This is a genomic window from Sphingobacterium ginsenosidimutans, from assembly GCF_039536865.1.
Lineage (GTDB): Bacteria > Bacteroidota > Bacteroidia > Sphingobacteriales > Sphingobacteriaceae > Sphingobacterium > Sphingobacterium detergens.
The window spans coordinates 1570103-1685445 of the sequence record NZ_BAAAZK010000002.1; the positions used below are offsets into that span (position 1 = coordinate 1570103).

102 protein-coding genes (2 of these 102 running past the window's edge) are annotated in these 115343 nt (G+C 40.1%); 49 read left to right on the forward strand and 53 right to left on the reverse strand.

Features of this window, described 5'->3' with window-relative positions; translation table 11 throughout:
- The 4 genes from ABFX33_RS06460 to ABFX33_RS06475 all read left to right on the forward strand — a co-directional run.
- Positions 1-415 carry the 3' portion of a serine hydrolase domain-containing protein gene (locus tag ABFX33_RS06460; protein ID WP_346084994.1) on the forward strand. Its footprint begins 1466 nt before the window's first position, so only the last 415 of its 1881 coding nucleotides appear in the window; its start codon lies beyond the left edge, outside the window; the stop codon is at positions 413-415.
- 55 nt (positions 416-470) lie between these two features.
- Positions 471-1583, forward strand: coding sequence for an AraC family transcriptional regulator (locus ABFX33_RS06465; protein ID WP_346084996.1), 1113 nt, complete (start codon positions 471-473; stop codon positions 1581-1583).
- A gap of 90 nt (positions 1584-1673) precedes the next feature.
- Positions 1674-2366: a hypothetical protein gene (locus ABFX33_RS06470; protein ID WP_346084997.1), complete on the forward strand. Its 693-nt coding sequence runs from the start codon at positions 1674-1676 to the stop codon at positions 2364-2366.
- 21 nt (positions 2367-2387) lie between these two features.
- Complete coding sequence (locus ABFX33_RS06475) at positions 2388-3293, forward strand: hypothetical protein (RefSeq protein ID WP_346084999.1); 906 nt, start codon at positions 2388-2390, stop codon at positions 3291-3293.
- Positions 3294-3329: 36 nt separating this feature from the next.
- On the opposite strand, the gene ABFX33_RS06480 is transcribed toward ABFX33_RS06475, so the two are convergent.
- Entirely contained in the window at positions 3330-3542 is a 213-nt protein-coding gene (locus tag ABFX33_RS06480; RefSeq protein ID WP_346085000.1) for a hypothetical protein, read from the reverse strand.
- A 428-nt stretch (positions 3543-3970) separates the two neighbouring features.
- On the opposite strand from ABFX33_RS06480, the gene ABFX33_RS06485 reads away from it, so the two are divergent.
- The 3 genes from ABFX33_RS06485 to ABFX33_RS06495 all read left to right on the forward strand — a co-directional run bounded on the left by ABFX33_RS06485 (position 3971) and on the right by ABFX33_RS06495 (position 6002).
- On the forward strand, positions 3971-4234 hold the full coding sequence (locus ABFX33_RS06485) for a KilA-N domain-containing protein (RefSeq protein WP_346085001.1): 264 nt from the start codon (positions 3971-3973) through the stop codon (positions 4232-4234).
- A 355-nt stretch (positions 4235-4589) separates the two neighbouring features.
- Positions 4590-4832 (forward strand): hypothetical protein, encoded by a 243-nt coding sequence (locus tag ABFX33_RS06490; protein ID WP_346085002.1) that lies wholly within the window; start codon positions 4590-4592, stop codon positions 4830-4832.
- 102 nt (positions 4833-4934) lie between these two features.
- A complete protein-coding gene (locus ABFX33_RS06495; protein WP_346085003.1) occupies positions 4935-6002 on the forward strand; it encodes a TlpA family protein disulfide reductase in 1068 nt (355 codons plus the stop codon).
- 119 nt (positions 6003-6121) lie between these two features.
- Here the strand turns inward: ABFX33_RS06495 and ABFX33_RS06500 are convergent, their stop codons facing one another.
- The 5 genes from ABFX33_RS06500 to surE form a co-directional block, all read right to left on the reverse strand.
- Entirely contained in the window at positions 6122-6520 is a 399-nt protein-coding gene (locus tag ABFX33_RS06500; protein ID WP_346085005.1) for an adenylyltransferase/cytidyltransferase family protein, read from the reverse strand.
- Between the two features lie 489 nt (positions 6521-7009).
- Positions 7010-7423 carry a hypothetical protein gene (locus ABFX33_RS06505; RefSeq protein WP_346085007.1) on the reverse strand — a complete coding sequence of 138 codons (414 nt, stop codon included), beginning with the start codon at positions 7421-7423 and terminating at the stop codon, positions 7010-7012.
- Between the two features lie 58 nt (positions 7424-7481).
- Positions 7482-9305 (reverse strand): M43 family zinc metalloprotease, encoded by a 1824-nt coding sequence (locus tag ABFX33_RS06510; RefSeq protein WP_346085009.1) that lies wholly within the window; start codon positions 9303-9305, stop codon positions 7482-7484.
- Positions 9306-9723: 418 nt separating this feature from the next.
- Positions 9724-10848, reverse strand: coding sequence for an aldo/keto reductase (locus ABFX33_RS06515; RefSeq protein ID WP_346085010.1), 1125 nt, complete (start codon positions 10846-10848; stop codon positions 9724-9726).
- Between the two features lie 10 nt (positions 10849-10858).
- Positions 10859-11602: a 5'/3'-nucleotidase SurE gene (surE, locus tag ABFX33_RS06520; protein ID WP_346085012.1), complete on the reverse strand. Its 744-nt coding sequence runs from the start codon at positions 11600-11602 to the stop codon at positions 10859-10861.
- Positions 11603-11657: 55 nt separating this feature from the next.
- On the opposite strand from surE, the gene ABFX33_RS06525 reads away from it, so the two are divergent.
- Both ABFX33_RS06525 and ABFX33_RS06530 read left to right on the forward strand, forming a co-directional pair.
- Positions 11658-12566, forward strand: coding sequence for a diacylglycerol/lipid kinase family protein (locus ABFX33_RS06525; RefSeq protein WP_346085014.1), 909 nt, complete (start codon positions 11658-11660; stop codon positions 12564-12566).
- A gap of 121 nt (positions 12567-12687) precedes the next feature.
- Entirely contained in the window at positions 12688-12831 is a 144-nt protein-coding gene (locus ABFX33_RS06530; RefSeq protein ID WP_257088374.1) for a hypothetical protein, read from the forward strand.
- Positions 12832-12888: 57 nt separating this feature from the next.
- On the opposite strand, the gene ABFX33_RS06535 is transcribed toward ABFX33_RS06530, so the two are convergent.
- The 7 genes from ABFX33_RS06535 to ABFX33_RS06565 form a co-directional block, all read right to left on the reverse strand.
- Positions 12889-13548: a response regulator transcription factor gene (locus ABFX33_RS06535; RefSeq protein ID WP_346085016.1), complete on the reverse strand. Its 660-nt coding sequence runs from the start codon at positions 13546-13548 to the stop codon at positions 12889-12891.
- Positions 13549-13815: 267 nt separating this feature from the next.
- Positions 13816-14679, reverse strand: a complete 864-nt coding sequence (locus tag ABFX33_RS06540; protein WP_346085018.1) for an SDR family oxidoreductase — start codon at positions 14677-14679, stop codon at positions 13816-13818.
- A 92-nt stretch (positions 14680-14771) separates the two neighbouring features.
- Entirely contained in the window at positions 14772-16886 is a 2115-nt protein-coding gene (locus ABFX33_RS06545; RefSeq protein WP_346085020.1) for a catalase, read from the reverse strand.
- Positions 16887-17324: 438 nt separating this feature from the next.
- Positions 17325-17684, reverse strand: a complete 360-nt coding sequence (locus ABFX33_RS06550) for a putative quinol monooxygenase (RefSeq protein WP_346085021.1) — start codon at positions 17682-17684, stop codon at positions 17325-17327.
- Positions 17685-17918: 234 nt separating this feature from the next.
- Positions 17919-20177: a xanthine dehydrogenase family protein molybdopterin-binding subunit gene (locus ABFX33_RS06555; protein ID WP_346085022.1), complete on the reverse strand. Its 2259-nt coding sequence runs from the start codon at positions 20175-20177 to the stop codon at positions 17919-17921.
- A gap of 32 nt (positions 20178-20209) precedes the next feature.
- The gene (locus ABFX33_RS06560; protein ID WP_346085023.1) at positions 20210-20866 is read right to left on the reverse strand and encodes a hypothetical protein; all 657 of its coding nucleotides are present in this window, start codon (positions 20864-20866) and stop codon (positions 20210-20212) included.
- Positions 20867-20890: 24 nt separating this feature from the next.
- Positions 20891-21361: a (2Fe-2S)-binding protein gene (locus tag ABFX33_RS06565; protein WP_257088367.1), complete on the reverse strand. Its 471-nt coding sequence runs from the start codon at positions 21359-21361 to the stop codon at positions 20891-20893.
- A gap of 328 nt (positions 21362-21689) precedes the next feature.
- Here ABFX33_RS06565 and ABFX33_RS06570 point away from each other — a divergent pair, with 328 nt between their 5' ends.
- Positions 21690-22319 (forward strand): NTP transferase domain-containing protein, encoded by a 630-nt coding sequence (locus tag ABFX33_RS06570; RefSeq protein ID WP_257088366.1) that lies wholly within the window; start codon positions 21690-21692, stop codon positions 22317-22319.
- Here ABFX33_RS06570 and ABFX33_RS06575 read toward each other — a convergent pair.
- The 5 genes from ABFX33_RS06575 to ABFX33_RS06595 all read right to left on the reverse strand — a co-directional run bounded on the left by ABFX33_RS06575 (position 22316) and on the right by ABFX33_RS06595 (position 28875).
- Positions 22316-24715: an FdhF/YdeP family oxidoreductase gene (locus ABFX33_RS06575; protein ID WP_346085025.1), complete on the reverse strand. Its 2400-nt coding sequence runs from the start codon at positions 24713-24715 to the stop codon at positions 22316-22318. The genes ABFX33_RS06570 and ABFX33_RS06575 overlap by 4 nt on opposite strands.
- 43 nt (positions 24716-24758) lie before the next feature.
- Positions 24759-25109, reverse strand: a complete 351-nt coding sequence (locus ABFX33_RS06580) for a DUF7009 family protein (RefSeq protein ID WP_346085027.1) — start codon at positions 25107-25109, stop codon at positions 24759-24761.
- Positions 25106-26026 carry a formate dehydrogenase accessory sulfurtransferase FdhD gene (fdhD, locus tag ABFX33_RS06585; RefSeq protein WP_346085028.1) on the reverse strand — a complete coding sequence of 307 codons (921 nt, stop codon included), beginning with the start codon at positions 26024-26026 and terminating at the stop codon, positions 25106-25108. Before fdhD ends, ABFX33_RS06580 begins: the two co-directional genes overlap by 4 nt.
- 63 nt (positions 26027-26089) lie before the next feature.
- On the reverse strand, positions 26090-28381 hold the full coding sequence (locus tag ABFX33_RS06590) for a xanthine dehydrogenase family protein molybdopterin-binding subunit (protein WP_346085029.1): 2292 nt from the start codon (positions 28379-28381) through the stop codon (positions 26090-26092).
- Positions 28382-28404: 23 nt separating this feature from the next.
- A complete protein-coding gene (locus tag ABFX33_RS06595; RefSeq protein WP_346085030.1) occupies positions 28405-28875 on the reverse strand; it encodes a (2Fe-2S)-binding protein in 471 nt (156 codons plus the stop codon).
- Between the two features lie 271 nt (positions 28876-29146).
- Between ABFX33_RS06595 and ABFX33_RS06600 the strand changes: the two genes are divergently transcribed.
- The 8 genes from ABFX33_RS06600 (at position 29147) to moaCB (ending at position 36588) form a co-directional block, all read left to right on the forward strand.
- Positions 29147-30277 carry an XdhC family protein gene (locus tag ABFX33_RS06600; protein ID WP_346085032.1) on the forward strand — a complete coding sequence of 377 codons (1131 nt, stop codon included), beginning with the start codon at positions 29147-29149 and terminating at the stop codon, positions 30275-30277.
- 8 nt (positions 30278-30285) lie between these two features.
- Entirely contained in the window at positions 30286-31266 is a 981-nt protein-coding gene (gene moaA, locus ABFX33_RS06605) for a GTP 3',8-cyclase MoaA (RefSeq protein WP_346085033.1), read from the forward strand.
- Positions 31263-33032: an NTP transferase domain-containing protein gene (locus ABFX33_RS06610; RefSeq protein ID WP_346085035.1), complete on the forward strand. Its 1770-nt coding sequence runs from the start codon at positions 31263-31265 to the stop codon at positions 33030-33032. The genes moaA and ABFX33_RS06610 overlap by 4 nt, the downstream gene beginning before the upstream one ends.
- Positions 33033-33039: 7 nt before the next feature.
- Complete coding sequence (locus tag ABFX33_RS06615) at positions 33040-33774, forward strand: sulfite exporter TauE/SafE family protein (RefSeq protein WP_346085036.1); 735 nt, start codon at positions 33040-33042, stop codon at positions 33772-33774.
- Between the two features lie 133 nt (positions 33775-33907).
- The gene (locus ABFX33_RS06620) at positions 33908-34135 is read left to right on the forward strand and encodes a MoaD/ThiS family protein (RefSeq protein WP_346085038.1); all 228 of its coding nucleotides are present in this window, start codon (positions 33908-33910) and stop codon (positions 34133-34135) included.
- A 3-nt stretch (positions 34136-34138) separates the two neighbouring features.
- Positions 34139-35245 (forward strand): ThiF family adenylyltransferase, encoded by a 1107-nt coding sequence (locus ABFX33_RS06625; protein ID WP_346085039.1) that lies wholly within the window; start codon positions 34139-34141, stop codon positions 35243-35245.
- Entirely contained in the window at positions 35238-35678 is a 441-nt protein-coding gene (locus tag ABFX33_RS06630) for a molybdenum cofactor biosynthesis protein MoaE (RefSeq protein WP_346085041.1), read from the forward strand. The genes ABFX33_RS06625 and ABFX33_RS06630 overlap by 8 nt, the downstream gene beginning before the upstream one ends.
- A gap of 1 nt (position 35679) precedes the next feature.
- The gene (gene moaCB, locus ABFX33_RS06635) at positions 35680-36588 is read left to right on the forward strand and encodes a bifunctional molybdenum cofactor biosynthesis protein MoaC/MoaB (protein ID WP_346085043.1); all 909 of its coding nucleotides are present in this window, start codon (positions 35680-35682) and stop codon (positions 36586-36588) included.
- Here the strand turns inward: moaCB and ABFX33_RS06640 are convergent.
- From ABFX33_RS06640 to ABFX33_RS06670, 7 genes are all read right to left on the reverse strand, one after another.
- Complete coding sequence (locus ABFX33_RS06640) at positions 36585-37727, reverse strand: cysteine desulfurase family protein (protein WP_346085045.1); 1143 nt, start codon at positions 37725-37727, stop codon at positions 36585-36587. The two genes, moaCB and ABFX33_RS06640, sit on opposite strands and share 4 nt — an antisense overlap.
- A gap of 89 nt (positions 37728-37816) precedes the next feature.
- Positions 37817-38305, reverse strand: a complete 489-nt coding sequence (locus tag ABFX33_RS06645; protein WP_346085047.1) for a molybdopterin-dependent oxidoreductase — start codon at positions 38303-38305, stop codon at positions 37817-37819.
- On the reverse strand, positions 38305-39426 hold the full coding sequence (locus ABFX33_RS06650; protein WP_346085048.1) for a cytochrome-c peroxidase: 1122 nt from the start codon (positions 39424-39426) through the stop codon (positions 38305-38307). Before ABFX33_RS06650 ends, ABFX33_RS06645 begins: the two co-directional genes overlap by 1 nt.
- Positions 39426-41441, reverse strand: a complete 2016-nt coding sequence (locus ABFX33_RS06655; protein ID WP_346085049.1) for a TonB-dependent receptor plug domain-containing protein — start codon at positions 41439-41441, stop codon at positions 39426-39428. The genes ABFX33_RS06650 and ABFX33_RS06655 overlap by 1 nt, the downstream gene beginning before the upstream one ends.
- Positions 41442-41588: 147 nt before the next feature.
- Positions 41589-42005, reverse strand: a complete 417-nt coding sequence (locus tag ABFX33_RS06660; protein ID WP_257088335.1) for a cupin domain-containing protein — start codon at positions 42003-42005, stop codon at positions 41589-41591.
- Between the two features lie 91 nt (positions 42006-42096).
- Positions 42097-42537 carry a putative quinol monooxygenase gene (locus tag ABFX33_RS06665; protein ID WP_257088334.1) on the reverse strand — a complete coding sequence of 147 codons (441 nt, stop codon included), beginning with the start codon at positions 42535-42537 and terminating at the stop codon, positions 42097-42099.
- Between the two features lie 180 nt (positions 42538-42717).
- Positions 42718-43284: a sugar O-acetyltransferase gene (locus ABFX33_RS06670; protein ID WP_346085052.1), complete on the reverse strand. Its 567-nt coding sequence runs from the start codon at positions 43282-43284 to the stop codon at positions 42718-42720.
- Positions 43285-43479: 195 nt separating this feature from the next.
- Between ABFX33_RS06670 and ABFX33_RS06675 the strand changes: the two genes are divergently transcribed.
- Positions 43480-44379 (forward strand): helix-turn-helix domain-containing protein, encoded by a 900-nt coding sequence (locus ABFX33_RS06675; protein WP_346085054.1) that lies wholly within the window; start codon positions 43480-43482, stop codon positions 44377-44379.
- Positions 44380-44488: 109 nt separating this feature from the next.
- On the opposite strand, the gene ABFX33_RS06680 is transcribed toward ABFX33_RS06675, so the two are convergent.
- The 3 genes from ABFX33_RS06680 to ABFX33_RS06690 all read right to left on the reverse strand — a co-directional run bounded on the left by ABFX33_RS06680 (position 44489) and on the right by ABFX33_RS06690 (position 46174).
- Positions 44489-45025 (reverse strand): dihydrofolate reductase family protein, encoded by a 537-nt coding sequence (locus tag ABFX33_RS06680; protein WP_346085056.1) that lies wholly within the window; start codon positions 45023-45025, stop codon positions 44489-44491.
- A gap of 64 nt (positions 45026-45089) precedes the next feature.
- Entirely contained in the window at positions 45090-45845 is a 756-nt protein-coding gene (locus ABFX33_RS06685) for a helix-turn-helix domain-containing protein (protein ID WP_346085057.1), read from the reverse strand.
- 134 nt (positions 45846-45979) lie between these two features.
- Complete coding sequence (locus ABFX33_RS06690) at positions 45980-46174, reverse strand: DUF3606 domain-containing protein (protein WP_346085058.1); 195 nt, start codon at positions 46172-46174, stop codon at positions 45980-45982.
- Positions 46175-46568: 394 nt separating this feature from the next.
- Between ABFX33_RS06690 and murQ the strand changes: the two genes are divergently transcribed.
- The 6 genes from murQ to ABFX33_RS06720 all read left to right on the forward strand — a co-directional run bounded on the left by murQ (position 46569) and on the right by ABFX33_RS06720 (position 55095).
- Positions 46569-47375 carry an N-acetylmuramic acid 6-phosphate etherase gene (gene murQ, locus ABFX33_RS06695; protein WP_346085060.1) on the forward strand — a complete coding sequence of 269 codons (807 nt, stop codon included), beginning with the start codon at positions 46569-46571 and terminating at the stop codon, positions 47373-47375.
- A 3-nt stretch (positions 47376-47378) separates the two neighbouring features.
- Positions 47379-47999, forward strand: a complete 621-nt coding sequence (locus tag ABFX33_RS06700) for an RNA polymerase sigma factor (protein ID WP_257088328.1) — start codon at positions 47379-47381, stop codon at positions 47997-47999.
- Between the two features lie 34 nt (positions 48000-48033).
- Complete coding sequence (locus ABFX33_RS06705) at positions 48034-49035, forward strand: FecR family protein (RefSeq protein ID WP_346085062.1); 1002 nt, start codon at positions 48034-48036, stop codon at positions 49033-49035.
- A 9-nt stretch (positions 49036-49044) separates the two neighbouring features.
- Complete coding sequence (locus tag ABFX33_RS06710) at positions 49045-51681, forward strand: TonB-dependent receptor (protein WP_346085064.1); 2637 nt, start codon at positions 49045-49047, stop codon at positions 51679-51681.
- Positions 51682-52288: 607 nt separating this feature from the next.
- The gene (locus tag ABFX33_RS06715) at positions 52289-53566 is read left to right on the forward strand and encodes an AI-2E family transporter (RefSeq protein WP_346085066.1); all 1278 of its coding nucleotides are present in this window, start codon (positions 52289-52291) and stop codon (positions 53564-53566) included.
- A 356-nt stretch (positions 53567-53922) separates the two neighbouring features.
- Positions 53923-55095 (forward strand): GAF domain-containing sensor histidine kinase, encoded by a 1173-nt coding sequence (locus ABFX33_RS06720; protein WP_346085067.1) that lies wholly within the window; start codon positions 53923-53925, stop codon positions 55093-55095.
- A 49-nt stretch (positions 55096-55144) separates the two neighbouring features.
- On the opposite strand, the gene ABFX33_RS06725 is transcribed toward ABFX33_RS06720, so the two are convergent.
- Together ABFX33_RS06725 and ABFX33_RS06730 are read right to left on the reverse strand one after the other, a co-directional pair.
- Positions 55145-55543 (reverse strand): VOC family protein, encoded by a 399-nt coding sequence (locus ABFX33_RS06725; protein WP_257088318.1) that lies wholly within the window; start codon positions 55541-55543, stop codon positions 55145-55147.
- Positions 55544-55610: 67 nt separating this feature from the next.
- Positions 55611-56147 (reverse strand): cysteine hydrolase family protein, encoded by a 537-nt coding sequence (locus ABFX33_RS06730; RefSeq protein WP_257088317.1) that lies wholly within the window; start codon positions 56145-56147, stop codon positions 55611-55613.
- Between the two features lie 213 nt (positions 56148-56360).
- Here ABFX33_RS06730 and ABFX33_RS06735 point away from each other — a divergent pair, with 213 nt between their 5' ends.
- The 7 genes from ABFX33_RS06735 (at position 56361) to ABFX33_RS06765 (ending at position 61265) form a co-directional block, all read left to right on the forward strand.
- Positions 56361-56822 (forward strand): VOC family protein, encoded by a 462-nt coding sequence (locus ABFX33_RS06735; protein WP_257088316.1) that lies wholly within the window; start codon positions 56361-56363, stop codon positions 56820-56822.
- Positions 56823-56934: 112 nt separating this feature from the next.
- Complete coding sequence (locus ABFX33_RS06740) at positions 56935-57201, forward strand: hypothetical protein (RefSeq protein WP_346085069.1); 267 nt, start codon at positions 56935-56937, stop codon at positions 57199-57201.
- 239 nt (positions 57202-57440) lie between these two features.
- Positions 57441-58238 (forward strand): hypothetical protein, encoded by a 798-nt coding sequence (locus ABFX33_RS06745; protein WP_346085071.1) that lies wholly within the window; start codon positions 57441-57443, stop codon positions 58236-58238.
- Between the two features lie 560 nt (positions 58239-58798).
- Positions 58799-59098 carry a type II toxin-antitoxin system TacA family antitoxin gene (locus ABFX33_RS06750; protein WP_257088314.1) on the forward strand — a complete coding sequence of 100 codons (300 nt, stop codon included), beginning with the start codon at positions 58799-58801 and terminating at the stop codon, positions 59096-59098.
- Positions 59079-59573 (forward strand): GNAT family N-acetyltransferase, encoded by a 495-nt coding sequence (locus ABFX33_RS06755; protein WP_257088313.1) that lies wholly within the window; start codon positions 59079-59081, stop codon positions 59571-59573. The genes ABFX33_RS06750 and ABFX33_RS06755 overlap by 20 nt, the downstream gene beginning before the upstream one ends.
- 490 nt (positions 59574-60063) lie before the next feature.
- Positions 60064-60939 carry a site-2 protease family protein gene (locus ABFX33_RS06760; RefSeq protein ID WP_346085073.1) on the forward strand — a complete coding sequence of 292 codons (876 nt, stop codon included), beginning with the start codon at positions 60064-60066 and terminating at the stop codon, positions 60937-60939.
- Positions 60843-61265 carry a tetratricopeptide repeat protein gene (locus tag ABFX33_RS06765; RefSeq protein WP_346085074.1) on the forward strand — a complete coding sequence of 141 codons (423 nt, stop codon included), beginning with the start codon at positions 60843-60845 and terminating at the stop codon, positions 61263-61265. The genes ABFX33_RS06760 and ABFX33_RS06765 overlap by 97 nt, the downstream gene beginning before the upstream one ends.
- 378 nt (positions 61266-61643) lie before the next feature.
- On the opposite strand, the gene ABFX33_RS06770 is transcribed toward ABFX33_RS06765, so the two are convergent.
- The 7 genes from ABFX33_RS06770 to ABFX33_RS06800 all read right to left on the reverse strand — a co-directional run bounded on the left by ABFX33_RS06770 (position 61644) and on the right by ABFX33_RS06800 (position 74118).
- Positions 61644-64592, reverse strand: a complete 2949-nt coding sequence (locus ABFX33_RS06770; protein WP_346085075.1) for a M16 family metallopeptidase — start codon at positions 64590-64592, stop codon at positions 61644-61646.
- Between the two features lie 7 nt (positions 64593-64599).
- Entirely contained in the window at positions 64600-65736 is a 1137-nt protein-coding gene (locus tag ABFX33_RS06775; RefSeq protein WP_346085077.1) for a redoxin domain-containing protein, read from the reverse strand.
- A 32-nt stretch (positions 65737-65768) separates the two neighbouring features.
- Complete coding sequence (locus ABFX33_RS06780; protein ID WP_346085079.1) at positions 65769-66911, reverse strand: redoxin domain-containing protein; 1143 nt, start codon at positions 66909-66911, stop codon at positions 65769-65771.
- 35 nt (positions 66912-66946) lie between these two features.
- A complete protein-coding gene (locus ABFX33_RS06785; RefSeq protein ID WP_346085080.1) occupies positions 66947-68383 on the reverse strand; it encodes a RagB/SusD family nutrient uptake outer membrane protein in 1437 nt (478 codons plus the stop codon).
- Positions 68384-68399: 16 nt separating this feature from the next.
- A complete protein-coding gene (locus ABFX33_RS06790) occupies positions 68400-72101 on the reverse strand; it encodes a SusC/RagA family TonB-linked outer membrane protein (protein ID WP_346085082.1) in 3702 nt (1233 codons plus the stop codon).
- A 170-nt stretch (positions 72102-72271) separates the two neighbouring features.
- Complete coding sequence (locus tag ABFX33_RS06795; RefSeq protein WP_346085084.1) at positions 72272-73402, reverse strand: FecR family protein; 1131 nt, start codon at positions 73400-73402, stop codon at positions 72272-72274.
- Between the two features lie 122 nt (positions 73403-73524).
- On the reverse strand, positions 73525-74118 hold the full coding sequence (locus ABFX33_RS06800) for an RNA polymerase sigma factor (RefSeq protein ID WP_346085085.1): 594 nt from the start codon (positions 74116-74118) through the stop codon (positions 73525-73527).
- 450 nt (positions 74119-74568) lie between these two features.
- Between ABFX33_RS06800 and ABFX33_RS06805 the strand changes: the two genes are divergently transcribed.
- The 5 genes from ABFX33_RS06805 to ABFX33_RS06825 all read left to right on the forward strand — a co-directional run bounded on the left by ABFX33_RS06805 (position 74569) and on the right by ABFX33_RS06825 (position 79837).
- Complete coding sequence (locus ABFX33_RS06805) at positions 74569-75444, forward strand: helix-turn-helix transcriptional regulator (protein WP_346085087.1); 876 nt, start codon at positions 74569-74571, stop codon at positions 75442-75444.
- 83 nt (positions 75445-75527) lie between these two features.
- Complete coding sequence (locus tag ABFX33_RS06810) at positions 75528-76754, forward strand: TCR/Tet family MFS transporter (RefSeq protein ID WP_346085089.1); 1227 nt, start codon at positions 75528-75530, stop codon at positions 76752-76754.
- A gap of 271 nt (positions 76755-77025) precedes the next feature.
- Positions 77026-77628 (forward strand): KilA-N domain-containing protein, encoded by a 603-nt coding sequence (locus tag ABFX33_RS06815; protein ID WP_428835642.1) that lies wholly within the window; start codon positions 77026-77028, stop codon positions 77626-77628.
- A 158-nt stretch (positions 77629-77786) separates the two neighbouring features.
- The gene (locus ABFX33_RS06820; RefSeq protein WP_346085091.1) at positions 77787-78539 is read left to right on the forward strand and encodes a DUF6794 domain-containing protein; all 753 of its coding nucleotides are present in this window, start codon (positions 77787-77789) and stop codon (positions 78537-78539) included.
- A gap of 89 nt (positions 78540-78628) precedes the next feature.
- Complete coding sequence (locus tag ABFX33_RS06825) at positions 78629-79837, forward strand: tetratricopeptide repeat protein (RefSeq protein ID WP_346085092.1); 1209 nt, start codon at positions 78629-78631, stop codon at positions 79835-79837.
- Positions 79838-80118: 281 nt separating this feature from the next.
- Here the strand turns inward: ABFX33_RS06825 and ABFX33_RS06830 are convergent, their stop codons facing one another.
- Both ABFX33_RS06830 and ABFX33_RS06835 read right to left on the reverse strand, forming a co-directional pair.
- Positions 80119-81315, reverse strand: a complete 1197-nt coding sequence (locus tag ABFX33_RS06830) for a GTP-binding protein (RefSeq protein ID WP_346085094.1) — start codon at positions 81313-81315, stop codon at positions 80119-80121.
- A gap of 15 nt (positions 81316-81330) precedes the next feature.
- Positions 81331-81552: a hypothetical protein gene (locus tag ABFX33_RS06835; protein WP_346085096.1), complete on the reverse strand. Its 222-nt coding sequence runs from the start codon at positions 81550-81552 to the stop codon at positions 81331-81333.
- A gap of 285 nt (positions 81553-81837) precedes the next feature.
- On the opposite strand from ABFX33_RS06835, the gene folE reads away from it, so the two are divergent.
- The 3 genes from folE (at position 81838) to ABFX33_RS06850 (ending at position 84591) form a co-directional block, all read left to right on the forward strand.
- The gene (folE, locus tag ABFX33_RS06840) at positions 81838-82503 is read left to right on the forward strand and encodes a GTP cyclohydrolase I FolE (RefSeq protein ID WP_346085098.1); all 666 of its coding nucleotides are present in this window, start codon (positions 81838-81840) and stop codon (positions 82501-82503) included.
- A gap of 168 nt (positions 82504-82671) precedes the next feature.
- Positions 82672-83973, forward strand: a complete 1302-nt coding sequence (locus ABFX33_RS06845) for a hypothetical protein (RefSeq protein ID WP_346085100.1) — start codon at positions 82672-82674, stop codon at positions 83971-83973.
- A gap of 162 nt (positions 83974-84135) precedes the next feature.
- On the forward strand, positions 84136-84591 hold the full coding sequence (locus ABFX33_RS06850) for a hypothetical protein (protein ID WP_346085101.1): 456 nt from the start codon (positions 84136-84138) through the stop codon (positions 84589-84591).
- Here ABFX33_RS06850 and ABFX33_RS06855 read toward each other — a convergent pair.
- The gene (locus ABFX33_RS06855) at positions 84588-86879 is read right to left on the reverse strand and encodes a glycosyl hydrolase family 95 catalytic domain-containing protein (protein WP_346085102.1); all 2292 of its coding nucleotides are present in this window, start codon (positions 86877-86879) and stop codon (positions 84588-84590) included. The genes ABFX33_RS06850 and ABFX33_RS06855 overlap by 4 nt on opposite strands.
- A 276-nt stretch (positions 86880-87155) precedes the next feature.
- Here ABFX33_RS06855 and ABFX33_RS06860 point away from each other — a divergent pair, with 276 nt between their 5' ends.
- Positions 87156-87743 carry a GNAT family N-acetyltransferase gene (locus ABFX33_RS06860; RefSeq protein ID WP_346085104.1) on the forward strand — a complete coding sequence of 196 codons (588 nt, stop codon included), beginning with the start codon at positions 87156-87158 and terminating at the stop codon, positions 87741-87743.
- 9 nt (positions 87744-87752) lie between these two features.
- A complete protein-coding gene (locus ABFX33_RS06865) occupies positions 87753-88943 on the forward strand; it encodes an MFS transporter (protein WP_346085105.1) in 1191 nt (396 codons plus the stop codon).
- Positions 88944-89331: 388 nt separating this feature from the next.
- Here the strand turns inward: ABFX33_RS06865 and ABFX33_RS06870 are convergent, their stop codons facing one another.
- Positions 89332-90507 carry a S41 family peptidase gene (locus tag ABFX33_RS06870; RefSeq protein ID WP_346085106.1) on the reverse strand — a complete coding sequence of 392 codons (1176 nt, stop codon included), beginning with the start codon at positions 90505-90507 and terminating at the stop codon, positions 89332-89334.
- 276 nt (positions 90508-90783) lie between these two features.
- Here ABFX33_RS06870 and ABFX33_RS06875 point away from each other — a divergent pair, with 276 nt between their 5' ends.
- Complete coding sequence (locus ABFX33_RS06875) at positions 90784-92274, forward strand: catalase (protein WP_346085108.1); 1491 nt, start codon at positions 90784-90786, stop codon at positions 92272-92274.
- A gap of 63 nt (positions 92275-92337) precedes the next feature.
- Here the strand turns inward: ABFX33_RS06875 and ABFX33_RS06880 are convergent, their stop codons facing one another.
- Positions 92338-94017 (reverse strand): M60 family metallopeptidase, encoded by a 1680-nt coding sequence (locus ABFX33_RS06880; protein ID WP_346085110.1) that lies wholly within the window; start codon positions 94015-94017, stop codon positions 92338-92340.
- A 411-nt stretch (positions 94018-94428) separates the two neighbouring features.
- On the opposite strand from ABFX33_RS06880, the gene ABFX33_RS06885 reads away from it, so the two are divergent.
- Positions 94429-95367 carry a proline dehydrogenase family protein gene (locus ABFX33_RS06885; RefSeq protein ID WP_346085111.1) on the forward strand — a complete coding sequence of 313 codons (939 nt, stop codon included), beginning with the start codon at positions 94429-94431 and terminating at the stop codon, positions 95365-95367.
- Positions 95368-95594: 227 nt separating this feature from the next.
- Here the strand turns inward: ABFX33_RS06885 and ABFX33_RS06890 are convergent, their stop codons facing one another.
- The 6 genes from ABFX33_RS06890 to ABFX33_RS06915 all read right to left on the reverse strand — a co-directional run bounded on the left by ABFX33_RS06890 (position 95595) and on the right by ABFX33_RS06915 (position 100452).
- Positions 95595-95918 carry a hypothetical protein gene (locus ABFX33_RS06890; RefSeq protein ID WP_120258854.1) on the reverse strand — a complete coding sequence of 108 codons (324 nt, stop codon included), beginning with the start codon at positions 95916-95918 and terminating at the stop codon, positions 95595-95597.
- 336 nt (positions 95919-96254) lie between these two features.
- On the reverse strand, positions 96255-96956 hold the full coding sequence (locus tag ABFX33_RS06895) for a lycopene cyclase domain-containing protein (protein ID WP_346085112.1): 702 nt from the start codon (positions 96954-96956) through the stop codon (positions 96255-96257).
- Entirely contained in the window at positions 96953-97411 is a 459-nt protein-coding gene (locus ABFX33_RS06900; protein WP_259183145.1) for a sterol desaturase family protein, read from the reverse strand. Before ABFX33_RS06900 ends, ABFX33_RS06895 begins: the two co-directional genes overlap by 4 nt.
- 36 nt (positions 97412-97447) lie before the next feature.
- On the reverse strand, positions 97448-98284 hold the full coding sequence (locus ABFX33_RS06905) for a phytoene/squalene synthase family protein (protein WP_257088265.1): 837 nt from the start codon (positions 98282-98284) through the stop codon (positions 97448-97450).
- Positions 98268-99785, reverse strand: coding sequence for a phytoene desaturase family protein (locus ABFX33_RS06910; RefSeq protein ID WP_346085469.1), 1518 nt, complete (start codon positions 99783-99785; stop codon positions 98268-98270). Before ABFX33_RS06910 ends, ABFX33_RS06905 begins: the two co-directional genes overlap by 17 nt.
- A 25-nt stretch (positions 99786-99810) precedes the next feature.
- Positions 99811-100452 carry a MarR family winged helix-turn-helix transcriptional regulator gene (locus ABFX33_RS06915; RefSeq protein ID WP_257088262.1) on the reverse strand — a complete coding sequence of 214 codons (642 nt, stop codon included), beginning with the start codon at positions 100450-100452 and terminating at the stop codon, positions 99811-99813.
- 600 nt (positions 100453-101052) lie between these two features.
- On the opposite strand from ABFX33_RS06915, the gene ABFX33_RS06920 reads away from it, so the two are divergent.
- The 4 genes from ABFX33_RS06920 to ABFX33_RS06935 all read left to right on the forward strand — a co-directional run bounded on the left by ABFX33_RS06920 (position 101053) and on the right by ABFX33_RS06935 (position 105554).
- Positions 101053-101532: a hypothetical protein gene (locus ABFX33_RS06920; protein ID WP_346085113.1), complete on the forward strand. Its 480-nt coding sequence runs from the start codon at positions 101053-101055 to the stop codon at positions 101530-101532.
- Positions 101533-101609: 77 nt separating this feature from the next.
- On the forward strand, positions 101610-101909 hold the full coding sequence (locus ABFX33_RS06925; RefSeq protein ID WP_257088259.1) for a hypothetical protein: 300 nt from the start codon (positions 101610-101612) through the stop codon (positions 101907-101909).
- Between the two features lie 192 nt (positions 101910-102101).
- A complete protein-coding gene (locus ABFX33_RS06930; protein ID WP_346085115.1) occupies positions 102102-103793 on the forward strand; it encodes a hypothetical protein in 1692 nt (563 codons plus the stop codon).
- 57 nt (positions 103794-103850) lie between these two features.
- On the forward strand, positions 103851-105554 hold the full coding sequence (locus ABFX33_RS06935; RefSeq protein WP_346085116.1) for a hypothetical protein: 1704 nt from the start codon (positions 103851-103853) through the stop codon (positions 105552-105554).
- 280 nt (positions 105555-105834) lie between these two features.
- On the opposite strand, the gene ABFX33_RS06940 is transcribed toward ABFX33_RS06935, so the two are convergent.
- The gene (locus tag ABFX33_RS06940; protein WP_257088253.1) at positions 105835-106260 is read right to left on the reverse strand and encodes a hypothetical protein; all 426 of its coding nucleotides are present in this window, start codon (positions 106258-106260) and stop codon (positions 105835-105837) included.
- 314 nt (positions 106261-106574) lie between these two features.
- On the opposite strand from ABFX33_RS06940, the gene ABFX33_RS06945 reads away from it, so the two are divergent.
- Complete coding sequence (locus ABFX33_RS06945; RefSeq protein ID WP_346085118.1) at positions 106575-106967, forward strand: DUF5367 domain-containing protein; 393 nt, start codon at positions 106575-106577, stop codon at positions 106965-106967.
- A gap of 114 nt (positions 106968-107081) precedes the next feature.
- Here the strand turns inward: ABFX33_RS06945 and ABFX33_RS06950 are convergent, their stop codons facing one another.
- The 4 genes in view from ABFX33_RS06950 to ABFX33_RS06965 are tightly spaced (at most 13 nt apart) and all read right to left on the reverse strand, a layout consistent with a single transcriptional unit that may run on beyond the window.
- The gene (locus ABFX33_RS06950; RefSeq protein WP_346085120.1) at positions 107082-107660 is read right to left on the reverse strand and encodes an RbsD/FucU domain-containing protein; all 579 of its coding nucleotides are present in this window, start codon (positions 107658-107660) and stop codon (positions 107082-107084) included.
- Entirely contained in the window at positions 107657-110371 is a 2715-nt protein-coding gene (locus tag ABFX33_RS06955) for a GH116 family glycosyl hydrolase (RefSeq protein WP_346085122.1), read from the reverse strand. The genes ABFX33_RS06950 and ABFX33_RS06955 overlap by 4 nt, the downstream gene beginning before the upstream one ends.
- A gap of 13 nt (positions 110372-110384) precedes the next feature.
- Complete coding sequence (locus tag ABFX33_RS06960) at positions 110385-112028, reverse strand: RagB/SusD family nutrient uptake outer membrane protein (protein ID WP_346085124.1); 1644 nt, start codon at positions 112026-112028, stop codon at positions 110385-110387.
- 4 nt (positions 112029-112032) lie between these two features.
- Positions 112033-115343, reverse strand: the 3' portion of a protein-coding gene (locus ABFX33_RS06965; RefSeq protein ID WP_346085126.1) for a SusC/RagA family TonB-linked outer membrane protein. Its footprint extends 7 nt past the window's final position; the window shows 3311 of its 3318 coding nt (coding positions 8-3318); the start codon falls outside the window, past its right edge — the gene reads right to left on this strand; its stop codon occupies positions 112033-112035.

Here is a 115343-nt window from a genome sequence, read left to right on the forward strand (position 1 = left end):
GAAAACCCCCATCTATCTAGGAATTAGTGCCATTTCGATTTATATGATTTTTAGTCTGGTGGGAATAGTGCTTACACTCTTTGGAAAAATGAAGCTGATGGACCTCGGAATTCCTTTATTGCCAACAGTAGGAACCTGTTGTTTTATTACAGCCTATCGGCTCATGGGATTGACAGACGCCAGTCACAAGGAATTGTTTACGTCTTGTAATGCAACAAGTTTTTCTATTTTTCTGGGCATGCTCTTATTTGCAATATTTGTTCTCGTCAGTAGTTTGCTCCTCTATAAGCGTTGGTTTCAATTAACCCCGAGATGGTTGCGTCTGCTCTTAGCATGCTGTAATTTCTTTTTATGCTACTTGGTTGCGCTGCTGTCTATAAATGGCTGGATCGGTGTGCCGATCTGGATGATGTAACTCATTTGGCCAATTATGTTTAAATTCACAGTACAAAGATAGGTTAATATAAACCATGGTCAACATACTCTATACTTTTCACGCTTTTTCAGCTGGTGCACTTTGGTTGCTCGGGACATTAATCTTTATGGGTGTCAACAGAACGGGTCTTCAGGCAGACCGCTGGCTGGGTGCATACTATTGTCTATTGGCATGCTTATTTACCCAACTCTTTCTCGAAGGTTTTCATATCGACAACGGAGCTTTGATCCATGTTCTTGAACTACCCCGCTGGGCCACCCTCCCCTGCTTTTATCTTGCTGTTCATCACATGGTCAAACCAACGACGCCGATTCGGTATTGGGGATTACATTTTGTGCCTTTCCTGGCTTTTCTGCTTTTTTCTGCTATTTACCTGATACCGGGACTTTTTAATAGTTATATCCATCCGCCTAAATTACCGCAGTGGATCATATTTGCCGTTAAATATTTATTCTTTGCACAATGTATCTTTTATTGGATTGCCTGTTACAGACTCTTCAAAATACATCAAAAAAACATTCGCCAGCTGTCTTCCTATATGGAAAAGATCAACATGATCTGGTTGAAATATCTATTGATCGCACTATTATTTATGATCCTTGTCCGTTTGCTGGCGTTGGTTCATTTTATATTTAACTCCTTTGCACCAATCCTATATTTTATGGGCTCATTGGCACTTGGGTACGCAACTTTAACACAGCGGTCAATATATGCTGTTGAATCTACCAATAATCTGATTGATGAAAGTGATCAACCAAAGAAAATTAAAACCGACGAGCGGTTGACAGAACAACAGGTAGACACATTAAAAGAAAAAATCGTACAGAAAACAACAGCTGAGAAGTTATATCTGGATCCCGGCCTAACCCTCTCATCCCTCGCAGACCATATCGGCATCAATCCGCATGATCTTTCTTATATCATAAACAATGGCTTGGAGAAAAATTTTTACCAGTTTATCAACGAATTACGCACGGAGGAAGCGAAAAGACTATTATTATCCGAAGAGGCCAAGCGACTTGATATGTTTGGGGTAGCGATAAGTGCAGGTTTCAATTCAAGAACAACTTTTTACAGCAGTTTCAAAAAAGCAACTGGTATTACGCCGACAGAATATATGAAAGTCTATGGTAAACAATCAACTTAAGGAGGAAAGTGAAGTTTGTTCGATTGCATCCATTCGGACGGTTAACCTACCAAAAAGACCTATTCTTGTATCATATCAACACAAAAAATTATGATACAACAAATTAAACCAAGTATTCGCTCGAAAGCGATAAGCCAAATTTCTAGAGCAACCTTCGGTCTACTAGTGGGAGCATGTTGCCTTTTAGCCTCGTATGATACACTTGCGCAGACCACCTCCCCAAGTGCTTCCCTCCAGCAAAATCAGACTCCGCTGAAATCATTTCAGGGCTACTACCAACTCCCCAACAAAGTAGCTTTCATTGCTTTCGACGAGCAAGATAATAAGCTGCATGCAACACAGCTATGGGATCAGAAAAAAAGTTATCAGCTCGTCCGTAAAGATGATACGCATTTTGAATCCAAAAACGAAGGCTATGCGATAGAGTTCTTAAAAAATAGCGCTGGAGATTTTAGCCAAGCCAAGATCCTGGGCAGAATTGTATGTGAGCGTGTACCTTTTGACCCCAATAAAATTGCAAGTCTAACCGCATCTCAACTGAAACAGCTTGCCGGAACTTACCTAATGGCCAACGACAACAATCTTAAAATTACCATAGAACCTTCAGTACAGGGCCTGATCCTTAAACAATTGTGGGACAACACAACGATTTCTTTCACCCCACGCTCTGAACTTTTCTTCCTCAACGAAGATGGTACCTTTCCTTTGACATTTTCTGTTGCCAATGGAAAAGTGGAGCAGATGACCTGTTTTGAAAAAGATCTTTGGTTGAAGGCTGATTAATAATCTCAGTAAAAAAATAGTATGAAAAGAATGATTGTCTGCTTATACTTTATTCTGCTGAGTATAGTGCAACTAAAGGCGCAGCAGGTAGCTGACGAACAGTTTCATTATCCCATTACCGATCCGCACCATCGGATCGGTGATGGACCACTGCTCCTATTTGACGAGGCACACAACAATCCAGTTACTTTGAGAGGAGCTTATGCCGCATTTTCAACTCTTCTGCAAGCGGACGGATATAGGCTTCGCAGTGCCAAAGAAAAAATTAATTTGGATAGTTTAAAAGAAGCAAAAATATTTATCAGTGTAAATGCGCTATATGATCCAGAAAAATGGAGCTTGCCTGCCCGTTCGGCTTTTACTGATAAGGAAATAGAAATTCTCCGTCAATGGGTATTTGACGGCGGGAACTTATTTTTGGTCACAGATCACATGCCCTGTGGCGGATCGGTACAGGCTCTTGCCGCGGTATTCGGCATTCATGTTATGAATGGTTTTGCACTACGCAAAGATGGGCGGCCCGAAATTTTTTCAAGAGATAGAAAAACGCTTTTGCCCAATGAAATCACAGCTGGATCAAGTACAGAAATAGACAGTATCATGTGCTGGGGCGGCACCGGATTTAAAGTCCCAGCAACCGCACAGATTATTTCTTTGTTGGACGATGAATATGAGATTTATTTACCTACTGATGCTAATCTGATAAAAAGGCCTATACCGGACGATATTCCCCGATTGCCGGGCAAAGGATTTGCAAATGGTGCATACCTTCGATTTGGGAAGGGAAGAATTGTGATATTCGGAGATGGCGCTCCTTTTTCTGCCCAACTCTATGGCATTAAAAGTGAAAAAAGAGGAATGAATCATCCTTCTGCTTTCCAAAATGCACAGTTTCTGCTTAATATCGTTCATTGGCTCGACCAATGAACGATTAGCAAATCCCAGCAACACAATTAGCTAAGATCATTCGTAAATAGAAATTTTATCAACCTCGGAATAGGATTGCCATCCTTCATAATCAAACACGGTTTTAACTGCGCCTATTTTTGAGCAGGTTTTTTCAAAATACCCGTCATCCAATGCGTTTTGAATAGCTTTACGGATAGTCAAATGGGATAAATCCGGCAGGATAATCATATCGGAAGCCCAAAAATAGGAAGCCGCATCACGCCGCATCCATATGTCAATGTTTTTTAACGTAAACAAAGTAGCAACATATACATCGTCATTACTCAGTATAATATGAATATCGATATTGTCATTAAAAATATCCGCTACTCGGTGAGTAAAAAAAAAATTTAAACTGCATTTCTCGCATAATGTTCATAGTTAATATAGCTATCAAAAATGAGGATTATTGTTTGTCTAATTTCAATAAATTATCAATTCAAGCCAAATTTAAAATAGAACCGGTATTCGGGAGGTACCGGAAAGTCAGAGATTTTAAGGTTTTCTTAAAGTTGTTATTAAATCTTTATATACATCGTTCCATATATTGCTATTTTTTTTAGTATATTTACTCACATAAAATAAAAACTGTAATAGCCAATTATTAGGTCTAGTTTTCTCAAACCGACAAAGAATAATTTATCAAATCTAAATGTATGGCAAAGAATAAAAAGATTAATGTACAGGGGAAGGAAATAACAATCATTCTTGACAACGACAAAGAGTTTATTTCACTTACTGATATGCTAAAAGCTAAAGATGGAGACTTTTTCATTTCTGATTGGCTTCGAAACAGAAACACAGTTGAATATCTGGGTATTTGGGAAAGCATTTATAACCCCCTTTTTAATTATGGCGAATTCGCCATAATAAGCACTGTCTTCGAAAATTGTATGAACCGTCGATTTAATCGTAAGTAGATAAAAAGACCCAAATCATTATCTTATAGTAATCATTTTCTATATATAAAACATAAAATTAATTTAACATAACGATAATATACAGTGTTTTCTTTTTTTGCATTTTAGCATAAGAAAAAACAAGTAAATCTGACAGCAGTTTTTATACGGTTTTATTAACTATACCGAGCGCATTTTAGGATTTAAAATATTTTTTTAAAACTTACTCAGCATATAAAAGTTACAGAAGAAAATAAGAAATAGCACAAAAAGGACGCTGTGCTCTCCTAAAGATGTTCAAGAGTTAAATGAACATCATGATATAATAATTCATATTATAAAAAAAATTTCGTTAAAAAACCTAAACTTAAAGGAAATGAGTCAATTATCTCGAGAAGAACTAAAAGCCATCCACGGTGGAGGCTCAGGTAGTGAAGGAGGAGCCAAATGTTATACATCCTCATGTTCATTAGTGGTTTCCAATAACGCTGGTGGATGGAACACTTACTATGGGGACTGTGACCAAGGTGTAGACGGTTGCTTTTGTAATATCGGTCAACCAGTAGATATAGACATTACATCTAATGGTGGGGTAAGCAGATGTACCGTGCCAAATTAAAAACATACTTAGACATATTTAATTAAATCTTGAATGCAATATTTTTTTTATAGTAAAAATCTTGTCTCCTGCAGAATCCTGTTTTTTCTGTTCGTATACTTTATGATTACATCTTGCAAACAAAATAAAGGCACAACTATCGTTGGAGACGTTACAGGTATCCCAGCTTCAAAAGTATATTTAATAGACATAACAGACTCTAATAAAAAGTTAGATTCGGCTAAATATGATGGAAAAAAGTTTGTCTTTAATCTGTTTGATAAATTTGACCCTTTTCTAGCAAGCATAATATATTTTAATGAAGAAAATAGGAAAACAACACTTTTGTTCTCAAATCATGAGCTCAGTACTAAATCAAGCAAATTAGGAACTAGCGCTTTTATGCTTGACGATGGGGAGATAAAGATTAGTGGCTCTTGGAAGGTGGTAAAATCATTGGGAGACGAAGAATTGCTGAATATACAGGCCGGCAAGCAAAATATTTATTATCAGAAAAATATCGCAAATAATATCGGATATATCAATGTTAGTAATTCAAATGCTCGTATAAAAAGCTTAAAAATGGTAAAATCTGAGGTTTTGGAAAACCCTTGGTCTTTCTATTTATTAAATGGAATATATTCTAATAGAAATAGCTACACAAAAAATGAATTCAATGAACTTTATAAGTTATTCGATGATAGAGTCAAAAATTCTAAAATGGGTATAATATTAAAGGAGTATTTCCTAAATAGACCCAATGAAGGAGATCTTTCCAGAACCTTAGATCTGAGAAATATAAATAACGTTCTTGTCAAGGATATCACTCGAAAAGCTAAATTAAATATGGTGATATTTTGGGCTAGCTGGTGCCTACCATGTCGAAACGAGATACCATATTTAAAGCAACTTAGGAAATCTATTAAAACAAATGATTTTTATATGGCGAGCGTCTCAATAGACGATAATTTAGATAAGTGGATCAAGGCAGTTGATCAAAAAAATATGGATTGGGATCAATTTATAGTTCAAGAAAATGAGCTTATGAAAACACAAGCACAATTTAAATTCAATGCTATCCCTTTAATAGTTCTGACTGACAAAGAAGGACGGGAAATTAAAAGATTGGAAGGCTTTAACAGCAACAAATTAAGTGAACTTCAAATGTTTATTGGCAATAATATAAAATAAAAAAAATATTGCTATTTAATAGATTATTAACCAATGTCTCAAGAACCAGACTCCTGGAGAATTATCAAGAGTTATTAAAAATGATAAATTCTGCTTTTTGAATAATACGGAGAGATGGGTCATATGCCTTGAATGTTCTTAATAAGTAAAGAGGTTGACACGTCTTTAGTATAGGGAATTAAGATAAGCTTATTTTGATCCAAGAATAATTTCATTCCCTTATTGAAATGCTCTTGTTCCCATTGCAGGAGATCATCTCCATGAAACAGATAATCAAACCTATCGACTAGGGGTAAATCAATTACATCAGGATGGGATTCTATAACATCTATCATCGAACAACTTGCTAATACTGCCTTTCGTGCTTCGTAATTCTGTATTGGTTTTCTATTCTTGAATGAAGTAATTTGCTGATCAGTAGCGAGTAAAACGGTTAGTCTGAAACTATCTTTTGGAAAATATTCCACCACGGACTGGAGGAATTTAACATGCCCCCAATGAAAAATCTCGGCACTCATATTTGCTGCTATATTCAAAATATTCGTCTTCCTCCAGACAACTTGCATGTCGTAAATCCATCCTTTCTCTTGCCGCCTTAAGCGTTATATATTCAGCTATAGGAAAGTTACCTACCTCCCATCTTTTCTTATAGCCAACGAAGCCAAAATCCGCTAACATCTCCTCTAGTAAATGATAAATGGCATCGAACTGTAGTGGCGGGATACCGAAAAGTCAGGCATCTATACCTGTGCTTGCTGTTGGATTTTCAATCAATCTTTATCGGATTACGACAAAATAGAAATCTTACCGGAGAAAAAGAAAAAATGTCTATACATGATCTTCGAAAGATATAAAAAGCGTTGGCGACGCAAATTTATGTAGTTATACAGATAAATAATAATCTGTCACAGATTACATTTGTTAAATTTAACTAAAGTCCAAATAATAAGGCGCTAGTTTTAGCGCCTTATATTTACAAATCAACACAGATCAATTTATAACTATTCCTATTCTTTTAACCTCCTATATATTCTTGTACAAGGTTCGTCGCATGTCTTCGAATTTAGGATTAAATTATTATGATCTACAATGCGGGCATCGGCATTTCCGTTGATGGTATACCACAATGCTTGGGAAGATTTGCATTTATCGAAAGAAGCGGAGAGCTTGTGGTCGCCATCATCCCCGGCTTTATTCTTTTCAAAAAAATATTCACCCGAACAAGGAAAGTCAGGAGCTTCAATCTTCCCATTGGAATAAAAGGTTACAATATAATTTTCTGAACTCATATCGACCTTATTTAAACCAGCTGTTCCGTTGCTTGAAGTTGTTTCGACCAATTTCCATCTACCAAGTATCCCTTTTTCAGAAATACCAGTAGCGAATTCGCTCCTACTTTCTTTATCACACGATATGAGCATGATCAAGCAGATATAAAAAAAGATTCGGTTTATCATATTTTTTATAAAAAAAGCTTCCTTATTTTACCTCCAACGATTGTCTATAGATATACCCATTTTTAAGTAGCTCAATACTATAGGTTCCTGTCGAAAGTCTAGGAAGGAGAATTGAAGTATCACGCGCAGATTTTTTAGAAAAAACTTCCTTGTTGCTGCTGTCATAAACATGGATATCAAAATTATTTGAAAGCTTTGATTTCATATTTGGACTGGAGAAGATCGCTTTTTCAACCTCACGATATGATTCTGAAAAACTTAATTTATGTCTTCGGTCCGAACTATTATAGCTCACGTCTAACGCATTGAATGATGATGCGCAATTTCTTTTTATAAAATATGAATGTCCAGGCCCCCATTCCCCCCAGGCTCCACATTTGTGCTTTAACCGAGGGACAATAGTGATAACATAGTCCGAAGATCTATTCGGCATTGTTAAGCTGATGGAACTGTTGATAACGGTATTACTATATTTCTGAAAATTTGTGATGGACGTGGCGGGCGAAGTGGAGTAATCAAGTATTTGCCAATCTACTTCGGCTACATTTGGATTATTACTTATGTTCTGAAAAGAGCCCGAGCTATTGTCTCCGGCATAAAAATACCTATTCGATCCCATTGTCATACACTGCATAGATGATGGATTGAGCGATACTAATGGCACATCGGCCCCAGGGAGTTCAACTATTTTTGTAATATTGATCCTGTTTCCGTCGGCATAGTTGATACGCGCCCTAAGGACAATACTTCCAGATTGTCCCGAATTTTGTTGTACAGTTACACCATTCGTTGATTGGTTACTAAGAGTAACAAGTCCTCCAGGGCTTGCATCCCAGCTAACACTTGTATTGGCCGGAACATTATTTAAGGAGAAGAGGGTAGCATTGCAAACCGTATTCGGCCCGGATATGGTAGGAATATTACAGTTGGTATTGATAATTGGCTGCAGCACCGATGATCCCGCCAACGCGGCCAGTAATCTTGTTGCCTGACCATTTGTAAAACGATCCCTACACCAAGCAGCATAAGACATGATATTATTAACTGCGGGATAGAATCCATTCCCACCAATATAAGTACAAGTTGAAAAATCAACATTACCTGAACCTAACCCTGGATCCGCAGGAGTATCACATACATAATCACCACAGCTTGAGCAATTACTACCATTTGGCGCCTCAGCGCAACCTCCCTCACCAGGGCCTCTGTGCGTGTGGAATAGATTCAAGCAATGTCCTACTTCATGAGCTGATGTTGTGGATAGCGCCGATTGATTGGCCACAACTAAATTTCTGCTTGGAATATTTTCAGCCATACCGGCATAAGAACCCTGACTCGAAAATATACTGTTTACCAGATAGAAATTTATAGCATTGCTGGAGCTTTTACTCGAAATCAGGCCTGGGAACTCATTGTTGTTTGCGTTAACATCCAAATCTACATATGTGCTATTGTTGATGTATTCCACACCTACATGATATAGGAATATATTATGTGGATTATATGCATCATTTAGATTCCGCATAATTGTAGGAATATCTGCAGCATTAAATCCCCCCACACCATTGTTATCTCTAACAATATAAAAAACGATTTTGATGCAATAGGTATTACTCAGTAATGCCTGGCGACTAAAAGCACTTAAATTCTTTTCAAAGGCCTGATTAGGCACATCGCCATTTGTACCACAAAGTAAATCGCTAGCGTTATTAGCGGCGTTAAAATGGGCTTTGGATTTTGTTCCGTTTGATAAGGCTACCTCATCAATATTTAATGGTGTCCTGTTACAGCTCATGACTAGATACATGAGAGCTAACAAATGAATAATAAAAATTCTTTTGTTCATAATTTAAGGTTATATAATAAGTGTTAAAATTAGCTTGTGTTAATATATTAAAAAATATCGAAATTATAAAACAACAAATAACAATATATATTATTTTATATTATTAACATTTAAACACAAAGACATACTAATATCTTAATTTGACTATTTAATTTCCATATTAGATTTTAACCCTATTTACAATCCCTTAGAATTTCATTTCCCCTGTACCATCACTTTTCGCCATGCGATCTACTACTTTATTCTTAAACAAAGAATTACCCTCGACAATATGTTAGCAACTCCTATTCCTATAGCGGATTAGAAATAGTCTATTAAAAAGAAACATCAATTGTGGAATGGATTACTGACCATCATTGGATCTCATATTATTTTTGGAGTGTTCCCTCTTTATAAATCCACAACTGAGATTCACCACCTAAGCCTTCGGTACTGGGGCATTTTCCGCAATAAGTTTTTCATGCTTTAATTCCCTCCAAAAATCAGCTGGTATCTTTGTCTTGAAGGACTGGGCATTTTGTACGGCCTGCTCAACGGTATGTGCGCCGGGTATAACACCTGACACCTCGGCTGGGGCTGCTGCAAACTGTAAAGCTGCTGTTCGCAGATCCACAGCATAATTTTCAGCTACGCGCTGTAGGGCATTCAGTTTTTCCTTAACACCGGCAGGAAACTTTCCATCATATAAATAACGGTCTTTACCGGACAGAAATCCAGCACATAATGGTGCACCTACGACAATGGAAACACCTCTTTCAGCCACTTTCGGAAAAACCTTATTCAGATCATCCTCATGTTTGATCAATGAATATTGGCAGGCAGAAAGAAAGATATCGGGATCTGCAACATCCAATGTCTGCAATATGGGTTCGATGGTATTGACACCGAGTCCCCAGCCTTTGATAATTCCCTCCGCTCTCATTTTAGTCAGCTCGGGCATAGCTCCTTTCACTGCTTCCTCAAAATAGTGTGCATAACTATCTTTCATATCGCCATTATCGGGTGAAAGATCATGGATAAAAACAATATCAATGGACGATAATCCCAAACGCTGCAGGCTATCTTCCACACTTCTTCTGACACCGGCAGCACTGTAGTCGTACTTATAACCAAAATTTAGTTTCCCCTTCCATAGTATTTGTTCCATCGTAAAGTCTTCTTTCGGCTCCATCAGTCGCCCTACTTTAGTCGACAGTGTAAAACTGTCACGTGGTTGGTCTTTTAAAAACAGGCCCATTCGACGTTCGCTGATCCCTAGACCATACCATGGGGAGGTATCAAATAATCGTATCCCTGCATTCCATGCTGCCTCTACTGCTTGTAGACATTCAAGATCTGAATTTTGCTGAAATCCATTACCCAATGCGACCCCGCCAAATCCAGCTTTATCAGCGGGACGGAATCGTTTCTTTTCTGTTAAATTTTGAGCTGTTGCCATTTTATATGCTGTTAATGTTGTTGATAAAATATCAGGTGTCGCCGCACTCAGTGCGAAACCTGCACCCGCAAGGGCTGTCTCTGCTAAAAATTTCCTTCTTTTCATATACCTGATGCTATCGGTCTAATTTCCGCCCGCTTTTTAGTCTGGTAGAAAGTTCATCATGTGCAGTCAAATCCAGCCGTAGCGGCGTAATGGATACCCGTTTATTTTCTACCGCCCAGCGATCTGTCCCTTCCTCCGCCGGCTCAAGTGGTATTACCGTAATCCAATAGTTTTTTCTTCCCATGGGATCCTGACCAGGTACGACATTGCCATCATAGAGCCGCACCGATTGCCTTGTCCATACAACTCCCTCTGGTTTTGGAGGAAAATTCACATTATATAGTGCAGGGCCTTTATCATTGAGCAAGATCTTGAGTACATCGGCGGTCCATTGGGATAATCCTTCAAAATCTGGCTCCGTCTTGCCGACTGGTGTACTCAGCGCGATACCGGTGATACCCAGGAGCATGGCCTGTTTTGCCGCGGCAAGTGTGCCTGAATGCCACATGGAATTACCAAGGTTGGGGCCCATGTTAATACCTGAAAGCACAACCTGCGTATCTGGAAACATATGCAAGCCCAGCGCTACGCAGTCCGCAGGTGTCCCATTCACCCGAAAGGCATCAATTCCCTCAAATGAAATGGGGGAACTACGATAGCTCAGGGGGCGAGAATGAGTAATGGCATGTCCCATGGACGATTGCTCCACATCTGGCGCAACAATCCTAACGGTACCAAACTGCCTCGCGGTCTTTGCTAGAGCTGCTATGCCCGGCGAATAGATACCGTCGTCATTGGTGATAAGTATATTCATAATAATTGTACCTTTTCTATGAAAACCAATCTCACGCAGGCTTTGTTCAGCTGATATGAAAGAACATGGCAAAAAAGTACGGTTAGTACACAATCCAGCTGCTGGGGATGAAGACAATGGCGACAAAGACGAACTTTGTCAGCTTATTGAAGAACTGGGACACCATTGCACCGTAGTCGCTAAAAAAGATGCCGTCAAAAAGATTGATCCAGAGACCGATATCATTGCCTTAGCCGGCGGTGATGGCACGATAAAAATGACTATTATGGGGCTCTTAGAAAAAAAGCTACGATTTAAAAGACCGATCGCAATCTTGCCCCAAGGGACAGCAAACAACATTGCCATTTCTTTGGGTATTCCTTTGGACTGTAAAAAGGCTATGAATCTATGGAGTCAGTTCCAGCTTAAAAAATTCGATGTCGGGATGGTAACAGGTCTAGGACGAAAACCGCTACATTTCGTCGAATCGATTGGTTTCGGGGTATTCCCTATACTGATGGAGAAAATGGATAAAAAAAACCTAAATGCCGCCAGTGCAGAAGATGAAATTAGGATCGCGCTCGAGCAGCTTCGAAAACTAGCACTGACATTCCCAGCCAAAGTGCTCAAACTCGTAACCGCTACGGGTAGCATTGAAAAAGAATGCATTATGGTTGAAGTCATGAACATCTCGAGTATGGGCCCCAGACTGGTACTCGCAGTAGATGCTGATCCGGGAGATGGACAATTTGATATCATCGTCGTCACCGCTGATCAACGCCAGGAACTGGTTGCTTATATAGATGGGTTATTGAATAAAAAGACTGTGTCATTTAATATTAAGCCTATTAGAGCAAACCGCTTAGAGATGGAGTGGCAGGGAACAGAATTTCACATCGATGACGAGTGCAAGAGTTATACCGGGCAACGACTAAAGATTTCATTGCTCGATAGCTTGATCGAAATAATTGTAGAAGGGAATTGATCCCTGATATCCAAGGTTAATTTTCGTATCAACCTATAATTCGAGTAAATTACAGTATTACTATTAAGAAGTGTTTCAATTGGATTTTAGTTTAAATTATTTAAATTCTAAAAAACATCACTTGTCGTCAACTATAGAGCATCCGGATCTGACACCGACAAGCACAAACCTGGGATTCGAAGTAAAACTTACCGATTGGGACAACTTAAAATTAGAGGTATTGAACAAAGCTGTCAAAGTCGTCTGGGACACCAGCCGAATATGATTGCCATTTCCCCAGAAATTAATTACCGACAGTTGCTATGTTGGTTCAAAGCACGAGTTATTCTAAAAGTTTATTCTGAAACGCAAAACGGACGAGATCAGCTGTATTTTTGGTCTGAGTTTTATCAATTAAATGCTGCCTAATTCCTTCGATTGTCCGCTTGCTTAAAAAGATCTGATCTGCAATCTCAGCATTGGTGAGTCCCTGCGATATCAATTCTAACACGGAAAACTCTCTTTCATTAATCTCATAGCGACTAAGCAATTCCGATCTATCATAAATCAAAGGCACTAAAGAACTATATTTACCGACCATTTCCATTGCAATTGCGCTCGACAAATATTTTTTACCTTGAGCAACCTGAGATACACCAAACAACAACTCACTATAATCCGTTCCTTTTGTTAGATAACCATCGGCACCTGCATTGAATGCATCTACGACGACGGTACTGTCTTCAACCATGGATAGTACCGAAGTCCTTATTGTGGGAAATTTTCTTTTGGCAATATGTATTAATGCAATACCATCAATTTCTTTCATATTGATGTCGGTGAGTACCAGATCAGGTGTTTTATTTTTCTGGAGATAGTCCAAAGCTTCTTCGCCGCTACCGACTTCCTCTACGACAGAAAGATCATCACAAGAATCCAATATCAGACGTATGCCATTACGAACTAAATGGTGATCGTCAACTAAAAGAATTTCAGTCATCATTCCTCCGAAAATTTTAAGATAGATATATAACGACTTTGTACTTAAAATTGTTTACTACTGGGGACCACATTTTTTTCAGAATAAGTGTCATAAATTTTCACTTATAAAAGGAATGTATTCAAGATCATTATCTTCATCTTTCAATCAGCATTATTCAAAAATGCTTTAAAAAACATTCTCGTCGTATATAAATCCCTGAATTAACTACCATTAAAAATTCTATGCGAGCCACAGACTGGAACATCCAAAATATAAGTTATTCGTTGACTAACCATTTACGATTTCTCCACCATTGGGATGTAAAACTTGACCGCTCATAAAATGTGAATCTTCGCTAGCTAGAAATAAAAAGCTTGGTGCAATTTCATTTGGCATCCCTGCCCTTTCCATGGGAGAGTCGCTTCCAAATTCGGAGTTCTTTTTACGATCAAATGAAGATGCTATCAATGGTGTCCATACCGGACCTGGGGCAACAGCATTGACCCTAATTCCTTTAGCGATAAGATTTGCTGACAAACTTCGTGTAAAAGAAATTATTGCACCTTTTGTTGCAGAATAATCTATCAACTTTGGACTACCTCGATAAGCAGTCACCGAGGATGTATTAATGATGCTTGCTCCCTTCTTAAGATAAGGTATAGCGTACTTCGTGATCCAGAAATAGGAAAAGAAATTATTCTGAAAAGTCTTAAGTAACTGCTCAGTGGTAATTTTTTCAATTGATCCTACTTCCCAATGAAGACCCGCATTATTAACAATAATATCAACTTTCTTATGCGTTTTTATCGCAATTTCAATTACTTTTTTACAGTGATTTTCTTTTCCCAAATCACCTTTAATCAGCGTACATTTTCTAGCGAAGGATTCAACCTCCTTCTGGGTTTGTTTTGCATCTTTTGTTTCACTAAGATAGGCTACAACAATATCAGCTCCCTCCTTCGCAAATAACAAAGCTACGGCTTTCCCGATGCCGCTATCTCCTCCGGTAATTAACGCTACCTTATTTTTTAATTTTCCTTCTATAGGATACCTTAATGGAGAAGTGTCAGGAACTGGTGTCATATTTATTTCCAATCCCGGTCGCTTTTGCTTTTGCAATGGTCTAATTTTTTTACTTGCTACTTTTTTCATGCTGCTTCCTTTAAATAACAACAAACAATATGCGATTTCCAGAATATGTAAGAAACAAATAGTCCTTCTACCGAAGAACTATTTGTTGTATATCAAGAAGGTACCTTTCTGGATTTTTCTCTCTCCCAAACACGGTGGCCTTTCATTACCGCTATAAAATCTTCTGTTAAATTGTCCTTGCTTTCGAAAATAACGCCTTTATCTTTTTTAATAAATGATCTTTCAGCTAACTCTTCAGCACCTTGTGCAAATGCCAAGGCCTTACAGTGTCGGTAACCTTCATTGATAAAATGAAGGTAATCGGCATTTTCCGCAAGAGTTTTGACCGATTCGCCTGCTGCTGTGTAGAATGCATCGTAACAAACTGATGCCTCCGTAAGATAGGAATGTTGGATATCTTCTTCTGTCCCTTCCTTGAACCGGATCTTTCCTACATGAGATGCGATTAGCACTGCTTGCGCCCCTTCCCTTTCGAGTGCTGTTTTCATTTTATCTATGGAGGATTTGCTAGCTCCATGATCAACAAGAAAAGCAACCTTTCTACTCTTGATCGTACCCTCGCCGTCTTTTACTTTCATACTCAAAGCAGCAGACTTTTCAACTTCGGGTTTGACTGGTTTAAGCGGATATTTGGGATGGTTCTGACGTGCAAATTTGAGGGTTAAAGGATCAAGTTCTTTTGGCGGTGTAAGCCCGAGGTTTGAACCAACATTTTTTGCTAATCCTTGGTCTATCTGGTTCAAAATAGCCAGTTCTCGCTTTCGTATATTGACATCGTTCACTTTCGAAAGCTCAAAACTCAGGGCATTGACCATGTGGTCCTGTTCTTCTGGACTCTGTGAATTAAAAAATAGTCTTGCTTGCGTAAAGTGATCTGCGAAGGAATCTGAGCGGGCCCTAACTTTTGCCCCCTCGATAGGCTGCTTGTGGGATTCAAATCCTACCCCATCATTAAGCATTGCATGGTAAGGGCAACCCACAGCCTTGCTGTTAGGGAAATAACTCACAGCACCTTTAGGAATATCAGATCGCGCGAAACCATCTTTTTGGTTATTGTGTTTACCCGTCACCGGACGATTGATAGGAAGTTCATGGAAATTTGGCCCACCTAATCGGTAATTTTGGGTATCCATGTATGAAAATATCCGTCCTTGCAAAAGCGGATCATCCGAAACATCTATCCCCGGCACCAACCTTCCGGGGTCGAAAGCGGCTTGTTCGGTCTCTGCAAAAAAATTCTCGGGGTTGCGATTTAGTGTCATCGTTCCGATAATCTGAACTGGCACCAGTTCCTCTGGGATAATCTTTGTCGCATCCAGAATGTCAAACGAATATTTAAATTCATCCGCTTCAGGAATCAATTGGACGCCGAGATCCCATTGTGGGAAATCGCCCCTGTCAATAGCTTCATAGAGATCTCTTCGATGAAAATCAGTATCAAATCCTGAGATCTTTTGGGCTTCGTTCCATGCCACTGAATGTACGCCCAATCTCGGTTTCCAATGAAATTTAACGAATGTACCTTTTCCTTGAGCATTCACAAATTTAAACGTATGGACGCCAAAACCTTCCATCATCCTTAAACTTCGGGGTATCGCACGGTCTGACATAGTCCACATGATCATGTGCGCAGATTCGGGCATCAGCGATATAAAATCCCAAAAGGTATCATGTGCAGATGCCGCCTGCGGCATTTCGTTGTTCGGCTCTGGCTTTACGGCATGGACGAGATCTGGAAAGTTCATCGCATCCTGAATAAAAAAAACGGGAATATTATTCCCCACGAGATCGTAATTACCTTCTTCGGTATAGAATTTAACAGAGAAACCGCGTACATCCCGGGCTAGGTCGGTAGAACCTTTGAAGCCCGCTACGGTCGAAAATCTTGTAAAAAGAGGCGTTACTGTTCCTTTTTTTAAAAATGCTGCGCTTGTATATTGGGATAGGTCAGCTGTTGCTTCGAAAATACCATGGGCTCCTGATCCACGCGCATGAACGACACGTTCTGGTATACGCTCACGGTCAAAATGCATCAGCTTATCAAAATAGATATGATCCTGCTGTAATGATGGTCCCCGCTCACCCGCCTTTAATGTATTGTTGTTGTCGGAAATAGGCACACCATCATTGGTGGTCATAATCTGTTCGGAATTGTCCACTAAATGCTGATCAATCTCAGCGGTTTTTAAATTCTTTTGTTTTTTCATATCCAATTCTGTTTTGGTTTATACTCGTAAGGAGAAGTAATTTATTAATTCGCACAAAAAATTATATATAGGAGCCTATCCTCTTTCCTATTGGTAGGCATTAATTCTTATAAGCTGTAATGTCCATGATGTGAACAAAGCCAAAGTCTGAAAGGTTTGGTCGGTATTTACATTTGCCCGTTGAGGACAGGTTTTGAGAAAATACGGCTGACTTTTGACTAAGTCAAGCACTTGATTTCTTTTATTGAACTAAAAGCGTCTAGGATCGGTTATTAAATAAGATAACAACTATAATTTTTTTATTATGGCTACTACAAAAATCTGTACAGGCAAAAAATGCCGCAAAAAAAACTTCCGGCCAAATTGGTCTCCCTTTCCTATAACCTGTGGAAAGTGCTTGTATTTCTGTGATAGAAAACTATTCAATAATCATTCAATTTAGTTCTTCAGTTTTCTAAAAATCTGACTTGCCGTTTCCATATCCAACGCTTCCATATCCACAAGTTTCAGGGATTTGACCATGTGGAGTGTACCAGTCTTATACTTTTGGAAATGCTCAGTTTTCAAATGTGCCTGATAGGCTTGCTTGTCTTTGTACATTTCTAGTATCCTCACTTGGGTTGGGTCGTTCTTTTGGAACATCGGGAAGATAGCGATAACACCCGCCTCAAGCCTTATGGATGCTTCGGCCTCCACTTTAAGTATCTCCTTATACTTCTCCAAATGTTCAGGGTGTATCTCAATTTCTGAAATCCGTACCATGATTTCTGCCTGTTGAGAATGGGCATAGTTACTCATACAAAAAAGCATTAGCGTTGCCAATATCGTTTGCAACGACCATCTAAGCCAAGTTTTGTGTCTAAAGATATTCTTATTCATAACATTACTACATTTATCTTAAATCATTTTACTTTTAATTGATTTCTACCAATGTTAATGCTTGATCTTGTGCGTATCGCGAACACTGCTAAACGTCAGTGCTAATAGTTCGACCCATCGGTTTCCTTCTTGTAGACCTCGGTTACTGTAAACTCATCCTGCGGTCATCTGATTAATAAAGGGTTGGTTGTAAAAACGTTTTCCTGTAGCCTGATATAATGCATTGGCCACTGCCCCGAATGTGGGTGGAAACGGTGGTTCGCCCATTCCCGTAGGATCTTGTTCGTTTTCCACAAAATGCACTTCAATCTGCTGTGGCGCTTCATTCATTCGTATCAGACGATAGGTCGTAAAGTTATTCTTTTGTGGGACACCATCTTTAAAAGGAAGCTCGCCATAAAGGGCATTTCCGATCCCATCGATAATCGCTCCCTCGGCCATGTTAGTCGCGGCATCCCTGTTCACCACAATCCCACAGTCTATAGCGGCCACCACTTTTTCAACCTTAGGTTCATTATTTTTAACCACGAGGTCCACAACCTGTGCCACATACGAATTGTGGCAAAAATAAGCGGACACACCACGATGAATTCCCGGTGCTTTTTTATCCCAGTTTGATGTTTCACGAACCAGTTTTAGTACCCCCGCATAACGGCTGGCGTCGTAATCATTGCGCTTGCCGACTGGATTTGTTTTTGCCCTTTCCAACAACTCAAGACGAAAGTCAATAGGGTCTTTTTTCATTTCCATGGCGAGCTCATCAAGAAAAGACTGCTCAGCGGCAGCGATAAAATTCGACCGCGGTGCACGGAATGCACCGATAGTAATATTGGACGGAATCTGCCAGCCCTCGGCGAGGTAATTGTCGATTGCACCTGCCGGAAAACGATCGGCATGTATGGGCGTTTCGGGAATCCCACCGGCTTTGACATGAAGCGCCAGCAATTTATTGTCTTTATCCAAGGCTGCGCGGTAGGTCGCACTGTAGGTGGGGCGATAAATTCCGGCTGTCATTTCATCTTCGCGTGTATAAACAAGTTTGATCGGTGCATTAAGATGCTTTGAGATTGCGGCAGCCTCTATAAAATGATGTCCATAGGCACGGCGGCCAAACCCGCCCCCCATGCGCGCAAGATTGATCTGTATCTTTTCTTTTGGCAAACCAAGCCGTTGGGATAAGGTACCAACGGTAAACTCGGGAGCCTGCAACGGCCCATAAAAGATGGCGCTGTCGGAAGTGACATGGGCAAAACAGTTGACCGGCTCCATGGTATTGTGTGCCAGGAACGGTGCGGTATAAGTACGTTCGATGATTCTGGCAGCAATGTTAAATGCTCCCTCTGGATCACCATCCTTGCGGAGGACATTGCCGGGCTTTTTAGAAAACTCTTCCATCTGCCTACGGTGTACATCACTGCTTTCCAGACCTGCGGGATAGGTTGCTTCGGTCGTTTTTGCATTCGGCTGCCCCGGATTACCCATTTTAAACCTGCGCCCAGGCTCCGCTTCCCATTCCAGCTTAAGTGCTTTCTTGGCTTGCATCACCTCCCAGGTGCTCTTACCCACGACAACAGCAAAACGTGTGAAACTGGTCGTATCGAAAAAGTTCTGTACAATATCTCCCGTGAGGGAGTCGATCACAAAGATAGATTTGATGCCGGGCATCGACTTTGCTATCCGATCATCCAATGATTTTAACTGTAGGCCAAATGCTGGTGGATGCACAATCATGGCGATCAGCATGCCCTCGGTTTGATAATCCATACCGAACAGCGGTTTACCTGTCACGATGTTGTTCAGTTCGACGTTTTTCCTGGAGGTGCCCACAATGCTGAAATCCTTCACTGCCTTTAACTTGACGTTTTGGGGCACCGGAATCTTGGCTGCCGCGGAAGCAAATTCGGCATAGGTTCCTTTTCGTCCAGTTCCGGGGTGCAGCAAGGTCCCTTGCTGCGTCGAAATTTGATCGGAAGGAACATTCCACTGTGCTGCTGCTGCTAAGATGAGCATCTGTCTTGCGGTAGCGCCTGCCTTACGCAGCGGCGACCAGCCCTGTCGTATTGACTGGCTTCCACCGGTAAATTGCCTTTTGTATCGCTCGGGATAAAAATCGGCCTGTTCGACGACCACCTGCTCCCATGCCACATCAAGCTCTTCTGCAAGGATCATCGGCATGGAGGTTTTTACATTCTGACCAAACTCCGGATTGGGGTTGAACAAAGTGACCAGGCCATCTTTGCCGATCTTGATGTAACTATTTAATTCGTATGATTCTTCGGCTATATCACTTGCCTTTATACCTGTGGCTTTTACATCGGCTGGCCAATGAAAATGCAGGATCATACCGCCACCGGCGAGTAGGGCGGCTTTCAGGAAGGATCTTCTTCCCATATTGTTATTAGCGCTGGTCATATCTTACTGTATTATTCGACAACAATGAAAAATTAATTCGAAGGTGCATAGGCCCCATTTTTTAACCAGGTAATCCAGGCTTCCTTAAACTCTTTATGGTTTAACGGCGGCAATGTCCGACCTTCTCCCGGTTGCCAGCCCCATTTTACCAGCTCATCGTCGGCATGGGCTATTAATGCCTTCATATCTTTATTGCCGTTTCTCGTTGGGTCCATAATTTGTTGTGCGAGCTCGCGGGGACTTCTACCTTCGAAAACCATTTTCATGTTTGCTGGCGGAAGGTGCCAGTTGGGACTACCCGGAGGGGTATGGGTACCGGGGGTATTTTCAGGTTGATGACAGTTGGCACATTTCATGGTGAGGATTCCTTTTCCATCCTTCCCTCGCTGGGGTAACATCGCATGTAAATGGCTATCATCTCCCTGTAAAGGTACTTCTCCAGCCGGATGACAATTCACACATCGGGGACTCATCAATACGCTGTAAACTTTGGAAAATGCCGCAACAGACTTCATACTGTCACGCTTCACCAATTCATGCTTTATTTTGTCCTCCCTAGACCTTACTGCTGCTGATCCGGAATTTGCGGCGATCGAAACCATGAATGTCATAATAATCGCCAAAACGGCTAATGCTACCACGATTTTATAAGGCCGTTTTTCCTTTTTATGTCGAGTGTTATATTTCATAAACAAAATATTTTGGGCTAGTTTTTACTTCGTTTCCTGTTGAATCTCGGCAGCTAAATGAATGGCTTTACGGATCCGGAGATAAGTGCCGCAGCGGCAGATATTACCGGCCATTGCCAGATCGATTTCCTCGTCCGTTGGATTGGGAATTTCCCGTAACAGGACAGCCGCAGACATAATCTGCCCGGACTGACAGTAACCACATTGCGGTACATCAACCTGTTGCCATGCCTGCTGTAGTGGATGATCGCCTTTTTCAGAGAGACCTTCAATCGTGACCACCTCCTTATCGGCTGCCCGCTTTACTTTGGTTACACAGGAACGTACAGCTTCACCATCCAGATGCACAACACAGGCTCCACAGGCCGCTACTCCACAGCCGTATTTGGTACCGACAAGGTTTAGATGCTCCCGTAAAACCCATAATAAAGGTGTCGATGGATCGACATCCAGTGCATGTTGCTTACCGTTGATTTTTAGATTTATAGTTGCCATGCTTGTATTTAAAATAAGTGTCATAAATTTTCGCTTATAAAGGGAATGCATTCAGGATCGCTATCTTCCGCTTTCAATCAGCATGATACAAATATGCTTTAAAAAAAATTGTTTACTGTATATAAATTCCTGAATTAATTACCATTATTACAGGTAGAAGTATCGTTTGCATCAGAAAGTTTTAACAAGCCCCGATATCGGATTAATTTAGCGTGATTATGAATGTTCACTCATTCATAGCCAGGCGGGTGAGGTAATAGTTGATGGTAATGTTTCCAATTCGCGTTGAAATACGTAACTTCAATACAATTGATCCATTGAATACAACATGATAGTTCTGAATGATAATCGCTTACCCCCATTAAACGGCCTGGTGCTTATCGGTGGCAGAAGCCTGCGCATGGGAAGTCCGAAAGAAAAGATGCATTGGCATGGTAAAGAACAAGTCTATTATTTGGCCGATATGTTACGGAATTATTGCGATGAGGTATACATTTCCTGTCGTGCAGAACAGCTTGATGAAATAGCAGGCGGCGAAGAGATGGCTTCAACCTACGCATGGCTTTCCGATCGTTATACAGACATTGGTCCTATGGGTGGAATACTGACCGCTTTTGAATTTCGCCCCGAGCGGGCTTGGCTGGTTGTGGCCTGTGATTTACCTCTAGTCGACTCAGAGGCTCTCGCCTATTTAATACAACATCGTGATCCACAAAGGATCGCTACCGCATTTAAAAGCCCACAGGACAGCTCACCCGAACCCTTACTCGCTATCTGGGAACCCAGTAGTTTGCCCATACTCCAGCAGATGCAGGCTCAACATAAACTTTCACCACGCCGGGCATTGATACAACATCAGGCCCTAGGTATTGAAGCCCCGCATGTCAATACCCTTGTCAATGTCAATACCCCTGCTGAGGCCGACAGCGTAAAAGCCATAATCAACAACAACGATTAAGGTCGTTGAAGTGCGCCCCGGTAAAGCATTTCATCCACTTTCTTATATACCTCAGGGTCATGTCGTTTTATTTTGATCTTCACATATTTGGAAGCCGGCATATTGCTTTCTTTGACCACATTGTTGACCGAAACCAATACATTCGTCTCCGGGAAATACGTGACCGTATTTTTTTCAGGAATGGCGTAGGAAACGATCAAAAATAAGGGAGCTACGCGTTCTATACCATCATCGTAATTATAAAGGTCCACTTTGTCTCCAGCCTTAAAACCAGCTTTATCAATATCTTTCTGATTCATAAACACCACGCGTCGCTCATTTTTTATCCCCCGATAGCGGTCGTCAAGACCATAGATGGTGGTATTGAACTGGTCATGGGTTCGCGTTGTTGCCATCATATACTCATCGGCATCCAGATGGTTTTCGGGGATATCTGTTAATGTGAAGGGTGCTCGCCCGCCGAGTTCCTGCGAAAAAGATTGCGCATCACGGGCGCCATTCGGCAGATAGAATCCATCGCGCTGACGGACCCTCACATTGTAATTCTCAAAACCGGGTATACATTGCTCAATTGCATCACGTACTGCGTCGTAGCTGTCATGATAACGCTTCCAGTCGACTACCGACCGATCTCCTAAGGTTGCCATGGCCATCCGGCAAACGATCTGGGTTTCGTTGACCAGATTCTTGGAAACAGCATCCAATACCCCTTTAGAGGATTGAACCACACCCATGGAGTTTTCCGTGCTGACGATCTGAACTTCACCGTTTACAATATCCTTGTCACTACGTCCGTAGGTCGGCAGGATAAGCGCCTCTTTACCATGGATCAGATGGCCACGGTTTAATTTTGTGGACACAGCGACCAATAAATTCAGCTTCCGAAGCGCATTTGCCGTAAATGTTGTGTCGGGTGTGGCGGACAAAAAATTCCCGCCCATGCAAAACAGAAATTTGATTTTTTCGGCGTGCATCGCTTTAATTGCCCGCACCACATCATAACCATGTTCACGGGGTGGATCAAAGCCAAAATACTGCTGCAGCCTATCTAACTGTTCGTCGGTGGGTTTTTCATCGATAAGCATGGTACGGTTTCCCTGGACATTACTGTGCCCCCGAACGGGACAGACACCGCCCCCTTTAATACCGATACTTCCTTTCATCAACAAGATATTGAGGATCTCGCGGATCATATCAACACCGTTGGGCTGCTGGGTGAGCCCCATTCCCCAGCAAAAGATAATTTTATTTCTGTAAGCGAGCAGTTCCGCCGCTTTTTGTATATCGGGAATTGCAATGCCACTTAGCTGGCTCAGATGTTCCAGGTTATAGTCCGATTTGCTGAATTGCGCCAAAAAGTCCGTATAACCCGTTGTCTTGTTGTTAATAAAATCGGAATGAACAACCAGGCCCGGATTTTTAGCTTCGAGGTCCAGTAAAATAAGTTCCAGTGCCTTTAAAAGCGCCATATCGCCGTTGATCTTCACGGGAAGATAAAGATCGGCCAAACTCACGCCTTTGCCGATGATCCCATTAACCTGCTGGGGATTATGAAATCCCATTAATCCAGCTTCGGGCAAGGGATTGATTGCAATGATTTTGGCGCCATTCTTTTTTGCCTTTTCCAGTGCACTCATCATACGAGGGGCATTTGTCCCCGGATTGTGACCAATGATAACGATAAGTTCACTTTCGTAAAAATCATCCAGTTTGACGGTTCCTTTGCCGATTCCAATAGTGGGGCGAAGTGCCGAGCCTGAGGTTTCATGGCACATATTGGAGCAATCCGGCATATTGTTGGTACCCAATTCCTTGGCAAACAATTGGTAGACAAATGATGCCTCATTGGAAGTACGGCCTGAGGTATAAAAGGCTGCCTGATGTGGCGATTCCAATGCATTGAGCTGTTCTGCTATTTTTTGAAAGGCACCTTCCCAGCTGATCGGTTCATAATGTGTTCCTCCCGGACGCAGATACATCGGATCTGTCAGCCGCCCCATCTTACCGATCTCATAATCGCTGAGTTGGGAGAGATCGTACACGGAATTGTTCTTAAAAAAATCTGGAGTGACCCTTTTTGTTGTGGCTTCTTCTGCCAGTGCCTTTGCTCCATTCTCACAGTACTCGCCTACCGGCGAACGCTCATCGTCTGGATCAGGCCAAGCGCAACTCGGGCAGTCGAAGCCACCGACCTGATTCATTTTGAACAGCGCCTTGGTGCCACGGATAAGCGTTTTCTCTTCGATAAGATCGGCAAAGGCCGCCAATACAGCCGGTACGCCAGCCGCTGATTTTTCAACGGGTGTCAATTTCAAATTTAAGAGCTTATAAGGGTTTTCTGCCTGTGGCTCCTTATGGACTGATTGATCCAATTTTTGATTATTGTTCTCTTCCATAACCATTAGATTTTGGGACAGTTCACACTATTTTTCGATGTGCCTAGCATTTGAGATTGGGATTCGGAAAGTTGTCGCTCTGATCCTCCACGGTATTGTCAATGCAGGCAAAATCCTTTTCCACGAGAATTTTAACTGGTCCTGACTGCCCTTCGAAACCTATCCGCTCTGTCGCCACCAATTCCCTTACCATATTGGCAGACAGTCCGATCACAATTTCATTTTCAACAAAAGAAGCAATGAGTCCGTCAGTATCCGTTTGCAGGATGCGGTATACAAAGGGCTGGTTGATAAATTCGGTTCGGGAGGCAACTTCGCCGGTATTGCCCAATTTATCAATTTCGGACATCGTCAATCGCAGTCTAACGGAATTATCTTTAATCCTTATTTTCATCTTTCTATTTTTTGATCTAATGCTGTAGTGTAGTCAAGCATTCCCGCTAATCCTTCTATTTTAACATGGTCTGCCAGGTTATAGATATTACATCGATGCTCGCGTAAAAAGCCCAATAAGGTGATATCGAATTCCTTGGCCAGTTCAACCGCTAAACTTGATGGCGCCCCGATAGCTGCGATAATCTGTATCCCAGCCATGGCTGCTTTTTGTACCAATTCAAAACTCGCCCGGCCACTTAAAACCAAGATATGTTTTTGCAGCGGCAACAAATCAGCGGACAATGCATGCCCGACAAGTTTGTCAAGTGCATTATGCCGTCCTACATCTTCCCGTAAGGCGATGAGCTGCCCCTGTAAATTGAACAGACCAGCAGCATGTATACCGCCGGTGGCGGAGAAATTTCCCTGTGCGGCACGGAGCAGATCCGGCAAGCGATAGAGTATATCTAATGCAATTGCACAGGATATAGGCGCAAGATCCTTGAAAATACTAACTGTTTTGATTGCTGCGATGGAGCCTTTTCCACAAACACCGCAACTTGAAGTGGTGTAAAAATTTCGGTCCAAAGCGCTTGTTATGGGGGTAAATCCGTCGTTCAGTCTCACAATAACAATATTGTCGTTATTTCTTGTGCAGGGCGCTTCCGAACGATCCACAGCTGCTACCTGGCTGATCGCAGAAATAAGGCCTTCGGTAAATAAAAATCCTGTAGCAAGTTCGGCATCATGGCCGGGTGTCCGCATCGTGACCGAAATATTTTTATATTCGGTCTTTCCGTCAACCGTCATGCATATTCTGATTTCCAGCGGTTCTTCGATCGATATGCTATCCATGACATGCGCTGGGATACGACCCGTCACTTTGACAAGGTCAATCTGTTTTAAAGTCGTATTGAGCAGTGCGTTGGATTCCATGGTTGCCAGTTCACATAGATTAAATATACTAAAATTTATGGTGCTTACTTTAATGCATTGTGTTTAAATACTTAGATCAATTGGCAAGGTATAGCTCCGCTTTCCTGTTGCCGCATAAATCGCATTACAGAGTGCCGGTGTAAATGGCGGTACTGGAGGTTCTCCTACTCCGGTCGGTTTTGCGTCGCTATCGATAATATCCACATGGATCTGTTTTGGAGAATCAGGCATTCGAATGATCTGATACCCGTCAAAATTACCCTGCTCTACCTGACCATCTTTTACCGTGATCGTACTTTTGAGTGCCAGACTTGCGGAAAATTGTGCGCCACCTTCAAATTGTGATTTGATACGGTCTACATTGACAGCTAGTCCGCAGTCCACCACATAGTAGACATTGGGAATACTGATTTTCTTGTGCTGATCCACATTGACCTCAACCACGCAGGCAACGTACGTTAAGAAGCTTTTATGTGCCGCAAAGCCCAGTGCAGTCCCTGCTGGCATGGATTTACCCCATCCGGAAAGCTTGGCTACCCGCTCGATCACCTTCTTCATGCGTGCTGTATCCCAGGGGTAATCTTCGATCTTTTCACCATAATTGGGATAGCTTGTCTTGATCAGTTCCTGCTCAAAGGTAATGTGGCGGTCTTCACCGAGGAGCTCCAGGGCATTCGAAACGGCATCCATACCTCTTGCTTCAGCAATTTCGTCTAGCATTGTCGCAGCGGCAAAAACCTGTGGAATATTACGCACAGACCTCAACCAGCCAATCCGCAGATGGGCTTTTGCATCATGCGTAGCAATATTGATCGCTGGAACATTGTAAGGGAAATCTGAGGCGCCCAACATTAATTCGCCGTCACTGGGCTGTACCACCGATAAATCCTCTGTCGCAGAGATAGACGGATTAGCAATATGATGGGCCCAGCCACTCAATTTATTTTGGCTGTCGATGGTGGCAACAATGCGCTGTACACTCATCGCATGGTAGTAGTCATGACGAATATCATCCTCACGTGTCCACTGCACCTTGATCGGCAGACCAGATTCTTTGGCCAATATTGCTGCCTCTAGGATAAAGTCTGGCTTTGACTTTCTACCAAATCCGCCCCCCAAGAGGGTTACATTCATTTTCACCTTCTCCACTGCCATACCCAGTTCGGTGGCTACTGCATCCCGTGCGCCCTGCGGATTCTGTGTACAGGCCCACACTTCGCAGCTTCCGTTTTTCACGACAGCCAAAGCACAGGGCGGCTCGATGGTTGCATGCGCCAAATAGGGGGCGATATACGTGTGTTCAATAACTTTTTTTGCATTCGCTTTTGCGGCGTTGAAATCGCCACGTTTACGACGGATTGTTCCCTCCTGTGCTACCACCTGCTTAAGTTCTTCGATTTGCTTGGCTGAATCGTAGCCGGCGTTGGGTCCCAACTCCCATTCCACCTCCAGCAAGTCCCTTGCTTTTATGGCGGCCCAGGTATTTTCGGCGATGACAGCTACGCCACTCAATGGTTTGGATAAGGTGGCCGGTAGTCCGGCACCTTTGATCGTAATCACCTTGAGAACGCCCGGAACAGCCAGGGCTTTACTGTCGTTTACGGCTTTTACTTTACCGCCCACCACTGGGCACCGCTTAATGACCGCAATTTTCATCCCTTCGACAACGGCGTCAATTCCAAACACGGCTTTTCCGGTGACAATATTGTGTAGATCAATGATCGGTGTTTCTTTGCCGATCATATTGAACTGCTGTCTGTCTTTTAGTTTAACTTCGCTGGCTTTCGGGATAGGAAGAGTTTTTGCAGTTTCTACCAGATCTCCAAAATCTTTTTTCTTGCTGGAATCCCGTTGGATAACCTGTCCATTTTTGGTATCCAATTGGTTTACGTCAACGTTCCATTCTTTGGCTGCCGCACGAAGAAGGAGTAATCGGGCTATAGCACCGGCTTCCCGCATGGGTTTATAAAACATCCGTACTGAAAAGGAACCGTCCGTGTTCTGGTTGCCATATTTTTTTTCATCTCCTTCAGCCTGGATGATTTCCACCTTCGTCCAGTCGGCACCCAATTCGTCCGCAATAATCAGAGGAAGAGAGGTACGGATACCTTGTCCCATCTCTGAACGATGTGCGACAATGGTCACTTTACCATCTGAACCAACTGTTAAATACACATTTGGAGCCACAGTGGCCACTTTTTTACCTTTGTCATCACAGCTAAAGAAGCTTACACCCAGAACCAAGCCACCAGTAAGCAAGCCGCTGGCTTTTAAAAAGTCGCGTCTAGAAACGGAAAAAATCTCTGAATTGACCTTCTCGGTTTTTCTTTTTTGAAAAGGAGCTAATATTTTCATCTTGTTTATATTTTTGATAATACCTAGCCGTTTGTAACGGGTGTACCAGCTGCTTCTAAAATGGCTGCTTTGATTCTATTATATGTACCGCAGCGACAGAGATTGCCCTGCATCGCTTGCTCGATCTCCGCGACCGAAGGTTTCGCATTTTTCTTCAAAAGAGCTGCTGCATTCATGATCTGTCCGGTCTGGCAATAGCCGCATTGGGGTACGACATATTTTTCCCAGGCCTCCTGAACAGGGTGATCCCCCTTCGCTGAAAGCCCTTCGATTGTTGTGATTTTGCCCTCACCGATCGCAGAGACCGGAAATGAACAGGATCGGATTGCGGTATCGTTGAGATGTACGGTACAGGCACCACATAGCGCTTTTCCACAACCAAACTTGGTCCCTTTAAGACCAATGATATCACGGAGTACCCAAAGCAAGGGCATATCCTCAAGCACATCAACTTCGTGCTTTTTGCCATTTACTAAAATTGAATATTTTGCCATAATCTTTGTTTTTTCTTGTTTATGTAAGCGATATTTATCGGTTCAAATGGGATAAGCTTTCTTACTTATACGCTAGCATTCAGTTTATTCAGTGGTACAAAATCGTTATTTAAATTAATCAAATAATTATACATTTTACGGATGTTTTTACCATTATTACAGTTTTGGTGTTTTTTAACGTGTAATTCATTAAATTTGATAAACGGCATTGTATTATATTGTTATTGATTTAATCATTATATCCGCGTTCCACTGTCTTGCCCGTATTTGCATGAAAGAGATTAACGACATTGTTTTAGCTGCCGGTGTAGCTGCTTCCGAAAATATCAGGATGGTGCTTGCCACTGTGGTTAAGGTTGAAGGTTCCTCTTATCGAAGACCAGGGGCCCGCATGCTAGTAACAGAAGACGGGCAAATGACGGGAGCCATCAGCGGCGGATGTCTTGAAGGAGATGCCCTAAAAAAAGCGCTCTTAGCTATCCATCAACAGAAAAACCGCCTCGTTAGTTATGATACGAATACGGAGGAAGGTTCGTCAATCGGATTACAACTTGGATGCAATGGTATAGTGCATATCCTTTTTGAATATGTGGACCTACAACGAAAGGATCATCCAATCGCATTGCTGCAACGCTTGCTTCAACAACGTGAAGAAGGCTTGTTGATTACATTCTTTTCTACGGACAGACAGGGGGAACAAAAAGGAACCCGTTTACTTATTAAAGATCTGAAGGAGCAGGCTTTTGCCCTAGACGCGCACTATTCGCCACTGAATGCGCATATCCAATTTGCCAAAAGAGAACGAAAATCGGTTCTCACTTCCTTTCCGGAGAACGGGCAAAGCAGTGAAGTACTCATTGAGTACCTGGTTCCTACCGTGCACTTGGTTATTGCCGGTGCCGGTAATGATGCGCAACCCGTCGTAGAAACAGCGCACCTGCTCGGCTGGAAAATTACGGTGGTCGACGGACGTGCCAGCCATGTCAATGCTCAACGCTTTCCAAGAGCTCATCAGCTTATTGCAGCCTCAGCAGCTGAAATCAAGGCTAAATTAAGCATAGATCCATGGACTGTTTTTGTGTTGATGACACATAACTATGCTTACGATCTCACGCTCCTTAAAGACCTGATGCACACATCGACACGTTATATTGGCTCTTTGGGTCCCAAGACCAAATTACTACGCATGTTTGACGATATGCAAAAGGCTGGTATGACCGTCACTGAAAGTCAACGAAGCATTATCTACGGCCCAGTAGGGCTCGATATCGGTGCCGAAACTTCCGAAGAGATCGCTATAGCAATCCTTGCAGAGATTAAAGCTGTGTTGAATAATCGGCCAGCAACTTCATTAAAGTTCCTCAAAACGAAAATACATACTGAATACCCCACAATAATTTAGAAGACATCATGCTAACGGATACATTTGGACGGATACACAACTACCTGCGCATATCGCTTACCGATAATTGCAACCTCCGTTGTTTCTATTGTATGCCGGAGGAAGAGTATAGCTTTACACCGAATGACAAATTGATGCAGGTGGACGAAATTGAGCAACTGGCCCGATTGTTTGTCGATCAAGGAATCAGCAAAATCCGCCTTACAGGGGGTGAACCTTTGGTTCGCAAGGATGCAGCCAATATTATAGCGCGTTTGTCCAAACTTCCGGTTGAACTTCATATGACGACCAACGGAATCCGTATCAACGACATGTTGCCTCAGCTTGTGGACGCAAAATTCAAAAGTATCAACATCAGCCTGGACACCTTGCAACCAGGAAGATTTTTTCAGATCACACGAAGGGATTATTTTCACCGCGTACGTGCCAATATAGACCTTTTGCTCGAACATGGAATCCATACCAAGATCAATATGGTGGTAATGAAAGGTATCAATGACGATGAGATCTTAGATTTTGTTGCATGGACAGCGAGGAAGCCAATAGAAATCCGTTTTATCGAATTTATGCCATTCAGTGGGAACAAATGGAGCAGCAACCAGGTGTATACACAGGCCGATATTCTAGCGACTATTCAGCGGAGCTATCCCATAGAACCGATCACTGCAGGTCCACACGATACCGCTAAAGCATTTTCGATTGCCGGACATGCTGGGCGTATTGCTATTATAAGTACAATGACCGCCCCTTTTTGTGCAGGATGTAACCGGATACGGCTTACTGCAGATGGTAAACTCAAAAATTGCCTATTCTCTACAGGTGAAACCGATCTGTTGACAGCATTACGTGCAGGTGAAGAAGTGCTTCCATTGATCCAAGCTACCATTAGCGCCAAAGCAAAGGAATTAGGGGGACAATTAACAACAGATTTTAAACATATAGACACCGATTTTCTCAAGAATCGGAGTATGATAACGATTGGTGGATGATAAAGCAAATAGGTATAGTCATATTGGCGGCCGGAAATTCTTCGCGGCTCGGCCTCCCGAAGCAGCTGCTCGAATTTGAAGGTGAAACTTTATTGAAACGTATCAGTAGGGAAGCGCTGGCTGTTCCCGATGCCAAGGTATCTGTCGTGATAGGTGCCTATCCTGACCCAATCAACTCGGCATTAAAGGACAGTAACGTCTCTGTCGTAATCAATCCGCATTGGGCGACCGGAATGTCTACCTCTATTGGTGTAGGCTTAGGGGATTTATTAAAACATCATCCCAATCTGGATCGTTGTATAATCAGTCTATGCGATCAACCTTTCGTTGACCGACATGTCTTTCAGCAGCTTATCCAATTGGCCGATAGTACTGATAAAGGTATTGTAGCAACCGGTTTTTCAGGAATATGGGGCGCTCCGGTACTATTTGACAGAAAATATTTTGAGCATCTGATGTGCCTGGAGGGACAACAGGGGGCAAAAAAAGTAGCCGAGCAATTTTCGGAGGATCGGGTCATATTCTCCTATGAGGACGCAAAGTATGATATCGATACACAAGACGATTATTTCAATCTCCCCCATCAATTTATCCGTGTTCAGCAGGCCAAAGATATCATCCATCATCATCTGCCTGCACCAAAACAGATACGGCTTCCCCTCGAAGAAGCCTTGGGATACACGCTAGCCCAAACTGTTATTGCTGAGCAGTCAATTCCTGCTTTTCCCCAGTCATCGATGGATGGCTATGCCATTCGATATTGCGACAAAGAGCGGGAACTTCCTGTCGTGGACAAAATTCCTGCAGGCACCACGGTCGAAAAAATATTGACAGAAGGACAGGCGATGCGCATTTATACCGGAGCTCCTCTGCCTCAAGGCGCAGATACAGTAGTGATGCAGGAAAAAGTAGATTTGAGCGATGCAAATACAATCCAGATTCGCGATGAAGCTCTCCAATTGGGAGACAATGTACGCCCCAAAGGGTCAGAAGTTAGGGCAGAAAGTATCGCCATGCTCCCAGGAACATCATTGACTCCGGCTGCTATTGGCTATCTCGCAGGCATCGGATGCAAGGATGTTCTTGTTACTGCGCCACCACGGATACAGCTTATTCTCACCGGAGACGAACTGAAACCTATTGGTACGACACTTGGCTATGGGGAAGTTTATGAGTCTAACTCCTACCAGCTAAAAGCTGCGCTGCGGCAGCAAGGTATACTGCATGTTGAAAGTCGGCATGTGCCGGATGACAGGAGCCAGCTCCGGGCAGCTTTGGAAAATGCATTGGATGAAGCGGATATTGTTCTTTTAGTTGGTGGTGTCAGTGTGGGCGACTATGACTATGTCGCGGATGTGGCTAAGGCCTGCGGCATTAAACAGCGTTTTCATCGTATCCGCCAAAAACCGGGAAAACCCCTCTTTTTCGGCACACAAAATGAAAAACTGGTGTTTGGGCTCCCCGGCAATCCGTCCTCTGCCCTAACCTGTTTTTATCTCTATGTGGTCCCCGCATTGGAACGTATGATGGAGCTTCCTCAACGAACACGTTCCATCAAAACCCATACGACACATGCTTATAGTAAAAAGCCCGGTTTGACTCATTTCCTTAAGGCACGATACGACGGACATGCTGTCGAACCCTTACACGCGCAAGAATCTTATCGTCTGCAATCGTACGCACAGGCCAATTGCCTGCTGATTCTCGAAGAGGATAGCAATGGCTGTGCGGCTGGCGACGAGGTTTATATCCATCTTTTAACCTAATCGAGCCATGCAATTTGAGCTTTTTTATTTTTTCCTTTTTATGCTGGCTTTTCTTTACGCGTCAGTTGGGCACGGTGGTGCAAGTGGTTATCTGGCATTGATGGCACTCTATGGAATTGCACCACAGGAAATGAAACCTACAGCACTGGTGCTTAACCTCTTTGTTTCTTTAACATCCTTTATACAGTACTATAGGGGGCATTATTTCAAAAGGAATCTGTTTTTGATGGTCGCCATCGCCTCTGTTCCCATGGCTTTTATAGGCGGCATGATTACCTTGGAAGATCATTTGTACAAGAGGTTGCTGGGACTACTGTTACTCTTTCCTATTTTTCGATTTTTCTTTTTTAAGAGTCCTGCCGAAGATGAGCTCAAACCTTATAATAGTTTTGGCGCCTTGGCAATCGGTGGGGCTGTCGGGTTGTTGTCAGGCATGATCGGTATTGGTGGTGGAATTATCCTCTCCCCTTTTCTGATCCTACTTAAATGGACCGATCAAAAACAAACTGCTGCTATTAGTGCTGCATTTATTTTTGTAAATTCATTGTCGGGACTTGGGGGTATGCTCACAAAAGGCATTTCGTTCAATGCCCATATGTGGGGATACGTTGTGGTAGCTTTCCTTGGAGGCCTACTCGGAGCCTATCTTGGATCAAAAAAATTAAAACAGGATGCACTGAAGTATGTACTCGCTACAGTTCTTTTGGTTGCAGCCTATAAATTATTGTTTACATCAGCTTAATAAATTTCAAAAAAATTGGCTGATCTATTTATCTAAATCGGATAACATAAAGAAAGTGAACAAGTCTTTCAATTGTGAGATGAACAGAGTAGGATGAAAAGAGGCGAAACTTTGACAAAAAATGAATAAAAAAATGAAAGTTCACGTAAAGACCTTTGGCTCCCTGACCGATATATTGGCAAAGGAGTTTTATATAACAGCTAACGATACGACAGAGTTATTGGCAACATTATCGCGCGACCATGCTGAATTGGCACAGCGTAGCCTATTGATAGCCGTGAACAATACCATTATTAAGACAGCGGTAACATTTCAGGAAAATGATATTGTTGCCTTAATGCCACCCTATTCAGGAGGATAAGCAATGCAGAATGAACGGTATTCGAGGCATTATGCCCTCCCTGGTTTTGGTGAGTTAGGCCAACAAAAGCTGCAAGCTGCACGCGTGCTCGTCGTTGGCGCCGGCGGGCTTGGCTGCCCTGTACTCCAATATCTGACTGCTGCAGGGGTCGGAACTCTTGGTATCATAGACCATGATCATGTCGATTTGAGCAATCTGCACCGCCAGGTGCTGTATGATACTAACGATATCGGCCGAGCTAAAGCTGAGGTAGCAGCAGGTAAGCTCAAGCAGCAGAATCCTGAAATTGAGATCCACTATTGGGTGGAACAACTGCATTCGAACAATGTCGCAGATTTGATCCGTTCGTACGACCTCATCATGGATTGTACAGATAATTTTGCTGCAAGATATCTGCTTTGCGATGCTTGCCGTTTATTGGATAAACCCTTGGTTTTTGCTGCAATCTACCAATATGAAGGACAAATAGCTGCATTCAATGTAGCCGACAAAGAAGGGATAAAGACAAATTATCGGCATTTGTTCCCGACACCTCCCACGTCCTTGGAAGCGCCAGATTGTAATGTGGCAGGGGTATTAGGGGTATTGCCCGGTATGATCGGAATATTACAAGCAACCGAAGCCATCAAGTTATTAACTGGTATTGGTACCGCTTTGATTAATAAATTAATGACGGTCAATATGCTTGACAATAGCAGTTATATCTTTGAAATCCCCTTAACGACATCCCCAGAAACCATTTACCCACAAACTTTAGCTGAGTTGAGTGCGTTTAATTATGAGCAATATTGTGCTTCGGAGAGCCAATTTATACAGGCCATAGCTGCAAAAGAGTTTGTTGAAATATGGTCTGCAGCGGATGTTGTCCTTGTCGATGTACGCGATCCAAATGAACTTCCGCGTCTGTCACAGCCGCATCTATCCATTCCGCTTTCAACATTACCAGCACAAATTAAAAATATACATAACACACGGGTTATTTTTATCTGTCAGAGCGGAAAAAGGAGCCTGATAGCTGCCCAGTATTTTTACGAGCAGACAGATGCTGGACAACAAATATTCCATTTGGACGGCGGCATGATCGCCTTAGAAAACTATTTAAATGACTAAACAAAAAAACGACATATTTTTTCAAGGACCGATTCCGGCTACTTTGGTTGCGGAAGCTATCTCAAAGCACCATAATAAACCTGAAATTGGTGCACATAGCATCTTCCTGGGACAGATCAGGGCTGATCAGATCGATGGAAAAATCGTAAAGGCTATTGATTATACGACAAACCGGGAACTGGCCTTGCTAAAAATGGAGGAGATCCGCGAAGCAATATTTGATAGGTACCCATTAGCCTGTATGCATGTTTATCATAGTGAAGGTGAAGTACGGGTTGGCGAAATTTGCTTCTTTGTATTCACATCGTCAGCACATAGACGTGCAGCGATGGATGCTTGTGACGAACTTGTTGAACGCATAAAAAAAGAAATGCCCATCTGGGGGAAAGAACTATTTGAAGACGATACGCATCAATGGAAAATTAATAGATAATATGGTTGATATTACACATAAAAGTGCGACTTTGAGGAAAGCAATCGCAATGGCCACGGTACTTGTTTCTTCTGAAAATACCGTCAAGCTTATTGAACAGCGACAGGTTCCAAAAGGTGATATATTTGAGTTTGCACGTGCTTCCGCCTTACTGGCGATTAAGAAAACTGGCGATATGATCCCTGATTGTCACCCTTTGCCAGTAGAATATGCAGCAATCCGGTATACCATAGCGGGATTGCAAATTCATATTGAGGTTGAAGTACATACGATCTATAAAACTGGGGTGGAGGTTGAAGCCATGCACGGCGCCTCCGTTGCAGCGCTGGTTATTTATGATATGCTAAAGCCCATAGACAAGCAGGTGGAGATAGGTGGTATCCGATTACTTGAGAAAAAAGGCGGTAAGAGCAATGATTCCTTGCCTTGGGTCGCTGCACTTAAAGCTGCAGTCGTAGTTTGTAGCGATTCGGTAGCCCGAGAAGAAAAAGAAGATATCTCAGGCAGGCTTCTGTGCGATCTTTTGGAACAGCAAGGCTTGCACGATATTGCCTATGCGGTAATTGCTGACGAAACCAGCGCAGTACAAGAACGTCTGGAACACTATGGGCAAGCTGGTATAGATCTTCTGATATTCACGGGAGGTACAGGACTCTCGGACAGAGATATTACACCAGATGCTGTGGCGCCATATATTACCAAAAATATTCCCGGAATTATGGAAACGGCAAGACAATACGGACAGCTGCGTGTTAAAACAGCGATGTTGTCACGAGGTATTTCAGGATTTGTCGATCGCATGTTGGTGCTTACCCTGCCCGGATCACCGAATGGTGTACGCGAAAGTATAGGCGCATTATTTCCACAGGTGCTGCATGTCTTTCAAGTGCGGGAAAACGTTGGACATTAGGTCCTCAGCTTTTCGACAAGCTGTTTGATCCGCAAAATGGTCTGGCTGATTTCCACTTCACGCGTAAATCGGCCCAGGCTAAATCGAATGGACGATAAGGCATCCAAATCTGATAACCCCATGGCCTTGAGTACATGTGAGGGCCTTGAGGTCACTGCTGAACAGGCCGAACCGCTGGATACCGAAATTGTTCCTAACTGGGTAATCAGCTGCTCTGACAGCACGCCTGTAAAACAGATATTCGTCGTGTTGAAAAGTCTATGGGTTTTACTTCCATTTATAAATGTATCTGGTATGGCGAGAAGTTCGCTTTCAAGATAATCTCGGAGCTGTTCTACACGGGCTTGATCTATTTTTAAATCTTCGAGCGCAATTCGCAAAGCTGCAGCCATCCCAATGATGCCGGTTGTATTGACAGTTCCACTGCGCCAGCCCTGTTGCTGTCCGCCGCCATGGATTTGAGGTATCAATTGATCTTTAATTCGACTGGCGATATATAGTCCCCCGATCCCTTTCGGTCCATAAAATTTATGTGCTGAAAAAGCCATAAAATCAACATCAAGATGCTGGAGACTTATGTTCATTTTCCCAATCGCCTGTGTTGCATCACAAAGGACAAGTGCATGGCCCTGATGCGCTATTTCACTGATCTGTTTTATCGGTAAGATAATGCCCGTTTCATTATTCACCAGCATGGTACAAATTAACAGCGTATCTTCGCGAATACTTTCCTTAAGCAATCTGAGATCGAGCATGCCTTGAGTATCTACTTTTAGATAGGAAACTTCAAATCCCAATCGCTCCATAAAAGCACAGCTATCCAAAACAGCTCGGTGCTCTGTGGAAATACTGATGATATGTTTCTTGGACGAAAACTGGAGTCCTTTTAGGACCAAATTAATTGATTCTGTGGCCCCCGAAGTGAAAATGATATTTTTTGGCTGTGTACCCAGTTTATCAGCGATGTCTTCGCTCGCCTGATCCATAGCATCCTGTATGGTTAAACTAAATAGATGTGAACCACTTGGATTGGCATACTCCGTGCTAAAAAATGGAAGCATTTCATTTAAAACACGCTCATCTACCGGAGTGGTCGCATTATAATCAAGATAGATAAAGTTTGAGTTTACACTGTCCATTTATTTAATAGTTATTGATGCAGCATTGATTCTGTTTAAACATATTAAACATGTAAATCCATTGATGACCTCTCCGATCCCCGGAGAGGTCAATCTTTACCATAGCCCACAACCAGCTCGATGACCTGAAAACAGCTTCGTGCTGGTTTTTTCTCCCCGGGAACAACAAGTCTCAACGGACCTTTTGTGGCTTCCAACGGCTGCTGTTCAATCGTATCCGCAAGAATAACCTCCCTGTCTGTGAAACTGTTGTCAATTTCTGCCAGTGAAAGCAAAACTTCATAACCATCGGCACATTTCACCAACAGATATTTTGAAAGGTTTGCTCCGCGTAATTCTCCACCCAATGTGACTCCTGCCTTTTGAAGAATTGCATACACTGGCACTCCCGTATATTGATGAACTTTCCCATCCCGATCCGTCAATGCGGCATTTTTCCGAGGTAATTTTGTTAGATCCTGAAGCGAAAGTTCGAGTGGTGTACCGACTTCTCCCGAAACTTTTAATTTAAAAGCCTGCTGTGCATAGATGCTTGTGGTTAATAACAAAGCAGCCAGTAGTGTTCCAATTTTTTCCATTAGTTAAAGTTAACTTTTTTATTATTGTTTCCTTTTTCAAAAGGGTCAGAAAACCTCTTGTCTTGAATAAAAGTCGAATCTGTAAGCATGTGCAGGAATGCAATCAAATCCTTCTTTTCGTTTTTTGTCAAATTCATTTGACTATTTGCTGTCCCTCCAGATAAATTCTGTAAAAAGGGACTTAAATATTTGCTCTTAACCAGATGATCACTATAATGATCGACAACCTCTTCTAAGGTTTTAAATCGCGCATCGTGCATATAAGGTGCCGTGAGTGCAATATTGCGGAGCGTAACGGTTCGAAATCTTCCTTTGTCATAGTCCTGACCTGTAATCGCTTCACGTCCAGGATCCTTATAAATGCTGTCCAAACCGTTATTCATATACAATTCACTATAGGTCTGAGGACCGCCATGACAGTGGCTGCAGGCCGCACTGCGGATGTTTCCTTGCGCATTGGGACGTCCATAGAACAAGGCGATGCCATTTACTTCGGAAGCTGTAGGTTGATATTTCCCCTGTAAATAACGATCGTATTTTGAATCCGCGGAAATCAGCGTACGCTCAAATTGTGCCAGGGCTTTAGCGATTCTGTCTTCCGTAATCTTTGTATCTCCAAAGGCTCGCCCGAATTTTTCGCTGTAGATGCCTAAGGCTTCAAGTTTACGGATTGAAATGGCTATCGGTTGATTCATTTCGTGAATATTTAAAAGGGGTTCTTTCACTTGTACCTCCAATAATTTTGCTCTTCCATCCCAAAAGAGATTTCTTGTCCACAGGAGATTCACCAATGCCATCGTATTACGTTGCTGTGGCGTACCGTTGGCGCCTTGGCTAAAGTCTTTGCCATCGGTAAACGCCAGTTCCTGCCTATGGCAGCTGCCACAGGATATTTTGTTTCCTGCAGATAATGCCTTTTCATAAAACAGCATCCTTCCAAGGCTCACACCTTCAACCGTAGCGGGATTATCATTTGGTATCAGGTAACGATTACCGAAATAGTTAGGATAGATCAGTTGATACGGCTCGGGTTTGAAAAAATCAATCGACATCGCAGCATTTAATGCTATCAATACGCTACCTAGAATAATCAGGCAAAAGATATATTTCAATCTATTCATTAAAGACGATAAATCAAATTAGCAAAGAAATTTCTGCCGGCTTCCGGATAGCCTTCAACAAGAGCATAATTGCGGTCAAATAAATTATTGACACCGGCCTCAATTGAGAACCATTTCCAAACATGAGCTGTGGCACTCGAACCAAAAACAGCAAATGGTGAAGTAGCAACCCCATATACTGTACTGTAACGCCCTGAATTGTATTCTCCATTTGCCTGAATACTTATTTTATTATGCCATGAGTATCTTGCATAGCCAAAAAGTTTGTCCTTCGGCACATCGGTAAGATAAACAGATGGATCTGTCAAGTTTTTACGCTTGATATACGTATAATTAGCCCCTACCAGCAAGCCTGAGACAACCTGATAATCGACGCCGACTTCAACGCCCATATTCTGTGTCCTGCCCACATTTTGCAATTGGCTTAGCCAGATGTCACCTGAAGCATTTTGAGCCACATTGGGCACTGACAAAATCGTATTGTGAATATCGCTACGAAATACAGAGGCAATAAAACTCAACCTATTATTCAGGAACTTTCCTTTGTAGGATAGATCATAGTTAATAGCATACTCGGAAGCGAGATCCGGATTAGGGATAGCCGTCCCCAATCGATAGGAGTAACGGTCCTTGGTGGTTGCAAACCTCGTTTTTCTAGCAACCGAAAGACTAATTAAATTTTCAGCATTCACACTATATTGCAATGCTCCCTGTATATTCACTGCATTATTCCGATTTGACGGATAGTCTGTGATTTCCTTACTGCTGCTATTATAGTCCTGCGCCTTTATGCTCGAACGGCTATTAAAACTTAATCCAGTCAGGAACATTAACTGTCTGGTAAGATCCAATTGGTTTTCAACTCCGACACTAAATGTGCCATCTGACATGGTCCTACGTGGTTCGCCAACATTATTTTCCCGATGGACATCCTGCTTATATTGAACACTAGCCTGTAAACGATCAATCCGACCAAAATTTTTCCCGTATTCTACGATCCCACCAATCGTAAAATCATTATAGAGACTAGTAAACGCATAAGGTTTGCTGATCGTTGTATAAGTCGCATCATCATATGAATTGAGCTTATTGATAAATTGATCATAATAAAACCTGCTTCGGATATATTGCGTTGTGTCAATGGAGGTATTTGAGAGAAAATATAGACTTTGTTTATCCCATTTTGGCCATTGCCAATAGCGCGGTTTACTAAAAAGGCTATTACGCGTATCCTGGCCCGCGTATACAGGTGAACCTTTTGAACCGTGCTGGTATGCATAGCTCAAAGCATATTCAGAATTGTCTGTAGGTTTATAGGCAACTTTTAAACTGATTTTTTCATCGTCTGTATAAGAATTATCCCTGTGACCACCGTCTTCGTTTGCTACGGACACGAAGTCTTTTGATAGCGGAATATAATTTCGCTTATATTTAGAAATTCCGGTCTGCACATAGAATTTACCAAGGTTGCTACCGATGTTAAAATTACTACGATACCCACCAGATTGCCAACCGGTAGCACCGTTGACTTCAAATGGTTTTATAGGTTTTTTAGTGATCAAGTTAATTGCACCACCCATTGCATTTGGTCCATAATTGACAGAAGTATATCCTTTAGCTATTTGTACCTCTGCCAAATCAAAGGTGAGAAATCGACCAAGATCAACATATCCGTCATAGGGAACATATACCGGAATGCCGTCGATTAGCACTGGAACGCTTCTAAGATCAAAACCACGTATGTATAGCATTGTTTCATTACGTGGACCGATCTGGGATTGTGAAATACCGGGAAGTAGATTTAATGCTTTGGCTACATCGTTTTTAGCAAAAGACTGGAACTGATCTGACCTTACAGCATTAAAGATAGGACTGTTTTTATTTCCATAAATGGTAACTTCACCCAGGGTGAATCCATTTTGTGTAGAATCAACCGATATTTTCGTTTCAGATTGAGCTACAACGCAGTTCATTCCAAACAAAAGCATACTTAATGGTAGTATAATCTTAATCATTTATCTTAAATGTATGTATATTAAATCTAAAGCTTACACAAAGAGTTCTATTGGTTTATCATTTGATTAAAGATACTAAGAACCTGCTTTTTATTTTTATACATATCACTGATATTTCTACCATTATCACAGAATTCACTCAACCGATCATTTCACGACTTCCAAATATTCTTCGTCAGTAACTGGTTCCAGCCAAATATTCTCGTTTGTTTGCGGATTACAGGCTACACCGATATGTGAAAACCAGCTATCGGGTGCTGCTCCATGCCAATGCACTACATTCGGCGCTATCTCCACTACATCTCCGGGATTTAATCGGCGGGCTTCTTTTCCTCGCTCCTGATAATACCCTACACCACCGACACAAATAAGTATCTGACCACCTGTGTGCTTATGCCAATTATTCCGGCAGCCGGGTTCAAAAGTAATATTGTTCATTGGAACATTCAGGTCCTTGTTATGCGTAAGCGGTGCGTTCCACGATTTTCCGCTAAAATATTGTGCATAGCCTGTGTTTTCATCTCCCAGTGGGAAATCACTGTTTTTTGGTACTGTTGTATCCATTTTATTTGATTTGATTTTATCTGACTAAATGCCTGTGTACAAGCAAACAATTCTGGATTTGTAAACCTCAATTCAAGACAGTAACAGATCGCTAATTTTTCAGTTTTCTAAAAATCTGACTTGCTGTTTCCATATCCAACGCTTCCATATCCACAAGTTTCAATGATTTGACCATGTGTAGCGTACCAGTCTTATACTTTTCGAAATGTTCGGTTTTCAAATGTGCCTGATAGGCTTGCTTGTCTTTGTACATTTCTAGTATCCTTACCTGTGTCGGGCTGTCCTTTTGGAACATCGGGAAGATAGCGATAACACCTGCTTCAAGCCTTACGGATGCCTCGGCCTCCACTTTGAGTATCTCCTTATACTTTTCCAAATGTTCAGGATGTATCTCAATTTCTGAAATCCTTACCATGATTTCATTCTGTTGCCCCTGAGCAATGTTTGTCATGCAAAAAAATGTTGCCGTTACAAGTAAAACCTGAAACGCCCGTCTCAGCGAAATACGGTATTGAAAAGTATTCTTAGTCATATCACGATCTGTTTAATATCTTTTTTATTTGGGAAATAGCATAGCCTGTGTTTTCATCTCCCGTTTGGAAACCACTGATTTTTGGTACAGTAGTCTCCGTTTTATTTGATTTTATCTAACTGAATGCCTGTGTACAAGCAAACAGTACAACAATTGTTAGGATAAGATGTTTCATTTAGCTTAGATTGATTTAATAGTTTTTGCCGGTACTCCGCCCACTATCGTATTGTCGGGAACATCCTTTGTTACTACCGCACCTGCGGCCACTATGGCATTTTCGCCGATGGTGACGCCCGGCAGAATGCATGCATTTGCACCGATCCAAGCGTTCTTTTTGATATGAACACTCCCTGGAACAAGAGACTGCCTATCCGCCACGGCTATGGGATGCCCTTCCGATAATATACTGACTTTAGGGGCAATGAGCACATTATCTTCAATCGTGATACCTCCCAAATCCAGGAAGGTGCAGTCAAAATTGATAAATACGTTTTTACCTATGCGGGTATTTTTACCATAATTGATATAGAGTGGGGTAAAGACGGTAACGCTTTCATCGATCGTGCTGCCCGTTATCTGGCTTAGAAAACTTCTAACTTCCGCGGGATCAGTGCTGTTGTTCATCTGAATGAGCAGCTCTTTTGTCGCATGCGCGGCTTCAAGCATCTTATAGGCTTGCGGATCATTGGACGATATCGTTTCTCCATTTCGTAAGCGCTGAAAAATGTCTATGACGTTTGATTCCATGTATTCATGTAATTTAAAAACACACCATCATAAGGAAGGAGAGTTTACTTCCAAGATGGTTATACAAATTTCAGCTTTTAAGCAGATTGATCTTTTATACAGGATACGGATTTATTTACCAGTTTTACAGATTCAGCCTGATCATAGTAAAAACAGGTTCAGGTTTAGTAGATTTGAGTTCTAATTTCTTGTGTTATGGAACAGGTAGAAAGATATGATACGGTCAAGCAGTACAATGACAGTATGGGAGTGGACACCCTGCACCCCCTTGTCAGTGTGGTAAATTTCAATGAAATACCAACGGTTCAAAATTTCAGGCGTTATATGGGCATTTACGCCGTATTTTTGAAGAATATTAAATGCGGTGACATGCGGTATGGATGCCAACCTTATGACTATGAGGATGGAACACTCGTATTCGTGTCCCCTGGCCAAATTTATGGGATTGACAGAAAAGGTATCGCCATAAAACCATCTGGATATGGGCTGGTTTTTCACCCCGACTTTATAAAAGGAACCAACTTGGGAAAGAATATAAAAAATTATACTTTTCTTTCTTATGAGGTGAATGAAGCCCTGCATTTATCCAAAAAGGAACGTAAGACCATTGTGGACTGTATTGAAAAAATAGCGGAAGAGATTAACCAAAATATTGACAAGCATAGCAAAACGCTGATTGTTTCCAATATTGAACTTTTGTTAAATTATTGCCAACGCTTTTATGACCGGCAGTTTATTACACGTAGTAATGTCAATGGCGATATTTTGGTACGGTTTGAAAAATTAATGAATGATTATTTTAAATCAGATAAAGCGTTTGTGCTAGGACTTCCATCTGTAACTTATTGTGCCGATGAACTGCATCTTTCACCTAATTACTTTGGCGACCTTATCAAAAAGGAAACTGGCAGTACAGCATTGGATTACATCCAATCCAAACTCATCGATGAAGCAAAAGAACGCATATTTGATAGGTCCAAAAGCATTAACGAAATCGCCAGTGCGCTTGGCTTTAAATATCAGCAGCATTTTACCCGTCTTTTCAAACAAAAAACAGGTGTTACACCGAATAAGTATAGAAATTTAAATTCTTAGATCGTTAAGGAGATTTCGTGGCGACACATAAAATAGTCAAAATTGTCCGTATTAACTGGCCAATGAATTCTGAAATCATATGATCAAAGCCTCCGAAATCTCCATCCATTTATCTTTTTCTTACAAAATGATTTTGAACGATTGAATTTAGAAAGATTTTTGTACCTACAGCTTCAAACTTCAACATTTCAGAAAGATTTCCGAACAAAGGAATTCCTTCCCCTAGCAGATAAGGAATCAGGGTAATAATCATCTCATCAATCCGGTCTTCTTGCAAAAAGCCCTGAATGGTCTTTCCCCCATCGATATACAGGTTATGATATCCTTTTCCATGAATTTCAGCCAGTACATCGTTTAGGCAGCCTTTGACAAGAGAAGCTTTATCCCTGAATTTTGCGGGGATCTCCATCATACTGTCGCTTAACACAAAAACATGCTTATCATAATACCATTCGTCAAAACCACAAACCACTTCAAAGGTATTGCGGCCCATGACCAGCGCATCAATCTGTGCAGTAAATTCCTTATAGCCCATATCATCCTGCTCGGGATTCGGTATGGAAAGCAGCCAATCGATTTCTCCGTTCCTATCGGCAATATATCCGTCCAGACTGGTGGCAATGAAGACTTTGTTTTTCTGATTCATTTTTATGTATTTAAAGTTATATCACAAAATTAAATCCTTCGACACCGTTAAAATTGTACAGAATTTACCCTGCTCCAAATTTTGAAAATTCTTTTGGAGTATAACCACTGAATTTTTTAAATACCCTAATAAAATGAGACTGGTCATAGAATCCAGCGTTTAGCCCAATGTCAGTCAATCGTTCCGGCGAATTGTTCTGAAGCAATATGACCGCTTTATTCACTTTGTAAAGGTTCAGATATTCACTGGGAGTCAAAAAATAATGCTTTCTGAATTTCTGAATGAAACTTTTCTGCGAAATAAGCAGCAGTTTACTGAAATCCCTCAGCATTCCCTTTCCTGCCATTTCAGTAGCCAGATGTGCTTCGAACCTCATCAGGTGAGGGTCGGTATTTACAGTTTCGAATACCCTCAACAAACATTTTTCGGCTTGGGCAAAATCAGGATTCTCGGCAGTAAAAAGACAGTCAAATAAAACCGCAGCCACTTCTTCCAAAGATGAGCTCCCTAATTTTGGGAGCAGGATGCCATAGCAAAACGGTTTTAAAATTAACCCTATGCATGCGTAAGCTCCATGTGTTGTGGTCAGAAAAGGTCGATTTTTTAAACCCGATAGCACTTGAACTCCTGTACGACCGTTTATCTTTTCGGTATTGATGCCTCTGATATCGTAATCATCACCATAACTGAAAATAAGTTCGGTAAACAATGCAGCATGATGAACAAAATCCATGGTAAGATTAGGCGACTTTCCTACCCAGATATAATCTATAAATCCGCTGAGCGGATATTTTGGGCGGTAAGCTATTTCTTCAATCATTTCTATTGTTTCTGAGTAAGCCAATTGCAGTGATTCTATAGGAACAGATAAATATAAAAGTTATTTTCGAACTAAGCCCGATATGATTTTTAATGGTCACATCCTGCAGCCATATGAGATCTTGAAGGAAAGTGCTAAATTCTATACCATACAATTTCGTTTTTAAGAAATGCCTCTATTTTAGCCCGATCATTACCAACTGCTTCTACAGCCATTTCAATTTCCTTTGGGCTAACGCCCAATTCTTTTGCCAGATAATCTACTTCATACTTTTCATTCAAAGCAACCTTACCGCGATCTTTTGTCCTCTTGTCTTTATTATCACCCATATCAGCTTTCTTTTCTAAAGAACAGTATGAAATAATAATCTTTGATTTTTTTTTATTTCTCCAAACATCATCTTTATCCGTCTGAAGTACGTTAGGTTATAATAACGCTGCAAGCCAATGATTTATTCAATATATCGAGCCCCCTTAATGATAATATGTCTATTTGATTGGAGAAATTAGTAGGACGAAGCATATCGCCAAGGATCAGGGTTGAATAAACTATAGCTACAAAAATAAATGGCTTACATCAAATAAAAGGGTAAATCAAAGCTAATTGATTTGCCCTTTTTTGGTATACCTTACAATGCAATAATCAATATGAAAAGAATTATCCCCAAGAGAGTGAGTAGTTTTTTTATTTTAGGTGTCTTAAAGGTAAATGACTACATGAAATATGATAAAATTGACTGAAAGTGCATCAAAATACAGCAATCTAGAAGAGTTAAATACTGCTGAACTGTTAAACTATATGAATGATGAGGACAATACAGTGCCACAGCTCGTAAAGAAAGCGATTCCACAGATTGAAATACTTGTAAATGAGGTCGTCAAAAAACTTAAAAACAATGGTCGGTTGATATATATTGGCGCCGGAACAAGTGGCCGGCTTGGGATTTTAGATGCATCCGAATGCCCTCCGACATTTGGTGTCTCAAGCGATGTCATTGTCGGACTAATCGCCGGTGGAGACACTGCTATAAGACACGCGGTCGAAAATGCGGAAGATAATAAGAGTACCGCGTGGGAAAGCCTCAAAAAAATAAATGTTTCAGATAGAGATTTTGTAATTGGCATTTCGGCATCGGGCTCGACGCCTTATGTATTGGCGGGATTGCAGGCAATGGCTGCCAGTGGTATCACAACAGGATGCATTGTCTGCAATGCCGAAAGTCAAATCGCGCAGACAGTGGATTTTCCGATTGAAGCGGTCACTGGACCTGAGTTTATCACAGGTTCGACCCGAATGAAAGCAGGAACGGCACAGAAACTAATTCTCAATATGATTAGTACATCAGCCATGATTCAGTTGGGCAAGGTCAAAGGCAACAAAATGATAGACATGAAGATTTCAAACGATAAACTGATAAAAAGAGGCGTACTTTTTATCATGGACGAACTCGGCTGTACGGAATATCAAGCATTAACCAATTTGCAGAAATACGGTAGCGTACGGGCTGTACTGGAACATTATAATGATTAGCACATGAATAACCAGCCACATAGCTCACACTTGTCCACGTTATTTGAAAAGATCAATCAGGGCGATAAACAAGCCTTTAATGAATTCTATTCATGCTATGCGTCAAGATTACTGAATTTCGCAAAGCAAATGCTTGCGGATGCCGATACGGCGGAGGAAATCGTATCGGATCTCTTTGTACAAATATGGACAAAAAGAGCGATAATCCGAGATATCCAAAAACCACAGCTATATCTCTATAAATCCTTGAAAAATAGCTGCCTAAATGAGATCCGAAAGAACGCCAATACCACCCAAACAATTGATAACGAACTGGAGGAACGTACTGCTGCTCAAACTCCCAGCCCTCTCGATGCATTGATTGACAAGGAACTACATGCCATACTGACGGAAGCGGTGAATTCCTTACCTATACAACGCAAAGTCATTTTTACATTGATCCGAGAAGATGGCTTAAAACAGAAAGAAGTCGCCGAGCTACTGGATATTTCGCTGCGTACCGTAGAAAATCAACTCTACAGAGCGGTCAAATATCTCTCAAATTATATCGAAGTCTATTGGAAGAAGGAGCAGTCAATTATGAATAAACCAAATTTCAAACGCTTTTTATTATCACTTTTCTAGTAGGCAATTAAACAGTTATCAAAAAATAAACACAATGGACAAAGATGATTTTTTAAGATTATTCGCTAAAAAGTTAGCTGATGGATTGACCGCAAGCGAACAGTTGGATTACGATCTATATCTAGTGGAGCATAAGCAGGATAAAGAGATAAGTCTCCTGTTAGAAGAGTTTTACAAAAACCCGAGACACAACGAATCGACTAATAAGAACAAATTAGATGCTATATGGAAAAAAATTGATGCAACGGAAGGCCCTGCAGCAAAAACCAATAATTACCGTAAAATGGTCTTTCGTTTTGGAAGCATAGCTGCAGCTTTACTGATTTTTGTTCTTATTGGCATCAGATACTTCAATCCCAAAGCTATTGAAGAAACCGTAATCCAAGAATCAGGAACGAAAATAGTCGCTCTTGTATTGAAAGATGGGACAAAGGTAACCTTGGATAAACATGCTACATTAAGCTACAATAGCAACTACGGAAAAGGTAACAGAGAACTTCTCCTAGATGGCACCGCATTTTTTGACGTGGCAAAGGATACCTTGCATCCGATGCATATCACTGTGGGAGATTGGAAAGTACATGTTGTGGGGACGAGTTTTACCATAAAGCCAAACCTATCCAAGGATGAATCCGAACTTGTGTTGTACCATGGAAAGGTTGAGTTAATCCATAGCGATTCGCCAGATCGCGTTTTTACCATTACGCCGGGAGAAAGAGCTGTATGGAAGCAAAAAACGCAAAAAGGCGTTCCTGATCTAGTGATCAATAAAGTGAGCCTCCGTGAATTGGAGTTTAGCAGGCTATGGACTCAGGATTCTATTATATTCAAAAATCAACCACTAAAAGATCTGATGGAAAAAGTTGGTAAAACCTATGGTATGAAAGTAATCTTTGAAAACAAGAAATTGATGGACGCCAAATTCACTGGAGCTTTTGCAAGTAAGAATCTTAAAATAAACGAACTATTACACGCATTAAAAGCCAGCTATCCTTTTGAATATGAGATAAGAGATAGTGTGATCCTTTTACGCTAAAAAATGAAAATGTTTACAAGATCGATTTTATCACTAATAATCACTGTAGTTGGCTTGCAGTTGTGTCTAGCACAGGTAGGTCATATCCGCGTGGAACCAGGTACATACCCTTTGAAGGATGTCTTTCATATGATTCAAAGTCAATGTGGTTATACTGTATTTTACAGCGATGAGATTGTTATGGAAGACATGACCCTGACGGTAGACACAAAGCAGCTTACACTGGATTATCTATTAAACAAAAAACTAAAGGATTATCATCTTGCGTATCAATTTCTCGATAAACACATTCTAGTAATATCTGACTTGTCTCGCAGCACATTAGAACAAATGCGAGGAGCAAATAAAATCGAAGGACATATCAGTGATATAAAAAATAAACCCTTGCCTTATGCAACTATCCGGGTGTTAAAAGGAGATTCCATAATCGGTGTCACGGTTGCCGATGAGCTGGGACGCTTTAATATAGCCCTACCCACTGAACAAAGACATTTGCTGCTCGAGGTATCTTCCCTAGGTTATAAATCAATCAAAAAATCGTTTGATGGCCTTGATCGAACGGGCAAACTAAAGCTGACCTTGGATAACGACAATACCATATTGGAGACAGTAACGATTACGGAAAACCGATCGCCCTATGTCAGGCAGGCAGACCGTATGATCGTCAATGTAGAAGGGACGATGCTTGCAAACGGCTTATCTACACTCGACCTTTTACAACGATCACCAAATCTCTGGGTCGACCACAACGGCAATATCAGGATCAGGGGCAACCAGTCTGTGATCGTTATGATCGATGATATTATACAACGGATGTCTGCTGAACAATTGGCAGAATACCTCCGTTCCATTCCTTCGGAAAATATTAAGCGAATAGAAATTATCTCCAATCCGGGGGCTGAATATGAAGCACAAGGCCTTGGCGGAATCGTAAAAATAGTCATGAAAAAGGGAACAAATGATGGATTCAAGGTAATCTTATTGGCTCGCTATATCCAAAATGTCAAAGACCCCTATTTTAACGGCGGCACCTTGTTTGATTACAAAAACAAACGATTCTATCTGTCCGGAGCAGTCGCCTATACCAAAGATAAGCAACGCTATAAGACAGACTATAACATCCAGTATCCGGACGATTCGAAATACCTAAGCAATACACAACGTTTTAAGGATCTCAATGGCTATAATGCTCGGTTAACAGCCAACTACGAAATCGCTAAAAACCAAAATATTGGATTGCAGACCATCTGGACAAATTCTAAGTCTGACCAAGACTTCCATACCAATAATGCCCATCAAATGCAGGGTGATACTTTATACAAAACAACGGATAATGTCTGGAAGAATAGACCGACGATGGTGAACTCTACCTTCAATTATTCGCTGAAAATAGATACATTAGAATCTAGCTTTAAAGTGATTGCAGATTATTTGTACAATGACAATCGGGAATCGAATCACTATCGCATGACGGCACCTAATAGCCCTGCCCCCTACATTTATCAAAATCTTTCACCCAGTACAACTCATATCTACAGCATACAGGCCGATCTCAATAAAAAATATCAAAAGGACTTTAGTTTTTCGACAGGCATCAAATATGTACAGACAAAACGCAATAACACCGTCGAAAGGAATAATTTTATTGCGGATAACTGGCAGCTCGATTCTTTATATAGTAATCAGTTTATATACAACGAAGATCTGGTCATGGGTTATTTCACCCTGGATAAAAAAATCAACAACTTCTCAATTAAAGCAGGATTACGGGCCGAACAAACTTTTATCGACGGGCTATCGGTGACAAGTTCTGAAAAGGTAAAACAAAATTATCTCAATCTTTTCCCTTCTATTTTTCTCTTGCAGAATATAGGAAAGAAGGGTACTTCTATTCATCTTAACTACGGAAAAAGGGTACGGCGGCCTTCTTTCAAGGATTTAAATCCCTATACCCTACAGATCGACGACTTTGTGCTAATCCAGGGAAATGTCAATCTACAACCGGAATACATCCACCGCATTGAAACAGGGATTATGCTAAAAAATGGCATCTCTGTCGATCTGTTCTATTCCAATACACAGGATAAAATAGTGCAATTTACCACACAGGTTAACAACAGGCAGATCAAATATCAATCAATCAACTTCAAAAATGGTATTGACTATGGTTCAAGCGCATTTCTTCCATTCACAATAAACAGTTTTTGGCGGGTTCAAAGCAGCCTTTCGTTCTTCAAATCCAAGTTTGAATACCACAATGTCAACCTCTCACAACAGGTATTTGAAGGAAGCCTATTTAACTTCTTGAAAGTTAGCAAACTATTTGATATTAATCTATACTTGAGTTATCAAACACCATCTTACATTGGCAATACGAAATATGCGGACCAATTCTATTCCAGCATAATGTTTTCTAGGGGGATTTTAAATGGGAAAGGTAAAATAACACTGCAAGCCAATGATTTATTCAATACAGCGCGGGAGAGGGAGTTTTCAAGCTATGAAGGTACGATCATCAATTTTTATCAAAAACGCCCCACACGTACTTTTGGGCTATCCTTTACCTACACAATTACAAAAGGAAAGAAATTTGAAGATAGGAAGATTATCCAATCCAATGATGAACAGCGAAAACGTGTCAACTAAGGTAGTCTAAACTTTCACTCAAAATGAAATTGACTACATTAATTTTACTGATATGATCGCATCTTTTCGTAAGGGAAAAAGTAAATTATCACATTCATACTGATGCAATAAAGGAAAATCTCATTCCAGCAGAAATTACAAAACTGCAAGTAAGTTTCGTTTATGCAAATGAAGACGATCTGCTCAATGTTGCACTATTTGGAATGACTGCTAAGGAATGGAGAGATGCAAATCCGGATAAGAAAGGCAATATCCGAGACAACGCGATTATAGAACAGTTAACCATGCTAAGCAACATGGAAAGTATAAATGCGCTGCTAATCCAACAAGGCGTCCCCCCCTGTCCGACCTCAATTGCCATGATGAAGCTGCGCAACAACGTCTTGGCCTTTCACCCGTAGACTTAAACCCTCTTCCTTATTTATACAATAAATCCGTTTTTGGCTATCGCCCCAGCCATCAAACTATAGTCTTTATATCGGTTAACAGAAAAAATCCAAAACATTATACCTGCAATTCTGCTTATTGATATAAATATAAATTGCTCTTCGAGCGTAGACAAATATTGACAGTACATTATCGTAAAATATAGAATCATTAAAACTACATGGAAAACAATTGTACAAAAAAGCCTTATTCTTATGAATTGGCATCCAGTTTATTAGCCTTAACACTTATTCTCGCGCTTATGTATGCCACCCAAAGCGTCTTGCTTCCGGTGATATTCGCCATATTAATAGCAATTTCACTCTATCCCCTTGCGCGCTTATTTGAGAAAGTACGTCTTGGAAAAGCCTTTGCAGCTATTTTAGCAGTTATTGTATCCATCGCCGTAATTTCCGGATTAGCTTGGTTTATTGTTTATGAAAGTATCATCATCAGCAAGGATGCTTCTGCTATTACCCAAAAGGTAATGGTAGTATTGGAAAGTGGGCAAAAATGGCTCGAAACGACCTTTGGTATTGAACGGACAGAAGTGGTCGAAAAATTACACGAACAAACCAATAAAACAATGGAAAATGCAGGCAGTATGTTATCCAGCACTTTCGGTTCTATCGGCAATATATTAGCAAGTGCAATTTTGGTCCCGCTTCTGAGTTTTTTCTTATTGTATTACCGCGATTTCTTTCGTGAATTTTTCTTTAAAGCTTTTAGATCCTCACCACAACATAAAGTGAACGAAGTGTTGAATAAAATTTACAATGTCGTACAGAGTTACCTGGTTGGATTGATCACAGTAATGGGTATTGTAGCGGTATTAAATACACTGGGATTAATGGCATTAGGGATTGACTATGCATGGTTCTTTGGCTCATTAGCATCCTTATTAATGCTCTTACCTTATATCGGTATTGCTATCGGATCTATCCTGCCTGCGCTTTTCGCCCTGGCAATAAAAGATAGTGCCTGGTATGCTATAGGCGTAATAGCCTGGTTTCAAGTGGTACAATTTTTAGAAGGCAATATTATTACACCTAATATCGTGGGCAGCAAAGTCAGCATTAATCCCCTGATGGCAATTATCGGTATTCTTTTAAGTGGAATGCTTTTTGGACTGGCTGGATTAATCATCGCTTTACCCCTCATAGCAACCCTCAAGGTTATATTTGACGCAAACCCAAATATGGAGGCCATAGGTTTCTTGATCGGCGAACCTGAAAAAGATCATCTCAAACGAAATTCTACACAGCAACTCCTAATGAAATGGGGTATTGTCAAAATGCCCAAAAATAATAAGCATATTAAAATGGATGTCGATGTACACATTGAAAATAAAAGCTCCGGTACATCCAATTCAAAAATCTCCTACACCGAAATCAATGAGTCTGAAGAACTCCCTTATAAGGATCTATCGAAAGATGAAGACAATGAAGATCAAAAATGATCTAATAAATCCACAGCCGAAATCCATTATCGCGTTGAAGGCATATTGAAACGGGTGCAATAAACAATAGCTGGACTTGTCAATTGCCTATTTTTAAATCCTTAAAATTATGTTCGTTTCCCTCGGAATCTCTAATGAAAGCTTGATTACGGCCCGACACAATAGAATTGGGTCCATTTCATTATTAAAATCTAAAATTATGAAACGATCTGCGTCTATTTATTGTTATTCAAGATAGTTGCTATTAAATAAAATTATAAGAGATCCTATTAATACTCATTTGAGCAATTAGCATTGATCATCATGGCCTTCAGGTAAGAATAAGCGCGCAAGTCAAACAATAAACAATACGAGATATGACATCCCAGAATAAGACAAATCAACGGAACAAAAAAAATACCGACATAGGCCAGATCGATTCTAGCCAAAGAATTCTGGAAACGATGTGTAATCATATCCAAATGAGATACGGCTTGATACGTAAAAAAAAAGGTAATAAATGGGAAAATTGCTGTGTCTATGATTACCAATCTCAACAGATCATCGTTCAAGATAGCGATATCTATGTGAAAATCTATCAGGAAGTAAGAAAAGGTTTGGAACCAATTTATATTGACAATATAGACCGATGTGCAAAACAGCAATGGGGTGAAATCCTTCAGGAATTTGGATTAAAAAGCTACATTTCCTATCCCATACTCAATAAAAATAAAACTATTGTTGGCCACTTAAGTTTTATGAACGATGAGCCAGTTGAGTTTGACCGACCTAAATTGGAAACGCTATTTCCATTCTGTGGTGATCTCATTGCTATTAATTTTAGCGATAATAATGAAACACAGCATTTCAGAAATATGCTCGAGCAGGAACGCATTTATTCCAAAAACAGAGATCTTATTTTATTTTCATTAGCCCATGACCTCAACAATCCCATTAGTATAATAAAATTATTATCTCAATATCTAGAGCAGAATCTAGAAAATGGAACACAAAAAATTCTGGCAAAAAAAATAGAAAATACTTCTAGCCGTATGAAAGGGGTAATAGATGATATTTTAGATTTTAGCAATACCCGGTTTGGTCGTGAGGTTGAAAGTCTTACCGAACTTGTGAGTATGGAGCAGTTAATCCAACAAATATTGTCCGAATTTGAAGTAATACATGACAGAACGATCTTAACAACTCTGAGACTTCCCCTCAATGTGCACAGTGATAAAAACAAAATGGGACGTGCCTTTGTCAACCTCATCAGTAATGCGATAAAGCATGGGGCACCGCATAAAGAAATCGAAATAAGTGCATTTATAGAAAAGGACAATTTTATTTTCCGTGTAACAAATCACCTCTCAACCAGCCATCTTCCAAATACTCCGGATCTATTTAAGCCATTCGTGCGAGGTTCAGGTAGCAAGGGACTCGGTCTGGGGCTGTATGTGACCAAAGAAATAGCGAAATTTCATAAAGGGGATGTGGAAATAATAAGAGAGGACACGAAAATCACATTCAAATTCTGGATACCTATAAAATAATAGGTTTGTTGTCCAATGCAGCGTTAATCGAAATACAAAATCAGAAATTTTAAATCGGGGATTTAGGTTGTAACAAATCCCAAAGATTTCCGTACAGATCTTCGAAAACCGCAACCGTTCCATATTCATGCTCAGCAGGAGGTCTTACAAAATTTATACTTCTATCTTTCATTTTATTGTAATCCCTCCAAAAGTCATCTGTAAAAAGAAATAAAAAAACTCTTCCTCCAGTTTGATTTCCAATGCTCTTTAATTGTTCATCATTTGCAGCTTTTGCTAATAACAAACAACAATCATTTGAACCCGGAGGTGCTACAACGACCCACCTTTTATGCTCATCAAGTTTTGTATCTTCAATAAGACTAAAATCAAGTTTTTTCGTATAAAATTCAATTGCTTCATCATAGTCTCTCACTACTAAAGCAATACGGGCAATGGATTGTTTCATAATCTGATGGATTCTCGAAATTTAAAACATTCTTTTGTGTACCGGATAGGGTCTATCCACGCCATACTTAAGTCTCTAGAATAGCATGACAGGATTCAACTTTGATCATCCCTTGCGTCGGGGTCATTTCTGACCATATCCAATTGAAATAGGCTATCACCTGCTTAGCGGGGACCATTGGTCTGTCAGCAGTCGTATGTCCATCTGAAACTACGGTGATAAAATAATCCCTTGTTAGCGCTGATTTTATCGTGGCATCCACACAGAAATCTGTAGCACATCCGGTCACGATCAGTTCCTTCACTCCCCTACGCTGCAATATCGTCTGAAGATCTGTTTTATAAAATGAATTATTCGTTGTCTTAGAAACAAATATATCTTCAGGACCTCTGATCAATTCAGGCAATAAAGACCAATCTTCTGTACCAGGAAGGAAACAGTTCTCCCTTGTGCCATCATGTTGGATAAAAATAACCAGATTACCGTTCTTTCTGAACTGTTCAGAAAGTTTGTTTATCCGATCAATGACACCAAAGGTATCATACCGTAGCGTATAGGGCTTAAAACTTCCCTGTTGCATATCTATAATCAGTAAGGCTTTCATCCTAAACTTGCTTAGCGATAATTTGAAGGATAAATATAACAAATGTTTATTATCAAACAGTATATTCGACCACGAACGAGATGAAATGCCTTATATATGCAGTTCTATTTATTATCCTATGCCAAGTTGATCAAAGAACAGATCTGTTAGATTTGTAAGACAGTAACTTATCATAGTTCAAATAAGTAGATAATAACCAAAAAATATAAAGCTATGCAAAAGATAATTCCAAACCTATGGTTTGACAACAACGCACAGGAAGCCGCAGCATATTACCTATCGGTTTTCAAAGATGGAAAAATAATCAATACTACGTATTACCCGAATTCTGAAGCCGAAGGGCTGGCTGATTTTCAGAAGGATTTTGCTGGAAAAGTGCTTACCGTAGAGTTTGAGCTTTTGGGAATGCGTTTTATTGGGATCAATGCCGGACCGATATTCAAATTTAACGAGGCTATTTCGCTGATGATCCCCTGCAAAGACCAAACTGAAATAGACTACTACTGGGAAGCTCTTACATCGGATGGAGGACAGGAGAGCGTTTGTGGATGGCTGAAAGACAAATACGGATTAAGCTGGCAGGTTTGTCCCGAAAATTGGGAGGAACTCAACAAAAGACCCGGTGCCTTCAAAAAAATGATGGGAATGAAAAAGATCATTATTGCGGATTTCTAAAAACAAGATGCTGATCGATCACGACCCAACGATTCATAAATCTCATCAAGCGAATTGTAAATCTCTTCATAAACAAGACGCAAATCGCTATATATTTAAATTTAAGATGACTATGTTGAGAAATTATCAATTCAGTAAAAATCCGCTGCATTACGTTTATGCGCTGATCTGGTTGGGCGTGTTCATTACCTTTGCCTTTTACCTTTTCACAGGGAATATGTTCAGACCGGAGAACGGCAAGATCCATATTGTTGCAATTCTTATCGGTTGGGTGGTGCAATATCTTGGTCTAACACTGACTTGTCTGATCATCCTGCTTTTAGGAATATACAAAGCATTACGAACTGTGTTGGATAAAAAAGAAATTGATTCCCAATAATCTTTGTATAATATGATTTTAATTACCCCGAATTCGGGGTAATTAAACAGGAAGCGGGAACAAATAGATTCGTTATACCTGTGGGCCAATGGACTGTCAGAACTAGAGCCATAGGGATGACTGTAAAAGCTGGGAGATACGAAGTTACATTCGCTCAATCTGACAATATATTAGAAAAATTTTCATGTATTTTTAGTATTGAAAATAAAACAGGAGTTGAGCAATAATTTATTCAGAAAATGGGATATAGAAGTTATTTATATCTGAGAAAAACCGGTAGAAATTTGTACCTCTTTGAGGCAAACAATTCATTGCCCTTTTTTTGGATTGCACTTATAGACAAAACAATATTAAAAAAATATTTTCAGGATTGGCAATCGTCTCTCGCGGATCAAGAAATTGGTAATCAACAGAATTTTGAGCAATTTTCAGAACTTAATCCCAACAGTATTACCATCAGCGAACAAGCTTTAGATATGAACTCATCAAAAAGCAGGATATTTTTACAAAAGCATTTTCCAGAAGCAATTCCACTATTTGATGATTTTATAACGTATGTCAAAGCTCAATTTGAAACCGATGACAAGCTTGAAATTGATATAACTCAATTATCCGCATTTTACAATTCGCTAAATAATTTCTATACTATAATTGACAATGAATTGAACGCAATAGAAGCAGATAATCCAATCGACATAAAATTTTTAGTAATTGAAGATTTAATCGGACAAGGAACTGGGTTTGCGATGAGTGAAAACAATGAATTTTCATCATTTTTGTCCTATCAGAAAGAACTCAACAACAGAAAAACCGCAGTCATTGTAGAAAAACAAAAATTCAACAAGAAATCATTAACTATTGCCATTATCTTATTTCTGTTATGTCCTGTTTTTTCAATAATTGCATACAAAATGTATAAAGACGAAGGGCTTACAGCTATGATTGCATTGATAGGAATTTTAAATTTAGGGTTTTATTGTTTTTCGATTTGGTCTCTAAATAAAGAAATCAATAACTTACTCAAAAAAAGGAATTGACTTAATCAATAATGATTGACCATAGAGTGAGTAGACATCATCTTGGAAAGTATAACTTTTGACTGAAGACCTTATAAACGGATCATCGATCCATTGCCATATATTTATTTTCACAAAGATATTCATCTTGACAAATCCCACCAGATTGGATAAGTTTCAGTAGTATTTAGCCATCTAATGCCGTCGCACCATTTTCATTTCTAAGTTAGCATATCCAAAATGCCTTCATCTAATTTATGGGCAACATAGTTGTTGACAATGGGTAAACTGGGAATCAAGAAAATAGTGATTAGCACTATAAGAATTGTCTTCTCTTTCCTCAATTAAAAAAGTTTGGAGAAGACTTATAATGTACGTAAATTTAACGTACCTTTGTAAAGCTAGTACGAATTTTAATATGTTGATCTAGTTGATCGATACTATTGAATAACACACAAAAACGAAAAAAAACAAAGAACTCAAAAACTAAAAAAAACAAAAAGACGAAAAAAAAGAACTCAAAGACTGAAAAAAACAAAGAACTCAAAAACTGAAAATATAAACAAATAGATAATATAACCATGGGAGCAGTAATTAACGATAGAATTGATGTTCGTATTAGCAAAGAACAAAAGGAGCTTGTTAAATATGCCTCTACTTTAAGTGGTTTTAAGAGTCTTTCCGAATTTATTGTTTATTGTCTTTACAAAGAGGCAAAAACAATAATCAAAGACAATAATGAAATATTAAAATCATTGGAAGATAAGAAGATTTTCGTTGATGCTATCGTAAATCCAGCAGAACCGAATTCCAAATTGAAACAAGCTCATAAAAATTATAATAAATTTTTGAGCGAGCAAAATGAAAATACAGACATTTGATAGCGACTGCAATAAGGATAAATTTACGTGTGGAGAAGATTTACTTGACAGATATTTAAAGCTACAAGCTAGTCAGGATATAAAGAAGAAATTGGCGACATGTACCGTGATGGTGGATGAGAAAAATAATGTAATCGGCTATTACACGCTTTCAAGCAATTCAGTAGATAAAGACAGTATGCCAGAAGAACTTTCAAAGAAGTTTCCACCATCATACTCCGCTTTGCCTTGTGTACTTCTAGGAAGATTAGCCATTGATAACAGTGCCAAAGGAAAAGGATACGGAGAAATTCTCTTATTTGACGCATTATTTAAATGTTTAACACTTTCAAAGGATCTTGGAATATTATGCATTATAGTAGATCCATTAAATGATCAAGCAATCGAATTTTATAAAAAATATGGATTTATATACTTACCCACATCTGGAAAAATGATGATTTCTATAAAAACGATTGAAAGACTGGCAAAGTAATCAAGATCTTTCTTTAAAACACTATACAGCCCCCTCCTTTGCTATCATGTGGTATAGTGGCGTCTTCAAAATCGACCAATGATAATATTATCTCCGAGCCCCTGCTGTGGTTGATAAAAAAAGCATTCCACTCCAAACCAAGCAAATTGAGAGGACAGCCATAATGGAGAATTTAAGTATAAACCCTGGGATAATGAGTGTGTGCCAACCAGGAATAACCATATCCCGAAAAGAAATATAAAATCCTGTTAGTATTAAGGTCAGAATTAAAACGAATAGAATAAAAAATCGTTTTATTAATTTAGACTTCATCTCTTGATTATTATTTCTTAAATGTAAACATTTCTATAGCATTTAACAAAAATAACCATGGGATTACAGGTTTCGCGAATCTTGAAAAAGCTATGCGAACTAGGGTTTGATCTTTAAAGAATATGTATAATACCTCCGATTGCCAATATGGAGGAATATAAACTATTAACCTAAGCAAATGACTAAAAAATTACTACTCGCATGCATGTCCAAGTATGGCTGGATGAGCCTGGTGTTCGGGACAGTTGTATTATTTATGCCAATGCCGTTTAATTACTTCGGTATGATGGCCATAAATTATTCCTTTTGTCTACTGGGTCTTTCGATTGCGCTGATCATACACGAATGGGGACATTGGATTTTCACGCGGCTGGTCGGTGAATATCCGAATCGCATCGTTATTGGCACTGGACACATGCTGATGCGAACACATTTCTTTAAGAGTAAGCTGAATCTGAATTCCAAATTTCAGGGCGGCTATGTCATGCTCAATATAACAGACGGCAAATATTACAGACTCAAAACATTTGTAGCTGCCCTAGGCGGGCCTCTGGTCAATATCGCTATTGGAATTGCAGTCATAATCATGGTTCCATTTTCTATAGATTTTTCGGGAACAATCGCTTTCGGTCTATGGTTTGGCTATATGCAGTTATTGATAGGGCTAACCAATTTACTGCCCTTGAGAAGAAAAATAAATGGTTTCCCGATGGATTTTGATGGACGGATTATCCTGAACATACTACTAGGAAAATACAAAAAGGGTGCAAGCAGTGAAGCGATAGACCTCAGCCTGGAAGGAGATGATAATATGGCAGAACATCGATATAATGAGGCATTAGCGAAATTTCAGGAATGCCTAAAACTCTGTTCGGAATCTGGCCCAACACTGACCTGTTCCCTTCAGTTTAATATCGGATTATGTTATTTCAATCTGGGGGATTATGATAAAGCATTGTGCTGTCTGAAGGAAGTGGAAGATCAGCTGGCTATCTACATAATCTTTATGCCAATATCTATCTGGTTCAAGGCGATATCGAAAAGGCTACAGTAGCGGGACAGCAAGCGCTGCATCTGTTGCCCGAATTCGATCCTATACGCCATACCTGGGGCTGCATTTTGGTCGAAAACGAAGAATGGGATCGCGGCGAAGACATATTGTCCCCACAAATGGATTTTGATTATGTAAACAGCACAACACTATTGACAGCAATGTATTTAACTCTGGCCTATCAACAACAGGGAAAATCAAAAAAGAGGGAACGTTGCTGGGAATTTGTGCAGCTTCATCTGGCGGAACTAAACCTGGTAGACAAAGTGATATACGATCGTGTAAAGCTAAAACTAGAAGGACAATGGTCTAATAAATGTGATCACTAAATTAAAACTTATATATTCGTCCACGGCAACACGAACAATTTTCTTTCGCTGAAAATGTCCATAAATAGGCCAAATTATTGCGATAATAGCAATGAAAAGAAATATCGTAGCCATAGTCCATCAAATAGATTGTGGGACGAAAGGTAGTAAATTGTATTGTAGAAAAGAAAACATTTCGCCTCATTGAATCGGTGCAAGATCGTTATCTGAAGAAAATAAAAGGTTATGTAAGCGCGGGATCTGGGAGATACCGAAATGTCTCTGTAATTACCATACTAATGAATTGCTAAGTCTCATACTTAGACAGTAAAAAAGGGCCATCATACAAGATGTGGCCCCAATACACGATAAACATTGAAACATTTTTTTTGAATCGGATTAATATCCAAATATTTCACTTAGGCTGACTTTTTTGATATCACCAAAGCTTGATAGATTACTATCTTTCAAATCTTTCTCATCTCCTATAATACAATAGGTAAAGGGCTTATGGCTAATTTTATTCACGTGAAAAGCCTTAAGATCATTGTAAGTAAGCTTAGGAATTGCTTCAAAGATTGCTCTCCTGGGATCTGCTAAGAGACCGCGACGCTGTGCTTCCAAATAGCTTAAAAGAATGCCAGCTCCTGTGATGCGCTCACTTGCTAATGATTTCAGCAGATTTTCACGAACGGACTCTACCCCTATCTTTGATTCAGGCAAATCAGTGAGGAGTTCATTCATTCCACTGACAGCATCTTTAAACTTATCGGATTGCGTTCCGATATATGCTTCCACAATTTCATGATTTTCCTTCTTTTGAGGCTGCTTATAATAAGCATAGGTAGAATAGGCTAAAGCTTTGGATTCGCGAAGTGTCTGGAAAACAATACTACCTATTCCACCACCAAAGTATCCATTATAGAAGGCTACTGTAGGCATTAGCTGCCGATCAAATAAACCTGCGGTTCGAACCCAAAATATCTCCGTCTGCTTCATCGGATAATGTGCAAACAAAACCTTATTTTCAACCGTCGGCTTTTCCTCGAACTTTTCCCCCTTAGCCATTTTATAATATGCACTACTGCCATTTTTTAATGGTTTTAAATTTTTCATCAATTCGTTGACAGATTGGGGGCCATAGTATAAAATACGAGGTTTGACATCAGCTAGATTGTGCAATACAGTGACTAGGTCTTCTGCTTTTAGCATATCGAGCTCTCGGTCAGTTAACGTGAAATTAAATGGGCTTTTGGCACCATATTGCGCGTAAGCCTTTAATCCTTCCATAATAGCTCCCTTATCTTCCTTGTCATTGGCACGCATTTTTTTGACACGCTCAATGTAAGACTTAAAGGCAACTTCATCGGCAACACAGTGGTGAAGCAGATCATGTAATAAATCGACGGATACGTCAAAGTTACTGTTCAACCCAGAAATACTGATCATACTTTCTTCATTGCCGGAAGAAGCATGAAAGTCAGACGCAAGCTTATAGAATTCCCGACTAAATTTTTCGCTACTCTTCTCTTTTGTCCCTAAAAATTCAAGATAACCGATGGCAAGATCCAATAGTTTGTTGTCCCATTGGCCAATATCAAACTGATAGGTCAAGTTAAAAAGCTCGTTCTCCTGATTGTGTACGGCTAAAACATCAAGATCCAGCAATTTGAATTTTGACAGGTCTTGATTAAAATCAATCCAATGGGGCCGTATAGGCTGCTCAGCGATTGCACTAATCTGTTTAAAAAAGGTAGATTCGGCAAGTCGGTTAACAGTCACTGGCGTAATTGCAGGCTTGAATACCTTTACCACGCCGGTATCAATACCCTGTCTTTTATAAATAACGACATAATTGCTATCGGAAAGATACTTATTTGCAAAATGGATAATATCCTCTTTCGTTATCTTTGACAATAGATGCGTGTAATCCAGTTCTTTTGCCCAATCGAGCTCTGAAGTAAAATTGGATAATAGATCATAGGCTACACTAGGGCTATTTCCTAATTTTCTCATCTCAGATTTTTTCTCATTATTGACAATCGAAGTAATCAAATCTTCAGAAAAATCACCATGCTGTAATTTATAGATTTCACCTAATAACAGTTTTTTTACTTCTTCCAATGTTTGTCCTTCTACTGGACTACCTTCAATTGTAAGGATCGAATAATCTTTTAGAAGTTGGGGATATGCGGCAACACTTAATAGTTTCTGTGATTTCACCAGATTGATATCCATCAGGCCGGCAGCACGATTTGACAGCATGTCAGCCACAAGATTGAGCATTTGTGCATCGGGGCTTGATGCTCCCGGAAAACGAAATCCCATCGTCAGGTATTCAGCGGACGGGCCTGTAACTGTTCTGGAAATTGGATGAATAATAGGTTGTTCTTTTTCGAAAATATATTCAGGAACGGGTTTGGAAACCATATAACCGAAAGCTTGATCAATACGTTTGATCACCGCCTTAGGATCAAAATCACCTGACATAATTATCGCCATATTATTGGGCACATAATAGGTTTCATAATATTGCTGTATTGCTTTTAATGATGGGTTTTTAAGATGTTCGACCGAACCCAGAACGGTTTGTTTCCCATAATTATTATTAGGAAAAATTGCCTCAAACATAGCCTCCATCACCTTCCTATCGTCTTTATCCAAGTTGATATTCTTCTCTTCATAGACCGATTCCAATTCGGTATGGAATAACCGTAAAACTGGATTTCGAAAACGCTCCGCCTGCACGCTCAGGTATTTGTCAATGACATTATTGGGAATATCTTCAACGTATACGGTCTGCTCAAAAGAAGTAAAAGCATTGCTTCCTTTTGCGCCCATATTACTCATGAGTTTATCGTATTCATTGGGTATGGCAAATTTCGAAGCTTCCCCGGAAACCAGGTCTATCTGCTTATAGATAGCCCTGCGCTCGGCCGTATCTCTGCTATGGTTATACTTTTCATAAAGTGCATAGATCTGACCTAACAAAGGTTCTTCTTTATGCCAATCCGAGCTGCCATACCTGTCCGTACCTTTGAAAAGCATGTGCTCAAGATAATGTGCCAATCCGGTATGCTCTTTGGGATCGGTCTTACTCCCGGCTTTTGTTGCGATATAGGTCTGAATACGTGGTTGCTTGGTATTTTTACTGAGAATAACCGTTAATCCATTTTTTAATGTATAAAAACGCGACTGGGTAGGATCGTTACTTACATACCTGTAACTATAACCATCGGATGAGCCTGTCTTCCATTGATAACGGGATTGCGCCTGCATGCAATTAGCTAATAATACAAAAGCACATGCCAGTAAAACTTTCCTGCAAATATTGAATTTAGTTATCATTCGATTTTTATTTAATAATTCTGCTCAATTCCTTTTCAATGTCCTCTCCACGCAGGTCTTTTGCGATAATAACGCCTTCCGGATTGATCAGGAAATTACGCGGTATCGCCATGACCCCATATTTTAAGGCCACATCATTTTTATACCCTTTTAAATCGCTCAACTGAATCCAGGACATTTTGTCTTCTTTAATCGCCTTTAGCCAATGATCTTTCTTGCTATCTATTGAAACCGCAACAACTTCGAAATTTTTGTCTTTATACTTTTGGTAAATTTCATTAATGAATGGCATTTCAGAGCGGCAAGGACCGCACCAGCTGGCCCAAAAATCAAGCAATACATACTTACCTTTGAAGGAAGAAAATGAAATAGGTTGCCCTTTGTCATTGTCCATCACAAAATCAATGGCATGCTTTCCGATGTCAACCGTTTTTTGCGCATTTAACTGTTCTTGAAGAGCCTTCGCCAATGATAAACTGCGGGCACGCTTGCTCAACTTATTGAAACGCTCTTCAAACTTTGGATTTTCAACCCCCATTTGATTGCTGACAATAAGGAGACTGGCAAATGAATTTGGGTGCGTATCAAGGAACTTCAGCTCTGCGTCTTCTATGGCTTTAGCCATGTTGCTGTATTTCGGTCCGAGCTCTTTATTGGCCTCCGAATGACCAGCGGCAGCATTTTCCATCATCTGTTTTGAAATCAAATCTGCTTTTTGCTGAAGCGGCTTTACAATATCCGATAAAACCAAATAATCGGTCTGAACAGGACCACCGGTAATACGGGCTTGCTTGATATTGGGTCCGGCAACATGAAATTCGGCATTTTGAAGCATAAATTCCTGCTGATCCAGTTTATGATAATTTTTCCAGTCTAGCGGATCCAGTTCCTTTCCGACGGCAGTGATATGCAATTTAGCACTTACCATATCACTGGCAAGTGTGCCTTTCAATATAAAATTCCCATTTTTGACATAGGTCGAATCTACAATAAACTCTTTAAGGCCATTCGGATTCATATAGCGCAAAAAAACTTTATGCCCTTCGTGATTGCCCGACAATTTTCCTTTAATAATGTAAGCGTCCTGAGCGCTACCATAGAGCCCAATTAGGCTCATTATGGTAAATAATACAATCTTTATCATGTGTGTTTTTTTAGCGTTAAATGCTGAATACATTATTTTACATCCAGGACCTCAGCAAGTCTTTTGTCCAGTGCTTCTCCCTTTAGCTCTTTGCCAATAATAATACCATCGGGATCGATTAAAAAGTTTTGTGGAATACCCGTAATGCCGTAAAGAATCGCCGCCTGATTTTTAAGACCTTTTAAATCACTTAACTGTATCCAGGGGATTCCATCTTGTTTGATGGCTTTTAGCCAGGCTTCTTTTTTACTATCCATGGAGACTGCAACGATCTCAAAATTTTTATTTTTATATTTTTCGTATACTTTGATCATATGGGGGTGAAGATCCCGGCAGGGACTGCACCAGCTAGCCCAAAAATCAAGCAATACATACTTACCTTTGAAAGACGATAATGAGACTGGTTGTCCCTGTGTACTATTTAGGGTAAAGTCCAATGCCTTGTTGCCGGCAGCAACAACTTGGGTTGCTTTCCATGTGGAATCCATTTTTTTTCCAAGGTCTGAATTTTGAACGCGTGGGCTTAGTGCATTAAATTGAGATTCAAAATCCGGATGATCAATACCACCTTTCATATCAATCAGATAGAGACTCACAAAGGAATCGGGGTGGCTGATTCTAAAGTTATTTTCTATCTGTTCTATTTCAGCAGTAATTGGCTTCATTTTTGGCCAAAGCGCCTCCGCAGCCTTCTCCTGCCCGCTTCTGCTAAGTTTTAAAGACTCTTGAGAAAGTAACTGCATTCTCTCTTTCCAGGGTTTGAGCTGTTCATTGAGCAAGTTAAAATCCGCTTGTACTTTACCACCTGTTATATGGGCTTGTTTGATCGTTGGGCCCGATAATTGAAAGCTGTCGTTTTCGAGCATAATATATTGCAGGTCTCTTTCATAATATTTCCAATATTCAGAAAGATCTACATTTTCATTGGGCTCACTCAGAATCAATATGGCCTGTTCTACATCTTTAAATAGCTTGCCTTTAAATTTGAACGCGCCGTTTTTGACATAGGTGGAATCTTTTATAGGGTCTTTCAATCCTTCTGGATTAGGATACTGCAATAGCACTTTTTTCCCGTCATGATGGCCAGAAAGTTGGCCTTGTATGGAGAAAGATTGCTGCGCATTGGCGCAAAGCGCGGCCAGGCTAGCTAATGTAGCGATTGTAATTTTTATCATTTTTCAATTATTTAAATGAAACTTATATCTTTTTTTTAAGGGTTATTTTCCATCCCGGGGTTTTGATCCATTACCTTTTGTGGGAAGCGTAATACCAAACGTTCGGGTTTAAGTGTAAAAGTACCGGCGACAGCCCCCGTCACTGCATAAAGTGTGTGGGTATAAGTCTTTGCCTTGAATAAGGGATCGACAGACAGACGGCGCATATCAAACCATCGGTATCCACTCAGGGCAAACTCCCGTATACGTTCTTCCAATATAAAGTTGAGCAGTACAAGCTGTTGCCCTTCAATTGCCGCCGGAACAACTGCATTGGCCGATGGCATTCTGTTTTTCCGCAGCTGTTCTACATCAGCCTTTGCCCCCGTCAAATCGCCTAATCTCGCTTTACACTCGGCCCGTAACAAGTACAGGTCCGGAAGCAAGATTCCATACTGAAAAGATGTTGGCCCCATTTTACGGAGCAATCCTGTGGGATATTCTGGCCCATAATAAGCATTCCTTGAGTAAAACTTAAGTCGTAAATCAGTGCTTTCAAAAAGGTTCACAGTCTTTTTGTCAATCACAAACTCATTATAGAAGAAGGTCCAAAAATTACTGGACTGTTTATTATAAACGCACTCTCTATTGTTTACAGCACTGGGATAAGATGGTCCATAAGATCCAATCGGCAAAAATTCACCTCCTGGAGCCAAGGTTTTATTGTAGTCATATAATGCTAAAGGAATGGCCGAATTTGCTGCTGCCAATAGTGAAGCATCAAAATGAGGCAAAGCTAATTCGGGTTTACCCATAAAAAGATAGACCTTGCCCAGCAAGCCTTCGGCCGCAGCTTTCGACATGCGCATGGAATGAGTTGTCTTTGCCGGCAAATCAGGTATCGCCTTATTTAAATCATTAATTATAAACTCGTAGACCTCTTTAACACTGGCCCGTGTAAATTTATTCTCTGTGACATCGGCTTTGGTCAAAATTGGAAACCCGGGATCTGTCCCAGCCGTATTGGCATCATAAGGTTTACCAAAATAATTCACTAACAGAAAATAAGTCCAAGCTCTTCCAGCCATAGCTTCGGCAGCAATGGACCGTTTCTGTTGTGCTGTGCCATCAGTGGCCGCCGGCAGTTCTTGGATGATCTTATTGAAGGTGTAGATATTTTTCATCGGCATGTCCATCTCAGTAGCATTCTCCGAAGCTTCATAAATAACCGCTTCCCAACGAAATAGGCGTTGTGTTTTTAGACTAGCTCCATCGAAATAAGGCTGAACAGCCGCTATTTCATCGCTCATCGCCACCTGGGAATTGGTACTGATATTGACCATATCAAGATTGTTCAGTAGTAGGTCATAATCTGAAACTTTCTGCGCTATCAGGCGCCCTTTTGGTGTGACTTCCAAAAAATCCTTTTTACAGGCGGAGGTAAAACTTATAGCAGCCGCCAGAACTACCCCAATTTTAAATCTTTTTGTCATTGTCATCTGCTTTACATTAAAATTTTACATTTACTCCGAATGAAAGAGTCCCCTGGCTAAATAACATACTGCGTATACCAGTCGTGGCATCGATAAATTCTGGATCAATATCTTCCTTATTGGCCTTCCACAGCATCAGGTTCGATAGCTGCATCCGTAATGTAATTTGCTCGGTATGCAATTTATTCATTAAGGATTCCGGCAAGCTATACCCTAGGGTAATATCCCGTAATTTTATATAAGACGCACTGACGGCATTGACATCAGCGTAGGTGTAATATTGAATATCTCGACGGCTATAGCTCAGCGATGAATTGGAAACATAGGATGGAATATTGGTATTCAATTCGTCTCCGGGCTGCTTCCATCGCTTGGCAAAGTCACTATGCAGATTTCCGGTTGTTAACCCATCCCGAAGGGCATTAGCGTGATACAGCCGATCGGTATAGACGGTATTTACATCACTTCGCATCACATGTCCCAGGTTAAAAATTGCATTGGCACTTAAAGTCAGTCTTTTATAGTTAAAAACGTTGGCCATTCCACCGCTCCAGATGGGTTGATAGGTGCCCTTGAAAATCACATCTGTCGCCTTCGCCGCATTGGGTGTTTTGGTCACAGAGCCATCCGCAAGACGTATCTGTGGATCTCCCAGTTCATCCAATCCAACAAAATTGTACGCAAAGAGCGCAAAAGCCGGAAACCCTTCCAGATAATTTTGCCAAATGCGGTCCATACCGGAGTTGACCGGCGACTCTACATTTAGTTTGGTGATCTTATTTTTATTGTAGGCAACATTAAACACAGTACTCCACTTAAAGTCGCCTTTTTTGATATTTAGGGTATTTAAACTCAGCTCAATTCCTCTATTTTGCATGTCCCCAAGATTTCCAATGATGGTCGAATAACCGCTAAAAGCATTGGTCGGAAAAACACCGAGCATATCCGTTGTCTTTTTCTGATAAAGGTCAAGTGTACCGCTGACACGGTTGTCAAATAGCCCAAAATCGATCCCCAGATTTATATTTTTCGTGCTTTCCCAAGTAAGTTTTGAATTGGCGGGTGTACCGATTACAACGCCTGTCCCACCCGGTAAATTGCCATTCTGAATGGCGTTTAAGATATCCTGCGAAGCTGCGATACCGGGGTCGGGTGAGTTACCGGTCAATCCGTAGGTAGCCCGGAGGGCTAAATTATCCAACCATTTTGTACTGGCCATGAAGCCTTCGGAGCTCATGATCCATTTCCCACCGATGCTCCAGACAGGTCTGTTCTGAGCGGATTTATCAAGCCCAAATAAATTACTTCTATCTATACGAAAACTACCGTTCAATGCGTACTTGCGATTGTAATTGTACGCAAGATTAGCATAATAGGAAACAAACCGGGTCAGGAACTCGGTCCGGATAAAGTTGTCGTTGCTCAATAGACTTTGGCTCCCACGATTTGGCATGACAGGATCTGCGAGACCTTTGACACCAAGTGTCGCATAGTCAATGGCGCCGTAAGTCTGTAAGAGTTCGTTATATCCTCTGACCGTGCTGCCATTGTTGTTGACCAATAGCTCCTGTGCTTCATGCCCCACTAATGCACTTAGCTGATGCATGTCCTCATCCCAGCTCTTGTTATAGCTCAACTGATTCCTTACCGTCCAACTCTGCCTATTTTGATTATTGATACTATATTTTCCACCATTATTGGGCAGGTAATAAACAGGAGTGGATTCCATCGTCGGTGCAACAGTAAATTGCACAAGCTCGTTCCGAACCAGGTAGCTTCGGATATCATCATAGATCTCGGTTTTTCCTGTTCCTTTTGTATAGCCATAGGTTCCTTCAAGTTTCAATCCATCCCAGAGCTTTATACTTAGGCCAAGTACATTGCGGCTCAGGAAATTATTGCTTTCGGTATGGCCATAATTGGTTTCATCCAAAGGATTGTAATCCAAGCTAATTCTGCTGCGTGCTTCAAAATCGTTTCGTACCTCTTCACTGACTTCACCCATGTAGGGCATGGACAGATTTCGCCCTTTCTCGTCCCGGAGCAATTGATAAGGATAAAAATTCGGCGTAATCTGAACATTCCTCTTTGCGCTGTTAACGCCATAGGTAAGGTCATTAATAAGATTCAGCTGGATAAACTTACCGACCTGTAGATCTTGACGAAGATTGAGTTTATAGGTACTATTCTTATCACCGGGCTGGCTACTGACCAAATTTGTGTAGGCTCCAGAGCCATACGCTGAATAAGCTTTTCCGCCTTTCGAAAATGACAGTGTATGATTCATTAGGGATGCATTTCTGTAAGCCAGATCCCTAATCTGCTTTCTATTATCTATTGTTGCCAGACTATCCAGACGTTCTTTTGCGGCAGCAGAACTAATCAGTCCCCGGGCCAGATCATATTGAATCTGCTGATGAGGTGCAACACCGCTACCACCAGACACGTATGGAAATACACTTTCCCAAGGATAGATCTCTGCATCAAATGTTTCATTTGATGCCTGTATAAATTCTTTACTATTGAGGGTTTTAAAATAATTCAGGTCTGGTCTACCCTGGAAATTGACAAATGCATCATAGTTTATCCTTAATCTATCGTCATTGGCTCCTTTTTTTGTTGTGATGACGATGACGCCATTGGAAGCTCTTGCACCCCAGATGGAGGCAGCTGTCGCATCCTTGAGCACCGTAATGTCAGCGACATCTTGTGGATTGATACTGGATACATCATCAATAGGTATACCATCAACCACAAAGAGCGGATTTCTATTGGTGCCAACATATCCATTGCCTTCTGGACTACGTACACCAATTGTTGACAGTCCACGAACAAGAAATGGATTTTGTGAAGCATTTGGTGCATTATTCACTGTCAGCCCCGCAATTAATCCATCAAGACGCTGCAATATATTCATGCTGCCGGTTCGATTTTCCAGGATGGTCATATTGGGCTTGGCATAGGATCCTGTACTGCGCTCTTTGGAAATCGTTTGATAACCGGTATTGATCACCTGAACTTCCTGCAATTGACCTACAGCTTTCTGCATCTTGATCTGTCCGATATGAGAAGATACCTTTATCTGTTTTGGTTCGAAGCCCACATAGGAGATCAGTAAAGTCCCTTTTTCATCAACGCCTTTGAGTGTAAACTCACCATCTCCATTTGTTCTGGTCGATTGAGTGCCCCCCAATACGGCAATTGATGCATCAGGTAGCGGTTTGCCATTTTCATCTACCACTTTGCCGGTAACGTCAATAGGGTTATTTGAGCCAAAAACAAGGTCATTGGTTCGGCCTGAAGCTTCTGTTTTACCAGTCTTGTTACCGTCCGGAGAGACGGGTTTCGAGTTGGCATCCTGAGTACTTGTAATCACGACCGATTTATCCTCAATAGAAAAGCTGAGATTTCGCCCTTTAACAATGGACTGCAAGGCCCGTACTAAGTCAACATTTTTCAAGTCTACACTGATCGATCGATGTTGTCGCAGAATATCTTTATCCAGCAAAAAGTCATATCCGGTCTGCTGTCGCATCTGCTTTACAAGCTGTTCCAAAGTAGCGTTTCGCTCCATTATCGTGACACGTTGTGCATACGTAGCCCCATAGGTATGCATTAGTAGACATGTCATGATAAATAAAACTAATTTCATAATCAATAAAAATTTAGGTAGTGACCGCTCATGGTGAAAAGTACCCAATAGCGCATTTTTTTTCATACTTTTGTTTTGGTTAGATGGTTCATAAACTGATTTGTGTCGTTTGTCTTTAAGTTGGCATTTTCAGCTACAGCATCATTTTTCTTATAACCGCGAGGTGGTAGGACACCTTGCGGTCTTTCTGAATTTTCTGCAGCAAATGCGCTCTTATTGATCTCATACGGATCAAGCTAGTCTGTTACAATAATTGTCCTTTCTTTTATTTTAAATTTTACTTTATTAGTTCGTTCAATCTGTCGAAGTGTTGTAATCAAGTCATTCGACCTGGAGACAAAACCCCATAATTTTAACTCTTTTGGCGTATTTTCGGTAAATTGAACTTCCATATTGTACCAACGGCCTAAGGATAACATCACCTCGGAAAGTTCCCCGTCAATTTTAAAATATCCGTTCTTCCAGGCAAGTATGTCTTCGGTATCTTGCTCGTGGACGTCGATATCACCGCGTCGGTTAACAGCCTGCTCCCCCGGCTTGATCAACTGCTCGCCCTTCGTAGTCACCACATTGACCCGCCCCTCGACAAGGGTGGTCCTGACCAGTCCCTTCGATTCTGAATATGCATTGATATTAAAATGGGTACCAAGAACGCGTACCTGCTGTGATGCTGTCCTAACAATAAATGGTTTATCACGCTTACTTACTTCAAAATACCCTTCTCCTATTAATTGAACAATGCGTTTTTCACTATTCAGCAGATCAGAATCAAAGGTCAAACTGGATCCGGCATTAAGCCAAACTTTAGAACCGTCGGGTAGAACGACCTGGTAGATTTCACCATTTCTTGTCGTAATCGTATTTTTGATAACTTCGCTTACACCTTTAATGGAACTGTTTTGACTGTAAACCACCACTCCCTGCCCATTCTTAGAAATTGTCATCCCTTGTTTAGTCAAGAGTTCGCCAACTTTAGCGTTGGAAAGATCTATAGTAGAACCATCTGACAAGGTCAAAGTCGCCCCAGTATGACCTGCTTTAATTGTTGGTCCAGCGTAAGTGTCTATGGTATACACTTGTTGTTTTTCATGCAGTTTGTAAATTCCGACACTCCCCACAATCATTAAGATCGCTGCGACATAAGCTAGCCACCTCCGTATTGGCAGAACTTTAACATGATGCTTTGATTGATGATCGATTGCATTCCACATTTCCGACTTTATGCGTATAAAATCCTCAGGGGAATCAATAGACGGCTCCTCGACGCGGTTAAAAGCATACCATTCCTCAACAACACGGGTTTCTTTGTGTGTTGCCTGACCAGAAAGATATTTATTTATAAGCTGTGTTCCAAGTTCCTTATCCATAAATCGAAATCGAGGTTTATATCCATTAACTAGTATAATACAGTTGGAAAAAGCTTTGGGAGTAGAAGAACTGAAAAAAAATAAAAATTCTTAAAAAAGAATAAATGATGGTATATATTGGTTTAGTTGCTTCGGAGAAAAATCAACAGCATGATGCCAAGAGAATTATAATGGGCAAGTCTAACCTTTAATAACTTTAGCGCATTTTGTACTTGCTTTTTCACTGTGGATTCACTCAAATTCAACCTTTCCGCAATTTCGCGGTGGGACAAATCTTCCAATCTACTCAATTCGAATACTTCTCGCATCTTAGCTGGCAGTTTTGCAATTTCACTTGTTATCAACAGCATAAGATCCTTTTCGTCTAGCTTTTCAAGTGTTTCATCACTAACCTGTAGGCTATATTTTCCTATTTCAGCCAGATAGTCGCTTTTAGTTTTTCCTCTTTGAATATAGTTAAGGACACGATTTCGCGATGCAACGTAAAGATATGACGAGATCCCAACATTATCTCTGATAAGATCTGACTTTTCCCAAATTGAGGTAAAGAGATCTTGTACAAGATCTTTGGCTGCATTCTCATCGCGGAGCATCTGGTTGACCTTGTAATAAATCATCATGCTGTATCTATCGTAAATTTCGGCAAAGGCATTCCGATCTCTTTGTTTAAGCAAAGAAACAAGATTACTATCTGTCAAAACTTTATACTTGTTCATTTTATTTGTACGGCTGCATTAAAAAACACAACTCAATAAGCATAGGAAATGTCAAAATTCATTTATCTACTACAATAGTAGGAAAATAATATAAAATAAGATTGCATTTTGAAATTTTATTGTCATGGGATAATATATAGCTTTTCTAAATTGCACACTTACCGTTATGCTCTATTTTAATATTAAATAAAGCTGCGCTAGAATTATTTACGCCACAATATTTTACAGACATAGATAGTGAAAACTTTGAAACAATTTAGCATTGCTTCCAACACTGATAATACCTCCCCTATTATCATTACCAATGTCTGGGACAGCTGTGCTAGTTCGTATAGCAAAAGAAGTCTGTAGATAATAGGATCTGGGGAAAAGACGCGGTATGTGAGGAGTATCTGAGCGATACCGAAAAGTCGAGATTTGCCATACAAATGAATTTGACGATATTTGAATATGGCACTATCCCTTACCTCCGACAATGTGTATAAACTATACAATATTGATCGTTCCAAAAAGATAGAAGGAATTGCTGTGCTCCAGCAAAAGCACGTCAAGGGGCAAGCGTATGCAGAACATCCACGCCTATTTGATGGATTGATTCTTGCGTTCATGGTCAATGGTTCTATGAAAGCCCGTATCCATTTCTTGGAGTACGAACTTTGTGCAGGCCAGATTGCGATTGTGCAACCTCAATTAATGATAGAGACGCTATCCATGACTGAAAATGCAGAGATCATTACCATCGGTCTTTCTTTGGATTTTATTACGGCATTTCCGATGCTGCATGAGTTTGTCATGAACAACCAGATTCGCTGGCAGCCTGTACTGAGTCTTCAAGCTGAAGAAATGACCATAAAAAATGAATTGCTAAGCCTTATACAAAAGGTATATCACAAAAATCAAAGTCCTAAAAAAATCGAAATGCTGCGGCATCTTGTCATTTCACTGATGAGCCTGATCTCGGAGTCTTATACCGCGCTAGCTGATCACGATAATCCCGTAAAAAGCCGTACACATGAAATTATTGATGACTTCTATCTGTTGATTTCAAAATATGCCACCCAAGAGCGTAGTGTTTATTTTTATGCGGAGAAACTCCATCTCACACCGCAATACCTCTCTACTTTCCTCAAACAGAAAACAGGAAAGTCTATCTTACAATGGATTGATTATGTCACACTCATGCATGCCAAGACCTTACTCAAATCAACCAGTCTGTCGATCAAACAGATCAGCAACCAGCTAAATTTTGATGAACCAAGCGTATTTTGCCGGTTCTTTAAACGTCTATCTGGTACCTCACCTGGTGTTTTCAGAAACCGACCATAATAATCTGCTCAATCTTACAAATTGTACATACAGACCATAAAAGTGTAAAACATCTGCGATGGATTGCTGCCTACTTTTACAGCATGAAAATCGCAACAAAAAAAGCAGCTATCGGTTTTATATTTGTGACCTTGCTGATCGACATTACAGGATGGGGAATCATACTTCCAGTGGTTCCAAAACTTATTCAAGAACTTATACATGCGGATATCAGCGAAGCGGCTACCTACGGCGGATGGCTTGGTTTTGCCTATGCCTTTACGCAATTTTTATTTTCGCCTATCGTAGGTAACCTCAGTGACAGATACGGACGACGGCCAATTATTTTAATCTCACTTTTTGGATTTGCCGTAGACTATATTTTCCTGGCACTAGCCCCCACGATAAGTTGGCTATTTCTGGGAAGGGTAATTGCAGGGGTTACAGGTGCCAGCATGTCGACCGCTAGTGCCTATATCGCGGACATATCAACAAATGAAGATCGGGCCAAAAATTTTGGGATGATCGGTGCCGCACTCGGGCTTGGTTTTATAATTGGTCCCGTAATCGGTGGCCTGCTTGGACAATTTGGGGCGAGGGTTCCGTTTTACGCCGCCGCAGCTCTATGTCTGCTGAATTTCATGTATGGCTATTTTATTCTACCTGAAAGTTTGGATAAGGAAAAACGGAGACCATTTGATTGGAAACGTGCCAATCCGATTGGTTCATTTAAATTTTTAGCGAGATATCCGAAGATCTCAGGCCTTGTGACGGCATTGATATTGACTTACATCGGTATCCACGCCGTGCAGAGCAACTGGCATTTTTTTACGATGTACAAATTTGGATGGGATGAGCAAATGGTGGGTTATTCGTTGGGTTTGCTGGGATTACTATTGGGACTGGTGCAGGGAGGGCTGATCCGGTGGACCTCGCCTAAATTAGGTGAGCAACGAAGTATTTACTATGGTTTGTTATGTTACGCCGTAGGCCTGCTTTTATTTGCATTTGCCAGTGAAGGCTGGATGATGTTTGCTTTCCTGATCCCCTATAGTCTCGGCGGTATATGTGGTCCTGCCCTACAATCGGTTATTACAAAAAATGTACCTGAAAATGCACAGGGGGAGCTTCAGGGAGCCTTGACCAGTTTGGCAAGTGTCACGGCAATTGTAGGTCCTCCAATGATGACGAATCTGTTTTATTACTTTACGCAGGATAGTGCACCGTTCACATTTACCGGAGCCCCTTTCTTTCTCGCCGCGCTATTGATGGGCATCAGTGTCGTGATCGTACGTATCGCTTTTAAAAAAGATAATCGGAAACAGGGATAATGTGTACTTTATCCTTTATAGTTTACTGCGTTGAATAGGGATTTCATTTTTTTATACTTCCCAATTTATGAACTTTCTATGTAAAAGAAATTTTGATCCTAAGATAGTTGGTTTTATTGAAAACCGAAGATTGTGAGAAACCGGGCCTAGCCCCGAAGCCACACGTGCACAGGCCCGGTTTCCCATCCTCATCTTTCAAAATCAGATAAAAATTATTGGACTTTGGGAAAGCATCTATAACCCGCTTTTTAATTATGGCGAATTCGCCATAATTAAAAGTCAGGCAGGACTCAATAACTATAAAATCAGTGCTAAAGATTGGGTTGAAAAGACAAATGCCATCGGCTTAAAAGCGACCGCAGGAAGATATGGAGGGACTTATGCACATCCTGATATAGCTTTTCAATTCGGCATGTGGATTAGCCCCAATTTTAAAATTTACCTGATCAAAGAATTTCAACGTCTCAAAGACGATGAAAACGATCGTTTAAAATTAAACTGGAATTTACAAAGAACCTTAGCCAAGCTGAATTATCAAATCCATACAGATGCTATCAAAGAAAACCTTATTCCAGCAGAAATTACCAAGCAACAATCCAATTTCGTTTATGCGAGTGAAGCGGATCTGCTGAATGTGGCACTATTTGGAATGACAGCGAAAGAATGGCGAGATACTAATTCCGACAAGAAGGGCAATATTCGAGAATACGCGATCATAGAACAGTTAGTCGTGCTAAGCAAAATGGAAAGTATAAATGCGTTATTAATTCAACAAGGTCTACCTCAAAATGAACGGTTTATACAACTGAATAAAGTAGCGGTGGTCCAAATGAAGTCACTCATAGAAAATAAGGCCGTTAAAAAATTGAAATAAGAAGCTAGCACGAGTTTTACCAGTCAAATTTGACTCAAATTAGCCAGTCAGAGATTTTAGAAATAAATATCTTCTGATATAATAAATTCATTAAATTAGTTCAAGTGTCTATTTAAAAATCTAATTACCCGAATTTAAAACTGCTTTATACCAATTATATGGCTACGCAAAAATTTATAGTACTTGTACTTATATCAGTTGTTTTGTCATTGTCCTCTGCTTCTGCGCAAAACAACGTCCCTAGAAATTTGAAAGAAACAGCTTCATTCTTAAATCTTAACGTTCCGGACAGCCTAAAAAATTTAATCAAAGGTATTAAAGAGGAAGAGTTCGAAGAATTTGCCAGCGATGAACTTCAAAACGATTTTGAATTAATTGATTCACTTCTTTCTGCCCGAAAATCTTTACTATTTACATATTTAAATAATAAAGGAATCCATAACTTCAAAAAAGACGTGGTTTTGGAATACTATAAACTACAGCTATCAGAGGGTTATGTAAAAGAAGATTCTCTCCTGAAAGTATTCAAGCTGAAGGGAAACAAATTGAAAAAGGAAATTAAACAGCGGATGAGCGCTGATACAATTGCGGGCATTTATATTCCGAAAAACCTTGAAGATTGTTTTGTACAAATAGACTCATTCTGGGATGATAGCACCAAGAATAAAGTAAGAGAAATGACAGAGTCAGAGTTTACTGCTGGTGCACATTTCGGATTTGGAATGTGGATGAGAAATAACTGGGGGCTCTGGGGAGGTTCAAGGCTTTCTGTATATTTCAACAAACAGGGAATAAGACATCCTGACGATATGTCTGGTATCATTCTAACGAGTTATTATAGAAAATTAAAGGGGAAAGATCCCGATGTAAAATCGCAGTTAAAATATTATAAAAAGTATTGGACCTCATAAATGAAACAAAAGGCATACTTAGATACCCTATTGTTGAAGAAGACCTGTACTTACACACCCATGGTTATATTTAAATATAAATCCCATTAATGACCAAAAAATTACTACTCGCATTCATGTCCAAGTATGGTTGGATGAGCCTAATTTTCGGAACAATTGCATTATTTATGCCAATGCCATTTAATCACGTCGGTATGATGGGCATAAATTACTCCTTTTGTCTACTGGGTCTTTCTATTGCTCTGATCATCCACGAGTGGGGACATTGGGTTTTCACGCGGCTGGTCGGTGAATATCCGAAACGCATTGTCATTGGCACAGGTCATATGCTGATGCGTACACATTTCTTTAAAAGCAAGCTAAATCTGAATTCCAAATTTCAAGGGGGTTATGTTATGCTCAATATTAGGGATGGCAAATATTACGGGCTCAAAACATTTGTAGGTGTACTGGGAGGACCTCTGGTCAATATCGCTATCGGAGTTGCTGTAATAATGATGGTTCCGTTTTCCATTGATTTTTCAGACACAATTACTTTCAGTATATGGTTTGGTTATATGCAGTTATTGATAGGACTAGCCAATTTACTGCCCTCGAGAAAAAAAATAAATGGTTTCCCGATGGATTTCGATGGACGAATTATGCTGAACATACTACTGGGAAAATACAAAAAGGAAGCGAGCAGTGAAGCGATAGATCTTAGTCTGGAAGGAGAGGATTATGTAGCAGAACATCGATATGACGAGGCATTAACGAAATTTGAGGAATGTCTAAAACTCTGTTCGGAATCTGGCCCAACACTGACCTCTACCTTTCGGTTTAATATCGGATTATGTTATTTTCATCTGGGGAATTACGACGAAGCGTTGCGCACACTGAAGAAAGTGGAAGATCTATTGACCCTGAAAGAGGTTGAACACTTAGCCGGATATCTACATAATCTTTATGCTAATATCTATCTGGTCCAAGGTGATATCGAGAAGGCTACCGCAGCGGGGCAGCAAGCGCTTCATCTGTTGCCCGAGTTCGATCCTATACGCCATACTTGGGGCTGCATTTTGGTCGAAAACGAAGAATGGGATCGCGGCGAGGAAATGTTGTCCCCACAAATGGATTTTGATTATGTGAACAGCACAACGCTATTGATAGCAATATATTTAACTCTGGTCTATCAACAACAGGGAAAATCAAAAAAGAAAGAACGTTGCTGGGAATTTGTACAGCTCCATCTGGCTGAACTAAACTTGGTAGACAAAGTAATATACGAACGTATATTGCTAAAACTGACAGGACAATAGTCTGTTAAATGCTATAATAAAATAGTGTACGCTCAGGATAGAAATACAAATCCACTGGAGACTGGAAATGATGAAATGAGAAATTGTGACACCATTGGACTGCTAGGTTTTTGGGGATTATTTACCAGCTTAATATATACCTATCGAATTCGATGGGTATATATTAAGCTGGTCTCAATAGCGTTGTGATACCCCCCATTCATAAATAGCCTTTACCACATACTCCAAGCAACTTGTTAAAGGTCTGCAATTTTTACCCAGTATTAGAGGAATAATTAACACTAGATATTTTTGGGAAATTCATCTTTCCACCACGTGAAACGCCAATCATCCGCCTCCTCCTCGGTCAATAAACAAGATTCCAATTCTGTAATATATTTCTCTTTATCCAAATGTTGCCCTATAAACACCAACTCATTTTTACGATCCGCCCATTCAGGATGCCAGCGTTTTAATAGATCCGCTTTTATTTCGGAGTAAATTGGATGTTGGTACCGCATCTCTTCTGGCATGCTACTCCACCACGAACCAGCGCTTTCCAAACGGATACTTCCGCCAGCTTGACTAAAACTAAGTGCAGTATCTGGTCTCGACGCTAGCCAAAATAATCCTTTAGCCCGTATAATATTATGAGGATAATCGTCATTTAAATAACGGTGTAATCGTTGTGGATGGAACGGTCGCTGGGAGCGAAAAACAAAAGATGAAATCCCATATTCTTCAGTTTCGGGAACATGCTCCGCCCCTAGTTCTTTTATCCAACCCGCAGACGAAGAAGCTTCTTCAAAGTCGAACGCACCTGTTCCCATAATTTCTTTTGGATCAACCTGGCCAAATTGAGTACGGATAAGCTTCGCTCCTGGATTAAGTTTACCAATTGCTGCTTCCAAAGTCCCAATGGTCTCCTCCGACACAAGATCTGCTTTGTTCAAAATAATCACATTTGCAAACTCGATCTGATCGGTCAATAAATTTACAATTGTCCTGTTATCCATAAGATCGTCTGCCAACGCCCGATCTAACAAGGTTTCAGAACTGCCAAAATCTTTAGCGAAATTAAAACAGTCCACTACAGTGACCATTGTATCAATATAGCTGAATGATGAAAGGTCAATATTATCATCAGAATCAACGTAACTGAAGGTCTGAGCAACGGGAATTGGCTCTGAAATACCTGTACTTTCAATCAGAAGGTAATCAAATCGATCTTCCTTGGCCAAACGCTCAACCTCAATCATGAGATCTTCCCTTAATGTACAACATATACATCCATTACTCATTTCAACAAGCTTTTCCTCTGTCCGGGATAACACATTCTCACGCTCAACGGATTGTGCATCAATGTTTACTTCACTCATATCATTGACAATGACAGCAACTTTCTGACCTCCTTTGTGATGAAGTATATGATTCAACAAGGATGTTTTACCTGCCCCTAAAAAGCCACTTAGAACTGTGACTGGTAGTTTTTTTTTCATTTTCGCCAAATTAATTTATATTTTTTTCTCTTCTGACCCCAGCACAATACGCATCCAATTTTTTATGTTCTCAAGGTGCTCCATGCCATAATTTGAAATAAAACGTTGCGTCTCCACATTGGAATAATCTTCATAAACTGCCAGGCGTTGCCTGGCAAATTCTACCGTTAAAGGAATACCGCATTTTTTTTCAATACACCATTTCCAGTCATCAAAGTTTTTAGGAATTATACTCATTGTCTTCTTATTTAAAAACAAAACTAAGAACAATAATCCATAAAAGCAATTTAGTTGCATTTGTATTTTTTTCTCTATATTTGAATTATATAGCGCAACGAGCTATGCAATGAAGCTTATACGATTGATGCAACTCGATAAAAAATATTGAAATGAGGACCTTTTAGCTCATCTGTCCAACTGATTTCCTGGAAAGGATAATCCCAGGTTACGAGAGGGCACTAGTCGTTCAAGGTTATCCTCAATAAAGGGATAATAGGTACAAAAATCATTACATCACTATAAATGAATACATTAAAAGATAAAAACACTTCCATAGATGACATAGGCGACTCACATGTCATGACCTCAATAGAAACTCCGATGCGATCAGATGCCTTTGCGGTCTCAACATCAGAAAAAATAAACAGAATTGCCAAACTCTTCTATGGTATCATGCATGAGCTTGGGCTTGACCTAAACGATGATAGTCTGAGTGGAACACCCCATAGAGTTGCTAAAATGTATATCAATGAGTTATTCTACGGGTTAAATCCGCTCAACAAACCCAATCTATCTACCTTTAGCAACAAATATGGCTACAATAAAATTTTGATCGAAAAAGATATCCGAGTGAATTCGGCATGCGAACATCATTTTCTTCCAATTGTAGGGAAGGCACATATTGGTTACCTGGCAAAGGAAAAAGTAATCGGTCTTTCTAAATTGAACCGAATAGTCGATTATTACGCGCATAGACCACAAGTGCAGGAGCGATTAACCATTCAGATATTCAACGAATTAAAATCTATTTTACAGACGGATGATATCATTGTGGTCATCGAAGCAGATCATCTCTGTGTATCAGCGAGAGGAGTAAAAGACATCACAAGCAGTACGCTCACGGTAGAGCACGGTGGGGTCTTTTCAACTGCAGACAAAAGAGCTGAATTTTTTAACTTAATAAAATAAGTGCAGTTGCTTTCGGAGTTAAAGTGATGGAAAATAAGAAAATACGCTAATCAGTCGGGTATCCTTAACTCCCAATGAAAACTTATTGCTTATATCAATAGGTTCCATTTGTTTCAAATCAATAAAAATGGTATTTTAGGATAATTTTCACACATATAACCTATCAGAATGATCCAAAGACTCTTTGCCTTATTTTTATTTGCAAGTTTCGTCAGCCCGATACCGGCTCAGACAAAAGTCTATCATGAAGAGCAAATTAATACGTTTTTCACTGAGCTAAAACAAGCCTCAACCAGAACATTTAAGCTGTGGAACAAAAACCTATATGGTCCGATCTTATTAGTTGATCCGGGAACACGAAAGCTATACGCAAATGAGCCTGATCTACAAGGTGGTCTACAATATTCAACGCATATTTATATAGGTATTCTACCGCAGGAGGTCAATTTTTCAAATACGGCATTAGACTGGAACGGTAAGAGATGGGCTATGATTATGTTGCCGCTTCCTGAACATAGAGATGACCGTATCAATCTACTCGCCCATGAATCATTTCATCGTATACAACCTGAGTTAGGATTTAAATTAAATAATGCTAATAACAACCATTTAGATGAAAAAGATGGGAGAATCAGTTTACGTCTTGAATTTGAAGCCTTAAAGAAAGCGTTGGCTTCATCCGATAAAAAAGAGATAAAAAAACATCTCCGTAGCGCCCTATATTTTAGAAAATTCAGGCATCAGCAGTTCGAAAAAGCAGCTGAAAATGAAAATTTGCTTGAGCTCAACGAAGGAATTGCTGAGTATACTGGAATAATTGTCAGTAGTCGTGATGATCAGTCAACAAAATCTTATCTCACAAAGGGTATGGACCGATCGTTACGTAACCGCACTTTTGTAAGATCATTTGCATATCAAACGATTCCCTCTTATGGCTATCTACTTTTTAAACAAGATAAAAAATGGAATAAAAAGATCAATGCAACAACCGACTTAACGGACTATTTCATGAAGAGATTTGCTACTTTGATACCCTCTACCACAGAAAAAGATTTTAAAGATCTAGCCCTGAAATACAACGGTCAAGTTATATTCGATGAAGAAAATGAAAGGGATTCAGAAAATAAGCGCCTTATCAAAGAGCACAAAACTAAGTTTGTTGAATCTCCACATTTTGAGATCGCCTTCGAGATGATGAATTATTCCTTTGATCCAAGGGCTATTATTCCGGTCGAAAACTTTGGGACATATTATCCAACTACGCGAATTACAGATATTTGGGGCATTTTGACCGTTGAAAAAGGGGCTTTAATAAGTCCTGATTGGAAAAAAGTTTCGCTCTCAATGCCAATATCTATTGATAATAACGTAGTCAAAGGTGACGGATGGGTGCTCGAGCTTAGTGGCAACTACACAATAGAGGTTGATCAGCAAAAAAACAAGTATCTAAAAAAAATGGAAGTGAGATAGATGTCAATGAAATCACCGGCAACTAGATTCTGTAAGGAAAATTCAGTACTGAAAAAGCACTGTAAATTCATTCAAGTCAACATTGATCTATAATATGAATTTTATCAGGTGCCTTTTGGCCTAAAAACACAATTACAATTTATCAAAGAGGATAACGGAAATATGCTAAAGAAATTCAATAACAGGTTTAATTTTTTATCTTCAATTGAAAAAGGAGCAATTCTTTTAAGCATAATACTGCTTATTGCCTCCCTGACGATGCCCGCTGTCTTTGTCGATCGCGGTGGGGAATATCCTGAAGAGATAGGTAGCCTAGTCATGTTTTTAATGGGTTGGTTATCGCCTTTGGCTGGAGCTATTGTATTATTCCTATTTTGGTGTGCTAACCCGATCTACCTGTTTTCTATTTGTACCATATTAAACCGTAACAAAAAAGCTGGTTTTTATCTAAGTCTTGTTCCCTGCTTAATCGCGCTTGCATTCACGCAAATGGACACAATTATGACCAGCGAATCGGGATCCGAATCGACCATAACAGCACTAGCTCCCGGTTATTTTTTATGGCTAAGCAGTTTCCTAGTCTTAACAATAGGAATCGGAATAAAATTGAAAATTTAACCCATTGGCTTAATGGTCAACAAGCCCCCCTGTTTTGCGATAAGCTTTAAATATCCATCTTTTTTACGCTCGATCTTAAATCCATTATTTTGGACTTCACGGTAATCAGCAAAAGGTAATTTCAAGATGGTTTCCCCTCCCTTTTCGGCATAGATCTTCACTTCGGAAACCAATCCATCCACGCGTTTGGCACTCACCAAAAATGCTCCCTCAGCACGCAACTGATCAAAAGCAATGTTCTTCCACGCTGCTGGTACAGCAGGCATAATCTCAATAAAGCCGGCATAGCTTTGTAAAAGCATCTCCTGTATACCGGCCGCAAAAGCGAAATTTCCCTCCAATGTAAAGGGACGATACGTAAACTTAGACAGACCTGATTTTGTCTGATCACCATTCAAATGGAAGCTATTGATCGAACAAAATGCTTCGGCAAAAATCTTTAATGCCTTGGCCGCCCCCGCACCGTCTTTAGCTCTTGCCTTAAGGTTCCCCAACCAAGAATAAGAGTAACCACACCAATAATCCGGTCCCACCGCATCTAGTCGTGCGATGCTATGACGGATGATAGACTGCGCTTTAGCCCCATCTTCCCATTTGATCAGACCTAGGGGATGAATCGCCATCATATTCGAAAAATGGCGATGTGACTGATTATAGTCCATCGATGGCGCAAACTTAAGTTCATCGTTAGCTGTCAACGCATAGTCGCCAAACTCATTCAAAATAGTTGTCCAATGTGCAGCTTCACTCGTAAGCCCCAGATCTGTGGCCAATTCCGCCGCGATCCCAAAAGTATACTTCATCAATGCCAGGTCGTAATTTGTATTCTGCAAAAACCAAGCATTGAGACTATTATCGTTGATCTCCGGGCTTGCACTAATTTCCAATTGGCGGTATCCTTGGGCATCTTTAACCGTCAGCTTTTCCAACAAATTAGCGGTCTTTTTTAGCCATGGATATGCCTTGTTCTTTAAAAATTCACGGTCCATACTATATCGCCATTGCAGGTAATAATGCTGTGCGAGCCAAGAGGATACCGTCGGTGATAATGAATACTGTATCCATCCTCCCATTTCAGTACCATCCAAAGTCGTCACTCCAGGCACCGCTAAACCATCTATACCGAAAAACATCTTGGTATAACGCAAATAATTGTCTTTATTCTCTTCTAAATGATTGATATAGCCCATTGCTTCGTCCAGATGATTGGCACCATAAGCGGGCCAATAACTCAACTGTGTATTGAGATCGTGATGGTAGTCACCTTTCCATGGCGGTATCCGTCCATTATCGGCTGTCCATACGCCTTGCAGTGAAATAGGTGGCGCATCTTTACGGGCCAACGAACCAAATTTATATTGTTCAAGATACCATTGTTTTTCCAACTTTTGATCGGGAATCTGTATTGCGGACTTGCTCCAGAAGCTTTTCCACCAAGAGCTATGAGCCTTCAAATCTTCCTTGAATGATTTTGCGAGTGCAGTTTCGCTTATACGAGAGGCTTCAGTCATGACCTTATTCGGGTAATGACTAGAGATCGTCCAGACTCCCTCTACAGTAGTGTTTCCGACTTTTTTCCATCTGACCGAGATGATATACTGAAATCCTCCCCATCCCTCCTGCCGATAGGTGATGTGGTCACCATTGCGCTTGATATCTCCTTGTTTATAACCCAATCGAGCCAAATCATCTCCACCTACGGGATTTCCTGATACTGTCACAGCACCTTGGTACCGAGGTGCTACGAGTTGCGGCTCAAAATTATCTTTTACATTTTCAAACCGGAACCATCCGTATTGTTTCTCCGCATTTACGAAGGTTTGAAGTTTTGTTCCGCCCGACCACTGTACCTCACAAAGTGCATTGTTTAACGAAAGATGCGCGCGCTTTACCTCGCCCCAACCCTTGGTATCAAACTCCAATGCTCCTCCGGGTATTTTGGTCGGCCCTGGTTCCCGATCATATGGCTCGTCAAAATACTCCTGAACGGGCAGATAATCCTTCTTCTTAACCTGATCGATAACCCATTGAAAACTAAATTCTTTTCTATGCAAGCCCTTCATTGGACGCATATCCCACAGGTCTGCCCTATCCAATGAAAAACGAAGTTTGTCTTGCTTTTGCCAGACCAGTGCTCCTAACCACCCATTACCTATAGGTAAAGCTTCGTCCCATTGATTTGCCAAAGTAGTAAAAGAAAGGTCGTGAGCGGCTTTCGTTTGAGCCTTTGATAGCAATGTGAACAGGCAAAAAAAGAGTCCAAAGCTAATGGATAGTTTCATGTTCATAATTTATTAGGATTATTACGATCATAAACTTACTATTTACGACTGAAAATCCTGTAAACGTAACTGATAAATCACATTAGTCATTAATGGCAGTTTATTGGAGGGCAGGACTTTTTCCCTTCGCATTAAATTCGTTATAAATTTAAATCCGCCGAAAAGCAGTAGAGGTAGTCTAAATTCCCCCTTATTTAAGTCTATTTTACACGCTCTAAAACTCCCTGTCTATCTATATATTTGTGTAGACAAGCTTGAAAAATCATTTTTTAATAAACGGTTATGAAGATAAGAATTGCAAAGGCCTCAGATAAAGATAATGCAATAAGTACTTTGACTCTTGCATTCAGCATGGATCCTATGGTGCGCTGGTCGATACCACAACCAGCAAAGTACTTAGCAGTCTTTCCCGCAATAGCAATAGCTTTTGGCGGAACTTCATTTGAGAGGAAGACAGCATACGTTGCCGAGGATTTTAGTGGTGCCGCCCTATGGCTTCCACCAGGAGCAACATCAGATGAAGAAGCATTATTAGAAGTATTTGATCAGAATGTTGGGAATGAAGTAAAACAAGATTTACCCAGAATTTTTCAGCAGATGGAAAAATTTCGTCCGACACAACCGCACTGGTATTTGCCAATGATTGGCGTAGACCCCACATCTCAGGGTACCGGAATTGGATCAGCGATGATGACCGAGGCCCTAAAAGTAGTTGACGAGGATGGCCTGATCGCCTATCTGGAATCTTCAAATCCCAAAAATATTTCTTTATATGAGCGTCATGGTTTTGAGGTTATTGGTGAAATTCAATCCGGTAGCTCCCCCGTATTAAGACCAATGTTACGTAAGGCACAGTTAAAAAAAGAATAGCCAGAAAAAATGAGACAAGGTGAATTTATTGTACTCTCGGCTTCGGCCATGATACTGACAGCTTTAGGGATCGACATTATGCTGCCGGCATTTAGCGAACTGCGCCAAGACTTTGGACTTGATCCCAAGTCGACAGAGACGGCAAAGATCATTTCTTATTTTTTCTTGGGTCAAATAGCGCAGATTGTATTTGGGACTCTTTCGGATCGATTTGGAAGATTGCCCGTGCTCCGCATTGGCTTCCCTCTTTATATCCTCGGCGGAATTGCTGCAGCTTTAGCTCCTAGCCTTACCCCAATGTTAATTGCACGATTTGTGGCCGGAGTGGGAGCATCAGCAGTTTTTATGACTACGATCGCTGGTGTACGGGATCGCTTTATTGGCAATGAAATGGCTCGAATAATGTCTCTTATTTTTACCGTTTTTCTATTGACACCCGTATTTGCTCCCTTTTTGGGATCAGCTATTTTGCATATTTCTTCCTGGAAGACTGTTTTCTTAATACCGCCTACTTTTGGATTGATCATCTTTTTATGGTCTATGCGTCTTGAGGAATCGTTGCCTAAAACCAAAAGGATACCGCTAAGCTTATCGAGTTTACGTAAGTCAGTGAAAATCGTTCTCAACAATCGTACTTTCCTAAGATACATCACGATTACTACACTGCTTTTTTCAGCGCTCAGTGCATACGTGGCCAGTTCAGAGCATATTATCGGTGAGATCTATAGGGCTCCCACATTATTCAAGTGGATTTTTGGAGGTATGGGGATGTTTATGGCTTTATCGACCTTTACTAATTCGTACCTTTCCTCTCGATATGGAGCAAAGCGTACGGTAAAATTCTTGCTTCTTTTCTATACTTTTATTGCACTTGGTCTGGTAATCTGTGTCTTCCTTTTTGGAGAACCACTCAACATGACGTTCTTTTTTAGTGCCGTTACGCTCTTAATGGCGCTTAATCTAGCTTTAGAGCCCAATAGTAGTGCGCTTGCACTGGAACCGATGGGAGATAGAGCAGGAATAGCATCTTCGATCTACGGTACCATTTTCTTTTCGGTAGGTTCGGTATTGGGATCGGTAATCAGCGCCCGAATGACGGATAGTGTTGTTCCATTAATTGTTGCCTACTTTTTCATCGGAATTATCGCACTGACCCTTGCTTTATGTGATTCCCGTAGTCATCAACAAAAGATTACCTAGTCTCAATAGGTATCTATTTGATAACCTATTAAGAGAATCAGTAAACTTTAGTATTTTACTAAAGTCAATTTAAGAACTCGTTTAATGGATTCCGATACCGCAAAATTGAAGATTCAAATTCGAATAATTAGCACCAACTTGATGTTTTTGTCTAAAATCAAGATTTTTTTCAATGCTTTCTTGTTCTTATTTTCAGCTGCGGTTTTTTCTTTGTGTGTTACCTTCAAGAGATAACTAACAACAAAAAAACAGGCACAAACATAATTGCCAGCAAGGTGTCAACGCTGGTGTTATCTCCTACCCTTTGATACTTCCTGTGTTGATGTCCGCTTTAAAATCCAATCCAATGCTGGATCCCTGCCTTCGCTATAGGCTTTAAATAATGGCATTATTGTTTTATCGGGTAGGACACCATCTGTATTTTTTGCTGAAAACTATAAAATAGTAGTGAGCAGGACACCTCCAGTTTAGAATTAGGCAACTTGAACCACTTGATTTCCTGATATCCATTGGGTCTTGCTCCGGTAGGCTCACCCACCAAAATCGCATTAAGGCAATCTTTAAAATGTACGGCATTGGACATCCCGGCTGAAAACGTACGCCGTCCGATCAGAACATAATAACTGGTTCCGGGATGTAGCGCATTATAGTTTAAAAAAAGAGGAAGCATCAGCTTCAGACCTTTGTCAAAATTTCCGCCTCCATTTAAACGCATATCAATAATAATCTTGCGCGCTTTTTGATGGTTCAAGCTATCATAAATCGTTGTGGTAATTTTTTCAAAATCTTCCCAAGAAGGATATCCCGCAAAGTTAATATAGTACGTATCTGAACGGATAGATTTATGTGCAATAGGCGTGCTCGGTTCCATACCATTCTCCAAAAATAACGGTAACGGCCGAAATGCCCATTGCCAATCTACGGACTGATGGGCAGGTATTGCAGCCACCTTGAGTTCGATGGTCTTTTTGCCGTCCTGAAATTCAAATACAGCAGAATCCCGATTCGAAATAAAACCAAAAGCGGAAAGATATTCGTAGACGCCTAACCGATCTGTCTGCTGCTTGAGCAGATAGGTCTTCGATTCGCCATGATCTATAATGCTGTTTAATGAGTCCCTGATCTGAGTGATCGGAAAGTTGTTGATAGAAAGAAGCTGCAGCCCCAGCGCTTGCTTATACTTTGCCTCACTTTGGATTAAGATCACCTGCTTACCAAAAATAAAAAAATCCAGTGGATACCTGTGAAAATCTCCTGGATCGGAAAGCATTGTATGCCCATCCCCAGCGAGTGATACAAATTGCTTATACCTCAACAGAATCTGTTCATTGCTGAGTTTGGCTATTTCATTAAAAATAGCATGGTATTTTTGATCGAAAACGGTCTTTGGTGTAAAATGGTATAAATTGAGGTGGTTTGTACGGAGGCTATCATATAAAGCATGAAAATCTTCCTGCCATTGTTCTTTTGTCAGCTGACTGTACGGAAGATCAACCGTCTTGTCCTGCCCATAACTATTAAGACCCAACCAAAGCAACAGAAAAATGAAATAACACCTTATCATACGGAATTTTAAAACAACTAATATTATTTATTTCACTACAAGATACGTACCTAACTTAAAAACACACAATTTCATTCCTTATTGTTTCTGATCGGATACCAACAAAATTTTGATAGGTTTAAATGGCCAAATTCATTTTGTTGGACCAGCAGTTTTTAGATCAACTGGATGACATATCGATCTTAAATCTAAGATATTTTTATAGAACGATAAGATCGTTGACAAGATTTAGCAACGGATTGAACAAGGTATTCATAACAAAGTAAATTTAAAAAAATGGAAAAGAAAAAGTTAACAAATCGAACGGGTGCTCCTGTAGCTGATAACACAAATATTTTGACAGCAGGGGCGCGTGGACCTGCACTTTTACAGGATGTGTGGTTTTTGGAGAAGATGGCGCATTTTGACCGTGGTGTCATTCCGGAAAGGAGAATGCATGCAAAAGGCTCGGGTGCTTATGGCAAATTTACTGTAACGCACGATATAACGAAATATACCAAAGCAAAACTTTTTTCAGAAATAGGTAAGGAAACTGATCTTTTTATGCGTTTCTCTACCGTCGCTGGAGAACGTGGGGCAGCAGATGCTGAAAGGGATATCCGAGGATTCTCCATTAAGTTTTATACCGAAGAGGGAAATTGGGATCTTGTAGGAAACAATACGCCGGTATTCTTTCTACGAGATCCATTACGATTTCCAGACCTTAACCAAGCTGTAAAAAGGGACCCCAAAACCAACATGCGTAGCGCAGACAATAATTGGGACTTCTGGACATTGATCCCCGAATCGCTTCATCAAGTAACGATAGTAATGAGTGATCGGGGTATCCCAAAATCATACCGAACGATGCATGGTTTCGGTAGTCACACCTTCAGTTTCATCAGTGCAGACAAAAAACGATACTGGGTCAAATTCCATTTCAAGTCACAACAGGGGATTGAAAATTTGACCAACGAAGAAGCTGCTATTTTAATCGGAGATGATAGGGAGAGCCATCAAAGGGATTTGATGGACAATATTAACAATGGAAATTTTCCTAAATGGACTTTATATGTACAGATCATGAATGAGGAGGATGCTTATTCATATCACATCAACCCCTTTGATCTCACAAAAGTATGGCCCCATAGGGACTATCCGCTGATTCCGGTCGGTGAGCTGGAGTTAAATAGAAATCCAGAAAATTATTTTGCTGAAGTGGAACAGGCGGCCTTCAATCCAGCTGCGATCGTGCCCGGAATAGGATTTTCACCAGATAAAATGTTACAAGGGAGGTTGTTTTCTTATGGTGATACCCAACGCTATCGCCTCGGAACAAATCACCATCAAATACCTGTCAATGAACCGAAATGTCCCTATCACTCCTATCATCGGGATGGTCCAATGCGCGTTGATGGAAATTATGGTGGTACCATCGCTTATCAACCAAACAGCTTTAATCAATGGGAAGATCAGCCAAATTTTGACGAACCGCCATTGAAAGTGACCGGCGAAGCTGCACATTGGGATCATCGAGAAGATCAAGATTATTTTAGTCAACCTGGTGATCTCTTTCGATTGATGACAACAGAAAAAAGAAAATTGCTTTGCACAAATACAGCCAAAGAGGTTGGCAAAGCACAGCAGTTTATCCAAATTAGACATGTCAGAAATTGCTATAAGGCGGATCCTGAATATGGGAAAGGTGTCGCTGCAGCATTGGGCCTATCCATGGAGACCGTCTTCGAATACGAAGGATACGAAATGAAAAGGTTTGAATCTAGATAAACAAACAGAGACCGGTGGACTAGACCGGTCTCTGCTTAATAATTTTGATATAGAAAGCTTCTATTAATAGACCGTTACTTCAGCCATAGCTGCATTTTGCGTACCATCAAATGCAGATTTGAAGATAAGTTTAAAATAACGGAATGATTTCACTGCCGGCAAGGCGACATTTTGTGGAGTGACGACATTTTGTAGCACAAACTGACCTTCACTATTCCAATTTACATTATCCTGGCTCACCTGGATCTCTATATCTTTAACTCTTCGCGAACCATTTCGCTGTGTAAAAGTAAAGCCTGTTACTGCAATATCTTTTTTCATATCAATGGTAATAAAATAGGGGTATGTACCTGGGTTGCTCGACCATCTTGAATGCCAGTAACTCGCAGCATTACCATCAATCATATTTGCTGCTCTTCCATTTTCGGAAGCTGTTTCTTGATTGGTATAGCCTATAACGAGCCATTTGTTTTCCCAATTTGGATCGTCAGTTTTGCTCGTAAGATCTTCTGCAGGTGTTGGTAAATTGAGATTTTCGATTTCAGTATAGACAGATTCATTCACTTTAAGCCCCCATTTCCGGAAAAATGCACTCAGATTCTTGCCAGAAATAGTACAGGCCTTCAACATAAAATAACGCATCTGTTGTTCTCTTGTAGAAAACGTTGCTTGTTCGACGCGTGTTTCCTTGTGCAAGGTCTGGTAAAAGTTATCGCCAAATGCCAACCACAACTGTTGGAACATCGCCAACCGAACAAAAAGCGAGGTACTACTTGCATTGAAATCCTTTTCAGCGTAAGGAATTACCAAATAATCCATCGCATCAACCCAAACGTTATCTCGTGTCAGCCGAGATGTTAGATGTCCCATTTTTCGCTCCGCTGCAAGGGAGTAGATATTAACGGTAACCTCGCCAAGTGCATCCCAGGTCCAGGCTCCTTGCTGATGCATATGTCCTAGTTCGTGCCACGGCCCCCATCCATTATTACGTGCTCCGTCAACAGTCAATAATATATTCATTGCGCTACTGATATAAGCTGTACGATACCAGGTTGCTACCATAAAATAGTCTGTATTATCGGTCTCGGTCATCAAAAGTTTATGGACATTTTCTTTATGTTCGGCAGAAGAATTGTCAATACCACTTATGGAATATTCTGCTTTGGTAATCTCATCAAAAGTCTGCATCAATTGTTGCTGATTTTCCTGTCTATATTCCAATGCTTTAGTACGAGAAGCTACCAACATCGTTTCATTACTTTCCAAAATAACATCGGGAGCTGTTGTCCATGTGTCTAACATCGTTTGCCATTGTGCATTTGTTGTCTTTCCTAGCACAAAGTGCGGCGTAGGTCGATGCCCGCTTCTAAATTCAAGCTGAACTTTACCACTTGCTATACTATTGTCATTTGAATTATACCGGATGTATAGAAGACCACCATACGCATCTGCCTGAATGGTATTAACTCCTGCGGTCAATGGAACAACTGTTGGATTCCACTTCGCTTTATACCTAGAATAAGTGCCTATTAAAAGTGTAGGAACACCACTACCATCTTCCAATTGCTCCATATGAATCGTTAAGGTTTCATTGGGAGCAACATAGAATCCCGTTGCTGTAAAATCTGAAGCGGGATTTCGTTGTCCCAACCGTTTGGCCTCCTTTGTACCAGATGGAACTTCATTAAAAACTTGGATAGTATCATAACTGATCGCTAAACTATCAATCGGAACTTCTTCCATTACTACTACATTTTTCTGACACGCAGAAATGATTAAAACAGCTGTCAAAAACCATAATTTAATTGCATTTTTTAACATAATAAAAAAGTTAATGTTATATAATTGATTAAATAATATTACTAATTTAGCTAAAATTAAAGTTATTACCACTCTCTTAAACATTATAACTACAGAATTTGCTATACTACCGGATCTGCAAGGGTGTATCCTTCTTTGTAAAAACCATTTAACCATATGCCCGAATAGAGGAGATATGTTCCCCGTAAACTGACAATATCACCGACGGAGAGTTCTTTCGTCTACTGTATCATATTATTAATTAAAAATTGATTTTTCCTACCGAAAATAGGGATTTCATTTTTTCTACTTTCTATTTTTTGTATTTTACATAGTTAATTTTAAGATTGCTAAATGGAACAATTACTTACAGCTGGTGCTGAAGCACTGAGGAAAGCTGCATTAAATGAAGATGCTAAAGCTTATATTTTGAATAATGAAGCACTTTACAAACTAATGAAGAAAGCCGCTGACCGATATATTGGCGGTGAAAATCTTACGCAAACCCTAACCAAAGTACAAGCTTCAAATGATAGTGGTTTTAAGTGCTCGATCGAGTATATGGGCGAAAGTACACGGACTATTCATGAAGCTGAAAAAGCAACTACTGAATTTTTGGGCATCTGCGATGCAATACAGCAACACAATCTCAATTCAACGATTTCACTTGACCTTTCGCACATTGGACTGGAAATCTCTGAAAACCTCTGTTATGAAAATCTTTCCAATATATGTGAATCAGCCAAAGGTAAAGAAGTGATCATAAGTGCCGAAGGAACGGAAAGGACTGACAACATATTAAAGCTCTATCAGAAGGGCTCTAAAGAATTCTCAAACTTGTCCATCACATTGCAGGCTTATCTCCATCGAACAACGGATGATTTTGATGCGATGTGCAAAGAAAGAGGACGTATCCGCATCGTGAAAGGAGCTTTCGAAACAGCCAAAGGCTTATCGCTACCACGCGGTCAGGAACTCAATGAACGCTATCTTTACTACGTCGAACAGCTGCTTTCAAAAAGTCATTTATGCTCCATTGCAACACATCACCATGAAATTCAACAGGGGGTCAAAAAGCTTATTGATAGATTACAGCCTGCAAAGGGATGCTATGAATTTGAAAGTTTATATGGCATACAGACAGAGCAGCTAGCACAATTGAGAGATGAAGGGTATCCAACAAAACTGTATTTCGTATATGGTCAAGAATGGTATCTCTATCTTTGCAACAGATTAGCCGAATATCCGCTAAATTTATTCAGAGCACTACAGGACATTGTCGAGACGCAGTAATCATTTAGGTTATTAGTATAAATCTCATTAATGATCAAAATTACTACTACAAGAATATTAGGAGTAACTCCATTCAAACACATATCAATAAAAGACGAAAGGCCTTAGAAAAAACTTCGCCTTTTTGTAGATAAATAAGATAGTCTTTGTATCCAATTATTAGGCTTTGAATTTAAAAAGAAAGTGAAGTTTCTATCAAACTTCACTTTCTAAAATCGGAGTAATATCTAAAGATCTACACCATAATAAATTTCAATTTCCCGATAGACAGACTGATGTGCTCGCTCTATTGCGTCATTTGCAGAATAGCCATATTTAAGATATACATCTAAGTAAGCATTAAAAAGCTGTGTCCAATATCCAGGGCCTCTTCTTCCCTGAGCATCCATCTGATTATCCAACTTTTGTCTTGACTGAAGATCTAACTGAGGGGTGCTTTCTGCTGAAATCTCTAAACTCTGTTTTGACGCGCTCTGTTGAGCCTTTGCTACGTCAGGGGTCAACGCCGCAAATGATACTAAGGCAATGCCTGCAAAAATTAATTTCTTCATATTTCTATCTTTTATAATTAAACTAGTTTGGATGCTTTTAAAACAAGCTAAACCATTAAGCTTCTTTTCTATACGGATAAAAATCAGATTAAATAATTGCTCTTACAACCATGGTTCTATATTTGGAGTGGATACACTTATATCCGTCGCATTTGGAACAAAATATGTAATTCCTTATAAGCTAGCGCATATCAAAAACAATTAGATTATCAACATTTGGAAAAACAGGGATTGATGTTCGGGGAGGAAAATGGTTTCATTCAAGATCATCAAGATTAATCATTTTCGACAACGATCAACATTTTGCTGTCCATGTTTTTTTGCGAAAGAATAATTTTATGAATTGGAGTCATGCGCTCTGGTTTGGAATTTTTTGAAAAAATAAAGTACCCATAGAAACTGGGTGTATCCATAAACAGCATCTTCAATAGGAATGGTGAGTACCCGAATACCCATAAAATCCGCTGGATTATAATTGACTATTGGTGATTCCAATCCTGTTCCTGTGAGTATACCATTGACGGGCAAAAATCCTAACATGAGTACTGTAAAAACCAAAGAGGCCTGGCTAATCCATTGTACCCGCATAACAAAGTGAAACACCAGTAATGTCAATATCGTGACTACAGCAGTCACCAAGGTATATATTCGATCAGCATAGCGAAGTGCTACCACTGCGCATACAATTATACTGACAAAGACAATAATATTGTTAAAAGCACTAAGATGTTGCCATCTAAAAAATTTATCCAGACAGAAATAGGTGAATACGCAGGAAAAAGGAATAAAGATAAAAAACAACCACTCCTCCAGAGGCAAACCAGCCAAGACAATGCCCAAGGTATACTTTGTATTAAACCACCAAACACCACGACTGGTAAACCAGACATCCCATGCAATAAAAAACAGGGCAACAATGACCGAAGCTTTTAAAAATGGGACAAACTCTCGATCAAATCGAAGCCGCTTGTCGAAGGAAGCGACAAAACATATTACGACCGTAAAAAATAAGATAAGCGAATAAGTATACTGCATCATGTTTTTTCATTATTACTGTACATTTTAAAGTATTTCAACGGAACATATAAAAAGCCAAAGCATTCTCCTTCTTCCTTGACCAAATGTTTGTGATGTTGCTTGTGAGCACGACGAAGTGCCAAAAAGTATCTATTGTTTGTTTTACTCAAAAATTTGAAACGCTGGTGGATAAAAATATCATGCACAAAAAAATAAGCCATACCATAGAACATAATACCTAGACCAATATAAAATAGGTAATTATAATCTTTTAGCGATCCAAAATACATCAGCGCAATGGTAGGTAATGCAAAGATGACAAAGAAGTAATCGTTCTTTTCCAAAAAACCTTCATTGCTATGATCATGATGGTCTCGATGCAAGATCCATAAGAAACCATGCATAATATACTTATGAATAAGCCAGGTAGCACCTTCCATGGCAACAAAAGTGATTAGTACGGTAATAAAATTCATATGTTTATTCGCTGATGATTTTAAATTTGCGCAGAATTATAAATAAGCAGCCTTGTATCTCAAATAGCTTTTGAGAGCAACATAGGCTTTCTGAGTATTCGGTATTCTAATTCTATTTTCTAAAATTTCCTTCGATGATTTCTTTCGGATCTTTGCAAAAAGTAAAAGATAGTATTTGTAAGCCAAATAAACACCAAACTTAGCTGAGGAAGGCAATTTTTTAATGCCTAAAAGTGCTTCTTTAAACTCCTTGTGGATTTCATCTTCAATCTTGCTCTTGAGTACATTATCAAATACAGCCATATCCAAATTTGGAAAATAAGTGCGACCGAGGATATGATAATCATCTTTGAGATCCCGCAAAAAGTTTATTTTTTGGAATGCAGATCCAAGTTTCATCGCATATGGTTTTAACTCCTCATAGCGCTGTTTATCTCCCTCGGTAAAAACCTGTAAACACATCAGCCCTACAACCTCTGCTGAGCCATAAATATACTCTTTATAGCGATCTGAATTATAATCTATCTTTTTCAGATCCATCTCCATACTATGCAGGAATTGATTGATAAGGTCAATGTCGATGTCGTATTTGCGTACGGTCTCTTGAAAAGATTGCAAAATAGGGTTCAAGGAAATTCTTTCTTCCAAAGCAGCGTTTGTTTCTAAATATAAACGGCTCAATAATCGTTGCCGATCATATCCATGAAAACTATCGACGATTTCATCTGCAAGTCTAACATAGCCATAAATTGCATAAATACTATGACGGATGCTTGGTTTCAAAGCCAAAATGCCAAGCGAAAAGCTTGTACTGTATTTCTCAGTTGTTTTTTTGCTCACTTCATAAGCGAGCTCATCAAATAACTTCTTCATGGGCTGATGATTTATGATATAATTCAATGGCTTCTTTAGCGACTATCTTTCCAGAAATAATGGACGGCGGCACACCAGGACCGGGTACGGTTAACTGACCTGTATAAAAAAGATTGTGCACTTTTTTATTTCTAACCTTTGGTTTCCATACCGCAGTCTGCTTAAGTGTATTGGCCAATCCGTAAGCGTTTCCACCGTAAGCATTATAATCGTTCATAAAGTCGCTGACACAGTAACTTCGTTTGTATGAAATCTGCTCGTATAGATTTTTTGTACCCGTATGCTTTTCCAGACGTTTTAACATGTGGATCAGATATTCCTCACGTGTTTCTTCGTCATCTGCAATACCAGTTGCAAGGGGCATCAACAGGAAAAGATTCTCACCGTCTGAAGGGGCCAACTGAGAATCGGTTTTGGATGGACAACAGGCATAAAACAACGGATTTTGCGGCCATTTTTTTTCGCCATAGATACAATCAATATGATCATCCAGATTATGTTCAAAAAATAAAGTATGGTGAATCAAATTAGAAATAGTGGATTTCATACCAAGATAATAAATCAGACTGGAGGGGGCAAAAGTCCTGCTTTTCCAATAGGCATCATCATAATTTCTCAATCCTTGGGGCAATAGCGATTCAATATGGTGATAGTCCGCCGAAGCAACAATAAGATCAAATTCTCGATTTTCGCCATTAACTGTGATCGAGGAGACTGCTTTGTTTTCGATGTTAAGTGCTTCAACACTGTGCCCAAAATGAAAATTTGCTCCTTGCTTTTCAGCTACTTGTTGCATAGCTTGCACAAGCTGAAAAAATCCTCCCTTGGGGTAATACGTTCCCAGTGCATAACCACCATAATTCATCAGACTATATAATGCCGGAATATCTTTAGGAGAGGCCCCTAAAAAAATGACGGGAAATTCCATCAAAGTCCTTAACCTTTCATCTTTAAAATATTTTGCAACGTAAGCCCTAAAGCTTGATAATAGATCTAATTTGAAGGCGCTGCGCGCAATTTTTGGAGAAGCGAACTCCAGCCAACTATGGCAAGGTTTATTGACAAAATCACGCATCCCAACTTCATATTTGAATTTAGCTGCCTGCATAAATTTGTCCAGTTTCCTCCCTGCCCCCACTTCAATCCGTTCGAATAACTGTTTTAAATCCTCGTATGGTTCAGGCACACTGATCTTTCCGGAATTAAATATCATCTCGAACTGTGGATTCAATGAAACAAGTTCGAAGAAATCAGCTGCGCTATGGCCAAAGTCCGAAAAGAAGGATTCTATAATATCAGGCATCCAATACCAGCTGGGGCCCATATCAAACCTAAAGCCTTCAGGCGTAGAAAACTGACGCGCCCGCCCGCCTGGCTGTATATGTTTTTCAAAAACATGTACGTCATAACCCGCCTTAGCTAAATAAGCTGCGGCCGAAAGCCCCGAAAAACCTGCTCCAATTACAGCTACTTTCTTTTTCATTTTCTTCTGATTAAGGATTCTATTCTACTAATCATCTGTTTGGCTATATTTTAACTTTGTCCAATAATTGTTCTGTCGCAATGTTTTTATCGTAAATCACCTGATGGAAATCGCTCAGTTTAGTTAATAAGTTGATAAGTATCATTTTTTCCTCATTCGTGAGATCTCCCGAAACAATCCGTGTAGCATGTCGTATGCTTCCCATTTGCTGCTCTAATACCAATAAACCAGTTTCTGTAATGTAGATCATCTTACTTCGCTTATCCAGTTCAGATTCCTCCTGACTTACCCATCCCTGTTTGAGCAAACGATTTATAATAGCCATACCAACTGACTTTTCATGAATATTTCGTTTGATCAATTCCATTTTTGTCATCTCTCCAAATGATTTTAGCGTAATCAAATAGATAAATTCCTCTTGGGTAGAAAAATCAGATCCCCAAATTGCAGCTTTTGAATAACTCTTTGCGAATCTGTTCATATGCACAATTAAAGTACTGATGACACTCTCCGGACTACGTCCATTTTCTTTACCTTCCCAGTGTGGATCAACAAGCTTATTACTTTGCACATTTGCAACCCAGCGCTTAAACCCTTCAGCATCATTGGCATAATTACCGTTTACATTATCTGCCTCGAATTGCTCAATCAATGGTAGGATTTCTTCTAAAAGCTTATACTTCATAACACCAAATTAGAACACTAATATACCATTAAAGTTTTATTTATTTTAAAATAATGATTTTTTAGAATAAAAATACACTAAATAACCAGAAATAGTTCTGGAAATGAATTGATAAAAACATTAGTACCAGGGAGGCTTAACTCTTAAACTAGGTTAAGGTTATTTCTTAAGTTTACGGCTTCCCGAACTACCGCATATGGGCAATATGAGGCATATGCGCCTATTGCGCCAAATGAGTGGGTCAAATTAGAAATGTATGTAAAAGGTAAAACAGCCAAACTATTTATAAATGACACCAAACTACCTCATTTTATTGTCAGTGAGCTCAAAATGGGCGTCCATAAAACTGGAGAATTTGTCTTTTTTAGATATCGGAACCGCAGGAATTTTCAGAGATTTGAAAGTGACAAGTAAAACTAAGGGTACACAATAGCAAAAACAATAACTAAGAAATAAATTGTATCTTACCTAGAGTATTGCTTTACTACTGTTATGTCCAAATAGAACGTCGAAAAGATCAGTCTATTAGTAGAGAAGATTAAGGACTGGAATAGGTTAAATGATGATGAACTATTTCAGTTAATAAAAGAGTTTGAGAAAATGCCCAGGCTAGAAGTTTCCAAATTCTATAATGACCTTTTTAACGACGCCAAATTGGTGGAAAACCTTTTGACTATTTATGACAAACATAGCGACAATATCAAGCTTGTTGTCCTTCTCATCTCTTCTATCGGAAATATGATACAGCGATATCATCTACCTGAAACGAAGGCTATTTATGAATTCATGTTGAAAAATAGTGATAGAAAAAATGTAGGTGCTTATGTCGCTTTATTTCTGCCAAGATTGACTTCTTTTAAGGCTTACAATAACAAATGGAAGTATATTATGGATATCAAAATGATGTCGCCAAAAAAGATAGCGGAAAGTGCTTTTGAAGTCTTAATAGATTTATATATTGATAACATTCCGGCAGAATATAAAGTTGAGGCTAGCAATTATTTTAAAAGCAAAGCGCAAAAGTCCAATAATGAATATGGAAAGCAGTATTATTTAGATTTAGCCAGTAAAATTCAATAAACGTCCAAGAAATAAGGATAATTTCTGTCGCAATTTTCAATGAATTTTAAATTTAGGATTTAAAGACCCCCTTAAAAATGTTAGACTTTTATATTATTAATGATCATCAGCCAACGCCAAACGATCCAACTGAGATGGGATTAGAGTTTGTGGGAAAACTTGATAATGGAACATTTAAGAATCTTCAGAAGAAAAACATCATCGATAAAAATTTCGACTTTTACTCGGATTTCAGGTTAACGACTGTAGTCATCAAACAGATTAAAAACAACATCTTGCAAAAGCATCTACAAACTGATACCGATGTACAAAAATTAATCAACATCCTTAATACGGCGATCGAAAAACAAAGTGGACTGATTGCTTATTGCGACTAATTAATTATGACAGGACAAGATAATAACTTGTTCGAGTTCTACCAATATTACCTACCTAAAATAAACATACGATATTAAATCCGTCGAATCTGATGCGCTTAATTTTAACATGCTATAACTAACCGGCAAATTAGAAATATCTTTTGATATACTATTTCCATCAAGTATATTTGCCGACAAGTTAACCCTTTTATGAAACAATCGTATATCCTTTGGTTAGTATCATTGTGCTTTCTTTTTTCCTGTAAAAAAGTAGAAAAAGTCGTTGAAACAATCCCTGACACCAATCCCATTGGTATTGAAACTTTGATAAATGACAATGCAAATGAGTCAACAATTACATTTTCTGGTCGCATACTATACCTGAATGATGAAAGCATTATTGATCATGGCTTTGTTGTTGAATGCCAAAAATATTACGATACAAGCATAAAAGAACTAGTCTATTCGTTAGGCTCAAAGGCAAAAACAGGAAAGATTACACATACCATCCAAACACCGGACGAAATCCTAAATTCGAATTCCGTTAAATATTACTATTATATCAAGACAAATAAGGGTGTTTACAAAGGAGAAACGACACATCTAACGTTTTATTGGTACGACATCGACTATAGAGATGATATTATCGCTTCTCCAGATGATAAAATCACCCTCAATGGAAATTTCGAAAAGGTAAAGGATAATTACACGCTGAATATTAATGAGGATAACAATCGACAGGAAATTCCTTTTACACTGGGTAAAGACCTTAAAACATTAGTGTTTCAGTTACCTGCTAATCTGACCCACGGCAGTCGTATAAGTTTTATCCTTCAAAATAAGGTACATCCGACTGGGCTGTATAGAAATTCGTTGTTAGCAACTGTGAAAGTGGTAGGCAAACTGAATGAACCGACCAACTACCATTTCATGTACAATGACAAAATTACGTTGACAGGTCCGGGGATGGGGCCTGCTCTGAAAGAACCTTTCTATATCCTATTCGGCAACCGATCCTTTCCCTACGAACCCGAAATGAATCTAATAAACTTGACTTATGGACAACCTGCAGACAAGTATACCATAGGTTATTTCAATGGAAAAGATACCGTCATTTTTAAAGAAAAGATCCAGCTTAAACAGCCCGCCCCCTATGCGCTCTACTTTAATGACACTGAATTCCATCCTGGAAGTATAGGCAATTTCTCAGGAGTGGACTTTTCAACATTCGGGCGACAAGATCTCACAACCTATAAAGTAGGTAACAAAAATGCGTACGTCAGTTTCAATTGGACAGGTATACATAAACTGACTATCGGGGATCTTCCAGAAGGTGATTATGCTCTTTCGGCAAGCAGCCCTTTTTTTACATTTACGAGCCAAGCAAAGTTAAGAGTGAAAAAATTACAGGCGACAGGTATTGAGCAAAGTAAAGGCTACTACGGGAACCTTGTCAGGATCAATGGCAACTTTAGACCAAACATCCCTTACCAAGTTAGGTTAGGCAATCAAGATGCTGAGCTTGTGTCGATACAAAATGGTCAGATCGGTATGGTTATACCTCCAATTGCCGCTGGGACATATCCCATTACTGTGGGGTATCGAGGAAGCGAAGGGAAAGAATACATGGACAAAACGAATCTGAATCTCGAAATCTTAGCTCCGGTTTTTTCGGATTTTTACCCAAAAAAGGGTAAAGCTGGTGATCAGATTACTATCGTAGGCAAAGGGATTTATTATGGTATGATCTATTTTGGAGGCCGACTGGTATGGCGGGAATCAGGTGAAGAGGAAATCAAATTTACCATTCCTCGGGATATCACCTATAAGGGAAAGATAGAAATCAATCTCCTTTTTGGTAATAAATGGATAAAGGGTAAGGAAACTTTTGAATTAATTTAAGATTTTAATAGAGATATGCTCCGCAATATAAAACAGTCTAAAATATTATTCTTTCTAATGGTATCCAGCCTCACGCTACTCACTGTTGCGTGCAAGAAAGTTCAGGAGATAGAATATGTTCAATCTGCTGAAGAGAAAATTGTCGTTCGGACAGGACACATGGATGCATTGAGCAAAAAAAGCGTCACCTTATTTGGCCAGATAGATTCAATAGCAGATCAGAAAATACTCAGTTATGGTTTCGTAGTCAAAACCATTGATCAATACGCTATAGAACGGAAAGAACAGGAGATCGAAGTCGGTAAAAATATTGCAGGTCCCACGATCAAATTTACTTATCAACCGAATGAACCCTTCGATCTAGATCTTAAATATACCTACTGCTTTTATGTTAGAACTGAAAAAGGATATTACAAGGGCGAATTTAATTCATTTCAGATCGGTGGCTTTGCGATTGATCAGGTCAAAAAGGTAAAAGCAAAACCCGGTGACGAAATTCTTGTCAATGGTGATTTTAAGTTGATAGACAAAAATTACAAATTTTTCTCCTACTTCGCTAATGCCAAATCAGACGCTAGCGAAAGCATGGAGACCTCCTACACCTTGTCTCCAGACAAAAAATCTATTCGTTTTACTGTTCCGAAAACGAACGGATTATATCATGGACAGGAAATTAGCTTTTCGTTTAAACGTAGAGAGTATCCTTATGGCGACTTTTACTATAATATTGCTCAAGTAAATATTCTAGGGCAGCTGCTTCCACCTGTTAAAACAAGTTTTACACCGATGGAAGTGATGGAAATCATGGGACTCAACCTCCCCGATTACCGCAATCCGAAAGATGATTTTAAAATTATATTAGGCGATCTACAGATTCCATTCACGAGCGAACTACAATTTAGTCAGATAGAAAATCTTAAGGGATCCCGTTTCAAGTTCGGTTATACAAATGGGGTGGAAACGGTAATTTTCAAAGAGGAAATCATATTTTACGTTCCAGATTTAACAAAGGTCAGTACCGAACAGTCTTTTGTCCATCCTGGAGCGAAATGCATGATCCAATGGCCAGGATTCTGGGATTTCCAATCGGGAATGTACTTTGACTATACATTTGGAAATCTACCTGTGGAACCGAGGCAAACCGGAAACGAATTCTTCTATTTCGAAGTCGGCGATTTAAAAGAAGGCATCTATTCCTTTCAATTCAAAGACAGATTTTATGATATCAGTCTACCCCAAAAGATTAAAGTCAAGAGCTTCGATTGGGTATCAAGTGATAAAACAAACGTATATGAAGGAGATCGGATTACCCTTTATGGTAACTTTTCAAAAGGGAATATGTACAGTCTACTGGGTAACAATAACATCTACTGGGATGCTATATGCGAGAAGGATGGAGAAGCCACTTTCACTTGGTTTCTGTCAAACTTCGGATCCAATAAGATCAGTATAGGTTACCAAAACTCAGCAGGATCGTATACATTCAGCAGCAAAAAACTCGAAATCAATCCAATGGGAATTTCATTGGATAGTTTTGCTCCATCAAGTGGGCTACCTGGATCATTAATTCGTATTAAAGGTAAGAGCATAAAATATGCACAAAAAATCCGTTTCGGTGACTTTGAAATTGTACCAATACCTGTTAGTGCTGATGAAATCATGTTTACGGCCCCCATGATGTCAGGCAAAGGAAAATTTAGAATATCAGCAGAGGCGGCAAACAAAATCTATCAATCGGATGGTTATTTTGAGCTCCTGTAGCTTATCCGATTATTACATCTAATACAAGCCCAATATATCCCAATGTATTGGGCTTGTATTTACCTCCAATTCAGCCGATATAATACTACGCTTCTCCCACATTTTTTTGATTTCCTTGATTAATGCTAAAACTTTAATTTTAGACAGTTTATAAGGTGTATACAAGCAATAAAAAATGGCAATTTTCTTTCTTTTAGGTACCGCATATGGTAAATATTATTGATTAAAAATATCCTATAATTGAAAAGCAACTAAAATAATATGTTTAATTGCATAACCTTTATAAAATAGAATTAATGATTGTATAAATCCCGACAATCAATGAAATCAAAAGGAATGCGAGTATAATACAGCAACCTATTGTTACAGCGCTATCTTTCCAGCTCGATTTAGTTGCTTCGGTTTCACTAACCCTAATCATCGAAGGATCTTCAATGTGTTTTAAAACAATCTCAGAATCTTTAAGCATCCAAGAGACCTCTTCCAATGCAATATTCTGAAAAGCCTGTTCTTGTTCCTGATGTTCAAAATCCTTGGCGGCACATAACAGCTGATAAGCAAACAATTTTAGTCCTTCTTTATTCGCTTTAATGAAGTATACATCATCCCTTTCCCGATAGTCGGAATAAATACCAAATTGCCCATTCTTAAAAGATCCTTCTAAATCCAGATCACTTTTCAGCGACTCCAGTAATTCATCGTTCATTTTAGGCTTTATTATTCTTTTAATTGTTTGTATTATTCGGTTATATTTATGACAATTAACAAAAGATCGTTCAACCTCCTGGCTACGAACTAAAATAGCCAATATTTGCTAAAAGATCCTCCTATTTTTCAAATAAATCTATACATTTTGATAAGCTAATGGAAGGGGCCTTGATATTGAATGCAAAATCAGGGAATTGAAGCCCCTATATTTACAAAGATTTCTGTAATTTCATCACTAAGTATAGCTTTTCCTGTAAATGAGTTTTCGAAAGCAAGGTTTACCGAATATCTCTTTTATTCAACATGTTCAAAATGAAAAATACGTTTATTTTGCCGGTTCTTACGATAGGTTTTCTAATTTGGGTTTTAGCAACGATAGCTTTCCGATTTGTGGGACAATTCTTTTTTATCACAGATTCATTACCAATACTTACTAGTTTATATGTAGTTGTAATACCCGCATTAGTATTGATTTCAGTTCTAACTTTCAAAAGATTTAAACTTTCAGGATTCGAAAATATCGTCGCAGGCGTATTGTTGGTATTACCAGGAATGGTTCTCGATACGTTCATTATTCAGTTTTTTGAACACATCTTTCCTAACATGGCCCCAAACAGTGCGACAACTTTTGGTTCTTGGTTAATGTGGGCATATAGCATTGTATTACTCACATCGATTGTGGTTGGATTGCGAAAGAACAGTTAAATCCAAAACCTAAGAAGTACACATTGGACAACTACCGAGCTAAATGGATGCATAAATTATTTTATCCATTTAGCTCTGCAGTTAATTGTCTAAATTACTACAAGATTAAAGGCTTTATTCTGTCGACTTTGTCATCCGCTCACGTAAAATCTTTTCACGATTGGCATCCCAGTATTTACAATCAAGTTCAATAAAAACTGAACTATACGGGATAAGTGATTCTGTTTTCACGACAATTATCTGGAAAAGGTCTGCTGCTTTATCTATTTTCCCAAAAACATCTTCGTGTAAGAGGGACCGTTTTTCTATATGCGGTAAAAGTTTGGTTAGGCTCTCTTTGTATTCCTTTAATCCTGGTGCAAGCCCATCGTCTAAATAATCAAATTCTTTATCAAAATAAAAGATAGGTTTTACATGATGCTGTTTATTGAGCAATTGTACGACATCGTCCAATACTTCCGGTATCTGTTTTTTTGAATCGAGAACAAGTATATTCGCTCCCGTTGGTGCGGGATAAGCTTTATCAACGATCAATATCCAATTGCGATGTCCAAGCAAGGGTATTTTTTGCGAAAGCACCTCTCCCCAATCGGATTTCGGCACAGATCCGGCCTTTTGATCTGCTGATGACATACATCCCATAACCAAGAAAAGACTTATTATCACAAGCAGTTTATTCACTATTTTTTTCATAACCATCGAATAGTTAATGTATCATCTTTTTCTAGTCCTACTTTGTCTTTAAAATTGATCACCAAACGTTCTCCTTGACGTTTCACTTTATGAAGTGCTATTTGTTTATCATTTTGTAGAACAGTAATCTGCTTAGAATCAAGTGAAAGCTCTTCGGCATCCCCCAGATGAAATTCTTTAAGTTCCAACGCGCCATAATTTAATGTTAACTGGCAAACACGCTTTCCTTGCATTTGCTGCTTTTGAATGTAGGTCCCCCATCCCATCGCGGTGGTAAAAGGCGCTTTAAAATCTGAAGATCCTATTTTTGGGGCAAAACCAATTTGCCCTTTTGGGCCGTGATAACTAAAGCCACAGGCATTGATAAAGGTTCCGTAACTCGCCATCGCACGTGCATAGTGATCACTACATTCAATTTCGTTAAAGGGATTTCTTTTTGCCGCATGGTAGCGGTCGTGAATTACCCTGGTCATGACCAAACTTTCGTCGATCATACCTTCGGCCATCATGTGTGCAGCAACTTGATGTTCAAATCCGCTCATACATTCATGAAAATAACCCAGTTGCCAAGTCGTATTATCGCCATAAGCTTTTTCCTCATTTTTTGGATTTGTATTCATGACCATCCCCCCTTCGCCTGCCAATGCATATGGCCGTCCCCCGAGGTGTGTCTTAATATAGGGTCCCACATCCATCGCAAAATTATATTTCCAAAGTGCCTTCAGGGCGGATAATGTTTTCTCTCTGTCATTAATCCGAGGCATATCCACTTGAAAACACCAGGCCTGTCCATAGACCTGATCTATATGACAAGTATTGTAGGAACCCAGCTTTTTCCTTCCCTGAATCGTATCTGGCCGATGGATATAATATTCTCCGTTAAAAAGATATTTATCCATGTTTTCAGTTCCTTTTCTGACATAGTTCATGCAGATCTGTTGAAATTTCTTATCGCCAACTTCCTCAGCCATCAATGCCGCAGCTTGTATGGCAGCGAGACAAAGTCCTACAATCCAGCCGATCTCTCCTTCCCACACGGCGTCCAATGTATTTTCCATTGGCGTATCGGTCATACCATCTCCGTTTTTATCCTGGTCGAGAACAAACTGAATCGCCTGTTTAAGTTTTGGCCAATTACGTTTTAAGAATGTGTCATCAGTACTCATCTGATGATCCCGATAAAAACGAAGGATAACACCAGCCTGCCCATCGATGGCGGGTCTTTTTTCATATTCTGCCCGGAAGATAATTGCGCCAGTTTCTGGCTGAAAGCCCACCCCAAGGTCAGTAACCTCGCGCAAATTGCGCTCAATATCAGGAAATATACGTCCCATAGACTGACCATACTGCCACACATGGGTGCAAGTACCGGCACAGGCACCGATACCTTCCCAACCCCAAAACCTTCCTGAAGCAAAACGCATCGTATTCGCTGTCGCCAAGGTTCCTATATTAACAAAGGTACGGTCCATAAACCAATGGGGTAATGTCGAATCATTCCAGGTCTGTTGCCAGGCCAGCGTTTCCCCATCAAGCTTTTGCCGATGCGCCAGATAATAGTCAATGACTGCTGATGCATCATTGAATTTTGCACCGTACCAATAGCCATTTTGGGCATCCTTTAAATGCGCTTTCAACTTGGGATGTGGATTATTAAAATGCCAGGAGATTGCATACGAAATCCGACTGGTCTCTGTTGGTTTTATAACCCGCTTAACGGTATAGGCACCCACTTGTAAATCAGCGAAGTCGACGACCGAATCATTATGATCCGATTGTAATGAGTGCGGTGTCACCGGCCAGTGTTCCAGCTTGGTATGTACCCATGCCTGAGGATCCAAGCAAGTAAAGGCCATCGTACCATAATCACCAGCTTGCAAAGCACTATCGGGTATTTGTTCACAACTGTAGTTTAAGACCTTTACGCCTGCTTTATCTAATAGGCGGGATATTTTACAAACTGCATTGAGATCTTTACGTCCCTTAAACACACCGTTTTCCATCCAGCCTGTTAGGCTTACTTCGACCGGTGTATTTATTTTATTACGCAATTCCAGATGTAATGTCGTTAATGGCAAGGAAGAATTATCCTGGTCCAACGGAATAAATGGTGAATAGGCGGTCAGTACGACTTCCACAGGAAAGTTGGCGCTACTATATGTAACACGGCAAGTCGGATAAGTCGGTTCAAACACAATCTCGTCCCAATGATTTTCGCGGAGTTCTTTGACGACTTGTTTTCCTCCAACAGCAACTGATATTGCAAAACCTTGCTCGATGCTACGTAAGTTGTCCGCAATGGCTGGCTCGATATAGGCTGCCCCATCACGTGGACGGACAGTCGCCAGCTCTTTCCCATTATTCCATTGCACATTTTTGGGTTCTATACCTTCGCGTTCACCATCATAAGCTGTATTAAATATCTGCCATAACCACAAACGTCCATCGCCTCCGATATACACTGTACCTGTATGCAATCCACCAACTGGCATACCAATATAACGCAGTTCATTTTTACTCTTTCGGTAGGCAATTTTCTCGCCCCGCTGATGCAAAGAGGCGAGCCATTGCTTATCTATATCCTTCTGCTCAGGGATATTGTGTATCGGATTGTCCCAGGAAAATATTGATTTGGACCACACTGTAAAATGACTGGTCAGTACACCTAGACCTATTAAACTCGTTTTCTTAAAAAAGCTTCTTCTATCCATACGTTTTATATAATTACCATCCGGGATTTTGTGGAAGTAAATTTTTGTTTCTATCAATTGCATTCTGTGGAATTGGCCACAAATAGTGCTTATTTTTATCAAATACTCTTTTTTGTGCAAGAAAACGCGGTTTGGTCCAATCACCTATCGCATCATTCTGATTACTGTTAATTCCTTCCGCTGGTTTGCTCAAAACATCTTCAGCGATTTTCCAACGCAAAATATCGAAATAGCGTTTGTGTTCGGCGACAAATTCATGCCTGCGTTCCTCCCGGATTAATTGTCGCATTGTCATTTGACTGCCTAGTTCCGCCGCGGTAACAGCGGGGAGTCCAGCTCTTTTTCGAACCTGATCGAGGGCGGTTTTTATTAGCGCGTCTCCAGGCCGAAATTCATTCAATGCTTCGGCAACGATAAGCAAGGCCTCAGCATATCTATAAATTGGCCAGTTAGCAAAACCTTGATCGGGCTTAGCATATTCAGGTTCGTTGAATTTAAGATACATAAAACCGGTGATTCCTCCACCCTCGCTATTGATTTTTTCGCTTTTATTGTAGGCCGGATGTGGCTGATAAGCAACATATTGCCCATTCGGACGCAACACAGGCACCCCAGCCAACATAAATGTTTTTTTCAACCTCAAGTCACGCTTCTCCCAGGGATTGGCCGGATCATACATTGAAGATTGACGAATACCTTTTCCGTCTGTACAGAGGTAGGAATCTACCAGATCCCTTGTAGGACAAAAACTCGCCCATCCATTGCCTGTAATCCCTGTACCTGAAGGTGATGCCAATACCGGCGTCATGTGTGTGATCTTATCCTCTACATATTGACGGGCGAGAATAACCTCGGTTGTATTCGCATTATTGGCTTGTTTAAATACTTCGGCATAATCGTCAACTAAAGAATAACCCATTTTCTGTACCTCAGCAGCAGCCTCATAAGCCTGCTGCCAAAGTGTTGCGGCCGATACATTTTCATGAAACTGTTTGATGCTAGCTTGATACAAGTAGATATTTGCTTTCAGCAAATAAGCTGCAGCTTTATTTACTCGTCCAAGGTCCGCTCCGGTAAATCTTGCTGGTAGATGATCAATGGCAAACTGGGCATTTTCCAATGCATAGGCTAAAACCTCTTCTTTATTAGCTCTCGGCAAACTACTTTCACTTATCGTAACAGGACTTTCTTTAATTAACGGAATATTGCCGAAATGCTGCACCATCCGCAGATATTTCATGCTTAATATAAACCTAGCCTCAGCTTCAAAACGGTTCTTTTTGGCTTGATCAAAGTTCATTCCACGCAGCCGTTCCAAAAAATACAAGCATTTACGAACATCGTCATAGCGCCATTCCTCAGCGATATAACCTGTCGCTGCGTTTTGGTTCCCCATACTGATATAACCTAGGCCTCCTTCACCCCATGCATTGGTCATGGCCGAATTATCGCTCTGACAATCCCGCCAAAAGTCTCGGGCAGTTGGTAAAGCGGTATACACAGCATTTAATCCGACCAATGCATCGTTTTCGGATTTCCAATAGGTCGTCTCGGAAGCCTGAGACAAAGGATCACGGTCAATAAATTTTTCACAGGCTGAAGTACCGAGAAGAATACCTATACAAACAGTCGATTTAAGTATATATTTGTTAAACATTGTATTAAAATTTAAGGTTAACACCAAAAGAAAATGTCCGTGAAATTGGGTAATAAGAGCCTTCTGGATCAAATCCCTTATAATCGGTTATCGTTGCCAAATTTTGCGCTGATACAAATGCACGTAAGCTTGCTATTTTTAAACTGGATAATAAATTTGCTGGAAATGTGTAACCAATCTGCGCATTCTGAATCTTTAGATAGTTGGCCTTTCGTAGCCAATAATCGGAATATTGTGTATCGTTTGATGTATACTGTAAAGAGAGTCGAGGATAGCTGGCATTTGGGTTTTCTGGAGTCCAGTTGTCCAAGTGCATAGGTCTGGCATTCTGTGTCAGGAAAAAGGCCCAGCCTTCATAACCACTGATATATCGCGTATTCTGCAAGGCACCGTACATATTGACCGATATATCCAAATTTTTCCAACCCAATCCCAAATTCAGTCCATAACGTATGACAGGTTTATCACGCAATATCACACGATCATCTCCATTGATGACACCATTTCCATCCTGATCTTTGTATTTAATATTTCCCGGAAAAATATTAGCTCCCTGTGATGCGCTATTGGCAATTTCTGTTTCAGATTGGAACAACCCCTCGGCTTGATAGCCGTAGGGAAGATTATAAGTATATCCTACATTCGTAAAGGTCTGGCTTCCAATCCATGGCCCTGTCCCCGCGAGATTCTTAACTTTATTTTTAGAAAAGGAAGCGTTAGCATCGACTGACCAGTACCAATCATTTTTGCGATCATTATACCCAACCTGAAACTCCATTCCCTGGCTCCGCAAACTCAGCAAATTGGCCAAGGGTCCGGCTAAGCCAAACTCTGTAGGTACGGGCGGTGCATATAAGATATTATCACGATTATTGATAAAATACTCTGCGGTTATATTCACTTTGTTGAATAGCCCCAAATCAACAGCTAAATTGGTCTGTTTGGACTCTTCCCAGCTAATATTTGGATTGATCGAGACATTGTTCCAAGCACCGGGTACCACAACGCCATTGAATCCATACATGGCCGGATCATAAGTTAATACGGTAGCAGTAGCATAATATCCTACCTTTTCGGCATCACCCAAAATCCCCCAAGATCCTCTCAATTTTAAAGTGCTCAGGAAATCAGCATGAAAGAAATCTTCCTGATGAATATTCCACCCTGCAGAAAACGATGGAAATACACCCCAACGATTTCCTGCTGCAAACCGTGAAGATCCGTCAGCTCGAACATTGGCCTGAAATAGATATTTCCCTTTATAATCATAATTCAACCGCGAGAAGTAAGATTGGATAGCCACATCGTTGGCATCCCCTGTCGAAATCATATTGGTCTGGGCTCCGCTATTTAGCACATCAATGTTCGGAAAAGGCAAATTATCCCGAAATGCTGTAAAACCTGAAGTATTAAAATACTCCTGCGAATATCCGCCCAACAATTTGAAGTGATGATCACCGAAATCCTTTTTGTAGGTACCTGTAAATTGTAGCATATTACGGTAATTGTTGCTCGCTCCATCCGTTAAATTTGTGACCCGATTTTGAACAGAAACTACATTTCCAGCATCGTCATACAAATTGTAACTCAAGACACGGTTTTTACTCCAGTTATCAAACGTATAACGGGAAAAATTCCCTTTAAGCTCCAAATCTTCTATCGGTTTATAGGTCAGCTCGAAAATACCCAATAGTTCCTTGTATTTTTGTCGATTGAACCCAGATTGGTAAACTCCCGCAATGGGGTTGTTAACCATCGAAGAACCTGGACCATACTGTCCTAGTTGATTTTGTACAGAATAAATAGGTGCAACACGCATGGCTTGTGTCTGCCAAATTTCTGTTCCGCCCTGAGGAGCATCAATATAGGTCTCCGTATATTGAATATTTGCCCGCGCATCAATCTTTTCGGAGATATGAAATGTCATATCTGGCTTTAAAATAATACGGTTATATTTGTTGTTGGGCAACGTTCCGTTTTGGAAATCGTGTGAGGCCGAAAATCTATATTTTACGCGTTCGTTGTTGCCGGAAAGCGACAAATAATTATTGTTAATAATTCTGTTTTTCTTATAAATCTCTTCGTACCATTTAACATTGGCATATTTTCCATCGTGTAAATCTTGCAAACCTTTTTCACCATACAATGCAGCTTTGCCATCATTTACAAGTGCTTGATCCCACAACTTCATAAAGTCTTCTGAGCCTACGAAATCAATATGTTGTTGCGGTGACTGAATACCTATTCCTGTATTGACTTCAATAGACAGTTTATCAAATGCTTGGCCACTTTTAGTGGTGACTAAGATTACACCATTTGCCGCACGAGACCCATATATTGAAGCAGATGATGCGTCTTTTAAAATCGAAACACTCTCGATATCATTCGGATTTAACGTATTGATATTACCCGGTACTCCGTCGATGAGTACCAATGCTCCTGAGCTGCCACCAATTGTTGATGTTCCGCGGATGTTGATTGAGGCCCCACTGCCTACAGCCCCACTACCCTTACTGACATTGACTCCAGGAATTGTTCCGGCCAAAAGCTCCTGAACGTTTGTAACCGGGCGTGACTTTAGAGATTTCCCAACATCCACTATCCCCACAGAGCCTGTCAAATCAGCTTTCTTTTGTGTACCGTACCCAACAACGATAACTTCGTCCAAATTGGTAATAGCCGTAATGAGCTGTACCATCATTGGTGCATCAGAATTAATTTCTCGACTAACAGCCTGATACCCCAAAAGATTGAACTGTAAAGTACTCCCAATGGCAGCTTCTATGTTAAACTTCCCCTCAATATCCGTTCTAACTGCTGTTGTTCCCTTTAAAACTTTTACTGTAACGCCAGTCAAAGGCTTTCCATCTGTATCAGTTACAGTCCCATTAATATATTGCTGATTTGTAAAATTTTTCTTACTTAATGGGGTTCTCTCCACCGTATTACTGGTCGATTGCTCAAATTTTTCGATAACATATTGTTTGTCCGAGATCTTGACCATCCGAAGATTAGCTCTCGCCAAAATTTTAGGTAGCGAGGACAATTTCACTGTCAAGGGATCTATTTCGCCAATCGCCAACTTTTCAATAAGGACATCTGCATAGGCAAAATAAATTTTCTCCTGTTTGGAAACAATCTGCAAAATTTCAGGAACACGCAGGGATCGAAGCACTATTTTGTCAATTCGTTGTTGCTCAAAAGACAGTTCTGCAGCATTCGTATTCCAATAAATCTCCGAGGCTGAGGCGCTATTGATCAGCGAAAATGATGACAGACCAATCCCAGCCCAGGCGAGTTGCCGAATCCATTTGT

Coding starts and splice junctions, on each gene's coding strand:
- ABFX33_RS06465 (WP_346084996.1), top strand. CDS start 471: ATGGTCAACATACTCTATACTTTTCACGCTTTTTCAGCTGGTGCACTT.
- ABFX33_RS06470 (WP_346084997.1), top strand. CDS start 1,674: ATGATACAACAAATTAAACCAAGTATTCGCTCGAAAGCGATAAGCCAA.
- ABFX33_RS06475 (WP_346084999.1), top strand. CDS start 2,388: ATGAAAAGAATGATTGTCTGCTTATACTTTATTCTGCTGAGTATAGTG.
- ABFX33_RS06480 (WP_346085000.1), bottom strand. CDS start 3,542: ATGCGGCGTGATGCGGCTTCCTATTTTTGGGCTTCCGATATGATTATC.
- ABFX33_RS06485 (WP_346085001.1), top strand. CDS start 3,971: ATGGCAAAGAATAAAAAGATTAATGTACAGGGGAAGGAAATAACAATC.
- ABFX33_RS06490 (WP_346085002.1), top strand. CDS start 4,590: ATGAGTCAATTATCTCGAGAAGAACTAAAAGCCATCCACGGTGGAGGC.
- ABFX33_RS06495 (WP_346085003.1), top strand. CDS start 4,935: ATGATTACATCTTGCAAACAAAATAAAGGCACAACTATCGTTGGAGAC.
- ABFX33_RS06500 (WP_346085005.1), bottom strand. CDS start 6,520: ATGAGTGCCGAGATTTTTCATTGGGGGCATGTTAAATTCCTCCAGTCC.
- ABFX33_RS06505 (WP_346085007.1), bottom strand. CDS start 7,423: ATGCTCATATCGTGTGATAAAGAAAGTAGGAGCGAATTCGCTACTGGT.
- ABFX33_RS06510 (WP_346085009.1), bottom strand. CDS start 9,305: ATGAACAAAAGAATTTTTATTATTCATTTGTTAGCTCTCATGTATCTA.
- ABFX33_RS06515 (WP_346085010.1), bottom strand. CDS start 10,848: ATGAAAAGAAGGAAATTTTTAGCAGAGACAGCCCTTGCGGGTGCAGGT.
- surE (WP_346085012.1), bottom strand. CDS start 11,602: ATGAATATACTTATCACCAATGACGACGGTATCTATTCGCCGGGCATA.
- ABFX33_RS06525 (WP_346085014.1), top strand. CDS start 11,658: ATGAAAGAACATGGCAAAAAAGTACGGTTAGTACACAATCCAGCTGCT.
- ABFX33_RS06535 (WP_346085016.1), bottom strand. CDS start 13,548: ATGATGACTGAAATTCTTTTAGTTGACGATCACCATTTAGTTCGTAAT.
- ABFX33_RS06540 (WP_346085018.1), bottom strand. CDS start 14,679: ATGAAAAAAGTAGCAAGTAAAAAAATTAGACCATTGCAAAAGCAAAAG.
- ABFX33_RS06545 (WP_346085020.1), bottom strand. CDS start 16,886: ATGAAAAAACAAAAGAATTTAAAAACCGCTGAGATTGATCAGCATTTA.
- ABFX33_RS06550 (WP_346085021.1), bottom strand. CDS start 17,684: ATGAGTAACTATGCCCATTCTCAACAGGCAGAAATCATGGTACGGATT.
- ABFX33_RS06555 (WP_346085022.1), bottom strand. CDS start 20,177: ATGACCAGCGCTAATAACAATATGGGAAGAAGATCCTTCCTGAAAGCC.
- ABFX33_RS06560 (WP_346085023.1), bottom strand. CDS start 20,866: ATGAAATATAACACTCGACATAAAAAGGAAAAACGGCCTTATAAAATC.
- ABFX33_RS06565 (WP_257088367.1), bottom strand. CDS start 21,361: ATGGCAACTATAAATCTAAAAATCAACGGTAAGCAACATGCACTGGAT.
- ABFX33_RS06570 (WP_257088366.1), top strand. CDS start 21,690: ATGATAGTTCTGAATGATAATCGCTTACCCCCATTAAACGGCCTGGTG.
- ABFX33_RS06575 (WP_346085025.1), bottom strand. CDS start 24,715: ATGGAAGAGAACAATAATCAAAAATTGGATCAATCAGTCCATAAGGAG.
- ABFX33_RS06580 (WP_346085027.1), bottom strand. CDS start 25,109: ATGAAAATAAGGATTAAAGATAATTCCGTTAGACTGCGATTGACGATG.
- fdhD (WP_346085028.1), bottom strand. CDS start 26,026: ATGGAATCCAACGCACTGCTCAATACGACTTTAAAACAGATTGACCTT.
- ABFX33_RS06590 (WP_346085029.1), bottom strand. CDS start 28,381: ATGAAAATATTAGCTCCTTTTCAAAAAAGAAAAACCGAGAAGGTCAAT.
- ABFX33_RS06595 (WP_346085030.1), bottom strand. CDS start 28,875: ATGGCAAAATATTCAATTTTAGTAAATGGCAAAAAGCACGAAGTTGAT.
- ABFX33_RS06600 (WP_346085032.1), top strand. CDS start 29,147: ATGAAAGAGATTAACGACATTGTTTTAGCTGCCGGTGTAGCTGCTTCC.
- moaA (WP_346085033.1), top strand. CDS start 30,286: ATGCTAACGGATACATTTGGACGGATACACAACTACCTGCGCATATCG.
- ABFX33_RS06610 (WP_346085035.1), top strand. CDS start 31,263: ATGATAAAGCAAATAGGTATAGTCATATTGGCGGCCGGAAATTCTTCG.
- ABFX33_RS06615 (WP_346085036.1), top strand. CDS start 33,040: ATGCAATTTGAGCTTTTTTATTTTTTCCTTTTTATGCTGGCTTTTCTT.
- ABFX33_RS06620 (WP_346085038.1), top strand. CDS start 33,908: ATGAAAGTTCACGTAAAGACCTTTGGCTCCCTGACCGATATATTGGCA.
- ABFX33_RS06625 (WP_346085039.1), top strand. CDS start 34,139: ATGCAGAATGAACGGTATTCGAGGCATTATGCCCTCCCTGGTTTTGGT.
- ABFX33_RS06630 (WP_346085041.1), top strand. CDS start 35,238: ATGACTAAACAAAAAAACGACATATTTTTTCAAGGACCGATTCCGGCT.
- moaCB (WP_346085043.1), top strand. CDS start 35,680: ATGGTTGATATTACACATAAAAGTGCGACTTTGAGGAAAGCAATCGCA.
- ABFX33_RS06640 (WP_346085045.1), bottom strand. CDS start 37,727: ATGGACAGTGTAAACTCAAACTTTATCTATCTTGATTATAATGCGACC.
- ABFX33_RS06645 (WP_346085047.1), bottom strand. CDS start 38,305: ATGGAAAAAATTGGAACACTACTGGCTGCTTTGTTATTAACCACAAGC.
- ABFX33_RS06650 (WP_346085048.1), bottom strand. CDS start 39,426: ATGAATAGATTGAAATATATCTTTTGCCTGATTATTCTAGGTAGCGTA.
- ABFX33_RS06655 (WP_346085049.1), bottom strand. CDS start 41,441: ATGATTAAGATTATACTACCATTAAGTATGCTTTTGTTTGGAATGAAC.
- ABFX33_RS06660 (WP_257088335.1), bottom strand. CDS start 42,005: ATGGATACAACAGTACCAAAAAACAGTGATTTCCCACTGGGAGATGAA.
- ABFX33_RS06665 (WP_257088334.1), bottom strand. CDS start 42,537: ATGACTAAGAATACTTTTCAATACCGTATTTCGCTGAGACGGGCGTTT.
- ABFX33_RS06670 (WP_346085052.1), bottom strand. CDS start 43,284: ATGGAATCAAACGTCATAGACATTTTTCAGCGCTTACGAAATGGAGAA.
- ABFX33_RS06675 (WP_346085054.1), top strand. CDS start 43,480: ATGGAACAGGTAGAAAGATATGATACGGTCAAGCAGTACAATGACAGT.
- ABFX33_RS06680 (WP_346085056.1), bottom strand. CDS start 45,025: ATGAATCAGAAAAACAAAGTCTTCATTGCCACCAGTCTGGACGGATAT.
- ABFX33_RS06685 (WP_346085057.1), bottom strand. CDS start 45,845: ATGATTGAAGAAATAGCTTACCGCCCAAAATATCCGCTCAGCGGATTT.
- ABFX33_RS06690 (WP_346085058.1), bottom strand. CDS start 46,174: ATGGGTGATAATAAAGACAAGAGGACAAAAGATCGCGGTAAGGTTGCT.
- murQ (WP_346085060.1), top strand. CDS start 46,569: ATGATAAAATTGACTGAAAGTGCATCAAAATACAGCAATCTAGAAGAG.
- ABFX33_RS06700 (WP_257088328.1), top strand. CDS start 47,379: ATGAATAACCAGCCACATAGCTCACACTTGTCCACGTTATTTGAAAAG.
- ABFX33_RS06705 (WP_346085062.1), top strand. CDS start 48,034: ATGGACAAAGATGATTTTTTAAGATTATTCGCTAAAAAGTTAGCTGAT.
- ABFX33_RS06710 (WP_346085064.1), top strand. CDS start 49,045: ATGTTTACAAGATCGATTTTATCACTAATAATCACTGTAGTTGGCTTG.
- ABFX33_RS06715 (WP_346085066.1), top strand. CDS start 52,289: ATGGAAAACAATTGTACAAAAAAGCCTTATTCTTATGAATTGGCATCC.
- ABFX33_RS06720 (WP_346085067.1), top strand. CDS start 53,923: ATGACATCCCAGAATAAGACAAATCAACGGAACAAAAAAAATACCGAC.
- ABFX33_RS06725 (WP_257088318.1), bottom strand. CDS start 55,543: ATGAAACAATCCATTGCCCGTATTGCTTTAGTAGTGAGAGACTATGAT.
- ABFX33_RS06730 (WP_257088317.1), bottom strand. CDS start 56,147: ATGAAAGCCTTACTGATTATAGATATGCAACAGGGAAGTTTTAAGCCC.
- ABFX33_RS06735 (WP_257088316.1), top strand. CDS start 56,361: ATGCAAAAGATAATTCCAAACCTATGGTTTGACAACAACGCACAGGAA.
- ABFX33_RS06740 (WP_346085069.1), top strand. CDS start 56,935: ATGTTGAGAAATTATCAATTCAGTAAAAATCCGCTGCATTACGTTTAT.
- ABFX33_RS06745 (WP_346085071.1), top strand. CDS start 57,441: ATGGGATATAGAAGTTATTTATATCTGAGAAAAACCGGTAGAAATTTG.
- ABFX33_RS06750 (WP_257088314.1), top strand. CDS start 58,799: ATGGGAGCAGTAATTAACGATAGAATTGATGTTCGTATTAGCAAAGAA.
- ABFX33_RS06755 (WP_257088313.1), top strand. CDS start 59,079: ATGAAAATACAGACATTTGATAGCGACTGCAATAAGGATAAATTTACG.
- ABFX33_RS06760 (WP_346085073.1), top strand. CDS start 60,064: ATGACTAAAAAATTACTACTCGCATGCATGTCCAAGTATGGCTGGATG.
- ABFX33_RS06770 (WP_346085075.1), bottom strand. CDS start 64,592: ATGATAACTAAATTCAATATTTGCAGGAAAGTTTTACTGGCATGTGCT.
- ABFX33_RS06775 (WP_346085077.1), bottom strand. CDS start 65,736: ATGATAAAGATTGTATTATTTACCATAATGAGCCTAATTGGGCTCTAT.
- ABFX33_RS06780 (WP_346085079.1), bottom strand. CDS start 66,911: ATGATAAAAATTACAATCGCTACATTAGCTAGCCTGGCCGCGCTTTGC.
- ABFX33_RS06785 (WP_346085080.1), bottom strand. CDS start 68,383: ATGACAAAAAGATTTAAAATTGGGGTAGTTCTGGCGGCTGCTATAAGT.
- ABFX33_RS06790 (WP_346085082.1), bottom strand. CDS start 72,101: ATGAAAAAAAATGCGCTATTGGGTACTTTTCACCATGAGCGGTCACTA.
- ABFX33_RS06795 (WP_346085084.1), bottom strand. CDS start 73,402: ATGGATAAGGAACTTGGAACACAGCTTATAAATAAATATCTTTCTGGT.
- ABFX33_RS06800 (WP_346085085.1), bottom strand. CDS start 74,118: ATGAACAAGTATAAAGTTTTGACAGATAGTAATCTTGTTTCTTTGCTT.
- ABFX33_RS06805 (WP_346085087.1), top strand. CDS start 74,569: ATGGCACTATCCCTTACCTCCGACAATGTGTATAAACTATACAATATT.
- ABFX33_RS06810 (WP_346085089.1), top strand. CDS start 75,528: ATGAAAATCGCAACAAAAAAAGCAGCTATCGGTTTTATATTTGTGACC.
- ABFX33_RS06820 (WP_346085091.1), top strand. CDS start 77,787: ATGGCTACGCAAAAATTTATAGTACTTGTACTTATATCAGTTGTTTTG.
- ABFX33_RS06825 (WP_346085092.1), top strand. CDS start 78,629: ATGACCAAAAAATTACTACTCGCATTCATGTCCAAGTATGGTTGGATG.
- ABFX33_RS06830 (WP_346085094.1), bottom strand. CDS start 81,315: ATGAAAAAAAAACTACCAGTCACAGTTCTAAGTGGCTTTTTAGGGGCA.
- ABFX33_RS06835 (WP_346085096.1), bottom strand. CDS start 81,552: ATGAGTATAATTCCTAAAAACTTTGATGACTGGAAATGGTGTATTGAA.
- folE (WP_346085098.1), top strand. CDS start 81,838: ATGAATACATTAAAAGATAAAAACACTTCCATAGATGACATAGGCGAC.
- ABFX33_RS06845 (WP_346085100.1), top strand. CDS start 82,672: ATGATCCAAAGACTCTTTGCCTTATTTTTATTTGCAAGTTTCGTCAGC.
- ABFX33_RS06850 (WP_346085101.1), top strand. CDS start 84,136: ATGCTAAAGAAATTCAATAACAGGTTTAATTTTTTATCTTCAATTGAA.
- ABFX33_RS06855 (WP_346085102.1), bottom strand. CDS start 86,879: ATGAACATGAAACTATCCATTAGCTTTGGACTCTTTTTTTGCCTGTTC.
- ABFX33_RS06860 (WP_346085104.1), top strand. CDS start 87,156: ATGAAGATAAGAATTGCAAAGGCCTCAGATAAAGATAATGCAATAAGT.
- ABFX33_RS06865 (WP_346085105.1), top strand. CDS start 87,753: ATGAGACAAGGTGAATTTATTGTACTCTCGGCTTCGGCCATGATACTG.
- ABFX33_RS06870 (WP_346085106.1), bottom strand. CDS start 90,507: ATGATAAGGTGTTATTTCATTTTTCTGTTGCTTTGGTTGGGTCTTAAT.
- ABFX33_RS06875 (WP_346085108.1), top strand. CDS start 90,784: ATGGAAAAGAAAAAGTTAACAAATCGAACGGGTGCTCCTGTAGCTGAT.
- ABFX33_RS06880 (WP_346085110.1), bottom strand. CDS start 94,017: ATGGAAGAAGTTCCGATTGATAGTTTAGCGATCAGTTATGATACTATC.
- ABFX33_RS06885 (WP_346085111.1), top strand. CDS start 94,429: ATGGAACAATTACTTACAGCTGGTGCTGAAGCACTGAGGAAAGCTGCA.
- ABFX33_RS06890 (WP_120258854.1), bottom strand. CDS start 95,918: ATGAAGAAATTAATTTTTGCAGGCATTGCCTTAGTATCATTTGCGGCG.
- ABFX33_RS06895 (WP_346085112.1), bottom strand. CDS start 96,956: ATGATGCAGTATACTTATTCGCTTATCTTATTTTTTACGGTCGTAATA.
- ABFX33_RS06900 (WP_259183145.1), bottom strand. CDS start 97,411: ATGAATTTTATTACCGTACTAATCACTTTTGTTGCCATGGAAGGTGCT.
- ABFX33_RS06905 (WP_257088265.1), bottom strand. CDS start 98,284: ATGAAGAAGTTATTTGATGAGCTCGCTTATGAAGTGAGCAAAAAAACA.
- ABFX33_RS06915 (WP_257088262.1), bottom strand. CDS start 100,452: ATGAAGTATAAGCTTTTAGAAGAAATCCTACCATTGATTGAGCAATTC.
- ABFX33_RS06920 (WP_346085113.1), top strand. CDS start 101,053: ATGCCCAGGCTAGAAGTTTCCAAATTCTATAATGACCTTTTTAACGAC.
- ABFX33_RS06925 (WP_257088259.1), top strand. CDS start 101,610: ATGTTAGACTTTTATATTATTAATGATCATCAGCCAACGCCAAACGAT.
- ABFX33_RS06930 (WP_346085115.1), top strand. CDS start 102,102: ATGAAACAATCGTATATCCTTTGGTTAGTATCATTGTGCTTTCTTTTT.
- ABFX33_RS06935 (WP_346085116.1), top strand. CDS start 103,851: ATGGTATCCAGCCTCACGCTACTCACTGTTGCGTGCAAGAAAGTTCAG.
- ABFX33_RS06940 (WP_257088253.1), bottom strand. CDS start 106,260: ATGAACGATGAATTACTGGAGTCGCTGAAAAGTGATCTGGATTTAGAA.
- ABFX33_RS06945 (WP_346085118.1), top strand. CDS start 106,575: ATGAAAAATACGTTTATTTTGCCGGTTCTTACGATAGGTTTTCTAATT.
- ABFX33_RS06950 (WP_346085120.1), bottom strand. CDS start 107,660: ATGAAAAAAATAGTGAATAAACTGCTTGTGATAATAAGTCTTTTCTTG.
- ABFX33_RS06955 (WP_346085122.1), bottom strand. CDS start 110,371: ATGGATAGAAGAAGCTTTTTTAAGAAAACGAGTTTAATAGGTCTAGGT.
- ABFX33_RS06960 (WP_346085124.1), bottom strand. CDS start 112,028: ATGTTTAACAAATATATACTTAAATCGACTGTTTGTATAGGTATTCTT.